This window comes from Streptomyces sp. NBC_00631 (assembly GCF_045206895.1).
Classification (GTDB): Bacteria; Actinomycetota; Actinomycetes; order Streptomycetales; family Streptomycetaceae; genus Streptomyces.
This window is the reverse complement of sequence record NZ_CP107734.1, coordinates 10,328,253-10,437,326: the sequence shown is the minus strand read 5'-3', so window position 1 is coordinate 10,437,326 and position 109,074 is coordinate 10,328,253. Positions and strand designations below refer to the sequence as shown.

Annotated in this window: 114 protein-coding genes and 8 pseudogenes (1 of these 122 cut by a window edge); 44 read left to right on the top strand and 78 right to left on the bottom strand. The window is 71.0% G+C overall.

What is annotated here, in order from left to right; translation table 11 throughout:
* Nucleotides 1-248: 248 nt before the first annotated feature.
* Genes OHB00_RS47170 through OHB00_RS47160 form a run of 3 tightly spaced genes read right to left on the bottom strand, consistent with a single transcriptional unit; the run spans nt 249 to nt 2,244 of the window.
* The gene (locus OHB00_RS47170) at nt 249-1,100 is read right to left on the bottom strand and encodes an SDR family oxidoreductase (protein ID WP_406444676.1); all 852 of its coding nucleotides are present in this window, start codon (nt 1,098-1,100) and stop codon (nt 249-251) included.
* Complete coding sequence (locus tag OHB00_RS47165) at nt 1,097-1,555, bottom strand: VOC family protein (protein WP_406444674.1); 459 nt, start codon at nt 1,553-1,555, stop codon at nt 1,097-1,099. The genes OHB00_RS47170 and OHB00_RS47165 overlap by 4 nt, the downstream gene beginning before the upstream one ends.
* A gap of 2 nt (nt 1,556-1,557) precedes the next feature.
* Nucleotides 1,558-2,244: a TetR/AcrR family transcriptional regulator gene (locus OHB00_RS47160; RefSeq protein ID WP_406444672.1), complete on the bottom strand. Its 687-nt coding sequence runs from the start codon at nt 2,242-2,244 to the stop codon at nt 1,558-1,560.
* Between the two features lie 37 nt (nt 2,245-2,281).
* On the opposite strand from OHB00_RS47160, the gene OHB00_RS47155 reads away from it, so the two are divergent.
* Nucleotides 2,282-3,583: an acyl-CoA dehydrogenase family protein gene (locus OHB00_RS47155; RefSeq protein WP_406444670.1), complete on the top strand. Its 1,302-nt coding sequence runs from the start codon at nt 2,282-2,284 to the stop codon at nt 3,581-3,583.
* Nucleotides 3,580-4,608 (top strand): phosphotransferase family protein, encoded by a 1,029-nt coding sequence (locus OHB00_RS47150; RefSeq protein ID WP_406444668.1) that lies wholly within the window; start codon nt 3,580-3,582, stop codon nt 4,606-4,608. The genes OHB00_RS47155 and OHB00_RS47150 overlap by 4 nt, the downstream gene beginning before the upstream one ends.
* A 61-nt stretch (nt 4,609-4,669) precedes the next feature.
* Here the strand turns inward: OHB00_RS47150 and OHB00_RS47145 are convergent, their stop codons facing one another.
* Genes OHB00_RS47145 through OHB00_RS47085 form a run of 13 tightly spaced genes read right to left on the bottom strand, consistent with a single transcriptional unit; the run spans nt 4,670 to nt 18,116 of the window.
* Nucleotides 4,670-5,818, bottom strand: a complete 1,149-nt coding sequence (locus OHB00_RS47145) for an acyl-CoA dehydrogenase family protein (protein ID WP_406444666.1) — start codon at nt 5,816-5,818, stop codon at nt 4,670-4,672.
* Between the two features lie 13 nt (nt 5,819-5,831).
* The gene (locus tag OHB00_RS47140; protein ID WP_406444665.1) at nt 5,832-6,965 is read right to left on the bottom strand and encodes a thiolase family protein; all 1,134 of its coding nucleotides are present in this window, start codon (nt 6,963-6,965) and stop codon (nt 5,832-5,834) included.
* Nucleotides 6,950-7,774: an enoyl-CoA hydratase/isomerase family protein gene (locus OHB00_RS47135; protein ID WP_406444664.1), complete on the bottom strand. Its 825-nt coding sequence runs from the start codon at nt 7,772-7,774 to the stop codon at nt 6,950-6,952. The genes OHB00_RS47140 and OHB00_RS47135 overlap by 16 nt, the downstream gene beginning before the upstream one ends.
* Complete coding sequence (locus OHB00_RS47130) at nt 7,771-8,952, bottom strand: CaiB/BaiF CoA transferase family protein (RefSeq protein WP_406444662.1); 1,182 nt, start codon at nt 8,950-8,952, stop codon at nt 7,771-7,773. The genes OHB00_RS47135 and OHB00_RS47130 overlap by 4 nt, the downstream gene beginning before the upstream one ends.
* Complete coding sequence (locus OHB00_RS47125) at nt 8,952-9,719, bottom strand: SDR family NAD(P)-dependent oxidoreductase (protein ID WP_406444660.1); 768 nt, start codon at nt 9,717-9,719, stop codon at nt 8,952-8,954. The genes OHB00_RS47130 and OHB00_RS47125 overlap by 1 nt, the downstream gene beginning before the upstream one ends.
* Entirely contained in the window at nt 9,719-11,017 is a 1,299-nt protein-coding gene (locus OHB00_RS47120) for an amidohydrolase family protein (RefSeq protein ID WP_406444659.1), read from the bottom strand. The genes OHB00_RS47125 and OHB00_RS47120 overlap by 1 nt, the downstream gene beginning before the upstream one ends.
* Nucleotides 11,018-11,045: 28 nt before the next feature.
* Nucleotides 11,046-11,363 (bottom strand): hypothetical protein, encoded by a 318-nt coding sequence (locus tag OHB00_RS47115; protein WP_406444657.1) that lies wholly within the window; start codon nt 11,361-11,363, stop codon nt 11,046-11,048.
* Complete coding sequence (locus tag OHB00_RS47110) at nt 11,329-11,724, bottom strand: hypothetical protein (protein ID WP_406444655.1); 396 nt, start codon at nt 11,722-11,724, stop codon at nt 11,329-11,331. Before OHB00_RS47110 ends, OHB00_RS47115 begins: the two co-directional genes overlap by 35 nt.
* Nucleotides 11,721-12,428: an ABC transporter ATP-binding protein gene (locus OHB00_RS47105; RefSeq protein ID WP_406444653.1), complete on the bottom strand. Its 708-nt coding sequence runs from the start codon at nt 12,426-12,428 to the stop codon at nt 11,721-11,723. Before OHB00_RS47105 ends, OHB00_RS47110 begins: the two co-directional genes overlap by 4 nt.
* The gene (locus OHB00_RS47100) at nt 12,425-13,135 is read right to left on the bottom strand and encodes an ABC transporter ATP-binding protein (protein ID WP_406444651.1); all 711 of its coding nucleotides are present in this window, start codon (nt 13,133-13,135) and stop codon (nt 12,425-12,427) included. The genes OHB00_RS47105 and OHB00_RS47100 overlap by 4 nt, the downstream gene beginning before the upstream one ends.
* Entirely contained in the window at nt 13,116-15,227 is a 2,112-nt protein-coding gene (locus OHB00_RS47095) for an ABC transporter permease subunit (protein WP_406444649.1), read from the bottom strand. The genes OHB00_RS47100 and OHB00_RS47095 overlap by 20 nt, the downstream gene beginning before the upstream one ends.
* Nucleotides 15,228-16,616 (bottom strand): ABC transporter substrate-binding protein, encoded by a 1,389-nt coding sequence (locus tag OHB00_RS47090; RefSeq protein ID WP_406444647.1) that lies wholly within the window; start codon nt 16,614-16,616, stop codon nt 15,228-15,230.
* Nucleotides 16,617-16,661: 45 nt separating this feature from the next.
* Complete coding sequence (locus OHB00_RS47085; protein WP_406444645.1) at nt 16,662-18,116, bottom strand: aldehyde dehydrogenase family protein; 1,455 nt, start codon at nt 18,114-18,116, stop codon at nt 16,662-16,664.
* A 134-nt stretch (nt 18,117-18,250) separates the two neighbouring features.
* Here OHB00_RS47085 and OHB00_RS47080 point away from each other — a divergent pair, with 134 nt between their 5' ends.
* The 5 genes from OHB00_RS47080 to OHB00_RS47060 all read left to right on the top strand — a co-directional run bounded on the left by OHB00_RS47080 (nt 18,251) and on the right by OHB00_RS47060 (nt 21,763).
* On the top strand, nt 18,251-18,715 hold the full coding sequence (locus tag OHB00_RS47080; protein WP_406444643.1) for a pyridoxamine 5'-phosphate oxidase family protein: 465 nt from the start codon (nt 18,251-18,253) through the stop codon (nt 18,713-18,715).
* A 109-nt stretch (nt 18,716-18,824) separates the two neighbouring features.
* The gene (locus OHB00_RS47075; RefSeq protein ID WP_406444642.1) at nt 18,825-19,397 is read left to right on the top strand and encodes a carboxymuconolactone decarboxylase family protein; all 573 of its coding nucleotides are present in this window, start codon (nt 18,825-18,827) and stop codon (nt 19,395-19,397) included.
* Complete coding sequence (locus OHB00_RS47070; protein ID WP_406444640.1) at nt 19,387-19,824, top strand: nuclear transport factor 2 family protein; 438 nt, start codon at nt 19,387-19,389, stop codon at nt 19,822-19,824. Before OHB00_RS47075 ends, OHB00_RS47070 begins: the two co-directional genes overlap by 11 nt.
* Nucleotides 19,821-20,924, top strand: a complete 1,104-nt coding sequence (locus OHB00_RS47065; RefSeq protein WP_406444638.1) for an acyl-CoA dehydrogenase family protein — start codon at nt 19,821-19,823, stop codon at nt 20,922-20,924. The genes OHB00_RS47070 and OHB00_RS47065 overlap by 4 nt, the downstream gene beginning before the upstream one ends.
* 2 nt (nt 20,925-20,926) lie before the next feature.
* Nucleotides 20,927-21,763: an acyl-CoA dehydrogenase family protein gene (locus OHB00_RS47060; RefSeq protein WP_406444637.1), complete on the top strand. Its 837-nt coding sequence runs from the start codon at nt 20,927-20,929 to the stop codon at nt 21,761-21,763.
* A gap of 34 nt (nt 21,764-21,797) precedes the next feature.
* Here the strand turns inward: OHB00_RS47060 and OHB00_RS47055 are convergent, their stop codons facing one another.
* Nucleotides 21,798-22,505: an SDR family oxidoreductase gene (locus OHB00_RS47055; RefSeq protein WP_406444636.1), complete on the bottom strand. Its 708-nt coding sequence runs from the start codon at nt 22,503-22,505 to the stop codon at nt 21,798-21,800.
* Here OHB00_RS47055 and OHB00_RS47050 point away from each other — a divergent pair.
* Nucleotides 22,504-23,016, top strand: a complete 513-nt coding sequence (locus OHB00_RS47050) for a resolvase (RefSeq protein WP_406444634.1) — start codon at nt 22,504-22,506, stop codon at nt 23,014-23,016. The genes OHB00_RS47055 and OHB00_RS47050 overlap by 2 nt on opposite strands.
* Before the next feature lie 794 nt (nt 23,017-23,810).
* Nucleotides 23,811-24,185 (top strand): ATP-binding protein, encoded by a 375-nt coding sequence (locus tag OHB00_RS47045; RefSeq protein ID WP_406444632.1) that lies wholly within the window; start codon nt 23,811-23,813, stop codon nt 24,183-24,185.
* 32 nt (nt 24,186-24,217) lie between these two features.
* On the opposite strand, the gene OHB00_RS47040 is transcribed toward OHB00_RS47045, so the two are convergent.
* On the bottom strand, nt 24,218-24,877 hold the full coding sequence (locus OHB00_RS47040) for a type III effector protein (protein WP_406444630.1): 660 nt from the start codon (nt 24,875-24,877) through the stop codon (nt 24,218-24,220).
* A gap of 127 nt (nt 24,878-25,004) precedes the next feature.
* Here OHB00_RS47040 and OHB00_RS47035 point away from each other — a divergent pair, with 127 nt between their 5' ends.
* Entirely contained in the window at nt 25,005-25,436 is a 432-nt protein-coding gene (locus tag OHB00_RS47035; protein WP_406444628.1) for an Hsp20/alpha crystallin family protein, read from the top strand.
* 106 nt (nt 25,437-25,542) lie between these two features.
* On the top strand, nt 25,543-25,938 hold the full coding sequence (locus OHB00_RS47030) for a DUF2267 domain-containing protein (RefSeq protein WP_406446304.1): 396 nt from the start codon (nt 25,543-25,545) through the stop codon (nt 25,936-25,938).
* Nucleotides 25,939-26,205: 267 nt separating this feature from the next.
* Here OHB00_RS47030 and OHB00_RS47025 read toward each other — a convergent pair whose 3' ends face one another.
* Both OHB00_RS47025 and OHB00_RS47020 read right to left on the bottom strand, forming a co-directional pair.
* Nucleotides 26,206-26,682 carry a recombinase family protein gene (locus tag OHB00_RS47025; RefSeq protein WP_406444626.1) on the bottom strand — a complete coding sequence of 159 codons (477 nt, stop codon included), beginning with the start codon at nt 26,680-26,682 and terminating at the stop codon, nt 26,206-26,208.
* Between the two features lie 45 nt (nt 26,683-26,727).
* Nucleotides 26,728-28,008 (bottom strand): threonine/serine exporter family protein, encoded by a 1,281-nt coding sequence (locus tag OHB00_RS47020; RefSeq protein WP_406444624.1) that lies wholly within the window; start codon nt 28,006-28,008, stop codon nt 26,728-26,730.
* 538 nt (nt 28,009-28,546) lie between these two features.
* Here OHB00_RS47020 and OHB00_RS47015 point away from each other — a divergent pair.
* A pseudogene (locus tag OHB00_RS47015) lies at nt 28,547-29,055 on the top strand (phosphate signaling complex PhoU family protein); the annotation flags it as partial.
* 302 nt (nt 29,056-29,357) lie between these two features.
* On the top strand, nt 29,358-30,212 hold the full coding sequence (locus tag OHB00_RS47010) for an alpha/beta hydrolase (RefSeq protein ID WP_406444622.1): 855 nt from the start codon (nt 29,358-29,360) through the stop codon (nt 30,210-30,212).
* Nucleotides 30,213-30,227: 15 nt separating this feature from the next.
* On the opposite strand, the pseudogene OHB00_RS47005 reads toward OHB00_RS47010, so the two are convergent.
* Nucleotides 30,228-30,733 (bottom strand): annotated as a pseudogene (locus tag OHB00_RS47005) (transposase family protein); the annotation flags it as partial.
* Between the two features lie 420 nt (nt 30,734-31,153).
* Here OHB00_RS47005 and OHB00_RS47000 point away from each other — a divergent pair.
* The 4 genes and pseudogenes from OHB00_RS47000 to OHB00_RS46985 form a co-directional block, all read left to right on the top strand.
* Nucleotides 31,154-32,356, top strand: a complete 1,203-nt coding sequence (locus OHB00_RS47000) for a DUF2207 family protein (RefSeq protein WP_406444620.1) — start codon at nt 31,154-31,156, stop codon at nt 32,354-32,356.
* 37 nt (nt 32,357-32,393) lie between these two features.
* Nucleotides 32,394-32,512, top strand: a pseudogene (locus OHB00_RS46995) (ISAs1 family transposase); the annotation flags it as partial.
* Between the two features lie 5 nt (nt 32,513-32,517).
* A pseudogene (locus tag OHB00_RS46990) lies at nt 32,518-32,863 on the top strand (ISAs1 family transposase); the annotation flags it as partial.
* Between the two features lie 236 nt (nt 32,864-33,099).
* A pseudogene (locus OHB00_RS46985) lies at nt 33,100-33,276 on the top strand (transposase); the annotation flags it as partial.
* Between the two features lie 36 nt (nt 33,277-33,312).
* Here OHB00_RS46985 and OHB00_RS46980 read toward each other — a convergent pair.
* The 3 genes from OHB00_RS46980 to OHB00_RS46970 all read right to left on the bottom strand — a co-directional run bounded on the left by OHB00_RS46980 (nt 33,313) and on the right by OHB00_RS46970 (nt 34,939).
* A complete protein-coding gene (locus OHB00_RS46980) occupies nt 33,313-33,639 on the bottom strand; it encodes a transcriptional regulator (protein ID WP_406444618.1) in 327 nt (108 codons plus the stop codon).
* The gene (locus OHB00_RS46975; protein ID WP_406444616.1) at nt 33,636-34,328 is read right to left on the bottom strand and encodes a hypothetical protein; all 693 of its coding nucleotides are present in this window, start codon (nt 34,326-34,328) and stop codon (nt 33,636-33,638) included. Before OHB00_RS46975 ends, OHB00_RS46980 begins: the two co-directional genes overlap by 4 nt.
* 254 nt (nt 34,329-34,582) lie before the next feature.
* Nucleotides 34,583-34,939 carry a hypothetical protein gene (locus OHB00_RS46970; protein ID WP_406444614.1) on the bottom strand — a complete coding sequence of 119 codons (357 nt, stop codon included), beginning with the start codon at nt 34,937-34,939 and terminating at the stop codon, nt 34,583-34,585.
* A gap of 285 nt (nt 34,940-35,224) precedes the next feature.
* Between OHB00_RS46970 and OHB00_RS46965 the strand changes: the two genes are divergently transcribed.
* From OHB00_RS46965 to OHB00_RS46955, 3 genes are all read left to right on the top strand, one after another.
* Nucleotides 35,225-36,025: a maleylpyruvate isomerase family mycothiol-dependent enzyme gene (locus OHB00_RS46965; RefSeq protein ID WP_406444612.1), complete on the top strand. Its 801-nt coding sequence runs from the start codon at nt 35,225-35,227 to the stop codon at nt 36,023-36,025.
* A gap of 119 nt (nt 36,026-36,144) precedes the next feature.
* Entirely contained in the window at nt 36,145-36,372 is a 228-nt protein-coding gene (locus OHB00_RS46960; protein ID WP_406444610.1) for a hypothetical protein, read from the top strand.
* A gap of 23 nt (nt 36,373-36,395) precedes the next feature.
* Nucleotides 36,396-36,794 (top strand): transposase, encoded by a 399-nt coding sequence (locus OHB00_RS46955; protein WP_406444608.1) that lies wholly within the window; start codon nt 36,396-36,398, stop codon nt 36,792-36,794.
* On the opposite strand, the pseudogene OHB00_RS46950 reads toward OHB00_RS46955, so the two are convergent.
* Together OHB00_RS46950 and OHB00_RS46945 are read right to left on the bottom strand one after the other, a co-directional pair.
* Nucleotides 36,751-36,939 (bottom strand): annotated as a pseudogene (locus OHB00_RS46950) (hypothetical protein); the annotation flags it as partial. The gene OHB00_RS46955 and the pseudogene OHB00_RS46950 sit on opposite strands and share 44 nt — an antisense overlap.
* Before the next feature lie 41 nt (nt 36,940-36,980).
* Nucleotides 36,981-37,463 (bottom strand): annotated as a pseudogene (locus OHB00_RS46945) (transposase); the annotation flags it as partial.
* 246 nt (nt 37,464-37,709) lie between these two features.
* Here OHB00_RS46945 and OHB00_RS46940 point away from each other — a divergent pair.
* On the top strand, nt 37,710-38,909 hold the full coding sequence (locus tag OHB00_RS46940) for an alpha/beta hydrolase family protein (protein WP_406444606.1): 1,200 nt from the start codon (nt 37,710-37,712) through the stop codon (nt 38,907-38,909).
* 28 nt (nt 38,910-38,937) lie between these two features.
* Here the strand turns inward: OHB00_RS46940 and OHB00_RS46935 are convergent, their stop codons facing one another.
* The 3 genes from OHB00_RS46935 to OHB00_RS46925 all read right to left on the bottom strand — a co-directional run bounded on the left by OHB00_RS46935 (nt 38,938) and on the right by OHB00_RS46925 (nt 40,767).
* Nucleotides 38,938-39,150 (bottom strand): hypothetical protein, encoded by a 213-nt coding sequence (locus OHB00_RS46935; RefSeq protein ID WP_406444604.1) that lies wholly within the window; start codon nt 39,148-39,150, stop codon nt 38,938-38,940.
* Between the two features lie 19 nt (nt 39,151-39,169).
* The gene (locus OHB00_RS46930) at nt 39,170-39,355 is read right to left on the bottom strand and encodes a hypothetical protein (protein WP_406444602.1); all 186 of its coding nucleotides are present in this window, start codon (nt 39,353-39,355) and stop codon (nt 39,170-39,172) included.
* 359 nt (nt 39,356-39,714) lie between these two features.
* Entirely contained in the window at nt 39,715-40,767 is a 1,053-nt protein-coding gene (locus OHB00_RS46925) for an aldo/keto reductase (RefSeq protein ID WP_406444600.1), read from the bottom strand.
* Nucleotides 40,768-40,873: 106 nt separating this feature from the next.
* On the opposite strand from OHB00_RS46925, the gene OHB00_RS46920 reads away from it, so the two are divergent.
* Nucleotides 40,874-41,503 carry a TetR/AcrR family transcriptional regulator gene (locus OHB00_RS46920; RefSeq protein ID WP_406444598.1) on the top strand — a complete coding sequence of 210 codons (630 nt, stop codon included), beginning with the start codon at nt 40,874-40,876 and terminating at the stop codon, nt 41,501-41,503.
* Between the two features lie 31 nt (nt 41,504-41,534).
* Here OHB00_RS46920 and OHB00_RS46915 read toward each other — a convergent pair whose 3' ends face one another.
* From OHB00_RS46915 to OHB00_RS46900, 4 genes and pseudogenes are all read right to left on the bottom strand, one after another.
* Nucleotides 41,535-42,029 carry a transposase gene (locus tag OHB00_RS46915; protein ID WP_406444596.1) on the bottom strand — a complete coding sequence of 165 codons (495 nt, stop codon included), beginning with the start codon at nt 42,027-42,029 and terminating at the stop codon, nt 41,535-41,537.
* A gap of 15 nt (nt 42,030-42,044) precedes the next feature.
* Nucleotides 42,045-42,152 carry a transposase gene (locus OHB00_RS46910; RefSeq protein ID WP_406446302.1) on the bottom strand — a complete coding sequence of 36 codons (108 nt, stop codon included), beginning with the start codon at nt 42,150-42,152 and terminating at the stop codon, nt 42,045-42,047.
* Between the two features lie 67 nt (nt 42,153-42,219).
* A pseudogene (locus OHB00_RS46905) lies at nt 42,220-43,336 on the bottom strand (IS3 family transposase); the annotation flags it as partial.
* Between the two features lie 867 nt (nt 43,337-44,203).
* Nucleotides 44,204-45,175, bottom strand: a complete 972-nt coding sequence (locus tag OHB00_RS46900; protein WP_406444594.1) for a tyrosine-type recombinase/integrase — start codon at nt 45,173-45,175, stop codon at nt 44,204-44,206.
* 262 nt (nt 45,176-45,437) lie between these two features.
* On the opposite strand from OHB00_RS46900, the gene OHB00_RS46895 reads away from it, so the two are divergent.
* The 4 genes from OHB00_RS46895 to OHB00_RS46880 all read left to right on the top strand — a co-directional run bounded on the left by OHB00_RS46895 (nt 45,438) and on the right by OHB00_RS46880 (nt 47,475).
* On the top strand, nt 45,438-45,647 hold the full coding sequence (locus tag OHB00_RS46895; protein ID WP_406444592.1) for a helix-turn-helix domain-containing protein: 210 nt from the start codon (nt 45,438-45,440) through the stop codon (nt 45,645-45,647).
* Nucleotides 45,647-46,198 carry a Clp protease N-terminal domain-containing protein gene (locus OHB00_RS46890; RefSeq protein ID WP_406444590.1) on the top strand — a complete coding sequence of 184 codons (552 nt, stop codon included), beginning with the start codon at nt 45,647-45,649 and terminating at the stop codon, nt 46,196-46,198. Before OHB00_RS46895 ends, OHB00_RS46890 begins: the two co-directional genes overlap by 1 nt.
* Nucleotides 46,199-46,200: 2 nt before the next feature.
* A complete protein-coding gene (locus tag OHB00_RS46885; protein WP_406444588.1) occupies nt 46,201-46,794 on the top strand; it encodes a hypothetical protein in 594 nt (197 codons plus the stop codon).
* 210 nt (nt 46,795-47,004) lie between these two features.
* Nucleotides 47,005-47,475: a helix-turn-helix domain-containing protein gene (locus OHB00_RS46880; RefSeq protein ID WP_406444586.1), complete on the top strand. Its 471-nt coding sequence runs from the start codon at nt 47,005-47,007 to the stop codon at nt 47,473-47,475.
* Here OHB00_RS46880 and OHB00_RS46875 read toward each other — a convergent pair.
* On the bottom strand, nt 47,450-47,848 hold the full coding sequence (locus tag OHB00_RS46875; protein WP_406444584.1) for a hypothetical protein: 399 nt from the start codon (nt 47,846-47,848) through the stop codon (nt 47,450-47,452). The genes OHB00_RS46880 and OHB00_RS46875 overlap by 26 nt on opposite strands.
* 29 nt (nt 47,849-47,877) lie before the next feature.
* Between OHB00_RS46875 and OHB00_RS46870 the strand changes: the two genes are divergently transcribed.
* Nucleotides 47,878-48,723: a helix-turn-helix domain-containing protein gene (locus OHB00_RS46870; protein ID WP_406444582.1), complete on the top strand. Its 846-nt coding sequence runs from the start codon at nt 47,878-47,880 to the stop codon at nt 48,721-48,723.
* On the opposite strand, the gene OHB00_RS46865 is transcribed toward OHB00_RS46870, so the two are convergent.
* The 4 genes from OHB00_RS46865 to OHB00_RS46850 are packed head-to-tail and all read right to left on the bottom strand — an operon-like array spanning nt 48,717 to nt 51,822.
* Nucleotides 48,717-49,502, bottom strand: a complete 786-nt coding sequence (locus OHB00_RS46865) for an enoyl-CoA hydratase (protein ID WP_406444580.1) — start codon at nt 49,500-49,502, stop codon at nt 48,717-48,719. The genes OHB00_RS46870 and OHB00_RS46865 overlap by 7 nt on opposite strands.
* A gap of 10 nt (nt 49,503-49,512) precedes the next feature.
* The gene (locus OHB00_RS46860; RefSeq protein WP_406444578.1) at nt 49,513-50,688 is read right to left on the bottom strand and encodes an acyl-CoA dehydrogenase family protein; all 1,176 of its coding nucleotides are present in this window, start codon (nt 50,686-50,688) and stop codon (nt 49,513-49,515) included.
* Nucleotides 50,685-51,683, bottom strand: a complete 999-nt coding sequence (locus OHB00_RS46855; RefSeq protein WP_406444576.1) for an acyl-CoA dehydrogenase family protein — start codon at nt 51,681-51,683, stop codon at nt 50,685-50,687. Before OHB00_RS46855 ends, OHB00_RS46860 begins: the two co-directional genes overlap by 4 nt.
* The gene (locus OHB00_RS46850) at nt 51,673-51,822 is read right to left on the bottom strand and encodes a hypothetical protein (protein WP_406444574.1); all 150 of its coding nucleotides are present in this window, start codon (nt 51,820-51,822) and stop codon (nt 51,673-51,675) included. Before OHB00_RS46850 ends, OHB00_RS46855 begins: the two co-directional genes overlap by 11 nt.
* Before the next feature lie 146 nt (nt 51,823-51,968).
* On the opposite strand from OHB00_RS46850, the gene OHB00_RS46845 reads away from it, so the two are divergent.
* The 3 genes from OHB00_RS46845 (at nt 51,969) to OHB00_RS46835 (ending at nt 54,574) form a co-directional block, all read left to right on the top strand.
* The gene (locus tag OHB00_RS46845) at nt 51,969-52,619 is read left to right on the top strand and encodes a TetR/AcrR family transcriptional regulator (protein ID WP_406444572.1); all 651 of its coding nucleotides are present in this window, start codon (nt 51,969-51,971) and stop codon (nt 52,617-52,619) included.
* A 99-nt stretch (nt 52,620-52,718) separates the two neighbouring features.
* The gene (locus OHB00_RS46840; protein ID WP_406444570.1) at nt 52,719-53,546 is read left to right on the top strand and encodes an acyl-CoA thioesterase; all 828 of its coding nucleotides are present in this window, start codon (nt 52,719-52,721) and stop codon (nt 53,544-53,546) included.
* Nucleotides 53,543-54,574, top strand: coding sequence for a dihydrodipicolinate reductase (locus tag OHB00_RS46835; protein ID WP_406444568.1), 1,032 nt, complete (start codon nt 53,543-53,545; stop codon nt 54,572-54,574). The genes OHB00_RS46840 and OHB00_RS46835 overlap by 4 nt, the downstream gene beginning before the upstream one ends.
* Nucleotides 54,575-54,605: 31 nt before the next feature.
* Here the strand turns inward: OHB00_RS46835 and OHB00_RS46830 are convergent, their stop codons facing one another.
* On the bottom strand, nt 54,606-55,760 hold the full coding sequence (locus OHB00_RS46830) for a thiolase family protein (protein WP_406444566.1): 1,155 nt from the start codon (nt 55,758-55,760) through the stop codon (nt 54,606-54,608).
* A gap of 100 nt (nt 55,761-55,860) precedes the next feature.
* On the opposite strand from OHB00_RS46830, the gene OHB00_RS46825 reads away from it, so the two are divergent.
* Nucleotides 55,861-56,628 carry an SDR family NAD(P)-dependent oxidoreductase gene (locus OHB00_RS46825; RefSeq protein ID WP_406444564.1) on the top strand — a complete coding sequence of 256 codons (768 nt, stop codon included), beginning with the start codon at nt 55,861-55,863 and terminating at the stop codon, nt 56,626-56,628.
* A 72-nt stretch (nt 56,629-56,700) separates the two neighbouring features.
* On the opposite strand, the gene OHB00_RS46820 is transcribed toward OHB00_RS46825, so the two are convergent.
* The 4 genes from OHB00_RS46820 to OHB00_RS46805 are packed head-to-tail and all read right to left on the bottom strand — an operon-like array spanning nt 56,701 to nt 60,855.
* On the bottom strand, nt 56,701-57,486 hold the full coding sequence (locus OHB00_RS46820) for an enoyl-CoA hydratase/isomerase family protein (RefSeq protein ID WP_406444562.1): 786 nt from the start codon (nt 57,484-57,486) through the stop codon (nt 56,701-56,703).
* A gap of 1 nt (nt 57,487) precedes the next feature.
* Entirely contained in the window at nt 57,488-58,579 is a 1,092-nt protein-coding gene (locus OHB00_RS46815) for an acyl-CoA dehydrogenase family protein (RefSeq protein WP_406444560.1), read from the bottom strand.
* Entirely contained in the window at nt 58,566-59,459 is an 894-nt protein-coding gene (locus OHB00_RS46810; RefSeq protein WP_406444558.1) for an acyl-CoA dehydrogenase family protein, read from the bottom strand. The genes OHB00_RS46815 and OHB00_RS46810 overlap by 14 nt, the downstream gene beginning before the upstream one ends.
* Nucleotides 59,437-60,855 (bottom strand): class I adenylate-forming enzyme family protein, encoded by a 1,419-nt coding sequence (locus OHB00_RS46805; RefSeq protein ID WP_406444556.1) that lies wholly within the window; start codon nt 60,853-60,855, stop codon nt 59,437-59,439. Before OHB00_RS46805 ends, OHB00_RS46810 begins: the two co-directional genes overlap by 23 nt.
* A 97-nt stretch (nt 60,856-60,952) precedes the next feature.
* Between OHB00_RS46805 and OHB00_RS46800 the strand changes: the two genes are divergently transcribed.
* Nucleotides 60,953-61,954 carry a 2Fe-2S iron-sulfur cluster-binding protein gene (locus tag OHB00_RS46800; RefSeq protein ID WP_406444554.1) on the top strand — a complete coding sequence of 334 codons (1,002 nt, stop codon included), beginning with the start codon at nt 60,953-60,955 and terminating at the stop codon, nt 61,952-61,954.
* Here OHB00_RS46800 and OHB00_RS46795 read toward each other — a convergent pair.
* The 13 genes from OHB00_RS46795 to OHB00_RS46735 all read right to left on the bottom strand — a co-directional run bounded on the left by OHB00_RS46795 (nt 61,931) and on the right by OHB00_RS46735 (nt 74,746).
* The gene (locus tag OHB00_RS46795) at nt 61,931-62,986 is read right to left on the bottom strand and encodes a CaiB/BaiF CoA transferase family protein (RefSeq protein ID WP_406444552.1); all 1,056 of its coding nucleotides are present in this window, start codon (nt 62,984-62,986) and stop codon (nt 61,931-61,933) included. The genes OHB00_RS46800 and OHB00_RS46795 overlap by 24 nt on opposite strands.
* Nucleotides 62,983-63,939 carry a TIGR03564 family F420-dependent LLM class oxidoreductase gene (locus OHB00_RS46790; protein WP_406444550.1) on the bottom strand — a complete coding sequence of 319 codons (957 nt, stop codon included), beginning with the start codon at nt 63,937-63,939 and terminating at the stop codon, nt 62,983-62,985. Before OHB00_RS46790 ends, OHB00_RS46795 begins: the two co-directional genes overlap by 4 nt.
* Before the next feature lie 46 nt (nt 63,940-63,985).
* Nucleotides 63,986-64,378, bottom strand: coding sequence for a cobalamin B12-binding domain-containing protein (locus OHB00_RS46785; protein WP_406444548.1), 393 nt, complete (start codon nt 64,376-64,378; stop codon nt 63,986-63,988).
* A 22-nt stretch (nt 64,379-64,400) separates the two neighbouring features.
* Nucleotides 64,401-65,981 carry a methylmalonyl-CoA mutase family protein gene (locus OHB00_RS46780; protein WP_406444546.1) on the bottom strand — a complete coding sequence of 527 codons (1,581 nt, stop codon included), beginning with the start codon at nt 65,979-65,981 and terminating at the stop codon, nt 64,401-64,403.
* A 164-nt stretch (nt 65,982-66,145) separates the two neighbouring features.
* Entirely contained in the window at nt 66,146-66,970 is an 825-nt protein-coding gene (locus OHB00_RS46775) for an SDR family oxidoreductase (protein ID WP_406444544.1), read from the bottom strand.
* Nucleotides 66,971-67,057: 87 nt separating this feature from the next.
* Nucleotides 67,058-67,453 (bottom strand): hypothetical protein, encoded by a 396-nt coding sequence (locus OHB00_RS46770; protein ID WP_406444542.1) that lies wholly within the window; start codon nt 67,451-67,453, stop codon nt 67,058-67,060.
* 236 nt (nt 67,454-67,689) lie between these two features.
* Nucleotides 67,690-69,156, bottom strand: a complete 1,467-nt coding sequence (locus OHB00_RS46765) for an MFS transporter (RefSeq protein ID WP_406444540.1) — start codon at nt 69,154-69,156, stop codon at nt 67,690-67,692.
* Between the two features lie 391 nt (nt 69,157-69,547).
* Complete coding sequence (locus OHB00_RS46760) at nt 69,548-70,495, bottom strand: SDR family NAD(P)-dependent oxidoreductase (RefSeq protein ID WP_406444538.1); 948 nt, start codon at nt 70,493-70,495, stop codon at nt 69,548-69,550.
* Nucleotides 70,496-70,598: 103 nt separating this feature from the next.
* Nucleotides 70,599-71,837 (bottom strand): cytochrome P450, encoded by a 1,239-nt coding sequence (locus OHB00_RS46755; RefSeq protein WP_406444536.1) that lies wholly within the window; start codon nt 71,835-71,837, stop codon nt 70,599-70,601.
* A gap of 49 nt (nt 71,838-71,886) precedes the next feature.
* Nucleotides 71,887-72,081: a ferredoxin gene (locus OHB00_RS46750; protein WP_266423071.1), complete on the bottom strand. Its 195-nt coding sequence runs from the start codon at nt 72,079-72,081 to the stop codon at nt 71,887-71,889.
* 17 nt (nt 72,082-72,098) lie between these two features.
* Nucleotides 72,099-73,289, bottom strand: a complete 1,191-nt coding sequence (locus OHB00_RS46745) for an NAD(P)/FAD-dependent oxidoreductase (RefSeq protein ID WP_406444533.1) — start codon at nt 73,287-73,289, stop codon at nt 72,099-72,101.
* 238 nt (nt 73,290-73,527) lie between these two features.
* On the bottom strand, nt 73,528-74,268 hold the full coding sequence (locus OHB00_RS46740) for an SDR family NAD(P)-dependent oxidoreductase (protein ID WP_406444531.1): 741 nt from the start codon (nt 74,266-74,268) through the stop codon (nt 73,528-73,530).
* A gap of 61 nt (nt 74,269-74,329) precedes the next feature.
* Nucleotides 74,330-74,746 carry a carboxymuconolactone decarboxylase family protein gene (locus tag OHB00_RS46735; protein WP_406444529.1) on the bottom strand — a complete coding sequence of 139 codons (417 nt, stop codon included), beginning with the start codon at nt 74,744-74,746 and terminating at the stop codon, nt 74,330-74,332.
* A 275-nt stretch (nt 74,747-75,021) separates the two neighbouring features.
* Here OHB00_RS46735 and OHB00_RS46730 point away from each other — a divergent pair, with 275 nt between their 5' ends.
* Nucleotides 75,022-76,689: a flavin-containing monooxygenase gene (locus tag OHB00_RS46730; protein ID WP_406444527.1), complete on the top strand. Its 1,668-nt coding sequence runs from the start codon at nt 75,022-75,024 to the stop codon at nt 76,687-76,689.
* Nucleotides 76,690-76,774: 85 nt separating this feature from the next.
* On the opposite strand, the gene OHB00_RS46725 is transcribed toward OHB00_RS46730, so the two are convergent.
* Both OHB00_RS46725 and OHB00_RS46720 read right to left on the bottom strand, forming a co-directional pair.
* The gene (locus OHB00_RS46725; RefSeq protein ID WP_406444525.1) at nt 76,775-77,167 is read right to left on the bottom strand and encodes a nuclear transport factor 2 family protein; all 393 of its coding nucleotides are present in this window, start codon (nt 77,165-77,167) and stop codon (nt 76,775-76,777) included.
* A gap of 50 nt (nt 77,168-77,217) precedes the next feature.
* A complete protein-coding gene (locus OHB00_RS46720) occupies nt 77,218-77,616 on the bottom strand; it encodes a nuclear transport factor 2 family protein (protein WP_406444523.1) in 399 nt (132 codons plus the stop codon).
* Between the two features lie 167 nt (nt 77,617-77,783).
* Here OHB00_RS46720 and OHB00_RS46715 point away from each other — a divergent pair, with 167 nt between their 5' ends.
* Nucleotides 77,784-78,830 (top strand): cyclase family protein, encoded by a 1,047-nt coding sequence (locus OHB00_RS46715; RefSeq protein ID WP_406444521.1) that lies wholly within the window; start codon nt 77,784-77,786, stop codon nt 78,828-78,830.
* A gap of 142 nt (nt 78,831-78,972) precedes the next feature.
* Here OHB00_RS46715 and OHB00_RS46710 read toward each other — a convergent pair whose 3' ends face one another.
* The gene (locus tag OHB00_RS46710) at nt 78,973-80,958 is read right to left on the bottom strand and encodes a pyruvate dehydrogenase complex E1 component subunit beta (protein ID WP_406444519.1); all 1,986 of its coding nucleotides are present in this window, start codon (nt 80,956-80,958) and stop codon (nt 78,973-78,975) included.
* Between the two features lie 190 nt (nt 80,959-81,148).
* Here OHB00_RS46710 and OHB00_RS46705 point away from each other — a divergent pair, with 190 nt between their 5' ends.
* The gene (locus OHB00_RS46705; protein ID WP_406444517.1) at nt 81,149-81,856 is read left to right on the top strand and encodes a TetR/AcrR family transcriptional regulator; all 708 of its coding nucleotides are present in this window, start codon (nt 81,149-81,151) and stop codon (nt 81,854-81,856) included.
* 43 nt (nt 81,857-81,899) lie between these two features.
* Here OHB00_RS46705 and OHB00_RS46700 read toward each other — a convergent pair whose 3' ends face one another.
* From OHB00_RS46700 to OHB00_RS46690, 3 genes are all read right to left on the bottom strand, one after another.
* The gene (locus OHB00_RS46700) at nt 81,900-83,063 is read right to left on the bottom strand and encodes an acyl-CoA dehydrogenase family protein (RefSeq protein ID WP_406444515.1); all 1,164 of its coding nucleotides are present in this window, start codon (nt 83,061-83,063) and stop codon (nt 81,900-81,902) included.
* Nucleotides 83,060-84,115, bottom strand: a complete 1,056-nt coding sequence (locus tag OHB00_RS46695; RefSeq protein ID WP_406444513.1) for a 2,3-butanediol dehydrogenase — start codon at nt 84,113-84,115, stop codon at nt 83,060-83,062. The genes OHB00_RS46700 and OHB00_RS46695 overlap by 4 nt, the downstream gene beginning before the upstream one ends.
* Nucleotides 84,116-84,280: 165 nt before the next feature.
* Nucleotides 84,281-85,072 carry an enoyl-CoA hydratase/isomerase family protein gene (locus OHB00_RS46690; RefSeq protein WP_406444511.1) on the bottom strand — a complete coding sequence of 264 codons (792 nt, stop codon included), beginning with the start codon at nt 85,070-85,072 and terminating at the stop codon, nt 84,281-84,283.
* Between the two features lie 223 nt (nt 85,073-85,295).
* Here OHB00_RS46690 and OHB00_RS46685 point away from each other — a divergent pair, with 223 nt between their 5' ends.
* The 3 genes from OHB00_RS46685 (at nt 85,296) to OHB00_RS46675 (ending at nt 87,962) form a co-directional block, all read left to right on the top strand.
* Complete coding sequence (locus OHB00_RS46685) at nt 85,296-86,825, top strand: acyl-CoA synthetase (RefSeq protein WP_406444509.1); 1,530 nt, start codon at nt 85,296-85,298, stop codon at nt 86,823-86,825.
* Nucleotides 86,826-86,828: 3 nt separating this feature from the next.
* On the top strand, nt 86,829-87,599 hold the full coding sequence (locus OHB00_RS46680) for an SDR family NAD(P)-dependent oxidoreductase (RefSeq protein ID WP_406444507.1): 771 nt from the start codon (nt 86,829-86,831) through the stop codon (nt 87,597-87,599).
* 159 nt (nt 87,600-87,758) lie between these two features.
* On the top strand, nt 87,759-87,962 hold the full coding sequence (locus tag OHB00_RS46675) for a cold-shock protein (protein ID WP_406444505.1): 204 nt from the start codon (nt 87,759-87,761) through the stop codon (nt 87,960-87,962).
* A 57-nt stretch (nt 87,963-88,019) separates the two neighbouring features.
* Here the strand turns inward: OHB00_RS46675 and OHB00_RS46670 are convergent, their stop codons facing one another.
* The 5 genes from OHB00_RS46670 to OHB00_RS46650 form a co-directional block, all read right to left on the bottom strand.
* Nucleotides 88,020-88,328 carry a hypothetical protein gene (locus tag OHB00_RS46670; RefSeq protein ID WP_406444503.1) on the bottom strand — a complete coding sequence of 103 codons (309 nt, stop codon included), beginning with the start codon at nt 88,326-88,328 and terminating at the stop codon, nt 88,020-88,022.
* 50 nt (nt 88,329-88,378) lie between these two features.
* A complete protein-coding gene (locus OHB00_RS46665; protein ID WP_406446300.1) occupies nt 88,379-89,137 on the bottom strand; it encodes an IclR family transcriptional regulator in 759 nt (252 codons plus the stop codon).
* A gap of 257 nt (nt 89,138-89,394) precedes the next feature.
* Nucleotides 89,395-90,405: a 4-hydroxy-2-oxovalerate aldolase gene (gene dmpG / locus OHB00_RS46660; RefSeq protein WP_406444501.1), complete on the bottom strand. Its 1,011-nt coding sequence runs from the start codon at nt 90,403-90,405 to the stop codon at nt 89,395-89,397.
* Nucleotides 90,402-91,355, bottom strand: coding sequence for an acetaldehyde dehydrogenase (acetylating) (locus tag OHB00_RS46655; protein WP_406444498.1), 954 nt, complete (start codon nt 91,353-91,355; stop codon nt 90,402-90,404). The genes dmpG and OHB00_RS46655 overlap by 4 nt, the downstream gene beginning before the upstream one ends.
* The gene (locus OHB00_RS46650) at nt 91,352-92,209 is read right to left on the bottom strand and encodes a 2-keto-4-pentenoate hydratase (protein WP_406444496.1); all 858 of its coding nucleotides are present in this window, start codon (nt 92,207-92,209) and stop codon (nt 91,352-91,354) included. The genes OHB00_RS46655 and OHB00_RS46650 overlap by 4 nt, the downstream gene beginning before the upstream one ends.
* Before the next feature lie 465 nt (nt 92,210-92,674).
* Between OHB00_RS46650 and OHB00_RS46645 the strand changes: the two genes are divergently transcribed.
* Nucleotides 92,675-94,273 (top strand): FAD-binding protein, encoded by a 1,599-nt coding sequence (locus OHB00_RS46645; protein WP_406444494.1) that lies wholly within the window; start codon nt 92,675-92,677, stop codon nt 94,271-94,273.
* 56 nt (nt 94,274-94,329) lie between these two features.
* Here OHB00_RS46645 and OHB00_RS46640 read toward each other — a convergent pair whose 3' ends face one another.
* The gene (locus tag OHB00_RS46640) at nt 94,330-94,980 is read right to left on the bottom strand and encodes a TetR/AcrR family transcriptional regulator (RefSeq protein WP_406444492.1); all 651 of its coding nucleotides are present in this window, start codon (nt 94,978-94,980) and stop codon (nt 94,330-94,332) included.
* On the bottom strand, nt 94,981-95,850 hold the full coding sequence (locus OHB00_RS46635) for an alpha/beta fold hydrolase (RefSeq protein WP_406444490.1): 870 nt from the start codon (nt 95,848-95,850) through the stop codon (nt 94,981-94,983). It abuts the gene before it with no gap.
* A 162-nt stretch (nt 95,851-96,012) separates the two neighbouring features.
* On the opposite strand from OHB00_RS46635, the gene OHB00_RS46630 reads away from it, so the two are divergent.
* Nucleotides 96,013-96,882, top strand: coding sequence for a VOC family protein (locus OHB00_RS46630; protein ID WP_406444488.1), 870 nt, complete (start codon nt 96,013-96,015; stop codon nt 96,880-96,882).
* Nucleotides 96,883-96,939: 57 nt separating this feature from the next.
* Here OHB00_RS46630 and OHB00_RS46625 read toward each other — a convergent pair whose 3' ends face one another.
* From OHB00_RS46625 to OHB00_RS46610, 4 genes are read right to left on the bottom strand one after another with little or no spacing between them, the layout of a single operon-like run.
* Entirely contained in the window at nt 96,940-97,128 is a 189-nt protein-coding gene (locus tag OHB00_RS46625; protein ID WP_390039198.1) for a ferredoxin, read from the bottom strand.
* Nucleotides 97,129-97,143: 15 nt separating this feature from the next.
* A complete protein-coding gene (locus tag OHB00_RS46620) occupies nt 97,144-97,956 on the bottom strand; it encodes a mycofactocin-coupled SDR family oxidoreductase (RefSeq protein WP_406446299.1) in 813 nt (270 codons plus the stop codon).
* Nucleotides 97,957-97,963: 7 nt separating this feature from the next.
* Nucleotides 97,964-98,185, bottom strand: a complete 222-nt coding sequence (locus tag OHB00_RS46615) for a hypothetical protein (protein WP_406444485.1) — start codon at nt 98,183-98,185, stop codon at nt 97,964-97,966.
* The gene (locus OHB00_RS46610; protein ID WP_406444483.1) at nt 98,182-99,327 is read right to left on the bottom strand and encodes an amidohydrolase family protein; all 1,146 of its coding nucleotides are present in this window, start codon (nt 99,325-99,327) and stop codon (nt 98,182-98,184) included. Before OHB00_RS46610 ends, OHB00_RS46615 begins: the two co-directional genes overlap by 4 nt.
* A 176-nt stretch (nt 99,328-99,503) precedes the next feature.
* Between OHB00_RS46610 and OHB00_RS46605 the strand changes: the two genes are divergently transcribed.
* Complete coding sequence (locus tag OHB00_RS46605; protein ID WP_406444481.1) at nt 99,504-100,367, top strand: mycofactocin-coupled SDR family oxidoreductase; 864 nt, start codon at nt 99,504-99,506, stop codon at nt 100,365-100,367.
* A 3-nt stretch (nt 100,368-100,370) separates the two neighbouring features.
* Here the strand turns inward: OHB00_RS46605 and OHB00_RS46600 are convergent, their stop codons facing one another.
* The 5 genes from OHB00_RS46600 to OHB00_RS46580 all read right to left on the bottom strand — a co-directional run bounded on the left by OHB00_RS46600 (nt 100,371) and on the right by OHB00_RS46580 (nt 106,063).
* Nucleotides 100,371-101,348: an NADPH:quinone oxidoreductase family protein gene (locus tag OHB00_RS46600; RefSeq protein ID WP_406444479.1), complete on the bottom strand. Its 978-nt coding sequence runs from the start codon at nt 101,346-101,348 to the stop codon at nt 100,371-100,373.
* Nucleotides 101,345-102,550 (bottom strand): acyl-CoA dehydrogenase family protein, encoded by a 1,206-nt coding sequence (locus OHB00_RS46595; protein WP_406444477.1) that lies wholly within the window; start codon nt 102,548-102,550, stop codon nt 101,345-101,347. The genes OHB00_RS46600 and OHB00_RS46595 overlap by 4 nt, the downstream gene beginning before the upstream one ends.
* Nucleotides 102,547-103,314 carry an SDR family NAD(P)-dependent oxidoreductase gene (locus tag OHB00_RS46590; RefSeq protein WP_406444475.1) on the bottom strand — a complete coding sequence of 256 codons (768 nt, stop codon included), beginning with the start codon at nt 103,312-103,314 and terminating at the stop codon, nt 102,547-102,549. Before OHB00_RS46590 ends, OHB00_RS46595 begins: the two co-directional genes overlap by 4 nt.
* 11 nt (nt 103,315-103,325) lie before the next feature.
* Nucleotides 103,326-104,474, bottom strand: a complete 1,149-nt coding sequence (locus OHB00_RS46585; protein ID WP_406444473.1) for an acyl-CoA dehydrogenase family protein — start codon at nt 104,472-104,474, stop codon at nt 103,326-103,328.
* Between the two features lie 116 nt (nt 104,475-104,590).
* Nucleotides 104,591-106,063 (bottom strand): FadR/GntR family transcriptional regulator, encoded by a 1,473-nt coding sequence (locus OHB00_RS46580; protein WP_406444471.1) that lies wholly within the window; start codon nt 106,061-106,063, stop codon nt 104,591-104,593.
* Between the two features lie 192 nt (nt 106,064-106,255).
* Between OHB00_RS46580 and OHB00_RS46575 the strand changes: the two genes are divergently transcribed.
* The 3 genes from OHB00_RS46575 to OHB00_RS46565 all read left to right on the top strand — a co-directional run.
* Nucleotides 106,256-107,455, top strand: coding sequence for an acyl-CoA dehydrogenase family protein (locus OHB00_RS46575; RefSeq protein ID WP_406444469.1), 1,200 nt, complete (start codon nt 106,256-106,258; stop codon nt 107,453-107,455).
* A 148-nt stretch (nt 107,456-107,603) separates the two neighbouring features.
* Nucleotides 107,604-108,845 (top strand): cytochrome P450, encoded by a 1,242-nt coding sequence (locus tag OHB00_RS46570; protein WP_406444467.1) that lies wholly within the window; start codon nt 107,604-107,606, stop codon nt 108,843-108,845.
* 28 nt (nt 108,846-108,873) lie between these two features.
* On the top strand, nt 108,874-109,074 hold the 5' end (the start) of the coding sequence (locus tag OHB00_RS46565) for a zinc-binding dehydrogenase (RefSeq protein ID WP_406444465.1). Its footprint extends 840 nt past the window's final position; only the first 201 of its 1,041 coding nucleotides appear in the window; its start codon is at nt 108,874-108,876; the stop codon falls past the right edge of the window.

The following is a 109,074-nucleotide window of genomic DNA, read 5'->3' as shown; positions in this document are numbered from 1 at the left end:
GTCCCCTCGGCCGTCTTCCGCCGGGCCCGTGGTCCGCCCGGTCCTGGCTTCGCCGAACCCTGCTCGTCGACCGCTGAGTTGAGCTCCGCCCGGCCCGCCTTCCGCCCGGCCCCGGCTGCGTCGATCCCCCCGTCACCGTCGGGCGAACCGGGCTCCGCCCGCCCCCGGCTCGACCCGGGCTTCGTCCACCTCCCCTCGCTGACAGGGCAGTTGGGCTCGGCCCAGGCCCGGGCCATGTCCCGGCTCCGCTACCGCGCCGCCAGGCCCGCCCGTACCCCACCGTCGACCAGGATGTCGGTGCCGGTGAGGAAGGACGCCTCGTCCGACAGCAGGAAGGCGACGACGGCGGCCAGTTCCTCGGGGCGGCCCTCGCGGCCGAGGGCGGACTGCCGTACCAGTGCCCGCATCGACGGGTGGTGTTCGGCCTCCTGCCTCCCCTGCGGGGTGGCGACGACGCCGGGCGAGACCGAGCAGACGCGACCCCCGGCCGCTCCGACGCGCACGGCCTCCCGCTGCACGAAGCGCTGGACTCCGCGCTTGGCCCACGTGTAGGCCATGCCGGGATCCTCGATGTCCGGACCCACGGCTTCCCGGATGCGGTCGAGGAAGTGCTCGTCGAGCGGATCCGCCAGGGCCGCCTCGGTCGCCGGTCGCGGCTCGGTGTCGCCGAACAGGGCCGCCATCGAGGCGAAGCACACCATCGCCGTGCCCTGGGTGAAGAGCGGTCGCAGGGCGTCGGCCAGCAGGGCCGTGCCGACGAGGTCGACCGTGAGGATGCGGCGCCAGTCGGCCATGGTCGGCGAGATGCCCGCGGCGTGGGCGACGGCGCGCAGGGTGCCGAGTTCGCGGACACGGGCGGCGAGACCGGCCAGGCCGTCGCGGTCGGTGATGTCGAGGGTGTGCGGTTCCACGACGGTCGCGTGCGGGGAGGTCGAGAGCTCCTCCACGGCCGTGGAAACGGTCTTCTTGTCCAGGTCGACCAGCAGCAGCCGGTCCACCGTGCCGACCATGCGCCGCGCGCACTCCAGTCCCATGCCGCGCCCGGCTCCGGTCACGATTCCCACGCTCGTCATCGGGCCTGCCTCCTTCTCGACGGTCACGACGGCCTCCTGCCGGTCGCCCAGTACTGCTCCAGGACGGGCTGCAGCGCCCGGGTCACCAGTTCGATGCGCGGGCCGCCGCCGCCGCGGAGGAACGCCCAGTACGGGGTACCGTCCGGGCGGCGGCCGACGGCCTCGAACGCGTAGCCGCGCCGGGCCAGTTCGGCCGAGTCTGCGGCCACGTCGTCGGACCAGTAGCCGAGGTGGTGGATGCCGGAGTCGGCGGCCGGCTGCCACAGGGTGCCCGGGATGCTCCGGACCAGCTCCACCCGGGGCTCGGACACGGAGTACGTCGACCTGAGGTCGAGGACCGCGTCGCCGCCGGGCAGGCTCACCCGGGCCGGTGCGCCCAGCTCCTCGCACCACCGGTGGCCGAACACGCCCGTCAACTCGGCCGCAGCGGCGGCGATGTCGTCGACGACGAGGCCGACATGGAACTGGTCGGTCGCCTTCATTCTCACGCTCCCTCGGGTGTGATCGTGCGCAGGCAGAAGCGGGTGATGTGCTCGACGTCGGCGCCCGTCGGGGGCAGCCGCCGCCACAGGTGGTCGGCGAGCCGGCCGACCGTCGCGTGGGCGGCCAGGGCGGCGTCCAGGCCGGGGGCGGCGCTGCCGAGTTCGGTGTACGGCGCGCGGAGGAGGTCCGCGAGCAGGCCCGCGATCGAGGGCGGCCCGGCGAGGAACCCCTCCCCCACGCTCTGGGCGTTCCACATGACCGCGAGCGTCGTCGCGGCAGTGTCGGCGTCCATCGCCTGCGACAGGACGCCCTCGGCCCAGCGGCGCACCTTGCCCCGCGCCGTGGGCTCCTTGGCCATCTGGTGGGCGATGTAGCCGCACAGCCGCTCGGCGCCGTCCTCCATGATCGCGGCGACCAGGGCGTCCTTGGACCGGAAGTGCCGGTAGAAGGTTTCGTTGGACAGGCCGGCCTCCGTCACGATGTCGGCGACGCGCGGGCGTGCCGTCGTGCCGAGGCGGCGCATGACCGCGCGTGCCGCGTCGAGGAGGGCGCGTACCTCGTCGGCGTACTGGTCGGCGCGGCGGGCCAGGGCGCGCTGGGCTATCCGGTCGGCGATGCCGTCCGGAGGCCGGTCCGGCACGTCGTCAGAAGCCGCGTTCCGCAGCGAGGGAATTGTGTTCTCATCCACGAGAACGTTATTCTGGCATCCGCCGGAAGGAGACACAATGCCGTGGGACTTCGAGACAGACCCGGACTACCAGGCACAGCTGGACTGGGCGGACCGGTTCGTCCGCGAGGAGGTCGAACCCCTCGACCTCCTCTGGGACGGCCTGCAGTTCACCCCGCCAGACGACAACCTCCGCCGTGTCCTCGACCCCCTCAAGAAGGAGGTGCGGGCGCACGGGCTGTGGGCCACCCACCTCGGCCCCGACCTGGGTGGTGAGGGACACGGTCAGGTCAAGCTGTGCCTGCTCAACGAGATCCTGGGGCGCTCCTCCTGGGCCCCGATCGTGTTCGGCTGCCAGGCCCCGGACACGGGCAACGCGGAGATCCTCGCCCACTACGGCACAGCGGCGCAGAAGGAGCGCTATCTGCGCCCGCTGCTCGACGGCGAGATCTTCTCCTGCTACTCCATGACCGAGCCCCAGGCCGGGTCCGACCCCAAGGAGTTCACCACCCGGGCGGTGCGGGACGGGGACGAGTGGGTCATCAACGGCTGGAAGTACTTCTCGTCCAACGCCAGGACGGCCGCGTTCTTCATCGTGATGGCCGTGACCGACCCGGACGGGGACCCGTACAAGAGCATGTCGATGCTCCTGGTCCCGGCCGAGACGCCCGGGATCGTCATCGAGCGGAACGTCGCGCTCGCCGGTGAGCCCGAAGAACGGGGTTCTCACGCGCTGGTGCACTACCAGGACGTACGGGTGCCGGCGGACGCGCTGCTGGGCGGCGAGGGGCAGGCGTTCGTCATCGCCCAGACCCGCCTCGGCGGCGGGCGGATCCATCACGCGATGCGGACGATCGGGCTCGCGGGCAAGGCGTTCGACATGATGTGCGAGCGGGCGCTGAGCCGGCACACGCAGGGTACGGTCCTGGCCGACAAGCAGTTCGTGCAGGGCCACATAGCCGACTCGTGGGCCCAGATCCAGCAGTTCCGGCTGGCCGTGCTGCACACCGCCTGGAAGATCGACAAGTACAACGACTACCGCAAGGTGCGCAAGGACATCGCGATGATCAAGGTCGTGCTGCCGAGCGTGCTGCACGACGTCGCCCACCGCGCGATCCAGGTGCACGGTGCCCTCGGCGTGAGCGGCGACATGCCGCTGTTCCGGATGCTCCTGGGCGCCAGCGTCCTGGGCATCGCCGACGGTCCGACCGAGGCGCACAAGGTCACCGTCGCCCGGCAGGTGCTGCGTGACCACAAGGCCAGCGAGGACCTGTGGCCGAGTGGCTACCTGCCCACCCGGCTGGCCGCGGCGCGGGCCAAGTACGCGGAGTTCCTGGAGCCGGAGACGGAGGCCCGATGATCGACGTCGAGCGGCTGGCGGACTGGCTGGACGAGTCCGCACTGCCCGGCAAGGGCGAACCGGTCGAGCAGCGGTACGTCTCGGGCGGCGCGCAGAACGAGATCTACGAGATCCGGCGCGGAGAACTGCACTGCGCCCTGCGCATCCCGCCGCCGACCGCGCCGGCCGCCCGCGACGCGGGCATCCTGCGGGAGTGGCGGATCACCGAGGCGCTGAACGGCACGGACGTCCCGCACACCGAGGCGATCGCCGTGTGCACGGACACCGCCGTCCTCGGCCGCACCTTCTACCTGATGGAGTTCGTCGACGGCTGGTCGCCCATGTCCACCACCGGCGGACGCGGCTGGCCGGAGCCGTTCGACACGGACCTGACCGCGCGGGCCCAACTGGCGTACCAACTGGCCGAGGGGGCCGCCCTGCTGGGCAGGGTGGACTGGCGGGCGCAGGGGCTGGACGACCTGGGCCGCCCCGAGGGCTTCCACGAACGCCAGGTGGACCGCTGGACCCGCTACCTTGAGCGGGTGAAGGGCCGTGAGCTGCCCGGCTTCGACGAGGCCTCGGCCTGGCTGCGCGGCCACCGGCCGCTCGACTACGTCCCGGGCCTGATGCACGGCGACTACCAGTTCGCCAACGTCATGTTCCGGCACGGCGGCCCGGCACGGCTGGCCGCCGTCGTCGACTGGGAGATGGGCACCGTCGGCGACCCCAAGCTCGACCTGGCCTGGATGCTGCGCGGCTGGCCCGAGGACACCGGCGCCCCCGAGGCGGCCACCGCGTCCTATGTCGACCTGTTCGGCATGCCCTCGCGGCAACAGCTGATCCAGCACTACGCCGAGGTGTCCGGCCGCCAGGTCGACGACATGGACTACTACGACGTCCTCGCCCAGTGGAAGCTCGCCATCGTGCTGGAACAGGGTTTCCAACGGGCCGGCGACAACGAGAAGTTGCAGGCGTTCGGCCCGATGGTGCTGCAGCTGATGAAGTCCGCCGCCGACCTGGCGGAGTCGACGGCCTACGGGAAGTGACCCCCCGAGCGCCGCGGCCGCATCCGGCGGCCGCGGCCCTCTCACGTTCCCGGCCGTGTTCTCACAGCCCCAGCGACTTGGCGATGATCACCTTCATGACCTCGCTGGTGCCGGCGTAGATCCGGGTGATTCGGGCGTCGGCGTACAGCCGGGCGATCGGGTACTCCGTCATGTAGCCGTAGCCGCCGAAGAGCTGGAGGCAGCGGTCGACGGCGCGGGCCTGCATCTCGGTGCAGAAGAGCTTCACCTTCGCCGCGTCGGCGCCGGAGAGTTCCCCGTCGACGAGGTCGAGGACGGCACGGTCGAGCATGGTCTGGGCGGCCTCGATCTCGGCGGCGACGGCGGCGAGTTCGAACTTGGTGTTCTGGAAGGACGCCACGGTCCTGCCGAAGACCTCGCGCTCCTTGACGTACTCGACGGTGGTCTCCAGCGCGGCCCGCGCCTGCGCGACCGAGCCGACCGCCACCGTCATCCGCTCCTGCGGGAGGTTGTGACCCAGGTAGCCGAAGGCGGCGCCCTCCTCCCCCAGCCGGTTGGCCACCGGGACGCGTACGTCGTCGAAGGCCAGCTCGACGGTGTCCTGGACCTTGATGCCCATCTTGTCGAGGACCCGCCCCCTGGTGAACCCGGGCATCCCGTCCTCCACGACCAGCAGCGTCAGTCCCGCGCGCCGGTCGGCGGGGTCGCTCGTCGTGCGGGCGACCACGATCACCAGGTCGGCGAGCAGACCTCCGGTGATGAAGGTCTTGGCGCCGTTGAGGACATAGGTGTCGCCGTCGCGTACGGCCGTGGTGCGGATGCCCGCCAGGTCGGAACCGGTGCCGGGTTCGGTCATGGCGACGGCGGTCAGCAGTGTGCCGGCGGCGAGGCCGGGGAACCAGCGCCGTCGCTGCGCGGGGTCGGCGTAGGCGAGGAAGTAGGGCAGGATGACGTCGAGTTGGGTGCGTACGGTGCCCAGGGTGACCAGGGCCCGGGCCACCTCCTCCTGGAGGACGACGTTGTAGCGGTAGTCGGCGAGGCCGGCGCCGCCGTAGTCCTCGGGGATCGCCATGCCCAGCACGCCCAGCGAGCCGAGCCGTTCGAAGATCTCGCGGGGCAGGCGCCCGGCCCGCTCCCAGGAGGCGTAGTTCGGGACCACCTCCTTGGCCACGAACTCCCTGACCAGTTTGCGGAATTCCTCGTGATCGGATGTGTAGATCTCTCGGCGCACCGAAACCCCTTGGTCAGGAAGCGAGTTCGACGAGGGTGGCGTTGGCCGTGCCGCCGCCCTCGCACATGGTCTGCAGGCCGTACCGGATCCCGTGGTCGCGCATGTGGTGCACCATCCGGGTCATCAGGACGGCACCGGACGCGCCCAGCGGATGCCCGAGCGCGATGGCGCCGCCGAGCGGGTTGAGCAGGGCCGGGTCGGCGCCGGTCTCGGCGAGCCAGGCCAGCGGGATGGGTGCGAAGGCCTCGTTCACCTCGAAGACGTCCACTTCGGCGAGGCCGACGCCCGCCTTGGCGAGCACCTTCTCCGTGGCCGGGATCGGGCCGGTCAGCATGAGGACCGGATCGGCGCCGACCACCGCGGCCGCGCGGTAGCGCACGAGCGGGGTCAGCCCCAGCTCCCGTGCCCGCTGCGGTGTGGTGACCAGCAGGGCCGCGGCGCCGTCGGAGATCTGGGAGGCGTTGCCGGCGTGGATCACCCCGTCGTCGAGGAAGGCGGGTTTCAGCCCCGCGAGCTTCTCCACGCTGGTGCCGCGCCGTATCCCCTCGTCGGCGCTCGCCCCCGCCACCGGCACGGTCTGTGCCTCGAAGGCACCGCTGTCCTGGGCGGCGGCGGCGCGCTCGTGCGAGAGCGCCGCGTACTCGTCCACCTGTGTCCGCGTGAAGCCCCACTTCTGTGCGATCTTCTCGGCGGAGATGCCCTGGTCGAAGGAGAAGTCGTGGTAGCGGGCGAGGACCTGGGGGCCGTACGGCATCCCGGTGGCGCGTGCCGAGCCGAGCGGCACCCGGCTCATGACCTCGACGCCGCCGGCCACGACGACGTCCTGCTGGCCGGACATCACGGCCTGGGCGGCGAAGTCCAGGGCCTGCTGGCTCGATCCGCAGGCCCGGTTCACGGTGGTCCCGGGGACGGTCTCGGGCCAGCCCGCGGCGAGGACCGCGTACCGGCCGATGTTGCTGGACTGGTCGCCGACCTGGGAGACGCAGCCCCACACCACGTCGTCGACGAGCGCCGGGTCGAGGCCGGTGCGCTCGGCGAGGGCGGTCAGGACCACGGCGGAGAGGTCGGCCGCGTGCACGCCGGACAGGCCGCCGTCGCGTCTGCCCACCGGTGTGCGGACGGCCTCGACGATCACGGCTTCACGCATGAGGGATCCTCCGTAGGGGGCTGTCGGAACCAGCGGCCGGTGAAGCGCGGCTCCCGTTTCCCGGCGAACGCGGCGTAGGCCTCCGTGACGTCCGGCGAGGCGAAGTTGACCGCCTGCGCGCGGGCCTCGGCGGCGAGTGCCTCGCGCAGGGTGCGGCCGGCGCCCTCGTTGAGCAGTGCCCTGGTCTGCGCGAGGGCGACCGGCGGTCCGGCCGCCAGCCGGCCGGCCAGGTCGGTGACGAACCTGTCGATCTCCTCGGCGGACACCACCCAGGTCACGAGGTTCAGCGAGCGGGCCTCCTCGGCGTCGATCATGTCGGCCAGCAGGGCGAGTCTTTTGGCCTGCTGGAGGCCGGCGAGCCTGGGCAGCAGCCAGGTGCCGCCGCAGTCCGGGGAGAGCCCGCGGCGCGCGAAGATCTGCGAGAACCGGCTTTCCGGTGTGGCCACCACCAGGTCGCAGCCGAGCGCGAGGTTCCAGCCCGCGCCGACGGCCACGCCGTCCACCTTGGCCACGGTCGGGACGGGCAGCTCGTGCAGCAGGACCGCGACTTCGTTGAGGTCGCGGACCTTGTCGAGCGGGTGCCGGAGGTCCGTGGCGCCGCTGGTGAGGTCGGCGCCGGAGCAGAACGCCCCGCCGGCGCCGGTGAGCACCAGGGCCCGTACCGTCCGGTCGTGCGTGGCCTCGGTGAGGGCCCGGCGCAGCGCAGCCCACAGTTCGCGGTCGACGGCGTTCCTGCGGTGCGGGCGGTTGAGGGTCAGGGTCCGTACGCCGCCGCTGTCCCCGGACAGAAGTACGGGGTCGCCGGTCACGTGGCGTCCCGCTCGGCTTCGGTGACGCCCAGTTCGGCGAGCACCTTCGAGGTGTGCTCGCCGAGGGCCGGTACGGCGCCCATCGGGGGCTCGTAGCCGGCGATCACCGGCGGTGGCAGGAGGGCCGGTACCGGTCCGGCGGGGGTGTCGGTGGTGCGCCAGCGGTCGCGGGCCGCGAGGTGCGGGTGGGCGAGGACGTCGGCCGGGGTGTTGTAGCGGGAGTTGCCGATGCCGGTCTCGTCGGCGCGCCGCTGGACGTGTGCCAGGTCGTGCCGGGCGCACCAGGCGCCGATCTCCGCGTCGAGGAGGCCGCGGTGCCGGACCCGGTCGGGGTTGGTCCGGAAGCGTTCGTCGGCGGCCAGGTCCGGGCGTTTGAGCAGCTCCCGTGCCAGGCGCTGCCATTCGCGGTCGTTGATGGTGCCGAGAACGACCGTGTGGCCGTCGGCGGTGTCATAGGCGCCGTACGGGGCGACGGCGGGCGAGCTCATGCCGATGGGCTGCTGCTCCTCGCCCGAGTGCCGGGTGTAGGTCAGCGGGTAGCCCATGAGTTCGGTCATGGTGTCGAACAGGCTCACCGCGACGGCACCGCCGCGCTCGCCCCGGCGCTCACCGGCGTAGAGGAGCGCCACGACGGACAGCGCGGTGTAGAGGCCGGTGCTCGCGTCCGCGATGGGCGGGCCCGGTTTGGCCGGGGCGCCGGGGTGGCCGGTGATGGCGCAGACCCCGGACTCGGCCTGGACGAGAAGGTCGTAGGCCCGTTTGTGGGAGAGCGGGCCGCCGGGACCGTAACCGTCGATCTCGACCGCGATCAGGTGGGGGTGGCTGATCGCCAGGTCGTCGGGGGCGATGCCGAGTCTGGCCGTGGTGCCCGGGGTGAGGTTGGAGACCAGGACGTCGGCGCGGTCCAGCAGCCGGCGCAGGATCGCCATCCCCGCCTCGGACTTGAGGTCGACGGCGACGGACTCCTTGCCGCGGTTGGTCCACACGAAGTGGGCGGCCAGGCCGTTCACCACGTCGTCGATGTGCCGGGCGGAGTCGCCGCCGTCCGGGTTCTCCACCTTGATCACCCGGGCCCCGAGGTCGCACAGGACCCGGGTGCACAGGGGCGCCGAGACGGCTTGTTCCAGGGCCACCACCGTCACCCCGGAAAGAGGTCCCCGCGGTTCGGACTCCGCCATCAGATCACCAGGCCGCCGTCGACCGGCAGGACCTGGCCGGTGACGAACGAGGCCGCGTCCGAGGCGAGGAAGACGAAGGCCCCGGAGACCTCCTCGGGCTCGGCCCAGCGGCCGAGCGGGATGCGGGCGAGCATGGTGGCGGCGAACTTGTCGTCGGTGCGGATGGTCTCGGTCATGGGGGTGGCGGCCAGCGGTGCCAGGGCGTTGACCTTGATCTGCCGACGGGCCAGCTCCCGAGCCAGTGACTTGGTCATGCCGATGATCGCGGCCTTGGCGGCCGAGTAGTTCACCTGGCCGAGGGTGCCGGTCAGGCCGGCCGAGGACGTGACGTTGACGATGCGTCCGGTGCCGTCGGTGGGCAGGAACGGCAGCGCGGCCTGGGAGCAGGTGAAGGTGCCGAGGACATGGATGTCGAGGAGTCGGCGGAAGGCCTCCTCGTCGAGGTCGGGGAACATCGCCGGCGCGGTCACGCCGGCGTTGTTCACCAGGATGTGCAGGGTCCCGCCGGCGAGGGCGGCGGCCCGGTCCACGGCGGCCTCGGCGGCCGTCCGGTCCCGTACGTCGAGTCCGGTGCTGTCGGCGGTGCCGCCCGCCGCCGTGATCTTCCCGGCGACGGCCGCCGCGGCGGCCGCGTCGACGTCGGTGACGAGGACGGCGGCGCCGGCCCGGGCGAGCGCGTGGGCGACGGCGGCACCGATGCCGCCCGCGGCTCCCGTGACCAGCGCCGAGCGTCCCGTCAGGTCGAACAGCTCGTTGTCGTACGCCACTACTTGCTCGCCGCCGCGACGGCCGCGCGGGCCCGCTGGCGGAAGGCCTCCAGCTTGTCGACCGGTTCCTTGAGCTGGCGGCTGCGGGGCCGGATGCTGACGTCGTGCCCGTCGGCGGCCCGGCGCAGGGCGCCGACCGTGGCCTGCTCGCGCGGGATGTGCGCGAACGGGTCGAAGGAGTACCAGCGCATGGCGTTCTCATGGGTGATCTTCACGGTGTCCGCGTCCGGGACCCCGCACTCGGTGAGGACGCCGTGCAGCTGCTCGGGCGCGTCGGGCCACAGGGAGTCGCTGTGCGGGTAGTCGCCCTCCCAGCAGATGTTGTCGATGCCGATGTCGTGGCGCAGCTTCACGCCGAGCTTGTCGGTGATGAAGCAGGTCAGGAAGTGCTCGCGGAAGACCTCGGAGGGCAGCTTGCCGCCGAAGTCCTGCAGGGTCCAGGCGGCGTGCATCTCGAAGGTGCGGTCGACTCGCTCCAGGAAGTAGGGAATCCAGCCGGTGCCGCCCTCCGAGAGGGCGATCTTCAGGTCGGGGAAGTCCTTGAGGGTGCGCGACCACAGCAGGTCGGCCGCTGCCTGGACGAGGTTGATCGGCTGGAGGGTGATCATCACGTCCGGCGGGGAGTCGACAGCCGGGATGGCCAGGCGGCCGGAGGAGCCGATGTGCACCGACAGGACGGTGCCGGTGTCGCAGGCGGCCTGCCACACCGGGTTCCAGTACGGGTCGTGGAAGCTCGGGTAGCCGAGCGCGGCCGGGTTCTCGGGGAAGGTCATCGAGTGGCAGCCCTTGGCCGCGACGCGGCGCAGTTCGGCGGCGCACAGCTCGGCGTCCCAGATCGCGGGCAGGGCCATCGGGATGAAGCGCCCGGGGTAGGAGCCGCACCACTCGTCGATGTGCCAGTCGTTGTAGGCCCGCACCAGCGCGAGCGAGAAGTCGGAGTCCTCGGTGGCGAACATGCGGGCCGAGAAGCCCGGGAAGGACGGGAAGTTCATCTGGGCGAGCACGCCGCCCGCGTTCATGTCCTTGACGCGTTCGTGGACGTCATAGCAGCCGGGCCGGATCTCGTCCATGCCCTGCGGGTCGAGGCCGTACTCCTCCTTGGGACGGCCCGCGACCGCGTTGAGAGCGGCGTTTCCGACGGTGCTGTCGCGGAACTGCCACACGTCGCTGCCGTCCTCGCGGTGGATCAGCTTGGGCGCGTCGTCCAGGTACCGCTTCGGCAGGTGGTTCACGAAGATGTCGGGCGGCTCGATGACATGGTCGTCGACGCTGATGAGGATCAGGTCGTCCTTGTTCATGCGGAGTCCTTTTCGCTGGTGGGGGCGTTCAGTCGGAGGCGGGGAGGGGTTTGGCGGCCTTGAGGGTCATGGGGACGCCGTCGCAGGCGAGTTCGCCGGTTCCGGGGCTGGTGCAGAGCAGTTCGAGGGTGCCGTCGGCGTCGACGTAGCGTTTGCCGAGGAGGGTGACCGGGACGCCGCTCTCGGGCGGGGCCGGCGGGGCGTCGGCGGCGGCCGTCATGGGGGCGCCGCCGCAGGTCAGGGCCGGTTGCCGGTCCGCCGGGGCGCGGACCACGACGACCCGGGTGCCGCACACCGTGCTGGCGAGCTGGTCACCGGGGCGCGGCGTCGGTGCTGGTGAGGTCATGGGTCAGGTCCCTTTCCGACAGGCGGTCGGCGAGCACGGCGAGGTCGTAGGACTGGCGGGCCATCCAGAACCTCAGGAAGCCGGTGAGCGAGTAGCGCAGGAACAGGGCCGCGCCGACGACCGTGGCCGCGATGCCGCCGAGGCCGAGGGCGAGGGCGTCGTTCTGGTCGAGCGGGTTCTGGGTGTTGTGCGAGACGAAGTACGCCGAGACGGCGAGGAGCAGGCCGACGGTCATCAGGGCGGCGCCGAGGCGCAGCCAGAGGCCGGCGCGGCCGGCGGCCGGGTCGGGGATCCTGAGGTCGGCGAGTTCGCGGACGAACCGGTCCGCGCGGGAGTCTGGAGGCGGCTCGGTGGATGTCATGCGGAACTCCCGAGGTAGAGGGCGGACAGTTCGTCGCGCAGCCCGCCGTCGGGGCGGCCCTGGCGTTCGATGCGGCCGCGCACGAGGACGGCGGCGTGGTCGGCGATGCCGAGGACGGCGGCCGCGAACTGCTCGACGACCAGGACCGCGACACCCTGCCGGGCGATCTCGGCGACCTGTTCGTAGAGCCGGGACACGACCAGCGGGGCGAGTCCCATGGACAGTTCGTCGAGGAGCAGCACGGCCGGGTCGGTGGCCAGGCCGCGGGCGAGGGCGAGCATCTGCTGCTCGCCCCCGGAGAGCGTCCCCGCCGCCTGGCCCGGCCGCTTGCCGAGCACGGGGAAGCGGGCGTAGGCGACCTCCTCGATCTCCTGGCGGGTGCGGCCGGTGAAGGTCATCATCAGGAGGTTGTCGCGCACCGAGAGGTTGGGGAAGACGCCGCGTCCCTCGGGGATGAGGCAGACTCCGGCCCGGGCCAGTTCGCGGGGGTCCACACCGGTCATGTCCCGTCCGCCGAGCAGGAGTTGCCCGAACCTCGGTGGGTGGAGTCCGGCGGCGACGTGCAGCGTGGTCGTCTTGCCGGCGCCGTTCGGGCCGAGCAGCGCGACGACCTGCCCGGCGCCGACGCTCAGGTCGACGCCGTGCAGGACGGTGATGCCCTCGTGGGCGGCGCGGACGGCGCGCAGTTCGAGCAGAGCGTTCACACGTCCCCCAGGTAGGCGGCGAGCACCGTCTCGTCGTTGCGGATCACCTCGGGCGGCCCCACGGCGATGACCTTGCCGAGGTCGAGCACGTACACCTCGTCGCAGACGCCCATGACCAGCCCCATGTCGTGTTCGACGAGGACGACCGCGGTGCCTTCGGCGGCGAGCGAGCGCAGCAGGGCGGCGAAGCGTTCGGTCTCCTCGCCGTCCTGTCCGGCCGCGGGTTCGTCGAGAAGCAGGAGTGCGGGCCGTACGGCGAGGGCGCGGCCGACCTCGACGAGGCGGGCGACGCCGGTGGGGAGGTTGTCGGCGGGGGTGTCGGCGATGCCGGTCAGGCCGAGCCGGTCGAGGAGGCCGTCGGCCACCTGTGCCGCCCGCCGGCGTTCGGGGCCGAGTTCCGCGGCGACGAGGAGGTTGTCGCGGACGCTCAGCCGGCCGAAGAGTTCGAGGCGTTGGAAGGTGCGGGCCAGTCCGTGCCGGCAGCGCCGGGCGGGGCCGAGGCGGGTGACGTCCCTGCCGCCGAGGGCGACCCTGCCCGCCGCGGGCCGGCGCAGCCCGGACACCACGTCGAACAGGGTGCTCTTGCCGGCGCCGTTGGGCCCGATGAGGCCGGTGATCCGGCCCCGGTCGGCACTCATCCCGGCCCCGTCCAGGGCTCGGTTGCCGCCGAAGGTGACGGTGACGCCGCTAACGTCCAGCAGTGGCACGGATCAGCACCTCCCCGTCCTGCGGCCGCCAGGGCCGTCGTACGCCCCACCACTCGACCGGTACGTCCGCCTCGGCAGTCGGGGCCTGGCGGGCGGCGGCCCAGGCGCGCAGCGCGAACCCCGCGGCCAGCGATCCGAGAAGGAACGTCCAGCCGCCGATCGCGCCGGTCAGCCGCAGCACCCAGCCCAGGGCGAGGGCGCCGAGCAGGACGGGCAGGGCGACGAGGTCGCGGCCGAGGGGTTCCCACTGACGGCGGAACCTGGCCACGATCCCCTCGGGGCTGTGCCCGAGGCCCATCCCGGCGAGGGCGGGCAGGACGCTGACGATGTTCTGCGTCCAGGAGGCGACACCGGTCAGGGCGTTCGGGCCGAGGTAGGCGGTGCCGGCGAACAGGCCCTCGCCGACCGCGCCGAGGCCGCCGATGACGGCGACGAGGAAGATCGGCAGTCCGGCGACGAGGTTGAACTGCTCTGCGGTGACGGCGCGTTGCTGCATGCCGTAGAGGGCGCCGCCGAGTCCGGCGACACCGGAGGACAGCGCGAAGACGGCCACCTTGGTCACCAGCAGGTTGCCGCCGAGTGTGGCGTACGCGGCCTCGCTGTCCCGCAGTGCGATCAGGCGCCGCCCGAAGCCGCTGCGCCGCAGCCAGGCGACCGAGAGGGAGGCGAGGCCGAGGCAGAGGGCGGCGAGGACGGTCAGGTCGGCTGCGGAGTCGAGGTGCAGGCCGAACAGGTCGGGGCCGCTCATGTCCACCGAGCCCTGGTCGAAGAACGAGATGCGCAGGCCGAACAGGTGGAAGGCCGGCAGGGTGAAGATCCACCGGTCCAGGACCACCGTGACCGCGGCGGTGCCCAGCGCCAGGTACACGCCGGAGAACCGCAGCGCGGGCACCGCGATCAGCGCCCCGGCCGCCCCGGACACGGCGATCGCCGCGGCCAGCGCCCAGAGTTCGCCGTGCGCGCCGAGGTGGCCCCAGACGACGGCGCCGATGCCGGCCATGCTCAGCTGGCACAGGGAGATCTGCCCGGCGTACCCGGCGAGCGGGACGTACGACAGGGCGACGATGCCGAGGGAGAAGATCGGCCCGTAGCTGACGAGGTCGGCCTCGTCAAGCACGGTGGCCAGGACCACCCCGAACGCGACCGTCGAGGCGGCGAACACGGCGGTGCCGCGCAGGCTGGGCGCCGGGACCTGGACCAGCCGCCGGTCGCGGTGGCGCAGGCCCGGGTGGCGGAACAGGAGGAGGGCGAGGAAGAGGAGCAGGGCCGGGGCCGCCAGGCGCAGGCCGGGCAGGTAGGGGTTCTGCGGGAGGTAGCCGGCGAGGTAGCTCTCCATGCAGCCGACGACGACCGCGCCGGCGAAGGTGAGCGGCAGGCTGCGCAGTCTGCCGAAGACGGCCGCGGTGTAGGCGCTGACGATCAGGAGGGAGAGCTGGGAGGCGTCCAGGGCGACGGTGGGGGCGATCAGGATGCCGCCGATCGCGGCGAGTTGGGTGCCGAGGATCCAGGCGACGCGGCTCGCCCGGACCGGGTCGGCGCCGGTGAGCCGTACCAGGGCCGGGTCGTCGACGGTGGCGCGCATCTCGGCGCCGGTACGGGTGTGGTTGAGCAGGAACCAGAGGCCGGCGGCGACCGCCACGGCGACGGCCATGGTGATCGCCTGGTGCCGGGTGAGGGTGGCCGGTCCGAGGTGGAAGGGCGGTTTGCCGACGAAGAACACCGACAGTGGGCGAGGCACGTCGGGGTCCCAGATCCAGCGGGCGGCGGCGATGGCGCCGCTGAGCAGCGCCACCGTCATCACCAGCCGTTCGGCCTCGCCGAGCCGTTGCACGGGCCGCATCAGGACCCGCTCTACGGCGAGGCCGAACGCGGGCGCGAGCACAAGGAGCACCACCGCGAGACTCACCGGCACCGGCCAGCCCCAGCCGACGGTGAACTGCCAGTAGCAGAACGCCGCCAGCATGCCGGCCGCGCCGTGCGCGAAGTTGAACACGCCGGTGGTGACGTAGGTGAGCACCAGGCCGCTGCCGATGACCGCGTAGATGGCGGCGGTGCTCAGGCCGACGATCCCGAAGGTCAGGAACTGCTCCATCTACTTCACATCGCTCATGCTCTTGCCGACGTCGGCGAGGGTGAGGGGCTTTCCGTAGTTGCCCTTGAACTTGTAGGCGGTCTCGTTGCACCTGTAGGCGCCGGTGTCGGGTTCGAAGTCCGCGGGCACCCACCCCTTGGAGGTGGCCTTCTCGACGTTGAAGCAGGTCAGCGGGGCGCCCGGGGTGGACAGGTCGACCGGGGCGAGGAGTCCGCCGCCGGTCCAGGCGCTCTCCTTGGCCGCGGCCTGGTAGACACACGTGCGGGTGAGGTCGTCACCGCAGGAGGAGGCGGCCTTGGCGAACAGCAGCCAGGCGGCGAAGCCGCGGACGCCGGGCAGCGTCATCTGGGCGCTGGGGGCGTACTTCTTGAACAGGGCGACCAGCTGCCCGGTCGCGGGGTTGTCGGCCGCCTTCTCCAGCGGGTAGACGCCGCTGAGGTCGGCGAAGTTGTTCTGGTAGCCGAGGGACTTGCCGGCCAGTTGCAGGAAGGCGGGCCCGTAGGCGTTGTTGTTGGCGTCGATCCAGTCGAGCTTGTAGTCCATGCCGGTCAGGATCTGTTCGAGCTTGGACAGGCTCGCGAAGTCGCCGTTGAAGACCAGGCCCTTGACGCCCTTGCTCTTGATGGACTGGGCGTAGGGGGTCCAGTCGGAGACGCCGGCCGCCGGGTACAGGTCCTGGTAAGTGACCTTCGCGCCGGCGGCCTTGAGCGTCTCCACGGTCTCACCGTTGAGGACCTTGGTCACCGGGGCGTCGCCGGCGATCGTGCCGACGGCACCCGCCGACTCCGGGTAGGCCTGCTTCAGCAGCCAGTCGTAGTAGCCGATGTAGCGGGCGTAGGCCGCCCCGCCGGTCTCGTTCAGCTGGAGGTCCGAGCCGACGTTCTGGATCTGGCTGACCTGTGCCGGGAAGTCGGGCAGCAGGCACTTCAGCCGGTCCTGCACGCCCAGGGCGTCCAGTGCGGAGCCGCCGCCGACCAGCGCGAAGTCCTGCTTGCAGGCCTCCAGCATCCGCTGGCGGACCTCCATCAGCCTGGAGTCGCGGGTGGTGGCCACGAGCTTGCGGCCGTTGATGCCGCCGGCCGCGTTGCACCAGGAGGTGAACACCTTGGCGGTGTCGGCGAATTCGGAGTTCTTGGTGAAGCCGACGTCGGAGAGGACGCCGATGTCGATGGAGTCGGCGGTGACGCCCTGGGCGGGTGCGCTCTTCGCGGTGCCCGGTCCGCAGACCTTCTTCAGGTCTCCGAAGTCGCCGGAAGCGGCCTGCTGTGCGGCCTTCGTCGGGGTCGCGCCGCCGTCGGCGGTGTCTCCGGCGCTGCTGTGGCCGCCGCATCCGGCGACGGCCAGCAGTGCGGTCGCCGCCAGCGCGGCGGGAAGTGCCTGGACTCTCACGGGGTTCCTCCTCGGTGGTGTCCCCGAACTGATGAGCGCCGACGGTCAACCGGCCGGCACGGCGAAGGTCTTGAGCTCTAGGAACTCCTCCAGTCCCGCAACACCCATCTCCCGGCCGATGCCGGACTGTTTGAAGCCCCCGAACGGGGCGTCGGCGGCGAAGTAGTTGCCGCCGTTGATGCTGAACGTGCCACTGCGGATCCGCCGGGCCACCGCGGTGGCCCGCTCGTCGTCGGCGGCGAGCACCGCGCCGGACAGGCCGAACACCGTGCCGTCGGCGATCCGGACGGCGTCGTCCTCGTCGTCGTAGGCGATGACGGCGAGCACCGGTCCGAAGACCTCCTCCTGGGCGATCTCGGCTGCCGGGTCGACGTCGGCGAGCAGGGTGGGCTCGTAGAAGAATCCCTCGCGGTCGGCGGGGCGGCCGCCGGTCACCAGGCGGGCGCCGGCGGCGACGGCCCGCTCGACCATGCCGTGCACCTTGGCGCGCTGCTTCTCGCTGATCAGGGGGCCCATGTGGGTCGCCGGGTCGGCCGGGTCGCCGTAGCGGACCTTGCCGAGCATGGCGGCGACCAGGGAGACGATCTCGTCGTGCCGCTCGCGCGGGACGAGCAGGCGTGAGTTGAGTGCGCAGCCCTGGCCGGCGTGGGAGCAGATGCTGAAGGCCGCGAACATCGCGGCGTTGGCGAAGTCGGCGTCGTCGAGCACGATCATCGCGGACTTGCCGCCGAGCTCCAGGAAGACCCGTTTCAGGGTGGCGGAGGCGGCGGACATGATGGCCTTGCCGACCGGGGTGGACCCGGTGAAGGTGATCATGTCGACGCCGGGGTGCGTGGTGAGCAGCTCGCCCGCTTCGGGGCCGGACGAGGTCAGGACGTTGACGACACCCGCGGGGATGTCGGTCTCCTCGGCGATGAGCCGGCCGAGCGTGAGGGTCGTCCACGGGGTGTCGGGGGCGCCCTTGAGTACGACGGTGCAGCCGGCGGCGAGCGCGGGGGCGAGCTTGGCGAGAGCCAGCTGGTTGGGGAAGTTGTACGGCAGGATGGCCGCGACGACTCCGGCGGCCTCCTTCTCCACCCAGCGGCGGTGCTGGCGTCCCCGGCTCTCCACGGTGCCGAGCTCTTCCCGGAACTCGTAGCGCTCCAGCAGGTCCGCGTAGTACCTGACCATCTCGATCGGTTCGTCGAGCTGGGGTCCGTGAGTGAGGGCGCGGGGAGCGCCCACCTCGGCGATGGTCAGGTCGCGCAGCTCCTCGCGGTGCGCGTGCAGCGCGTCGTGGAGCTGGCGGAGGCAGCGCAGCCGCAGGTCGCGGTCGCGCATCCAGCCGGTCGTGTCGAACGCCCGGCGGGCGGCGGCGACGGCCGCCTCGACGTGGCCGGCGTCCGCCTCGGATGCCGTCCCCAGCACCTTCCCGGTGGACGGATCGACGGTCTCGAAGCTGCGTCCCGCGGGAACGAGATCTCCGTCGATCAACAGCCGGTCCTCATGGAAAAGACTCACGGCTCCCCATCTCTTCTGGGCGTCACAGGTCCTGTTGCCACGGCCCTGCCTGCGGTGGAAAGTAGCTTCTCGCTAGATGAGAAGCAACCTGTCGAGCAGGAGAATTAGGCATTCACGAGAGAGTGGGAGGAATCATGCCCGGTCAGCGCAGGGGGACCGCGATCGCCATGACCGCAGGGGAGCGGGACACCTTTCTCCGCACCCAGCCCGTCTGCCGGGTGGCGACCGTCGGCCCGGGCGGCCATCCGCACAACGGCGCCCTCTGGTTCGTCTGGGACGGAACGGCACTCTGGCTCAACTCGCTCACGCGCAGCCAGCGCTGGACCGACCTCGACCGCGACCCGCGGTGCAGTGTGCTGGTCGACGACGGCGGCTTCGACTTCCTGCGGCTGCGCGGGGTCGAGCTGCTGGGCCGGGCCGAGGTCGTCGGCGAGACCCCCCGCAAGGGCGGACAGGTGGCCGAACTCACAGATCCGGAGCGCCTCTTCGCGGACAAGTACATGAGCGGCGGACCCTTCCGGCACGACGGCCGGCACGGCTGGCTGCGGCTGCTCCCGGAGCGGATCGTCAGCTGGGACTTCGGCAAGCTGCGCGCATGACGGTTGACGCGGGGCCACACAGGGTGGAAATCTGAAACTCAGAATTGAGAATAGCATTCTCGCGATTCAAGATCGCAATTTCACAGATCCTGTGCCCGAGGGAGCCCGCATGCCGCCTCGCCTGCCTCCGTTGCCGGACGACCAGTGGGACGACCGCGCTCGCGAGGTGCTCTCCGCCCTGCTGCCCCGGAGCATGCGCAACGCCGCGGCGGCGGGCAACGCGATGTCCACGCTCGTACGGCATCCGGACCTCACCGCGGCCTTCCTCCCGTACAGCACCTACCTCCTGGTCGGCTCGACCCTGCCGGCCCGGCTGCGCGAGCTGGTCATCCTGCGGATCGCCAGGCGCCGCGACTGCGCGTACGAGTGGACGCACCACTTCTATGCCGCCCAGCAGGCCGGCCTGACCGAGGCAGAGGTCGAGGCGGCCGGACAGGGCAAGGCCGCCGACCCGCTGGAGAGGGCGGTTCTTGACGCCGTGGACGAGTTGGAAGAGGGCTCCGACGTCTCGGACCGCACCTGGGCCGCCCTCGCCGAGCACCTCGACGAACGCCAGCTGATGGACCTGGTGTTCACGGTGGGGACCTACGCCCTCATGGCGATGGCCTTCAACACCTTCGGCATCCGTCCCGAACACGACGCGCGCGAGCGTGCGGAAAGGAGGCGGGCCCGTGACCACTGACCACACCACCGCCGACCCCACCGAAGACCTCGTGGAGATCCAGCAGCTCCTCGCCCGTTACGCGGTGACCATCACCCGCGGCGACATCGACGGGCTGCTCGCGGTCTTCACGCCGGACGGCACCTACAGCGCGTTCGGCGACACGTACCCCCTCGCGGAGTTCCCGGCGCTGGTCGCGGCCGCCCCCAAGGGGCTGTTCCTCACCGGTACACCCGCCGTGGAGCTGTCGGGCGACACGGCGACCGGCACCCAGCCACTGTGCTTCGTCGACCACTCCACCCACGACCTGCGCATCGGTTACTACCAGGACACCTACCTGCGCACCGCCGAGGGCTGGCGGCTGCGCACCCGGGCGATGACCTTCATCCGCCGCAGCGGCGCGCACGACTCGGGGCGCCCGCACGCGTATCAGCGCCCGGTCGGATGAGCGCCTTCACCACGGCGGCGGACTTCCGCACGGCCCTGCGGGCCTGGCTCGACGGCAACGACCTCTCCCCCGGCCCCGACCACTCCTTCGACGCCCAGGTCGCCCAGCTGGCGCGGGTGCGCCGGGCCCTGTTCGACGCGGGCTGGATGCGGTACGGCTGGCCGCGGGAGGTGGGTGGCCTCGGCGGGCCCGCGGTGCTCCGGGCGGTGCTCGGCGAGGAGGTGGCGACCCGGGGACTCGCGGAGCCCGGCATCTACGCCATGGTCGAGGTCCTCACCCCGACCCTCGTCTCGTACGCCCGTCCCGAACTGGCCGCGGACATGGTCCCGTTGCTGCTCAGCGGCCGGGAGCAGTGGTGCCAGGGCTTCTCCGAGCCGGGCTCGGGCAGCGACCTGGCCTCCCTCACCACCCGGGCCGTACGACGGGACGACGGCACCTGGGTGGTCAACGGCCAGAAGGTGTGGACGAGCCTCGCCCAGTACGCGGCCCGCTGTGTCCTGCTCACCCGCACCGCCCCCGGCCACGAGGGCGTCACCGCGTTCTTCGTCGACATGGACACCCCCGGCATCACCGTGCGGCCGCTGCGCACGATGCACGGCGTCGACGAGTTCGCCGAGGTCTTCTTCGACGACGTGACCGTGCCCGCCGACCGGATGCTGGGCCGCCCCGGCGACGGCTGGCGCCTGGCGATGGACCTGCTTCCGCACGAGCGCTCCACCTGCTTCTGGCACCGTGTCGCCCACCTCTACACCCGTCTCGACCGCCTGCTCGCCGAGACCGAGGTCCCGGACGACGCGGCCCTCGGCGCCGCCTACCTCGCCCTGCACACCGTGCGCTGCCGCTCCCACGGGACGCAGCGCCGGCTCGCGGACGGGGACCGGCTCGGCCCGGAGACCTCGGTCGACAAGGTGCTGCTGGCCACCGCCGAGCAGCAACTCCTGGAGACGGTACGGGACTTGCTGCCGGGGGTCCTGGAACTGACCGAGACGCCCTGGCGGTCGGAGTACCTCTACGCGAAGGCGGCCACCATCTACGGCGGCACCGCCGAGATCCAGCGCAACATCATCGCCCGCCGGCTCCTGGACCTGGGGAGGGAGTGACCGTGGACAACGCCGAGGTGGAGCTGCTCGCGCAGACCCTGCGCAAGACGATGACGAGCACGGCCTCCGGCGCCGCCCTCGACGCCGCTCTGGCCGGGCTGGGCTGGGCCGAACTCCTGGCCGAGTTCCCGGAGGTGGCGGTACCGACGGTGTTCCGGCTGCTGGGCGAGACGGGCGGGCACGCCGCGGTGCTGAACGACGTGGTGCTCGCGGCCGCCGGGCGGCCGGGCGGCGGCACCGCGCGGCTGCCGTACACCGGCGGTTCATGGGTGGTGTGGGAGCGAGGTGCGGCTGCCACGGGCCGGACACTCGACGAGGACCTGCCGCTGCGACCGGTGCCGGCGGACGGCCGCGAGCCGGCCCTGGAACTGCCGCTGCGGCCGGACTCCACCGGGGCGTCCGTACCGCTCGCGGCGGGCCGGCGGGCGGTCGGCTGGTGGCTGCTCGGCAGCGGCCACGCCATGCTGGGGCTCGCCCGGACGCATGCGCTGGACCGGGTCCAGTTCGGCCGTCCGCTCGCCGCCTTCCAGGCGGTACGGCACCGGCTCGCGGAGACCCTGGTCGCCCTGGAGGGCGCCGAGGCCGCCCTCTCTGCGGCCGGGGACGACCTGGGGTCGCTGCTCGCCAAGGCGGCGGCCGGGCAGGCGGCGCTGACCGCGGCCCGGCACTGCCAGCAGGTGCTCGGCGGGATCGGGTTCACCGCCGAGCACCCACTGCACCGGCACGTCCGCCGGGCCATCGTCCTGGACGGGCTCCTGGGCAGCGCGCGGGAGCTGACGCGCGAGGCCGGGGCGCTGGTACGGGCGAAGGGCACCGCGCCCCGGCTGGTTCAGCTGTGACTCACCGGGGCGCAGGCCTCGGTGGGTCCGTGACTCACCAGGGCAGCCGTCCGTTGACGTCGAAGTAGCCGCCGGTCGGTCCGTCCGGGCCGATCCGCGCCATCCGCACGATGATCTCGGCGCCCTGCTCGACGGTCTGCGTGCCCGTGTTGCCGTTCAGGTCCGTCTTGGTGAAGCCGGGCTCGACGGAGTTGATCCGCATGGCCGGGAACGCCTTGGCGAACTGCACGGTGAGCATGTTGACCGCCGTCTTGGAGGTCGGGTACGCGATGCCCGGGTAGAAGTGGGCGGGGTGGTCGGGGTCGGACAGGGCCGTCAGCGAGGCCAGGCCGCTGCTGACGTTGACCACGACCGGCGCGGCCGAACGCTGCAGCAGGGGCAGGAAGGCGTGCAGGACGCGCACGACACCGAAGACGTTGGTCTCGAAGGTGTTGCGCATCAGGTCGGCGGTGACGGTCTCGGCCGTGGGCACGCTGTTGTCCGGGGTCCTGCTCTCGATCCCGGCGTTGTTGATCAGGACGTCGAGCCCGCCGTCGGCCGCGACGGTCTTGGCCGCGGCCTCCACGGAGGCGTCGTCGGTGACGTCGAGCAGGACGAACCGGGCGCCCAGCTCCTTGGCGGCCCGGCGTCCGCGCTCGGCGTCCCGGGCTCCTACGTACACGGTGTGACCTGCCGCGACGAGCTGGCGGGCGGTTTCGTACCCGATGCCCTTGTTGGCTCCGGTGATCAGTGTTGTCGTCATGCCTCCACCCTGCGCCCCGGCCGCCGGGTCAGCCAGCAGACCCTTCTTCCTGGGACTGCCAGTACTACCGAAGCACCTCTCTGACCTGGGCTTACTGGGGCTGAATCGGCTGTTACCGGTCCATCGCCGCCCCGCCCGCGACCACGGCGTCAGCCGCGGCGCGATCCGTACGGCCGTCGCCGACCTCCTGCCCGACCACGCCGCCATCGAGGAGGACTCCCCTGCGCCGGAGCTCCCGGCCACCCTCGACATGCCGGGCAAGGTCGCCGATTTCCTCCGCGCCTCCGAACTGGACCCCGCCGAGCGGGATGCGCTCGACCAAGGGGTGACCGTACGACGTGGCCAGGGCTACACCGTGCGCGTCAGCGCCGTGCCCGCCGTGCACCTCGGACTCCTCGCCTGCTGCCGGCCGCTCGACGGCGGCCACGGCACCCCCGCGGTCCCGGCCCAGTGCAAGGCCCGCCGCGAGTACGAGAACCGCGTCAGCGCGCTCACACCGGCCGGACCGTGATCACCGGCTTTGACCGTGCCCTACATGGTCTCAGCACACGGCGGCCCGTGATCCCGCTGCGGTCTCAGCCGTCGCGGCACGGCTGAAGCGGCGGGTTCCGACAAACGTGCCCGCCGTCATCACGAGGAGGCATGGTGTAGGCGGGGTAGCCGTCATCGTCGAGGTGGTCGGCGGGGCGGCATGCGACAGGGGGCGTAGACCTCTTCTTCCGAGGACGCATCGGGGGGCCCGGGTGCCGTACTGGCACCCGGGCCCCGAGCTTGCAACACCATCTACCGGCGAGCTGCGCCGGCCTGTTTTGTCCGCAGGTTCCGCCTGGGAGGGCGGGGCTGCGGGGATCGCGGATGCGTGACCGGGGACCACCTTCCAATCCGGGGCCTGCGGTACCCGGGCGGACTTTCTTCCTCACCCGGGCGATCCTGATGGCGTCTCGCTCCTTACCTCCGGTTACTCGGATGTACTGCTGGATACCGCGGGTAGTGCTCACGGCCCTCTCGGGCCGTCTCCTGCTTGACCTGCCGGCATGGCAGTTCGTGTCTGCCGTGCCCACTTCGACTTCCTGGCTACGACCACGATAGTAGCTCCGTGACGAACCAATGTCTACTACGGCGACGACAGGTTTTCTCCACAACTGATGCGCTGGCACTTGCTTCAGGTACGCCCGAAAGAGTGCTGTCCCGGGTTGCTTCCTGGCTCGGCGGGCCGTGCTGAGCCTGGAGGCACAACCGATCCAGGGGGTGACAGCGCTTGACCGGCATGGAGACGACACGCGCGCAGGCCCCAGGGCCCCTGCCGTGGTTGAGGGCGACACCATCGGCAGCCCCGCCGGTGTCGCTCGCGTCCGTGACGTCGCCCGCGCCTTCGTCGACGGCCAGGGTCCGCCTCCGGCCTCCGAGACGGCGCAAACCCTCGCTCTCGTGGTCTCCGAACTCGCCACCAACGCCCTGCGCCACGGCGGCGGCCGCTACACCCTCCAACTCGGCGCCACCGCCGACGCGGTGCACGTCGCCGCCACCGACCTCAGTCCGTCACCCCGGGGGAACGCGCCCCCGACCTCAACGGTGGCGCCGGGGGTTCGGGGGGCCCATGGTCCGCCGCCTTACGAGCGAGGCGACCACGGCTCCTGGCCTCGGGCGGGACAAAACCGTCCATGCCCGCCTGCCGCGTGAGTGCCGACGTCGCACATGGAGCTGTACCTCGGTCAGCCGGGGGCGGCATCTGCGGCTCTGGCGGAGTCCGCAAGGGCGTCGAGCCGGGCGGCGAGGCCGGGGTGGGTGGCGGTCAGGTGGGGGCGGGCGGCACCCAGGGGGCGGATGAGGGCGGCGGGGTCGTCGTCGGCGAGGGCCGCGTTCAGCTGCCTGAGCGGGGAACGCGCGGCGGCCGGAAGGTCGGTGAGGGCGGCGATCTGGCCGGCGATGCGGCGCAGGTCGGCGGCGTTGCGGCGGGCCCAGGTGGCGGCGCTGCGTTCGGCGGCGCGGTGTTCGCGGGTGGCCTGGACGCGTTGTTCGCCGGTGGTGCCTGCGGGCCCGGGCCGGCCCCGCAGGTAGCGGCGCTCGGCGGCCTGGCGGCTGGCGACGCCGAGGGGGTGGGCGAGGTCGGCCCAGCTGGCGCCTGCGTGGCGGGCGGTTTCGATCAGGCCGGTTTCCCATCCGGCGAGCTGCTCGCGCACCTGCCGCAGTAGCAGCAGGGAGGCCAGGGCCTGCTCAGGGCCGGCGTCGGGGGCTTGGGGGGAGCCGGGGGCCTCGTGCCGGGCGGCGCGCAGGGCGTCGTCGATGGCGTGCAGGGCCGCCGCGGCGGCGAGAAACGATGCCGGTCTCTGAGCGCCAGGGCTGGAAGGGGTCGGCTGGTCGGCTGCTGTCACGGGCACCTCCCTCGTGCTGTCATCTTTCTGACGACGCTCTTGTTTGTCATCCATTGGACGACATGTTACAACGGTTTCAGTGAGGCGCATTGGCAGCAACTGCCCGAACCTTCTGGAGGTGTTTTCGATGTTGATGCGCACCGACCCCTTCCGTGAGCTCGACCGGCTGGCCCAGCAGCTGATGGGCCCGGGCACCTGGTCGCGGCCGTCCGCGATGGCGATGGATGCCTACCGCGAGGGTCACGAGTACGTGGTGGCTTTCGACCTCCCCGGTGTCAGCGCGGACGCGATCGACATCGACGTCGAACGCAACGTGCTGACCGTCAAGGCCGAACGCCGGCCCGTGGCCAAGGGCGACGACGTGCAGATGGAACTCTCCGAGCGGCCGCTGGGCGTCTTCTCCCGCCAGGTGGTGCTCGCGGACACGCTGGACACCGAGCAGATCAAGGCCGACTACGACGCCGGAGTGCTCACCCTGCGCATCCCGATCGCCGAGCGCGCCAAGCCCCGCAAGATCTCCATCGGCTCGGGAGCCGACCGCAAGGAGATCTCCGGCTGAGCCGGACGATGCGGGCCCAGCGGCGGCGGAGGACGGGCACCTGATCTCCCCCTCACCCCGTCCTCCGCACCCGACGGGACGGACTCGAAGAAGGGTGGCGATGGACGTGACCCTGCGATGGGAAGCGTTCCTGGAACATGTGAGGGAACGCGGCGAGTACGACAGCCTGCCAGAAGCAGAACGCGCGGCCCGCGTGGTGCTCGCCCTGCTCGGCGCGCACCTGGTCGGCGAGGTACGCGCCGAGCTGGCCGCGCGCCTGCCGGAAGACTTCGCCCTGATCCTCCTCAACCCGCTGCAAAGCAGAGAGCCCCTGCCACCGGAGCGGTTCCTGCGCGCGACCGCCGCCTGGATCGAAGGGGCCACCGAGCAGACCGCCGCCTGGGACGTCAGCGCCGTCCTCAGCACGGTCGCCGACGCGGCCGGCGACGACCTGCTGAGCCAGATCCTGCTCCAGCTCCCCGTCGGCTACGACCTCCTCTTCGGCCGCCCCCAGCCCGCCTGACCACCCACACCCCCGGCGTCCCCGCACAGGCACCACGACCTTCGGCGACAGAAAGGGCAACGACCGCAGTGATGCCTACGCCGAGATGGATCTTGTCCCGGCGGGCCGGGCGGCCTACCGCCGGTTTCCGGCCGGATGTTTCTCGTCGGGCTCGTCCTGGCCCTCGTCCCCGCCGGGCTCGCGCCAGCGCCCGAACGGCCCGACGGGCTGCGCAGGGGGTGGCGCCGAGCACGTCCGGCCCCTTCGTACGGTGCGGTGGCAGCGGGATCACGCGCCCTCCCCTTCGTGTCGGGCCTTCGCCAGCGGCGCCGCCACGACGTCGTGCGTTGAGCTCGTGGACGGTGAGGATGACCTCCCGGCCGGGGCGGCCTCCTTGATGTCGTACGCCAGCTTCAGCGCCTTCCGAAGCTCCGGCCGTGTCTTCACCCGGGTGATGGTCTTCTCGGAGAAGATCCGCTTGCAGACCGGCCCGAGCGCGTCGAGCTGGGAGGCGAGTTCCTGCTGCGCGGTCGAGCATCGCGCGTACCCGATCCGGATCGGCTCGGACGCCTCGGCGGCAGGCAGAGCCTCGACGGGCGGACCCGGCTTCCAGGTGCGTCCCGGCCCCCGGTCCTCGGGCACGAGGACTTCGAGTTCCTCACGGAGCGCGGAGACGAGGATGAAGCGGGCGGTGTGGTACTTCGTCGCGGTCTTCCCGGCCCGGGTGCGGCGGGAACTGCCCGCCGTGAGCGCGACCGCCGTCACGCACGGCTACATGTCATTTGGTGGCAGCTTGGGGGCGCAGGACCGTCAGGGCGGTCGCTGAGGCATCGATGGAGCGTTGGAAGAAGTGGGTCGCGTTGTGGCCGGGGCATGCGTGAGTGCCATACCGACGACCAGTCCGATGGCGATGGCGGTGACGATCGTGATGAGTTTCTGCAGGTCTTGGAGGCCTTCGATGACGTAACCGCCGGCCAGGGTGGTCAGGCCGCGCAGGCCCAGTGAGCCGACGGTCAGGGTGAAGAAGCCGGGAAGGATGAGGATCAACCGGGGTGGGCGGCCAGGGTTGCGGTCAAGCAGATTGGCTGCGGCGGCCAGCACCGCGGCAGCGACGAATGTGCCGCCGGTCTCCCGGATCAGCTCGGTGAACAGTGACTGCACCCCGACGGTGGCATAGACCAGCACGAGGAGAGTCCCAAAGAAGCGATGGGGGATCGCGAAGGCCAGGACCGTGCCGGCGGTGAAGACGATCCCGCCCAGGACCAGCGCCCACTTGGGCAGGTCGGCGTGGGCGGCGGTGTCGAAGAGGGCGTTGAGGGGGGTGCCGGTGACGAATACGCCCATCAGGACGCCGAGGTAAAGCTGGACGAGCAGGAATATGGAGTAGACGAACCGGATCGCACCGGTGGTGATGAGGCCGACGGCCAGCTCGGTGGCCGATGCGCTCAGGAAGTCTCCGGGAACGAAGTAGAACAGCGCCGGGAGCATCAGCAGGACCGGGCCGCCGTGTGCCGGACCGTCAGTGAACACCTCGATGGTGACGACGGAGACGATGGCCGAGGCCACCAAGGGGAGGATTTTGGACAGTCGCGGTGCATGAACGGAGGCGACCACAAGCGCCGCGGCGATCGCGCCCAGGACGGCTGTGGTGGTGATCTCGTACCAGGTGGGCTGGACCAGCGGGGCGAAGCCCAGGGAGAACAGCAGGACGCCGAGGAACTTCAGCCACCAGGGGTACGGCGGCGATGCGGCCTCGATGCGTGCCAGCCTGCGGTCGGCCTCGGCTACCCCGGGCCGGCCCGTCTTCACGTCGGCCAGGAAGGGCTTGAGCGCCGCGGCTTGGTCGAGCCGGATCACCTCCGGCAAGCCGTGCACGCAGACAGTACGGATACGGCCGTCGGCCGCAGCGATCGAGAGCACGGCCGCTTCGGGCACGAGGACTACCGACGCCTGGCCCCCGAAGGCCTGGGCGCTGGTGCTCACAGCCCGCTCGATGGAGTAGGCGCCCTCGCCGGAAGAACGCAGCATCAAGGCGGTCAGGCGGGCCAGGAAGCCGGTCAGATCGTCCAGGCCGGCGGCCGCATGCCCCATGTCCGTCTCCTCTGCCGGCGCCGGGAACCCCAGGGTGCAGGGCGCGAAAGGCGTCGGAGTCCCTTACGGCTTCAATCGGTAGTTCGGGGGAGAGAACTGCACTGCCCATCGGCGGTCCGTTCCTGGGCGGGAGCATCAGTCAGAATCAACATGTTCCGGGTCCACCTGTTCTGGCAGAGGCAGTGATGGCGGGAACAGGCGGTCTTCCAGGACGGGTAGCCCGAACAGCATGAGAAGCGGCACCACCGGGCCGAGCAGAGCTATCACGATCAAGGCGCCTCCCCGCGAACTAGCGATCACGGCTGTTGCTTGGCGGCAAGCCGGCCACATCCACCGTGCGGCCGAACGGGGGACGCCGCACATGGAGACGAGGCCCGTGTAGGCCGAACGGGTGATGTCTTGTGCAGCTGAATGGCTTGACCGGCGGTGGACCGCGTCGGCTTGGCGCGCCCCCGGCAGCGCAGTACGGCTGAGCGCCCCAGTCGCACCCCGACACTCGAAGTCGCTGCCCTTGGTAGTGCCGGATACTGCGTATGAGCGCGATCTCGAACGGTCAGGAGATCTCGCCCAGCACGTGGCCAAGCTGGCCCGGCTGCGCCATCCCGAACGGGCGATTCCGCGCGACTTGCGCCGCACGATCCTGGCAATGGGCCAGCTCGCGCAGCGTCTGATGGCCCAGACCGCGGAAGTGCTCATCACCCGCGACCTCGACGCGGCGCTTCAGATGGAACGGGACGACGACCGCATGGACGAACTGCACCGTGCGATCTTCCAGCACCTCATGACGACCGGTGGCACCACGGGGTCGAGACAGCCGTGGATGCCACGCTCATCGGCCGCTATGACGAACGCTTCGGCGATCACGCTGTAGCGGCACCCCGGCGTGTGGTCTTCCTCGTCACCGGTGAGCAGGCGGACGACCTGCTCACCGAACCGCCCACCATCGCCTGGCCCATCCCGGGGCGCTCGCGACGTAGGTATACCCGGCCGACTCACGAGCGGCCGGGCTCACCGGCGGAGGCCCGGACCACATCACTGTTCCTGTGACCTCCGCGTTTCCAGGCTACGGCCGCCCCGGCTGGTAACGCCCGCTCCCGACGATCGGCGCGCCGCCGGATGACCGCAGGCGCCGATGCCGTCGGGGCCCGCCCGGTTCAGACGCGGGCACTACAGCCCGCCCTCAGCCATCCCGTGCACCGCCGGAATGGTGCCGACCGTCTGAGTCGTGGCGCGGTCACCGCAGGCCCGGAATCCTGGACCCGAATGGCTTCCCAATGGAGAAGTCAAGCCGTGTGGGGCAGTCGTAAACCCGTTTGAGACCGTTCGTGATCTCTCCTAGGTTGACCCGCGTGACGATCGAGGTGCCCTACCAGCCGCTTCCGGTTCACCAGTCAGACGTGCGCTATGCCCATGGCCCCGACTCCGCCGTGCAGCCAGGCGTACCCGCAGGCGAGACGATCGAGTTCGACTGGAGCGACAGCGCGATCTACCCGGGAACGTCACGGAAGTTCTGGGTGCATGTGCCCGCGCGGTACGACCCCGCGGAGCCGGCGTCGCTGATGGTGTTCCAGGACGGATGGTGGTACCTGGACCCTGAAGGGGAGGTCCGCGGCGCGATCGTTCTGGACAATCTCGTCCACCGCGGTGACATCCCGGTCTCCATCGGCGTGTTCGTCGACCCGGGCGTCTTTCCAGATGCCGAGGATCCGAAGAACCGCAATACCGAGTACGACGCCTACGACGACCGGTACGTCAGCTTTCTCCTGACAGAGATCATCCCTGAGGTCACGAGGCGCTACTCGATCGCTGAGGACCCCGACCGGTGGGGCGTCTGCGGTGGCAGTAGCGGCGGGAACTGCTCCTTTACCGCGGCGTGGCTGCGCCCGGACAAATTCCGCCGGGTGATCGGGTACTTGTCCAGCTTCACGCAGATGCCAGGCGGCAACCCATACCCCGAACTCATCTCCGGTGTCCCCCGCAAGCCGCTGCGCATCTTCATGCAAGCGGGCCATCGTGACCTGCGCTGGAACGAGCCCGAGGCAAACTGGCTCGCCCACAACCTGCGCGTCGCGGCCGCGCTCGCGGAAGCCGGCTACGACTTCCGCCTTGTTCTGGGCGATGGCGGCCACAGCCCCAATCACGGCGGGGTCCTGCTTCCCGATGCCCTGCGCTGGCTGTGGCGGTCGGACGATCACCCGGACTAACCGGTGGGTTGGGGCGCGGCGACTTCGTAGAGGCGGCCGTCCCGGATCAAGGCCCACAAGCTGTTCGTGCTCGGTTCCGCCGTCGGGCATCACCGGATCCGGCCGAGGGGGCTTGTGTGGACAGCAGGGGCCGGAGGTAGTCGTAGCCGGCCGCGCTGATCTCACCGGGATCCAGACGCCCCAGGGCGCTGCGCAGGATCTTCTCGCTCGGGACGCGGTAGCGGCCCAGTAACGGGTGATAAGGCAGGCCAAAGGCCGCAAGCTCCTGCGGCGTGGCACGCCGGCACCACTCCGCCGCGGCGGTGATCGAGTCGTGGCCCGCCGCAGTCATCGCGCAGACCACCAGGGCCAGCAGCGAGGAGATCCGGTAGCACCCCGCAAGCCCCTCGCGGGTCGGTGACCGACTCGAACTCGGCAACCAGACAACGGACTTGGACCTGTGCGGCAGCCTCACCGAGGGCCTCCAGTCGGGGTGCGTGAGGCGCGAGAACGGCGACAGGAGATGATGGAGGGACGAACACGGCACCTTCGTGGATCTTGAAGCGTAGAGCACTCCATGATCCGCAGGTGCCGTGTTCATGTGCTTCTGGGGCTCGCCATCGAGATCAACCTGCCCAAGACAGGGTGAGCCGGGCAAACGCCCGGGCCCTGGAGTGACCCCGTTCGAGACGTTGTCCGAGCCCGGAAGAAAAAGAACAAGCTGACTGCCTGTTTCTGAACTCGGTGAAGCTGCTGGGGTCATGCGGCTGTCTCGACAAAACCGATTGCAGTTCGGCCCGGACTCTGGTTGCGGTTCGCGCATGCCCGTTACGCCCCGTGTTTCTTAGCTTGGACACCCAGCTTCGACGGTGCCTCGGCTACGTGATTTCCCCGATGCGGTGATCCCCAAGAGCATCTACAGTCGTCTCGGTCACATTTCAGGGGTGCGTATGAAATATCGAATGCTGACCGCGGATGTGGTGAACCTGCTTCTGGGAGACGGGGAGACAACCCCGAAGGGCATCGAGACCACCGCCCTGGAGATGGTCCGCACGGGCCGGCTACAGGGTGAACAGAAAGCCGACGGTACGGTGACCGTGCGGATAGTCCCGCGTACCGCCGACTCGGCACCGCTGCGGCCCGTCGAGGAACTGGTGGTCGAACGCATCCGTCGGCGCTGCCGAAGCGGTGTCGACCGCGTGCCGATAGGCGCCCTCGGGCCGGGCGACGGCGACGAGTTCTGGGTGTGGTGGCGCGGCTTTCAGAACAGTGTCCGTGACGAGACGACGGCCCTTGGCCTCATACGGCCGGCCCGGAACAAGTACGTGACGCTGCTGTATCGGGGTGCGGCCCTCGCGGCCTGGTTCGGCGCCCTGTGGGCCGGCGTGTCGTGGAGTCCCGACTGGATGCGGATCATTCTCAAAGTGGTCCTCGTGCTCAGCCTGTTGGGGCTGGTGCGGCTGTCAGACGTCCCGCTCGGGTCCGGGCCCAGGTTGACGGCCGCCGGACGGCAGGCCGCGCGCGAGTGGCGGACCCACGACCGCGCTGGAGAGCATCGGCTGCCCAAACGCCAGGTGGGAGCGGCTGGTCCCGAATCGGCGCTTCCCGTACGCGAGCCGCGGCGGATCTGGTCCTCGTACGGCAGATCGTGGCACGTCGTGGACGCCGGGCCGCTGGATACCCCGCGCTGGGGACACCTGTGGCAGTTCATGGTGCTGGCCGTGACCGTGTGCGCCGCCTTCGTCGCCGTGGTCGTGGTGACCCTGACCGCACGCCCGCCCTTCGGCTGGGAATGGGACACCGCTCCGGTGCTCACCGGCGTACTGCTGTGGGGCCTGTGGCTGCCGGCCCGCCGTCGTGTCCTGGCGGTTCCCGACGAGTCGAGCTTTCGGGGTGCCGTCATCTCGCGCTGGGACTACGACACTCACCACGCCGACCCGCACACGGATGTCACGCACTACTGCTGCTCCATCGAGGACCCGGCGACGCGGAAAGCCTGGTCCTTCGAGGTCGACCAGTGGAGCCGGCCGATGTTCTCACGCGAAGCGAACCCGGAGCTCAAGGACCGGTTCCGGGTGGGGGACGTCGTCGATGTCCACTGCAGCCCGCGTCGGCGCAAGATCCATCAGATCAGTGTGGTCGAGGCCGTGTCGCGGACCGACTGACGATCAGATCCGCTCTCCGGCACGGATGCGGCCGATGCCCCTCCACGCCCAACGAGACCACGCCACCTACCTGCACGAACGCGGCGCCCACTACCTGCTGACCATCAAGAACAACCAGCGCAGCCAGCCCGCCAACTCCATGCCCTGCCCTGGAAGAACATCAGGTCCTGCGGATCCGGCGCCGTCGCCGCCTCTGCGGAGCGAAGAAGTGGTCCAGCGAGACCGTCTACGCCATCACGGACCTGACCGCCGAAGAAGCGAACGCGTCCGAGATCGCGTCTTGGGTTCGCGGGCACTGTGCGGTGGAAAACACCGTCCACCGGGTCCGAGATGTTGTCTTCCGAAAGGACAAGTCGCAGGTCAGAACCCACAATGCGCCCCGTACTCGCTGCCGTCCGCGACCTGATCCGCAGCGCACTCAAGCTCGCCGGATACGTCAACACCGCCGCCGGACGCCGAACCCACACCGACCGCCCCCGCGTCCTCACTCTCTACGGCATCACATGATCAAACCGGACGAGTCAGGCAAACGCCGGGGCCCTGCCTGTCGAACGGATGACCTGGGGGGTGGTGTCACCGGGCCCGGGAGGTGCCGTCGGAGACGCTGATGAGTCAGAGGTCCGGCCACCGCTCGGTCCGGCGCAATGCCGGACAGCTCGCGGGCGGCAGGTCTGCATAACGTGGATGCGCGCGTACGACACCACTGCCGAGGCCGGCACGTTCAACTCTCCTGGAAGGTCGCGATGTTCGACACCGACGACGTGGGGGTGTTCCTCGGCCTGGACGTCGGCAAGACCGCTCATCACGGCCATGGGCTCACCCCGGCCGGGAAGAAGGTCTTCGACAAGCAGCTGCCCAACAGCGAGCCGAGGCCTCGGGAGGTCTTCGACAAGCTGGCCGCGAAGTCCGGCACCGTGCTGGCGTCTCCAGGGCGAACGTCGCCTGAGTAGCCGCTGTCAGGAGGGCTCGGGTGTTTCTGCGCGCTCGATCTTGCCGATCAGGAGTTTGAGCTGCCTGATCTCCTCTGTGAGGGCAGACTGGCCAGCCTTGGTGAGGGTGACCGAGGTGCGGGCACGTTTGCCTGCGTAACCCTTCTCGATGGTGATGAGCCCAGCGCTTTCCAGTACGCCGAGGTGCTGGGAGAGGTTGCCGGCGGTCACCTCCAGGTTGTCACGCAGGTAGCTGAAGTCCACCTTCCGTGCCTCGTGGGCGATGGTGAGAATGCCGAGCCGCACCCGCTGGTGGACCAGGTCGTCGAGCCCGTTGGCGGGGTGACCGCTCATCGGGTCCCCCGCTGCTGGGCCAAGGCGAAGCCGATACCGGCGAGCAAGAGCACGCTGCCCTGGATCGCCAGGTGCGGCAGGGAGGACCACAGTGAGGGGGGTGCGATGGCCCAGCCGAAGTTGACGGGCGCCAGCACGATCACCAGGTAGCCGAGGGTGAAGACGAGCAGGGCGCGGTTGCGTTCGGCCCAGGCCAGCACCAGCAGTCCCAGCCCGACGGCGACGGCCGGGCTCGCCAACCGCGAGGCCCAAACCTGGGAGTCGAGTGATCCGATGTGGTGGTAGGTCCACAGTGATACGCCCGTCGTCAAGGCCGCGAAGACGATTCCTACGGTGACGTACGGCCAAACCCGGGTGCCGACCCCGCGCGCCCGGGAGGTGTGCAGGTACCAGACCGCGATCCCGGCGTAGCCCAGCACCAGGGCGACGGGCCAGTAGATGAATCCCGCGGGGTGAGACACGGTGCAGACCTCGTTCGCCGGGCCAGCGACGCTGCGAACCGTCTCACAGGCGCCCTTCGCCTTGGAGCTGTAGCGGTAGACGGGGATCGCCACGAAGGTCACCGCAGCAAGCACCACGAGCGGGAACCAGGTCGCACGCTGAGCCCTGCGGACTCGCTGCGCCAGTTCGTGGGCGGCTTCCAGTAGCCGACGTGGTTCGTTCCCGGAGAATGCAGGCTCTGTTGTCATGGAAGATAGGTTAGTAGAGCAAACCGATCTGCGCTAGAGAGCTGAACGTCAACAAGCGCGATGCTCAGCCCACAGATCCCGAGTCGATCAGGGCGAACGTTGCCTGATGCGGCACCAGCGAGGGCGCGCGCGGAGGCCGTTCCGCGCCAGATGACCTGGCCAGAGGACGGTGGATACGCGGGCCCGGTGACGCGTGGCCTGCAGCCGCTTCCGGACCGCGCACGGCCTGCATCTCGGCGACTCCCGCAAACCCGTCAGTTGCGCAGGCGGCGCACGGCCTGGGCCTCGGCGCGTTCCACTGTGCTGCGACCGTGGGTGTGCACCAGAGTCAGGTGGAACAGGGAGGGGGCGACGGGAGCCCAGCGACGGACGCGGTCCGGGCGCAGGAGGTGGCGCACCACATCCGCCGGGCGGAACGGCACGTACTCGATGCCCTGGTGTTCCCACCGGTCGGCGACGCCGCGCGAGATACGGTCTCGCAGCGCGTCGCCGGTCAGGCCGGCAAGGTGCGCGGTGAAGTGGGCGCACCTCTGCCGCCGCTCCACGTCCAGGACGAACGCCAGCATCGTGAGCGTGAACTCGTGTGGCTCCAGGGGCAGTTGAACTCCCAACCCGACCGGTCCTCCCCCGCCGTCGTGACCTCCGCGTCCATCACATCGAGCGGCAGCATGACCGCGCGCACCGGGTGGACGTCACCTCGCCGAGGTGCCCGGCCGCGCGGCGAGGCCAGAGCGCTCACAGGCACGACGCCCGGCGTACCGCCACCACCAGCGTCCTCGCAGCAGCGCGCAGCTTGTCACCCGAACGGTGGGAGGCGAGGACGTCCGCAATGGCCAACCGGCGGCGACCGTGAAAATCGCTGTCCGGTCACCGGAGCACGGTGATAGACATCCGGCGTGGAAGAGAATCTTGAGTTCCCCGACCTGTTGCGACTGATCGATGAACGGTCGACCGCCTTCCGCGCCGTGGTCGCCGCCGCGCCGGGTCTCGACGCACAGGTGCCGACCTGCCCTGGGTGGACGCTGTTCGATCTGGTGAAGCACCTGGGCGGGGGAGACCGCTTCTGGGCCGCCATCGTCGGCGCGGGGCCCGCCGACGCGCCCCCGGCCGAGGCCGTCGCCGCGCGCGCCGCGCTGGAAGTGCCGCAGGAGCGTGAGGCCCTGCTGGCCTGGCTGGACGCGTCGACGCAGCTTCTGCTGGGCGCCCTGCGAGCGGCGGGACCGGAGAGCGGTTGCTGGACGTGGTGGCCCGCGTCGCAGTCACCGCAGACCGCCGGCGGCACCGCCCGGCACCGGGTCCAGGAGACCGCGGTGCACACCTACGACGCCCAGCTCGCCGGGGGCGCCCCGCAGCCGCTGCCGGGCGAGCTGGCACTCGACGGTGTGGAGGAGTTCCTGTTCACCGTCTGCGCCACGCCGAGTGCCTGGCCGCACAAGCCCACGGCCTTCGACTTCCACGCCGCCGAGGGCCGCTCCTGGCGCCTCACCGTCGACGGCGACGGCGCACGCACCACCCGCATCCCCGCGCCCACCGCCGCGACCGGCGAGGACTCGGACGCAGCCGGCGCCTCCGTCCACGGCACGGCCAGTGAGCTGGTCCTCTACCTGTACGACCGGATCCAGGCCGACTCCTTGCAGGTTGGCGGAGACGCAGGGCTGCTCGACCTGCTCCGCGCCTGGGAGCCGGAGGAGAAGTAGGACGTAGCGGGGGCGGTTGGCCGCGCCTCGAGGCTGCGGGGTCGGGGCGGGCAACCGGAGGCTTATTGCCACCGCGCGATGCTGGACGCGATTCGCTACCTGGTCGACAACGGCAGGAAGTGGCGGGCCATGCCTGCCACTTCCCCCCGTGGGACCGGGTCTACGCGTTCTTCCGGCGCTGGCGCAACCACGATCTGGTCCGCGAGTTCTACGACCGGCTCCGCCGCCTGGTCCGCGAGCGGGCCGGGCGGGACTCGGAGCCGGGCGCGGGCGTGATCGACTCGCAGTCGGTCAAAGCGGATGCGTCGTCGGCTCTGACAGCCGCGGCTTCGACGGCGGTAAGCTGATCAACGGGCGCAAGCGGCACGTCGTGGTCGACCCCCTTGGCCTGCTGCTCGCGGTGATGGTCACCGCAGCGGATGTGGGCGACCGCGCCGCGGCCCAAATCCTGCTCACCCAGGTCACTGCCGCGCACCACCTGCCGGCCCTGGTCTGGGCCGACGGCGGATACACCGGCAGCCTCGTCGAGTACTGCCTCGCGGCCCTCGCCCTGGTCCTCGCCATCGTCAAACGCAGCGACGACATGCGCGGCTTCTTCGTGCTGCCCAAGCGGTGGATCGTCGAGCGGTTCTTCGCCCACTTGATGCGAAGTCGCCGTCTCGTGCGCGACTTCGAGCGTTCCATCGCCGGCGCGGAGGCGATGGTCTACTGGTCGATGACGATGCTCATGACCCGCCGCGTTGCCCGGCCACGTCCTTCGCGAGCGTGAATCGGCCAGGTGCCGGCTCGAGAAGCCAGCCGCGCGCCGTCAGCCGCTTGCCCTTCGATCGCAGTGCCTCCACCTTTCCCGGTACGGGGTCCAGGCCGAAGCAGGCGGCCATCTCCTGGCATGTCAACGCTCCTTGACCGAGTCGGTTGCCCGAGCGGCTGTCCGACGTTGTCAGGCCCTCGACTGGGGCAGGTGGTGAAGGTAGTCCGCGCGGAAGATGTCCCGAAACCGCTCGACCTCGGCCTCGATGCCGCAGCGGGGGCGGGCGGCACGCTTGAGCAGGGTACGCAGCTGGCTCCGGGTAAGTCCGGCGACGTCGATCGGGGTGGGAGCCGCAGCGAGAATCACGCGGGCGCGGGGCGAGTCGAGTCCGGGTTTGCCGGGGCCCTGAAAGGCGGCAAGGGCGGCCGGATAGTACTCACGAAGGTGGGAGCAGAGCCGGTTGATCATCTGCTGCCGGTCCCATATGGCGTCCTGGCGGGCGCGAGCGAGGACAGCGACGCTCTGCCCGGCTTCACTGTCCGCAGGCAGGGGCCAGTGGGCATGGCGGTCAGTCCGCAAGATGTTGGCCAGGACACGGGCGTCGGCCGCGTCGGACTTGGCCCGGGAGACGCTCCCGCGGTCGCGGGACACCACGATCATCCCGCGCATGTACGGAGTGCGGACCATCCCCGCGGGCGCGGGGATGGTCGCCAGACGATCCAGTGCCTGTATCCGGAGCTGGTCTGTTCCCCGCACCCGCGGGGATGTTCCCTGGAACAGGAGGGCCACGTGGCGCTCGACGATGCCGACGAAGGGAACCCCGCGCCGCACGACATCGTCCCGGCGGATGACTTCGGTACCTCGCGGGGGCTACGAACGGCACCAATCTATGGGCTGATTCGATACGGAGCTGTGGAACCTAGCGTCGATCCCATGAAACGCAATCGCCGTATCAGCGCTGTCGCGGTGCTGGCGCTCGCCACCCTCGTCACCGGAACCGGCGCCGGGTTCGCCGCCACGGCCACACCGGTGGCCACGCACGCGTTCGACGCCGCACCGGCCACGGCCACCGCGCCCACGCCGTCCTTCCAAGGCACGCTCCCCGCGCCGACCGGCCCCTACGCCGCCGGCGAGGACGTCATCCACCTCACCGACGCGAGCCGTCCCGACCCGTGGGTGCCGTCATCCGGCCCCCGCCAACTGACCGTCACGATGGTCTACCCGGCCGTCCCCGGGACGGGGACTCCGGCCCCTTACATGACCCTCGCCGAGGCAGCCGGAGCCATCCAGCACCGGAAGTTACCGGCGAGCTCCGGCGTCACCCCGCAGAACCTTTCCAGCGTCACCACCCACGCCTTCGACGGCGCGCGGCCGCAACGCGGCAGGTATCCGCTGGTGGTCCTCTCACCCGCGTACGAGGACCCGCGCATGACGCTCACCTCGCTCGCGACCGACCTGGCCGGTCACGGCTACGTCGTCGCGCTCGTCGGCCACACCTACGAGGACAGCGGCGAGACGCTGGCGAACGGCCAGACGCCGCCGTGCGCGATCTGCGATGACCCGGCGAGGCTCGACCTCGACTCCGTCGCCGCCAGCCGCGCGCTGGACGTGTCCTTCGTGATCGACCGGTTGACGCATGGCAATACCGCGTGGCGCCTGGCACACCTCATCGACAAGCACGAGATCGGCATGGCCGGACACTCCCTCGGCGGAGCGGCGGCCGCCACCACGATGATCGCCGACCCGCGAGTACGGGCCGGAGTGAACATGGACGGCACCTTCCACCCGGCCCCGATGCCCGGCCAGATCAACCGGCCGTTCCTCATGCTGGGTGCCGCCGTCAACCACGCGCCCGGCGGCGACGACTACACCGTGTGGGAGCAGAGCTGGGCCGCCCTCGGCGGCTACAAGAAGTGGCTGACGGTGGCCGGCGCCGACCACTTCAGCTTCAGCGACCTGGACCTGCTTCTGGAGGAGGCCGGGTTCCCGACGCCGCCCCTCTCCCCGGAACGCGGGGTGGTGATCACCCGCGAGTACGTGACAGCGTTCTTCGACCGGACGCTGAAGGGGATCCACAGTCCCCTGCTGGACGGCCCCTCGCCGAACAATCCGGAAGTAGTCTTCCAGCCCTAGTACAGCGCCGCGTTGATCCTTCGGGGCTTCATGCGGCTTTGAGTGGGCTGCCGTCGTAGGTCCAGCGGTAGGGCTTGGCGTCGTGTTCGTCGTAGGCCAAGACGAAGGTGTCGATGGCCGCGGCCAGTTCGTCGCGGGAGGCGAACTGGCCGCGGCGTAGTAGACGTCGGGTCAGGGTGGAGAAGAACCCCGCGCTCCAGGCCCCCGGGAAGAGACGTCCGGCCCAGGCCGGGCGCGCCACCCGTCACTCCTCGTCTTCGTCATCCTCGATGGCATCCGCTCCCGGAGAGGGCGCAGACCCTGGCCGGGGCCAGGTTCGCCATCAGCACCGAGAACAGGTCCAGCGCATCGTCGACCGCCTGCGCCTCCAGCTGACGCACCACCGCCGTCAGCAGCGCGGTCCGCCGCAGCTCCGGCGCCCGCTCGATCGTCTGCGCCTTACTCACTTTCTGTACCCCAACTACTCACGCCCGTGGAGGTCCGTGGGTTCAGAGAAACTGAAGGTTGTTCACCGCGAACCCACGGGTGGATCTCCTGATTCTGGCGGTTGGGCCCGCGGGCTCATGGTCAACCCGCTGGGCCGGACTCGGGGTGTGACACTGGCGACCTCGCGTATTCGGCTGTCGCGTATTCCTCTGTGCGCGAGGTTCCCTGGTGACCGTCTGTGTTCGTGCTGACAGGTTGGCGAACAGAGGGAGCGGCTGTCACCGCGGCTGTCCAGGCCCAGGGCAGGCGTTGGGCGAGGCAGCACCCGCCAGTCCGAGTCTGGGATGCGTGGCTACGCGTCAGTTTCTTGACGCCGATGTCATGTAGCAAGGGGAGGTGCGACAACTGGTGGGTTGATGCGGGCGAAGCCTTCCTGGCGCTGGTAAGGGAAGTACGGGTAGGGCGCCGTCTTGCCGCTCGCCGCATCGAGTCTCGCCGTCTGGTCGGGCGTGAGCCTCCAGCCGACGGCACCGAGGTTCTGGCGAAGCTGGTTCTCGTCGCGGGCGCCGATGATGACGGAGGACACGGTCGGTCGCTGCAACAGCCAGTTGATGGCGATCTGCGGAATGCTTTTGCCGGTCTCCTGCGCGATCTGGTCGAGGGCGTCGACGACGCGGTAGAGGCGTCCGTCCTCGACCGGCGGGCCGTAGTCCGCGGTGTGGTGCAGTCGGCTGTTGGCAGGTAGCGGCTGGCCACGGCGGACGTTGCCGGTGAGTCGTCCCCAGCCGAGCGGGCTCCAGACGAGGGCTCCGAGGCCCTGATCGAGCCCGACGGGCATCAGCTCCCATTCGTAGTCGCGGCCGATGAGGGAGTAGTAGACCTGATGTGCGACATAGCGCGGGTGACCGTATCTCTCGGCGATCGCGAGGGACTTCATCGCCTGCCAGCCGGAGAAGTTGGAGATGCCGAGGTAGCGGACCTTACCTGCGCGTACGAGATCGTCGAGTGTGGACAGGACTTCCTCGATCGGCGTGCCGGCGTCAAAGGCGTGCAGCTGGAACAGGTCGATGTAGTCGGTGCCGAGCCGGCGCAGGGCGTCCTCGCATGCGGTGATCAGGCGGGAACGAGAGGAGCCCGCATCGCCTGGGCCGTCGCCCATCGGCAGGCTGGTCTTGGTGGACACGATCACCTGGTCCCTGCGGCCTTTGATCGCTTCGCCCAGCACCTCCTCGGAGGCCCCGCTGGAATAGACGTCGGCAGTGTCGAACATCGTGATCCCGGCGTCGAGGCAGATGTCCACGAGACGGCGGGCTTCTTGCGCGTCGGTGTTGCCCCAGGCACCGAACAGCGGCCCTTGGCCTCCGAAGGTGCCGGCGCCGAAGCTCAGTGCGGGGACCTTGAGGCCGGATGCACCCAGCCGCCTGTATTCCATGGGTGTTCCTCTCTCGTCGCCTGACCATAGCTAATGGTCCTGGAGTTCCGTTAGCGTGGGACTCAACCTAGCAGGTGCGAGTGATTAACGAAACTGGAGTCCCGTTATGGGGTTTGAGGGTGCTGATCCGGGGACCGTCCGTCCCGGTGGGCGCACGGCGCGGGTGCGGGCGTCGGTGCTGCAGGCAGCTGGGGACGCCTTGGCGGAGCATGGCTTTGCCCACCTGGACCTCGCCGACATCGCGCGCCGTGCCGAGGTGGGCAAGACCACCGTGTACCGCCGCTGGAGAACGGTGACCAGCCTGGTGGCCGACTTGCTGCTAGACATGGCCGAGCAGTCACTGCCGCGTACCGAGACCGGCTCGCTGCTCGGTGATCTCAAGGCCAACGCCCGGCTCGTGCAAAGCACCTTGGCCGACCCGCGGCAAGGAGCGCTGTTCAAGGCAGTGATCGCCGCTGCCACCTGCGAGGCGAAGACAGCCGAGGCCCTGCACCGCTTCTACGACATCCGCGTCAAGGAGTGGGCACCCTGTGTCCAACAGGCCATCGACCGGGGCGAGGTGCCCGAGGGCACCGATGTCCACGAGGTGATCCGCGCTGTCTCCGCCCCCCTCTACTACCGGCTGCTGACCAGTAGCGACCACCTCGACGAAGCCGCCGCAGACCAGGCCGCCGAGGCTGCAGTGGCTGCAGCGCGTGCGGGAGCGTACCTATCGGGCGACGAAGGTCGGGCGTGACCGGCTTCCCGCATCCGTCGCCGAGCGCGGGTCACCGTGCGATCTCGTCGCGTCGTTCCCAGCGGATGCGCAGGCGGCGGAAGCCGTGCAGCCAGGCGATCGTTCTTTCGACGACGTACCGGAAGATACCCAGGCCAGTGCCGTGGGGCTGGCCTCGTTCGGCGATGACCGGGCGGATGCCGCGCTGCCACAACAAGCGCCGGTACTTGTCGTGGTCGTAGCCGCGGTCGGCCAGCAGGGCGTCGGGCCGGTGCATGGGCCGGCCCACGGTCCCGGCGACGGCGGGGATCTTGTCGACCAGAGGCAGCAACTGCGTGACGTCGTTGCGGTTCCCGCCGGTCAGCGAAACCTGCGAGCGGGATGTCCTGGGCGTCGATGACGACGTGGTGCTTGCTGCCCGGCCGTCCGCGGTCGACCGGGCTGGGACCGCTTTTGGGCCCCTGCGGGCCGCCCGCACATGGGAGGAATCGATCACCGCCCGCGACCAGTCCAGCTTCTTCGCCGCCCGCAGCTTCTTCAGCAGCACCAGATGCAGCTCGTCCTACGCCCCGGCCTCGTTCCACACAGCCAGCCGCCGCCAGCAGGTCATGCCTGAGCCGAAGCCCAGCTCCTGCGGCAGGTACTCCCACTGGATGCCGGTGTGCAGCACGAACAGGATCCCGCACAACGCCTGCCGGTCCGGCACCCGCGGTCTGCCCTCGACCAGCTTCGGAACCGGCCAGGCGGCAGGCACGAACCCCGTCGTAACGGCGGGCACCACGCAGCGTCTCGCGCTTGAGGGCGGCGTTGAACGACTCGGAGAGTGCGTTGTCCGCGCTCGTGCCGACAGCGCCCATGGACTGCCGCACCCCCAACTCGGCGCAGACTAGGGCGAATTCGCGAGAGGTGTACTGGGCGAGTTCAACCGGTCGTTGCTGCCGCGGGTCTGGGCGGCTGCCCGGAGCGCGTCGGCGACCAGCTCGGTGCGCATGTGGTCGGCGATCGACCAGCCCACCAGGCGGCGTGAGAAGCAGTGGATCACGGTCGCCAGATACAGAAACTCGCCGTCGCCCACCGACAGGTAGGTGATGTCGCCGACGTACTCGGTGTTCGGCGCGCTCGCGGTGAAATCGCGCCGGAACAGGTCCGGCACGGGCCTGGCCGACGGCTCGGGCACCGTGGTGACCTGGCGCCTGCGCAGCCGCAGCCGCAGCCGCAGCCCGGCGATACCGAACTTCCGCATCACCCGCCCGACACGCTTGTGGTTCACGCGCTCGCCTTCCTCGCGCAGCTCCGCGGTGATCCTCGGGCGGCCGTAGGTGCCGTCCCACTCGGCGTGCACGGCCCTGATCCGCTCAGCGAGAGCGACGTCGGCTCGCTCGCGGGCGGCGCGGGCCTCCCGGCCGGCCCGCCATTTGTAGAAGCTGGAGCGGGCGACCTCCAGCCCCTGGCACAACCGCTTCACGCCGAAGGCGCGGTGGTGGTCCTCGATGAACTGGAAGCGGTTGGTCACCAGGTCATCTCTTGCGCGAAAAACTTCGTCGCCTTGCGGAGAATGTCCCACTCGGTGGCGAGCCTCTGCATCTCCTTGCGCGCTGCTGCCAGCTCCCGGCGCAGGGCCTCGTTCTCGGCCTGAAGCTCCTCGGCCGTCGGCGGCGAATCCACCTGCGTCTTCTCCGTGCTCGTCCTACTGTCCCGGCCGCGCCGGGCCCGCTCAGCCCGCACCCAGTTACGCAGCGTGTCCCGGCTGATCCCCAGATCCTTGCCGATGCCCTCGAAGGTGTGGCTCGGGTCCGACAGGTACAGCGCGACAGCGTCTGCCTTGAACTCGGGCGAGCAGACCTTCATCACCATAAAAGATGCCTCCTGCCCAGCCCCTGCCGGGGCCGGGCTCAGAGGTGTCTGTCCACCACTCGGGGGACAGATCCCGTCGATGGTGGACGGGATGAGAGCCTCCAACGCTCGCCACAATGTGCCCGCAGTCGGGAACGGCGCCCCCTGCATCCCGGTACCGGTGGTTAGGTGTCACGACCACCGTTATGTCATGTCAGCCTCAGGAGCAGGCACTTAGCTTGTCATTTAACCTCTGATGCGGTGCACCCTGAACCGAAAGCGCCCGGAGAATCTCACGCAGGCTTCCTGCGAACCGTACATGGTGGGGCCTTCCTCGTCACCGGCCTCAACAGCGGCGTCACCGACCTGCGTGCTGGGTTGTTGGGGTGCCGGTAAGAACGCTGTCACCGATCCTGCTGGCTTATTCAGTCACGCGGCGAGGGAGAGGTCGAGACGGGCAAGGTGGCTGACGCGGGTGCGGTCGAGCGGGTGGCCGTTCCAGGGAACGGGGGCCCGCCCCGGCCCGGTGAGCACCGATCCTGCTGGGCGCGAGCAGCAGGCCAGCGATCAGTTCCGGAGCCGGGGTGCCTTCATCGCCTGCGATGTGCTCGGGCAAGAGGTCGGCGACGTTGGCACGAACGGGCCCGCGGCTGACGTCGTGGTCACGGGCTAGGGAGGCGATGGCCTGGCTGCCCAGGCACACGGTGGGCGCATTGTCGATCTTGTCGGCCCGGCTGGGCGGCCGGCGCCCGCCCTTCTCGGGGCGTGGCTCCACTACCCCTCCCCCGTCGACCAACCGGGCGTCGTCGATTACCGTCGTCGCGCCTCTGTGAGAGTGCGGGAATGGTAGTGAGGAAGAGGGAGGACCGGAGGTCGGTCCGACAGCCTTCACCTGTGCACGGAGGCGCGGCGGGAGCGGGCCAGTAGCATCGGCGTGGACGTGCCGTCCTCGGCGTCGTGTGTGAGGGCGCTGTGGCGGAGCCGGTGGAGGGTCCAGCCGTCCAGGTCCTCGATGCCTTCGGGTGAGGCGAGCGGGTTGGCCAGCAGCCGGGTGTTCTCCTCGAAGATCTCCTCGGCCCGGCGGTAGGAGAGCCGGGCCCGGCCGGTCTCCGGGCACACGTCCAACGTCGGCGTCCCTGCCGGGGCCTTGCGGTCAGTGAAGAACAGCGGGCCGCGGGTACGGCGGGCGATGAGGCGGGGCAGGAGCTGGGCGGTGCCGGACTGCCAGTGAATCCACTCGGTCGCCCCGCCCTTGGCGGTGATCTTCCCGCGCTTGTCCTGCGGGTACAGGTCTTCCACGTTCAGGCACAGCACCTCGTCCGCGCGGGCCGCGGACTCGTAGAGCATCTTCCAGAACGTCTTCTCCCGCAGGGCGACGTCCAGGCGCCACAGGGCGGCGACCTGGTTCTCGGCCAGGGCCTTGGTGCGGTCCGGCAGCGCCGGCCGCCGCTCGATCCCGATCGTCGGGTCACCGCTGATCCAGCCCTGGCGCTGCCACCAGCCGATCGCCTTACGCGCGATGGACAGCTCCCGGTTGACAGTGTCGGCGTCCATCTCGTCCGCCCGTGTCGCCGCGAGCTCAGCCAGCACCTCGGGCAGCGCGGGATCGTCGATCGCGGCGACGGGGAGGACGGGCGGCTTCGCGCCCCGGCGGGCGGGCCCTGTCGGCGCCGGTGCGCCGGCAAGCATCCACCCCCACGTCGTCAGCGAGACCCGGTAGATCCGCGCGGAGGACTTCGCGATGCCCGCGCCGGTGAGGTACCGCTCGACCGCCGCGGTGTACGACGAGGGCGGGGCGGACAGCGGCACGACCCGGGCGCGCGGCAGACGGAGCGCACCCCCACTCCCGGGTTCGGTCACCGGTTCGATCGTCACGTCCGCTCTGCCCTTCCGCCCCTGCCGCAGTAAATGCGTACACCTCGCCTGCGGCGGCCGGAGAACCCGCCGCAGGTCGCGATGCTCACGGTAGGGGGACCTTTCGGCGGTCATCGGTGGCCCTCCTTGGAGCGGGAGGCCTCCATCTCCTGAAAGCCGCCCAGCGATCCGAACGAACACCGTTGCACTACCAACAGTCGTCAGCATATGTTGACGATGTCATAGTCGTCAGCATACGCTGACGGTTATGGCGCAGGAACTCATCGAGCAGGCGACGTCGAAGGACCCGGACATCGGACTGCGCGCAGTCGCTGCTCTTCGCGTACTCACGGAGGAGCTTGAACGACAGCAGGTCGATGCGGCCCGAAAGCTCGGCTGGTCTTGGCGTGATATCGCCAACCGACTCGGGGTTACGAAGCAGACGGTGCACCGCAAGCACGGAGGGCGAGGAGTGTGATGGACGCCGACGACGGTGTGGCCGACGTACTGCGCGACGCACGGCGCGTAGCGATCGGTCTCGGGCACCACGCAGTGGGGACAGAACATCTACTGATCGCGCTGACTCGCTGTGACGTGCTCGCAAACACGCTGCGTCAGGCCGGCCTGACGCACCGGGAAGTTGAGTCAGCGGTGCTGGCCTTGCTCGACAAGAGCGACGTGCTCGACCGCATGGACGGCGAGTCGCTGGGGGTGTTCGGCATCAACGTCGACTCCCTGCGGGATCGGATGCGGCACTCGTTCGGCGAGGACGCCCTCCGCCCCAAGCCACTTCAGCAGGCCGGTCCGCGGTGGTGGTTCCGGCGCCGGACAGCACCGCCGAGGCCGGGGCTGACACGGCGCGCCAAGCGGTGCATCGAAGCGGCCTGTGCCGAGCATCAGGGGGGACCTGCCGCGCCGGCCCGTCTCGCGGTGGCGGTGCTCGACCACCCCCGCGGATTGACACCGGCCGTACTTCGACGGCTCGGTGTGGACCGGCGGCGTCTTCGCGACGAACTACAGAAAGGCTGACGATGACTCTGAACAACCCACGGCGTCGAACGGCGATACGTGTCGGCGCCGCCGCGTCGGTGATCGGCGGCGTTCTGACGGCGGCGAGCGCCATCACCCACTTCCACGGCATCACCCGGCCCCTCGTGCCGATCGGCGTTGTCTGTCTCGGCATAGGCATGCTCGGACTGCAGGCGGCGATCATGCCGCGCGAGGCGGCCCTACGCCGCTTGGGATGGTTGTTGACCGGGGTGGGCATCATCCTCGGCGTCATAGGAATGGGTGGGTCAGCGATGGGAATCGTCGGGACTGCGGCGGCCCGCGTCATCAACACCGGCGAACATGCGGGACTGCCGTTCATCGGCGCAGGAATGATCGCTTGGGGCTACGCCAGCGTCCGGACGCGCGCGCTGGGCCGTTGGAGTGCCGTGCCGCTCTTTGTGGGTGCTCTTGCGCTGGCCGGAATCGCCATGCTCAACGCTGCCGCGCTCGCGTACTTGGAGCGGACACCTGTGCTGCCCAGCGTCTTCGGCGCCAGCTGGATCGTGCTCGGACTGGCCCTGTTCGCCACAGCCCGGAAGCTGGGACTGCCTTCCCGGAACGTGGTCGCGCTCTAGCCTGCGCGTTTCACTCGGCCGACAAGATCAGCCAGCGGCAGGAACGCCGGGCTCCCCCACACAGGGGGGCACAGCGCGCTTTGCGTACTTGACCTGCTGCACGACGAAGATCAATCTCACCGATCAGCACTGTTGCCGTCCTATCTGCCGCGAGAGCGGAGGTCCGGTCACCGGGCGTTCCTCACGATGCTTGCGAGGCAGAGGCGCCTGGTGGCCGCTGAGTTGGTACTCAACGACGGCTCGCAGGCCCGCTTCGCCCTCGCGCTCCGCCGCTTACGCGATGAAGCTGGCTTCAACGCGAAGACCATCGACGTCATCGCTGCGGAAAACCACATGTCGAGGTCGACGTTGTACGCCGCAATGCGAGGTGCCCGCATACCCACTGTGCCGGTGCTCGCTGCCCTCGTGCGCGCATGGGGAGGAGACCAGGTCGAGTGGCTGATAGGCCGGACTGAGACGGAAGCCGAGATAGAGGGACTCCGACTGCAAGCCCATCTGCCCGCAGACCAGGAACAATCCGGTCCGGAGGAGAAGCAACGCACGGAGCATCGCTCGACAACTCGCAGAGGGATTGAGATGGTCCAGAACATCCTCCAGGACCACGGGGATCTGAAGCTATCGGAGATCAGCGAGCCGCTACCGGAAGACCGCATGGTCAAGCCGTGGTGGCGGCGGGCATGAGCCGGTAGGCCCGGGCTGGGAGGCAGTCGGCCCAGGAGAGGGCTTCGGCGAGGTGGCTGGTGCGCAGGGTGTGGGGGGCGGCGATCCCGGTTCGGGCGAGGGCCTTGGCCTGGGCGCCGGGGTCGGTGCGCAGGCTGGTCGAGCCTGGGGCGCCGGTGGCGGGAAGGTGCAGGTGCCAGGCGATCCGTTCGGCGAGTTCGACGCCGGCCGGGCCTGCCGCCAGGACCGCTCCCACTCCGGCCACTCTGAGTCTCTTGAGTGTGCGGCGCAGGTCGCCGTCGTACGTGATGACGTGGGCGTAGCCGTCGTCGGCCGCAACGCCGCGGTGGTGGTGTGGCGGACCCGACAGCCTATGACTGCCGGTACCAGGCACGGCGACAGCCGACGGTGTTGACTGGGGGCATGACGGCGACGGAACTGGGGCAGGCGCTGCGGCGCTGGCGGGACCGCGTCGCCCCGGACGCGGCGGGGCTGCCCGCAGGCGGCCGGCGGCGGGCGGCCGGGCTGCGGCGCGAGGAGCTGGCGCTGCTGGCCGGCATCTCGGTCGACTACGTGACGCGTCTCGAACAGGGCCGGGCGGCCAATCCGTCCGTGCAGGTGGCCGAGGCGCTGGCCCGGGCGCTGCGGCTCTCCGCCGACGAGCGGACGTATCTGTTCGGGTTGGCGGGGCTGGTGCCGCCGGGTCCGGACATGGTGCCCGGGTACATCACGCCCAGCGTGCAGCGGCTGATGGACCGGCTGGCCGGCACTCCGGTGGCGGTCTCCGACGCGGCCATGACCCTGCTGGTGGCCAACCCGATGTACGCGGCGCTGATGGGCGACCCGTCCCAGCTGGGGGGCTTCCAGCGCAACGGCGTGTGGCGGAACTTCCTCGGCCGGCCGACCCGGGTACGGCACACCCCGGAGGAACGGCGCGCCTTCGAGGCCGGCATGGTCGCCGAGCTGCGCTCCACGGCCGCCCGCTATCCCGGCGACCGCCAACTGCGGCGGCTGATCACCGAGTTGCGTGCCGAAAGCGAGCGGTTCGCGGAGCTGTGGGACGCGGGGGTCGTCGGCCGGCTCGATGCCTCGCGCAAGACGATCGAGCATCCGCAGGTGGGGCTGCTCACGCTGGACTGCGACCAGCTCCGGATCGAGGAGCAGGACCTGCGCATCCTCGTGTACTCGGCCGAGCCCGGCACCGAGGACGCCGAGAAACTGGCTCTGGTCTCGGTGCTCGGCACCCAGAGCCTGGCCGAACGTCACTGACGCAGCTTCTCCTTCATCTCGTCCAGCTTCGCCAGGATCGGATACCCGCTGACGCTCAGCGCGTTGCCGTGTCCGGTCTGGTGGATGTCGAAGACGGACTGGACCGCGGCGTAGAAGCCCTGCACGTCCAGGGTCTGGTTGACGGCGCGCTTGGCCTGGCGCAGCCCGAAGGCCGGCATCGCGGCGATGCGTTCGGCGAGTTCCCGGGTGGCCGTGTCCAACTCGGCACGCGGGACGACCCGGTTGACCATGCCCGCCTGCTCGGCCTCCTCGGCGGTCAGCGGCCGGCCGGTGAACAGGATCTCCTTGGCCTTGCGCGGACCCAGTTCCCAGGTGTGGCCGTGGTATTCGACGCCGCCGATACCCATGGTGACGACCGGGTCGGAGAACAGGGCGTCGTCGGCGGCCACGATCAGGTCGCAGGGCCAGCACAGCATCAGCCCGCCGGCGATGCAGCGGCCCTGCACGGCGGCGATCGACGGCTTCGGCACGTTGCGCCAGCGCAGTGTGTACTCCAGGTACCTGCGGTTCTCGGCGCGGTAGATCCACTCCAGGGTGATCTCGTCGGGGCCGGGCCAGCGGTCCTTGAGGTCGTGTCCGGCGGAGAAGTGCTTCCCCTCGGCACGCACCACGATCACCTTCACTTCCGCGTCCTCGGCGGCCCGGGTCCAGGCAGCGTCGAGTTCGTCGAGAAGAGCGGCGTTCTGGGCGTTGGCGACCTCTGGCCGGTTGAGGGTGAGAGTGGCGATGCCGTCCTTCACCTCGTACAGGATGTGCACGGACGTCTCCTCAGCGTCGGGGCAGACCGAGCACCCGCTCGGCGATGATCGTGCGCTGGATCTCGGACGTGCCGCCTGCGATGGTGCCGCCGAAGCTGCGGGCGAAGCGGTTGAACCAGCTGGCGGAGTCGTCGTCGAAGCTCATGTGGAAGTACGGCGCCGTCCGCGCCGGATGGACCAGGCCGTCCGGGCCGGACGCCTCCAGGACGTGTTCCAGGGCGTGCTGGGCGGCCTCCGAGCCGAACACCTTCAGCACGGACAGCGCGGGTACGTCCTGCTCACCGCGGGCCGCGCGGGCGAGCGCGGCCGAACCGAGCAGCCGTAGCGCCTGGAGGTCCATGACCAGGGTGGCGTACCAGTCCTTCTGCAGGTCGCCGGCGGGCTGGAAGTCGCGTACGACGGCCTCCAGGCGTTCGGCCTCGCCCAGCCACATCAGGGTGCGCTCGTGTCCGAGAGAACCGTTGGCGACCCGCCAGCCCTGGTTGAGGGGGCCGACGAGGTTCTCGGCGGGGACCCGGACGTTCTCGAAGAAGACCTCGTTGAAGTCCTTGTCGTCGGGGCCGGTGTAGGAGGCGAAGGGGCGGCGGGTCACGCCAGGCGTGTCGGTGGGGATGAGCAGGACGCTGATGCCCTTGTGCTTGGGGGCGTCCGGGTCGGTGCGGACGAAGGCGAGGAGCACGTCGGCGTCGTGGGCGCCGGACGTCCAGACCTTCTGGCCGTTGACGGTGAAGTGGTCGCCGTCGGGTTCGGCCCGGGTACGCAGGGAGGCGAGGTCGGATCCCGCCCCGGGCTCGCTCATGCCGAGGGCGGCGGTGATCTCGGCGCGCAGGATGGGCACGGCCCAGCGGTGCTTCTGCTCCTCGGTGCCGAAGGAGAGCAGGGAGGCGGCGATGATGCCGACGCCCTGCGGGTTGAAGCTGTGGCAGATGCGGCGCCGGGACAGCTCCTCGCGGTGCACGTACTGCTGGATGACCGTGGCGTTCCGGCCGCCGAACTCGGGCGGGTTGCCGGGCAGCAGCCAGCCCTCGTCGAACTGGAGGCGCTGCCAGCGCCTGGCCCACTCGGGCAGGTGCGCGGTGGAGCGGGACCGCTCGGCGGCCTCGGCCTCGGCGGGCAGGTTGGCCTCCAGGAACGCCGCGAACTCGGCGCGGAAGGCCTCGACGCCTTCGTCGAAGGACAGTCTCATGACACTCCCCCGGCTGCCTGTCCGGCTATGAACGCGCGGTGCTCGGTGGCCCCGCCCAGCATCAGCTCACCCGCCTTGGCCCGCTTGATCGCGAACTGCAGGTCGTTCTCCCAGGTGTGCCCCATCGCGCCGAACAGCTGGACGGCGTTGCGGAACACCAGGGCCTGGCACTCGCCGGCCGACGCCTTGGCCATGGCGGCGGCGAGCCGGCGCCGCGGGTCGTCCTCGGCGATGGTGAGGGCGGCGAAGTAGGCGAGGGCGCGGGCTCGTTCGACGGCCACGTGCATGTCGGCCGCCTTGTGCTGGACGGCCTGGAAGGAGCCGATGGGCGCGTCGAACTGGCGGCGGGTGCGGACGTGGTCGAGGACCAGGTCGAGGGCCCGGCGGCAGGCGCCCACCATGGTCAGGGCCATGCCGGTGAGGGCGAGGTCGCGGGCGCGCGCCGGGTCCGCGCTGCTGCGGTCCCCCACGGCGACCCGGACCTGGGCGAAGGTGACCTCGGCGAGGTGCAGGACGGGGTCGAAGGCGGGGGTGCGTACGGCGGTCACCGCGGTGGCGGGGACGACGAAGACGCCCGCTTCGGTGACCACGGCGAGCCGGTCGGCCCGGTCGCCGTCGAGTACGTGCCGGGCGGTCCCCTCCAGGATCCAGCCGCCGTCGGCCGGGGTCGCCGTGACGCCCGAGTGGACGGCCGTGCCGGACCGGGCGGGGTCGGCGAACTCCGGTGCGAGCGGGGCGAACCGGGTCAGTGTCGCCAGGTAGGGCGTGGGGTCGGTGGCCCGGCCCAGCTCCTCCAGGACGATCGCCAGCTCGACCGCGTCGGCCGGATCGGTCAGCTCGGTCCAGCCGAGGTCCACGTAGCCGCGCCACAGCGGTGCCGGGTCGGCGCCGTCGTCGGCCACCGCGCGCACCAGCGCCGGCGGGCACTCCTTGAGGACGGCCTTGTGGACGGTGTCCTGCCACAGCCGCTGCTCGGCGTCGAACTCAAACAGCATCGGCGCCTCCGAGCACGAAGACCCCGGCCAGTGCCACCCCCACCAGTACGGCTCCGGTGAGCAGGGCCCCGACGAGTAGCCCCTCCAGCACCGCCCTCACCTGCCTGACCTCGCGGTCGGCCCGCACGCCCCATGCCACGAACGGCCTCCTTGGTGAGAATGTCATTCTCCGAATTGGCAATCAGCAGTCTTCTCCATATCTCCGATGCTGTCCAGACTCGGCACCGGTCGCTTCCCGATGTAGTGCAGTAATGTTCTCCCATGGCACAGAAGGCGGATCAGCCCGTGAGCACCCCGACCGAGGAACCGGCCTGGAAGCAGCGCGCCGTGGAGCGCTCCACCCAGGCGGCGAAACGCCGGGCCGAACAGAGGGTGGAGCGGTTCCTCGACGCGGCCCAGGCGATCATGGCGGAGAAGGGCACGACCGACTTCACCGTGCAGGAGGTCGTCGACCGCTCCAAACAGTCACTGCGGAGCTTCTACCAGCACTTCGACGGCAAGCACGAGCTGCTCCTCGCGCTGTTCGAGGACGCGATGAGCAAGTCCGCGGAACAGCTGCGGGCCCTCGCCGCCGAACAGTCCGATCCACTGGACCGGCTCAGGGTGGTCGTCCAGGAGCTGTTCGAGAGCTCGCGCCCCGACCCGGCCACCCAGCAGCAGCCGCTGTTCACCGACTTCGCGCTGCGCCTGCTGATGTCGCACCCGGCCGAGATGCGGGTCGCGAACGCTCCGCTGCTCGCACTGTTCACCGAGCTGATGCAGGACCTGGAGGACGCGAACCTGCTGCGCTCGGGCTTCAAGGCCAAACGGGTGGCGGCGCTGACCATGCAGACCGTCATGTTCAACGCACAGTCCAGCGGCCAGGACGCGGCGCATCCGCTGACCGCGGACGAGATCTGGGACTACTGCGCGAACGGGATCACGGGCGACGACTAGTCCGAGCCGGGCCGGCCGCCGAACCGGCGGCCGGCCCGGGGACACATATCCGTGAGAGCGCCATTCTCACATCTGAATACTTCCATTACCCTCGCTGGCATGCCACTTGCCGTGAGTGAACTCTGGGACGACCTCCTGCACTGCCTCGATCTCCGGGGACGCGACGAGGAGACCGGTCCCGTCTACGAGGCGGGCAACCAACGACTCGGCTACCACCGCCTGTTCGGCGGGCAGCTGCTGGCCCAGTTCGTCCGGGCGGCACAGCTCAGCTGCCCGGACAAGAGCGTGAAGTCCCTGCACGCCCTGTTCGCGCGGGCGGCCCGCCCGGAGGAACCCGTCCGCTACGAGGTGCGGCGCCATCACGACGGGGGCTCCTTCGCCGCGCTGACGATCGTCGCCCGGCAGCCGAAGGGCGTGGTGGCCACCGCGTCGGTGTCCCTGCACGTCCCGGAGGACGGCCCCGCCCTGCAGGCGGTTCCGGCCGTGCCCGCCCTGCCCGGCCCCGAACACCGCACGGACCTGCACCCGATCCCCTGGGAGACGCGCACCACCGCCGACCTGGACACCGCCGCACCCGAACCGCCCGAGTTCGACGTGTGGATGCGCACCCCGGCCGGCGAGGCGGACCTGGCCCCGGCGCTCACCGCCTACGCCACCGACCTCACGCTCATCGGCACCGCCCTGCGCCCTGTACCCGAAGTCACCCAGCACGACTCCGGAACGGCGTTCACCTCCGCGGTCACCTCGCACACCGTCTGGTTCCACCGCCCGTTCGGCGCGCACGGCTGGCTGCTGCTGCGGCAGCACAGCCCGGTCCTGGCGCACGGCCGCTGCTTCGGCCGGGGCGACGTCCTCACCGAGGACGGCACCCTCGTCGCGTCCTACGCCCAGGAGGCCCTGCTGCGCTTCACGAGTGAGGCGCCATGACGCCGTACCGGGTGGTCCAGTGGGCCACCGGCACGATCGGCGCCCGCTCGCTGCGCGCCGTCGTCGAGCACCCGGACCTCGCCCTGGCCGGCGTGTACGTCCACACCCCGGCCAAAGCGGGCCGCGACGCGGGCGAGTTGTGCGGATGCGGCCCGACCGGCGTCACCGCCACCCACGACGTCGAGGACCTCCTGGCCCTGGGCGCGGACTGCGTGCTCTACATGCCGCTGCGCTGCGAAGTCGACGAGGTGTGCCGGCTGCTGGCCTCGGGCGCCAACGTGGTGACCACGCGCGGCGAGTTCCACCACCCCGGCAGCATGGACCCCGTCGTCCGCGAGCGGGTGGCGGAGGCCTGCGACCGGGGCGGCACCTCGATCCACAGCACGGGCAGCAGCCCCGGGTTCATCACCGAGGCGGTGCCGCTCGTGCTGACGTCCCTCACACGCCGCCTGGATCTCCTCACCATCGACGAGTACGCCGACCTGTCCCAGCGGCCGTCCCCCGAGCTGCTGTTCGGCGTGATGGGCTTCGGCAGCGCGCCGGCGGCGTTCGACGAGCGGCGCCTGTCCCACGCACGCACCAGTTTCGGCCCGTCCCTGCGGCTGGTCGCGGACGCCCTGCGGCTGCCGCTCGACTCCCTCGAACCGACCGGCGAGCTGGCGACCGCGCGCGGTCATGTCCGCATCGCGGCAGGCGAGTTGGCCGCGGGCACGGTCGCGGCCCAGCGGCTCACGGTGACCGGGCTGCACGCGGGCCGTCCGCTGCTGCGCTTCCGTGCCACCTGGTACTGCACGAGCGACCTCGACCCGGCCTGGGACCTGCACGACACCGGCTGGCATCTCACGGTCGAGGGCGACACCCCGCTGGACGTCGGCGTCAGGCTGCCGGTGCCGCTCGACCGGATGGCCGAGGTGTCCCCGTCGTACACGGCGCACCGGGCGGTCAACGCCGTGCCGTTCGTGTGCGCGGCGGCTCCCGGGATCCGTACGACGCTCGATCTGCCGCAGGTCACGGCGGCACTGGGGTGAGCGCGCCGGACCCGCGGCGCCGCGGCGTGCGCTACGGGGCCGGCACCTCCACGACCATCGCCGAGCCCATCCCGCCGCCGGCGCACATCGCCGCGACGCCGATGCCGCCGCCCCGGCGCCGCAGTTCGTGCACGAGCGTGACCAGCATGCGGGCGCCGGTGGCGGCGACGGGGTGGCCGAGGGAGCAGCCGCTGCCGTTGACGTTGACCCGGTCGGGGTCGAGTCCGAGACGGCGGACGGCGGCCACGGTCACCGAGGCGAAGGCCTCGTTGATCTCGTAGAGGTCGACGTCGGCGGCGGTGAGGCCGGCGCGGCAGAGCGCCTTGGGGATGGCCTTGATCGGCGAGAGCCCGGTTTCCGCCGGGTCCACGCCGACGGACGCCCAGGACCGTACGGTGGCCAGCACGGGCAGCCTCTCGGCGGCCGCCGTCCGGTCGCTCGCGACCACCAGGGCGGCCGCGCCGTCGTTGCCCCCGCAGGCGTTGCCGGCGGTGATGCTGAAGCCCTCGATCTCGGGGTGCAGCGGCTTGAGCGCGGCGAGCTTCTCCAACGACGTGTCCCGGCGCGGGTGTTCGTCGACCGAGAACAGCCCGTGCGGGGTGTCGAGGGGCACCAGCTCCGCGTCGAAACGGCCCTCGTCGATGGCGCGCACGGCGTTCTGGTGAGAGCGCAGCGCCCACTCGTCCATCGCCGCGCGGCTGACGTCGGCCCGCTGGGCGACGTTCCAGCCGATGGTGATCGACATGTCGTTGTTGGGGGCGTCCGGCCGGTTCGGATGGGTGGGTGGCATCCAGGGCTCGACCCATGCGCCGTCGACGCGGAAGGCGGACTTCGGCGCCGTCGAGGCCGAGTTGACGCCGCCCGCGATCACCAGCTCGTCCATTCCGGCGCGGATGCTCGCGGCGGCGTCGGCGACGGCGGCCAGGCCGGCGGCGCAGTGCCGGTTGACGGCCGCCCCCGGGATGCCGGTGAGGCCGGTGGTCAGCGCGGCGTGGCGGGCGAGGACGCCACCGCCGTAGAGGCCCTCGCCGAGGATCACGTCGTCGACGCGGTCCGGGTCGAGCCCGGCCGCGGCGGCCTGGACGATGTGGTGGGCCAGATCGAAGGCGGTGGTGTCGCGCAGGGTCCCCTTGCGGGCGGTGCCGACAGGGGTGCGCAGAGCGGACACGATGACTGCCTCGGGCATGGACGGTCTCCAACTCGGCGGGTCGGGCAGGGATCACATCACATTGCGAGAATGCTACTCTCGCCATACTAGAACCACATATCCCTGGAGGGGAGTCGCGATGCAGGTTCAGGGCACATCCGCACTTGTGGTGGGTGGGGCGGGGGGCCTGGGCGAGGCCACGGTCCGCCGGCTGCGCGCGGCGGGAGCGTCCGTGGTCGTCGCCGATCTCGCCGACGAGAAGGGCAAGGCTCTGGAGGAGGAGCTGGGCATCCGGTACGTGCGGACGGACGCCACCGACGAGGGCGAGGTCCGCACCGCGATCGGGGAGGCGGAGTCGCTCGGCCCGCTGCGGGTCGCGGTGGACGTGCACGGCGGACCGGCGAGCGGCGGGCGGCTGGTCGGCCGGGACGGCGAACCGATGGACCTCGCCGGGTTCCGGCGGACCCTCGACATCTATCTGACCGGTGTCTTCAACGTCCTGCGGCTGGCCGCCGCCGCGATGGCCCGTCAGGAGCCGGTGGACGAGGACGGCGGCCGGGGTGTCGTCGTCACCACCGCGTCCATCGCGGCGTACGAGGGCCAGACCGGTCAGCTTCCGTACGCCGCCGCGAAGGGCGGGGTCGCCGCCATGACCCTGGTGGCCGCCCGCGACCTGTCCCCGCTCGGCATCCGGGTCATGACGATCGCGCCGGGCACCTTCCTGACGCCCGCCTACGGCAAGTCGGGCGACCAGCTGGAGGCCTACTGGGGGCCGCAGGTCCCGCATCCCCGCCGGATGGGCCGGTCCGCCGAGTACGCCGCTCTCGTCCAGCACATCTGCGAGAACGACTATCTCAACGGCGAGGTGATCCGCCTGGACGGGGCGCTGCGCTTCCCGCCCAAGTGACGGCCGTCGGGGCGGACCTCCCGCCCCGCACCGACGCACCCCGCACCGGCGGACCCCGCACCGGCGGACGGGTCACCGCTCCCGGGCGGTGAGGCGGGCGAGGGTGTCGCGGAAGTCGTCCGTCTGGAAGGACTGTTCCTCGGCGGTCGTGGCGTAGTCGAGAGTGGCGAGCACCGCGCGCTCCAGATGCATGTTGAGGACGCGTTTGGTGCTCTCCGCCGCCTGCCTCGGCAGTCCCGCGATGCGTTTCGCGCAGGCGGTCGCCTCGGCAAGGGGGTCGGCCACCACGTGGTTGGCCAGCCCGAGGGCGACGGCCTTCTCGGCCGGGATGCGGGCGCCGGTGAGGGCGTACTCCTTGGCGAGCAGCAGGCTGGTGTGCAGCGGCCAGGTGAGCGGGCCGCCGTCGGCCGCGACCAGGCCGACCTGGACGTGCGGGTCGGCGAGGTAGGCGCCCTCGGCCATGTAGACGATGTCGCTGAGCGCCACCAGGCTGCACCCGAGCCCCACGGCGGGCCCGTTGACGGCCGCGACGACCGGGACGCGGCAGCGGACCATGCCGAGGACCAGGTCCCGGCCGTGGGCGATGGTCTTCGCACGCAGTTCGCGATCCTGTCTGATCTCGTCGAGGTAGGCGAAGTCGCCGCCCGCGGAGAAGGCCTTTCCCGCCCCGGTGATGACGGCGGCCCTGGCCTCCCGGTCCTCGGCCAGCCGGGGCCACAGCCCGGCCAGGCCCGTGTGCAGCGGGTCGTTGACGGCGTTGAGCGCGTCGGGCCGGTTCAGGGTGATGATCCGCAGCGGGCCGTCCGCGCGGACGTCGATCTCCTCCGGCATGCCGTACAAGTTCTGACCGTCCGTCATGTCAGGCTCCCAGTCCGAGGATCCGTGCGGCGATGATGTTCTTCTGGATCTGCGATGTGCCGCCCATGACACTCTGCGCGCGGCTGTAGAGGTAGGCGTGCAGGAGGTCCGGGTCATCGGCGCCGCCGACGGCCAGGGCCGCGTGGCCCACCGTCTGTTCCGTCCAGGTCATGAGGAGCTTGTCGAGGGAGCCGTCGGGGCCATGGGAGACGCCGTCGAGCTGTTCGGAGAGCCGTCGGCGCACGTGCAGGCGCAGCATCTCCGTCTCGACGACCGCCCAGGCCAGTTCCGGTGGCAGGGTGGCGCCGGGGGTGCGGTCCACGAGTTCGCGGACGAGCTTTGCGTAGCGGGCGGTGAAACCGAGGGTCGAGGGTTCGCGTTCGTGTCCGACGACGGTCATGGCCAGCGCCCAGCCCTCGCCCGGCGCGCCGACCATCTGGTCCGCGGGCACGGTGGCGCCGTCGAACAGGACCTGGCCGAACTCCTTGGTGACTCCGCTCATCATCTTCAACGGGCGCTGCTCGACACCCGGTTGGTCCATGGCGACGATGAACGCGGAGATGCCCCTGTGGCGGGGGGCGCCCGGGTCGGTGCGGGCGAGGAGCAGGCACCAGTCGGCGACGTCGGAGTAGCTGGTCCAGATCTTGTGGCCGTGCACGACGTAGGTGTCGCCGTCGGGGGTGGCGCTGGTGGTGAGGGAGGCGAGGTCGGAGCCGGCGCCGGGTTCGCTGAAGCCCTGGCACCAGCGTTCGGTGCCGTCGATCATGCCGGGCAGGAAGCGCCGGCGGAGTTCCTCGCTGCCGTGCCGGCCGAGGCCCTGGACGAGGTAGCCGAGGCTGGGGCGGGCGGGGGCGCCGGCGCGGGCGAGTTCCTCGTCGAGGATGACGTCGTAGACGGGCGGCAGGTCGTGGCCGCCGTACTGCGCGGGCCAGGACAGGCCGAAGAAGCCGGCCGCGTGCAGGGCGCGGTGCCATTCGCCCTGGCGGGCCCAGTACGCGTCGCCGGCGGTGGGGAAGGTGCCGGCGCGTTCGGCCAGCCAGCCGCGCAGGCGGTCGCGGAAGGCGGCCTCCTCGGGCGAGTCACGAAAGTCCACGGTCGATCTCCTCCAGGCGTACGGGGAACAGGTCGGTGGACGTCAGCGCCCGGCGCAGGTGGACGTGGGCGAGGCACTCCCAGGTGTTGCCGATGCCGCCGTGCACCTGAACGGCCGTCTCGCAGACGGTGCGGGCGGCGCGGGCGCAGTAGAGCTTGGCGATGCGGGCGGCCCGGATCGCCTCGGCGGGCGGCAGTTCGTCGACGGCCCAGGCGGCGTGGCGCAGGACGCTGACCGAGCCCTCGACGAGGGCCAGCGCTTCGGCGAGGAGGTGGGCCACCGCCTGGTAGGAGCCGATCGTCCGGCCGTACTGCTCGCGGATCCTGGCGTAGTCGCGGGCGAGGGTGTGCGCGCCGCGGGCCGTGCCGACGAGGTCGGCCGAGGTGGCGACCACGGCCAACGCCCGCCAGCGGACGGCGGCTTCGCCGGTCAGGATGCCGATCTGCTCGGGTGCGCCGCTCAGTTCGGCGGCGTGGCGGGTCAGGTCGGTGCCGGGAACGAGCGGGCCGATCCCGGTGGACAGCACACGGTCGCCCTCGACGGAGAGGGCCCGACGCATGCCCCGGGCGTCCCGCGCCCGGCCGTCGACGGCCACGGTCGCCGACGAGATCCCGAAGGCCAGGTCGTCGGCGAGCACGGGCCCGAGAAGCGGTACGTCCACCAGTCTCCGCCCGAACTCCTCCACGACGAGGGCCACCTCGACGCCGGAGGCGCCGTCCGAGCGCAACGCCCGCCAGCCGGTGGCCTCGACCGCCTTCGCCAGCCGCCCGATCCGCTCGGCGTCGTCCAGGTCGAGGACCGATCCGGGTCCCAGGTCGTCGGCCAGCCTGGCTGCCGCGTCACGGAGTTGACGTTGTTCAGCTGTCAGCCGTACGTCCATCGCGCTCCTTGAGTACCTGTTCCTTGAGAAGTCGCCGCAGCACCTTTCCCGAGGGCAGGCGCGGGATCTCGGTCACGAACTCGACATGGCGCGGTCGTTTGTACGAGGCGAGCCTGCCGCCGACCAGTTCGACGAGCTCGGCGGCGTCGACCGGCGCGGCCCGCCGGACCGCCGCGACGACCGCCTCCCCGTCCGCGCCGTCGGGGACGCCGAACACCGCGCAGTCGGCGACCGCCGGATGGGTGTGCAGCACGGCCTCGACCTCGGCGGGGGCGACCTGGAACGCCCGCACCTTGATCATCTCCTTGGAGCGGTCGGTGAGGCTCACCCACCCGTCCGCGTCGACGCTGCCGACGTCCCCGGTGCGGTACCAGCCGTCGTGCAGGGCGTCCGCCGTCGCCTCGGCCGGCAGGTACCCGGCCATCAGGGACTCCGAGCGCACCTCGATCTCCCCGGTCCCGCCCGGCCCGACGGTCTCCCCAGTCTCCAGCGAGACCACGCGCACGCGCACGCCCGGCACGGGACGGCCGGCCGAGTCCAGCCGTGCCCCGTCGAGCGGGTTGCAGGCGATGACGGGCAGTTCACTCGCCCCGTACGCGGGCACCCAGCCCACCCCGGTCCGCCGTGTCACCGTCTCGGCGATGCTCGGGGTCACCGGGGTGGCGCCCCACATGATGTAGCGCAGCGAGGACAGGTCGTACGACTCCAGCTTCGGGTGGGAGGCGATGGCGAGCGCGATCGGGGCGACGGCCATCTCCACGGTGATGCGGTCGAGTTCGATGTGGTGCAGCAGCCGGTCCAGGTCGAAGCGGCGGTGCAGCCGCAGCCAGGCCCCGGTCTCCAGGGCCGTGACGATGTTGAGCAGGCCCAGGATGTGCGAGGGCGGGGTGGCGATCTGGATGCGGTCGCGCGAGGTGAGGCCGAGGGCGTTCTGCCAGTGCCGGACGGCGGCGGCGAACGAGGCGTGCGTGTGCCGGACCGCCTTGGGCATGCCGGTGGTGCCCGAGCTGAACACCAGGACCGCGTCGGCGTCCTGGTCCACGGACACCTTTTCGCCGCGTCCCGGCTCGATCGGCTCGTCCAGGTGCAGCATCGGCATCAGTCCGGCGAGCACCCGGTGGTCGCCGACCGCGTGGGCGGGCCCGGTGATCTCCAGGGCGTGTTCGACCTCGCCCCGCTTCCAGGCCGGGCTGAGCAGGACGACCACCGCACCCAGCCGCCAGAGGGCCTGCACGGCGATCACGAACTCCGGCCGGTTGGAGGACATGAGCGCCACCCGCTCCCCCTCCCGCACACCCCGCCGGGCCAGTGTCCCGGCCAGCCCGTCCGCGAGGGCCGTCAGCTCGGCACGGCTGTACGCCCGGTCCTCGAAGACCAGCGCGGCCCGTTCGCTCATCTCTCGCTCCCACCCCTTGAGAGGATCCCATCTGCCAGGCGAGAATAGTATTCTCGTTTCGATAGAACCTTGATACCAGAGCCAGAGGAGGGCGTCCATGGCGAGCCCCGCACTGTTCCGGCGCGCGACCGTCGTCAAGATCGTCCAGGAGACAGCCGACGCCCGGACCTTCGTGCTGGACCCGCACGACGGCCCGTTCTCCTACCAGGCCGGGCAGTTCTGCGTCTTCCGGGTCCGGGTCGACGGCCGGGACCTGCTGCGTTCGTACTCGATGTCGAGCGCTCCGGAGTCCGACGCCGAGCTGACGACGACGGTCAAGCGCGTCCCGGACGGCAAGGTCTCCAACTGGCTGATCGACCGTGTCGAGGAGGGCGACGAACTCGAACTGACCCTGCCCCGGGGCCGGTTCTGCCTGCGCCCGGCCACGACCCCGCTGCTCGGTTTCAGCGGCGGCAGCGGCATCACCCCGATCCTGTCCCTGGCCAAGAGCACCCTCGCCGGCACCGACCGGGGCGTCCGGCTGCTCTGTGCCGACCGCGACCGCGACGCGGCGATCTTCCGCTCGGCGCTGGAGGACCTGGCAGCGCGGTATCCCGGGCGTCTGACGGTCGTACGGCACCTCGACGCCGACCGCGGGTTCCTCGACGCGGCCTCGGTACGGGAGTTCGTCGGGCCGGACGGTGCCGCGGACGCGTACGTGTGCGGTCCTGAGCCCTTCATGGCGCTCGTGGAGTCGGCGCTGCCCGGGCCCGGGCGCATCTTCAGCGAGCGGTTCGGCGGCGACGCGCCGGCGCCGTTGGCGGACGGGACCGCTCCCGCCGAGGACACCGGCACCGTCACGATCCAGCTCGGCACCAAGCGCGTGTCGGTGCGCAAGCACCCGAACGAGACGCTGCTGCAGACCGCCCGCCGGGCCGGTCTGACCCCGCCGTCCTCCTGCGAGGCGGGCAACTGCGCGACCTGCATGGCCAGGCTGACGGAGGGCAGCGCGACGATGCGGGTGAACGACGCTCTCACCGAGGAGGAGGTCGCCGAGGGCTACGTCCTCACCTGTCAGGGCATCCCGGACGAGGGATCAGTCACCGTCCACTACGAGTGAGCCGTGTTCGCCGAGACGGGGCGGCGGCCGGAACTCGGGCTCGTGTCCGGCGATCCGGACCGGGCTGCCGACCAGCCGGAAGTCGCCCGCCCGGACGATCATCTCCGGGGTGGCGTCCAGGGCCTCGGGCAGGGTGCGCACGGCCGCCGCCGGGATGCCGAGCGGCCGCAGCCGCGCCTCCCAGCCCCTGGCCGTGTCGGCGGCCAGGGCGCGGGTGACGGCGGCGAGGACCTCTTCGCGGCGGGCCGCCCGCTCGGCCATGGTGGGGAAGCCGTCGATCCCGGCCTCGGCGGCGAAGCCGCGCCAGAAGCCGTCGTGTGTGACGAACAGCGCCAAGTGCCCCTGCCGGGTGGGGAAGAGCTGGGCCGGCACGTAGTAGGAGTGCGCGCCGCCCGGCATGCGGCGCGGCTCGACGCCGTCGTTGAGGTAGGCGGCGGCCCGGTAGTTGAGCTGGGCGAACATCACGTCCCGCAGCGCCACGTCGACCTGGCCGCCGCGCCCGGAGACGATCTGGGCGAGCAGGCCCAACGCCGCCGTGAGGGCCGCGGAGTTGTCGACGGACGAGTACCCGGGCAGGGTCGGCGGCCCGTCCGGGTCGCCGGTCAGCGCGGCGACCCCGGTCGCGGCCTGGATGACGTAGTCGAACGCCGGGTCGTCCCCGCCGTCCAGCCCGTAGCCGGTGACGGCGACACACACGATCCGTTCGTTGTGGCGGCGCAGGCCGTCGTACGTCAGCCCCAGGCGCCGTATCACCGACGGCTTGAGGTTGACCAGCAGCGCGTGCGCGTCGGCGGCCAGCTCGCCCAGTCTCCGGCGCCCTCGCTCGGTCGTGAGGTCGAGGCAGACGCTGCGCTTGTTGCGGTTGATGCTGGCGAAGTAGGCGTCGCCCACCTGCCGGGAGAGGTCGCCGCCGGGCGGCTCGATCTTGGTGACCTCGGCACCGAGGTCGGCGAGGAGCATCGTGGCGAAGGGCCCCGCGAGGATGTGGCCGACCTCCAGGACGCGGATGCCGGCGAGGGGGCCGGGGCTCACCGGAAATCCGCCGCCAGGCCGGCGATCATCTCCCGGGTGCGGCGCTTGGAGGCGACCAGTTCCTCGCGGCCGTCGCCGATGGGCAGCAGCCGTACCGACAGGTCGGTGACCCCCGCGTCCGCGAACCGCTTGAACCGGGCCGCGATCGCCGCCTCGTCACCCGCCGCGCACAGGTCGCCGACGTCCTCGGCGTCGCCGTACCCCAGCAGCCGCTGGTAGTTCGGCGAGATCTCGGCCTCGCCGAGAATGCGGTTCGCGCGTTCCCGGGCCGCGTCGGCCTCGGAGGGCCGGCACAGGCACACCGGGATGCCGGCGACGACGCGCGGCGCGGGGCGACCGGCGGCCTCGGCGGCCTTGGTGATCCGGGGGACGACGTGGTCGGCGACGGCGCGTTCGTCGGCCATCCACAGCACGGTCCCGTCGGCGCGCTCGCCCGCCAGGGCCAGCATGACCGGGCCGAGGGCGGCCAGCAGGACGGGCAGCGGGCCGACCGGGGCCAGGTCGAGCGGATTGTGCACGGTGTACGTGGCGTTCTCGACGTCGATGGGGCCGGGACCGCTGCGGGCCGCGTCCAGGACGTCCAGGTAGTCACGGGTGAGACCGGCCGGGCGCTCGTAGGGCAGGCCGAGCATGCCCTGGACGATCCAGTGGTGCGAGGGGCCCACGCCGAGGGCGAGCCGGCCGCCGGTGGCCGCCTGCGCGGACAGCGCCTGACGGGCCAGCGCGACAGGGTGCTGGGCCTGCAGCGGTACGACGGCGGTGCCCAGCTCGATCCGGGACGTGCGCGCGCCCATCAGCGCCACGGCGGTCAAGGCGTCGAAGTCCGAAGGGACCTGAGGCACCCACGCGGTGTCCATCCCGGCGCTCTCGGCCCACTCCACGTCCGCGATCATGCGCGAGGCCTTCCGCGCGGAGTCGCCCCGCTCGGGCCCGATCATGACACCGATCCGCACGTTCCCTCCAGATGGTCCGGGTTCGGGGCTCCGCGCACGCGGAGGGTCAGGAGGACGTCGTGAGCGCGCGCACCTCGGCGACCACGACGTCCAGGGGGGTGCCGGTGGGGAACACCCCCGCCGCGCCCGCGGCCTTCAGGCGCGGGACGTCCGCCGGCGGGATGGTGCCGCCGACGACGACGGTGATGTCACCGGCGTCGGCGGCCCGCAGTCCCTCGACGGTCCTTGCGGTCAGCGCCAGATGGGCGCCGGACAGCATGCTCAGGCCGACCATCGCCACGTCCTCCTGGACGGCGGTGGCGACGATGTCGTCGACGCGCTGCCGGATGCCGGTGAAGACCACCTCGAAGCCGGCGTCGCGCAGCGCCCGTGCCACGATCTTGGCACCCCGGTCGTGGCCGTCCAGGCCGGGCTTGGCGATGAGAACGCGAGTCGCCATCAGTGCATCACCGGATTCCCCATCAGAACACCACCGGTTGCCGGAACTCGCCCCACACGTCCTTCAGCGCCGTGACCATCTCGCCGACGGTGCAGTAGGCGTTGGCGCAGTCGATCAGGGGGCCCATCAGGTTGTCGGTGCCCTCCGCGGCCCGGGAGAGGGCGGCGAGACGGGCGCGGACGTCGGCCGGGTCACGCTCGGCCTTGACACGGGCGAGCCGCTTGAGCTGGGTCTCGCGGCCTCGCGCGTCGAGTGCGTAGGTGGCGATGTCGGGAGCGGGCTCGTGCTCGTCGACGTAACGGTTGACTCCGATCACCGGCCGCTCGCCGCCCTCGACCTCCTGGTGGATCCGGTAGGCCTCGTCGGCGATGAGCCCCTGGAGATAGCCGTCCTCGATCGCCCGGACCATCCCGCCGTGCGCCTCCAGGTCCGCCATGATCTCGACGATCCGCTCCTCCGTGGCGTCCGTGAGCGCCTCCACGAAGTACGAGCCGCCCAGCGGGTCGGCCACCCGGGCGACGCCGGTCTCGTGGGCGAGGATCTGCTGGGTGCGCAGGGCGAGGGTGGCCGACTCCTCGCTGGGCAGGGCGAACGGCTCGTCCCAGGCGGCGGTGAACATCGACTGGACGCCGCCGAGCACCGACGCCAGGGCCTCGTAGGCGACCCGGACGGTGTTGTTGCGGGCCTGCGGGGCGTACAGCGAGGCGCCGCCGGCCACGCAGCCGAAGCGGAACATGGCCGCCTTGTCGGCCGCGGCGCCGTACCGCTCACGCACGATGGTCGCCCAGCGCCTGCGTCCGGCACGGTACTTGGCGATCTCCTCGAAGAAATCGCCGTGCGTGTAGAAGAAGAAGGAGACCTGCGGGGCGAACCGGTCGATCGTCATCCGGCCGCGCTCCAGCACGGTGTCGCAGTACGTCACCCCGTCGGCGAGCGTGAACGCCATCTCCTGGACCGCGTTGGCGCCCGCGTCGCGGAAGTGCGCGCCGGCCACCGAGATCGCGTTGAACTTCGGCACCTCGGCCGCACAGAACTCGATCGTGTCGGCGATGAGCCTGAGGGACGGCTCGGGCGGCCAGATCCAGGTGCCGCGGGAGGCGTACTCCTTGAGGATGTCGTTCTGGATGGTGCCGGTGAGCTGGGCCCGGGGTACTCCCCCGCGCTCGGCGGCGGCCACGTAGAGGGCGAGCAGGATCGCCGCCGTCCCGTTGATGGTGAAGCTTGTGCTGATGCGGTCCAGCGGGATGCCCTCGAAGAGCACCTCGGCGTCGGCCAGCGTGTCGACGGCCACGCCGACCCGGCCGACTTCCTCGCTCACCTCGGGGTCGTCGGAGTCGTAGCCGCACTGGGTGGGCAGGTCGAGCGCCACGGACAGGCCGGTGCCGCCCTGCTCCAGCAGATACCGGTAACGCCGGTTCGACTCCTCGGCGGTGCCGAAACCCGAGTACTGCCGGAGCGTCCACAGGCGCCCCCGGTACCCGGAGGCGTAGTTGCCGCGCGTGAACGGGAACGTGCCCGGCGCGGGGGGCTCGGCAGCCCGGTCCGCCGGTCCGTAGACCGGCTTCAGCGGGATGCCGGACGAGGTCTGCGCGAAGTCATCCATCGTTCGGATACGCTACTTGCGAAAAATGAGAATGCCAATACCGCAAGCGAGAACGGCCAGAGCAGCCAGCGCCCCGAAGGGGCGCGGGGAACTGCGCGGCCAGCCCCCGCGCAGCCGCAGACGCACAACTCCCCGGGACCACCCCCACAGAGCACTCTTCGGCGCTACTCCTCCCGCATCGCCGCGCACAGACCGCCGTCCACCACGATGTCGACGCCGTTCACGAAACTCGCCTCGTCGGACAGCAGGAACGCGGCGACGGCGGCGACCTCCTCGCACCGCCCGGGGCGGCCCACCGGCGTGCGCTCGATGAGCTCCCGTACCGACGCGTGCCGGGCCATCTCCAGCCGTGTCACCGGGGTGTCGATCGCGCCGGGCGACAGGGAGCACGCCCGGGCACCGACCGGCCCGAGCCGCACGGCCTCGGCGGGCACGAGGCGCTGCACGCCGTAGGTGGCCCACGGATAGACCCAGGCGGGATCCTCCAGCGCCGGGCCCACCGCGTCGCGGACCCGGTCGAGGAAGTCCTCCCGCAGCGGGTCGTCCAGGACGGCCGCGACCGCCGGGTCGGGGTCGACGTGGGCGATCAGCGGGGACACGGAGGCCAGGTACACGAACGCCGTGCCGGCGGTGGCCAGCGGGCGCAGCGCCTCGGCGAGCAGGGCGGTCGCGACGAAGTCGCCCTGGAGGATCGTGCGCCAGTCGGCCCCCTCCGGGCCGACGCTCTCGGCGTGTGCGACGGCCCGGAGCGTACCGAGTTCCGCTGCCCGGCCGGCCAGCCGGGCCACGTCGTCGCGGTCGGCCGTGGTGCCCGCGAACGGCTCCGCGACGGCTTTCCTGCCCTGGCTCGACAGGTCCTTCGCGTACGCGGCCACGGCGGCTTCGTCCTGGTCGACCAGCAACAGCACGTCCACCATGTCGGCCAGACGGCTCGCGCATGCCTGCCCCGTCCCGCGACCGGCACCGGTGGCAATACCTACCGTGGTCATGCGCCACTCCTCACTAGAGACACTCGTCACAGCACGAGTGTCCCCCGGGTGGCGGTGTCCGGGCCCCGGCGGGGCCCGGACACTCCGTTACGGCGTGCACACGGTCTTCAGCTTGTCGGCCGCGGCGTCGATCCTGCTGGAGTCGGGATTCGTGTCGCCGTTCAGGATGGCCTTGTTGTAGTCCTTGATCGCCTTGTTGAGGTCGTCGACCGCCTTGTCCACCTTGCTGTCGTCCGCCTTGTTGTTGATCTTGTCCAGATTGTTCTCGATGGTGGTGATGGATTCCTCGGTCCGTGTCGGGTCCTTGGCCGCGTCCGCGCCCGCCTTGTTGATGGCCGTGATGCTGTCGGCGATGGAGTCGGCGCTGGTGAGGCAGTCCAGCGAGTCGTTGGGGTTGCAACCGGTGGCGAGCGCGGCGGTCAGAGTGACGGCGGCTGCGACGGTGGCGAGAGCGGTGAAGCGACGGCGGCGGTCGGCGGCCATGGGGGCGGTCCCTTCTCACGGCGGCGCTGCGCGCGTCCGCCGGCGGAATTCCTCGGGCACGGGAGCTCGGCGCCCCCGCGATCTCTGCCCTCTACGATTCCGTGGCGCGACCGCCGTCACGAGTAAGCGGGCTCCCCGAACCATGGTGTAGCCCGCTCCACCACACGGGGCCCGGACCGCGCCGGGGGCTGCCGGCCACCGGCCGGCAGCCCCCGCCCGATGGGACCGACCCCCCGTCAGGCCGCCTGCACGACCGGGGACTCGACGGCCTCGTCGAGGCGGGCACGCCTCGGCACGAGCGCGACGAGCAGCATCCCGAGGGCCACGCATCCGACGACGAGCCAGAGCCCGTTGACGAAGCCCTGGTCGAGGTAGAACTGGGTGCCCTTGAGGACCACTCCATGCTGGGCCATGACCACGAAGGCCAGCTGGGAGACGACGATCTGGGCGACACCCTGGGCGAGGTTCTGGGCGCCGTTGGCGAGAGCCTGCTCGGCGGGCGTCACCACCTCGATGATCATGATGGGCACGACGGCGACGACCATGCCGGTGCCGAGGCCTGCGGCCACGCCCCAGCTCACGATCTGCGGGCCGTTCTCGTGGAAGTGCGTGGCGAGGGCGTAGCCGACGACGGTGAGCGCGGCGCCGGCGGCCAGCAGGATCCGGGCGTCCACCCGGCGGGCGATCCAGCCGGTGCCCACGGCGCCCACGATGATCATCGCGCTGATCGGGCTGGTGACGATGGCGTTGTGGGTGCCGGACCAGCCGAGGCCCTCGGAGACGTGCGGGATGTTCGGCATCAGCACCAGCAGCTGGATGACCACGCCGACGGCGCTGAGCGAGCCGGCCGCCACGGAGGTGGCCAGCAGCACGGTCCACACGGGCCGACGGCGCGTCATGGCCGGCGGGAACAGCGGCTCGGCCACCCGGCGCTCGACGATCAGGAAGGCGATCAGCGCGGCCACCGCGCCCGCGACGTAGCCGATGAACTTCCCGCTCCCCCAGCCCCAGTCGGCGCCCTCCCCGACCGCGTACACGAGCCCGGTGACCCCGGCGCCGAGGAGGAGTCCGCCGGTCCAGTCCATGCGGCCGGCGTTCTGCCGGACCGGGCTCTCCGGGACGAGGACGGCGACCATCACGAAGCTGACGGCGGTGCTGACGGCCATGAACCACAGCACACCGCGGAAGCCGTAGTCGTCCAGCAGCCGGCCGGCCAGGAACGGTCCCCCGAAGGCGACCAGGCCGACCCCGCCGGCGAGAATGCCGCTGGCGATGCCGACCCAGCGGCGCGGGAAGATGTCGCGCGTGATGGCGTACCCGATGGGCATCGTGGCCGCGTAGACGCCGGCGAGTCCGCGTCCGATCAGCAGGGTGCGGTAGTCGGTGGCGACGGCGGCGAGCAGGTCGCCGGCGAAGCCCAGGCCGGTGGCGACGAGCAGGACGCGCTTCTTCCCGAACAGTGCGGCGCCCTTGATCATGAACGGCAGGAAGAAAGTCCCTGTCAGCAGGGTCATCAGGGTGAACCAGGCGATCTGGGTGGTCCGGAAGTGGATCGCGACGTCGGCCTGGGCGATGCCGGACAGAGCCGCGACGAGCGACACCAGTTGGACCGTCCACAACAGCGCGACGACGACGAGCACGTTGCGTGTGGTGGAGCGGGATCTGTCGTCCGCCTGAGGCGGAACGGTCTGCGTCTGGGACATGAGGGCCTTCCGTGGACGGTCGGGGGCGCGGGAAGCCGCCGCGGACAGACACGGCCTGATGCGCCTTGCCGGAGGGGAGATCGGACGGCACAGCGGTGAGCGGGCCGATCCGGGTCGCCGACGAATCTCGTCGGCCCGTGGGAAGTGCGGGGACACGCCGGTAGGGACGTCGCGGCTGCGGCGCCGCCCGGCTTCGCACGTAACGTAGACCTAACGGTCGGTACAATCAATCCTCCGGACCGGAGAAATTCGACGAGACGGAAACTTCCGAGCCAACACAGAGAAATGCCGTGCGAACAACAAAGTTCGCACGGCATCGAAAGAGATCATAAAGGATCAGAAAAGCGCAGAAAGCCGGTGTCAGCAGAACGTCACCGGGCGGCGGCGTGGCTCACGCGTCCACGGCCCCCGCCCCGAGCTGCCCGAGCTGGTGCTTGAGGAAGGCCCCCGACCACGCCATCAGGTCGGAGGGGACGTAGTAGCCCTTCTCGTCGTTGACGGCCTCCCAGTTCGCGGCCACGTCCTCGACCGAGGCCACGTCACCGCCCGGGTGGGTGTAGCCCTCCGTGGAGGCGAGGAACAGGCGCGCGAAGCGGCCCGCGCCGGCGGTGTAGATCTCGCCGCTGACCGGGCAGCTCTCGTGCGCGAGGTAGGCGACCATGGGCGCCACGGCGTCGGACGGCATGTACGGCATGCCCGGGGCGGCCTCGGCCGGTTCCTCCTCGGGGCCGCCGCCCATCCGGGTCATCGCGGCCGGCGCGATCAGGTTGACCTTGATGTTGTGCGGCTCGCCGGCCAGCTTCGCGCTGCGGGCCATGCCGACCGTGCCGGCCTTGGCGGCCGCGTAGGACAAATTGTTGTCCATGCCGAACATGCCGCTGGAGGTGGTCAGGACGACCCGGCCGTACCGTTGCTCCACGAAGTGCGGCCAGGCGGCGCGCATCGTGTTGAACGAGCCCACGAGGTGCACGGCGAGGTGGCGCTGGAGGTTCTCCGCGTCGATGTCGGGCAGGCCCGCGTACCGGATGATCCCGGCGTTGTTGACCAGGATGTCGATGCGGCCGAAGTGCTCGATCGCGGTGTCGATGATGGCCTGGCCGCCGGTCTCGGTGGAGACGTCGTGGGTGTCGGCGACGGCCTCGCCGCCCGCCGCCGTGATCTCGTCGACGGCCTGCTGCGCGGGACCGGCGTCCGAGCCGTCGCCCTCCATGGAGCCGCCCAGGTCGTTGACGACGACCTTCGCCCCGCGCGCCGCCAGGAGACGGGCATGGGCCCGGCCGATGCCACGACCCGCGCCGGTGACCACGGCGACGCGTCCTTCGAAGCTCAACTTGCTCATGCCTGACTCCTGTTGTGCGGAGGTTGCGTGCGGGATACGGAACGCCGGTCCCGTCCGGGCGGCCGGAACCGGCGGTTGGTGCGAGGCCTTGCCGGCGCCCCGGCTACCAGGTGACCGGCAGCTCGCTGATGCCGAAGGCGAGCGCGTCGGACGGCCGGAAGTCCAGTTCGTCCCGGTCGACGGCGAGGCGCAGGGTCGGGATGCGCCGGTAGAGGGTGCCGTAGACGACCTGGAGTTCGATCCGGGCGAGCTGCTGGCCGAGACACTGGTGGATGCCCCAGCCGAAGGCGTGGTGATGGCGGGAGTCCCGGGTGAGATCGAGCTTCTCCGGCTCGGGGAACGCCTGCGGGTCCCAGTTGCCGGCGGGCAGCGGCACGACGATGCCGTCCCCGGCCTTGATCTCGGCGCCCTCGAACTCGAAGTCCTCGGCGGCGATCCGGCGCTGACCGAACTGGGCGACGGTCAGATAGCGCAGGATCTCCTCGACGGCGGGCGCCGCGTCCCTGGTGTCCTCGATCTCCCGCAGCCTGGCCAGTTGCTCGGGATTGTCCATGAGCAGCGCCGTACCCACCGTGATCATGGTCGCGCTGGTCTCGTGACCGGCGATCAGCAGGATCATGGAGAGCAGGGTCGCCTCGGGAAGGGTGAGGTCGCCGTCCTTGATGCGCGCGGCGAAGTCCGAGAGCACGTCCTCGCCGGGCTCCGCCATCTTCTTCTGGAGGAGTGCCGCCAGGTAGCCGCCCAGCGCCTCGTTGGCGCGGTTCTGCTCCTCGGTGGTCTTGTCGCTGCGGGTGGCGAAGGACGCGTGCTCGTGGAAGAACTCGTGGTCGGAGTACGGCACTCCGAGCAACGCGCAGATCATCAGCGAGGGCAGCGGGAGCGACAGCGCGTGCACCAGGTCCACCGGTTTGGGGCCCGCGAGCATCTTGTCGATGAGGTCGTCGGTGATCCGCTGGATCTCCGGGCGCAGCGCCTCCATCCGGGGGCGGGTGAAGGGCCGCGTCATCATGCGGCGGATCCGCGTGTGGTCGGCGCCGTCCGCGTTGAAGATGGTGAGCGGGTGGAGGTGCGCCGTCTCCGCCATCGCCCGGTTCGGGTAGGGGAACCCGGCCTGCTTGTCGTCCGAACTGACCCGGGGGTCGGACAGGATGGCGCGCTGCGCTGCATGTCCGGTGACCAGCCAGGGGGTGCTGCCGTCCCAGATCCGGCCCCGCGAGACCGGGCCGGTCTCGTTCAGGGCGCGCAGTCCGGGTGGCGGGGCGAAGGGGCACTTGGCGTCCCGGTCGTCCTGGTAGTGGTAGACCTGCTCGTCGGGGGCGGTTCGGGCCTCTGCCTCGGCCATGGGTTCTCCTACGGTGATGGGGTGGGGGGAAGGAGCCGGTCCGGGACGGCTACTCCTCGATGCGGATGGCCAGCGCCGGGCAGACCGCGGCCGCGTTGCGGACCTCGTCGGCCAGTTCCGCCGGCGGGTTCTCGTTGAGCACGACGACGATGCCGTCGTCCTCGCGCTGGTCGAACACGTCCATGGCGGCGGCCACGCACTGTCCGGCCGCGACGCACTTCTCCTCGTCGACGACAACCTTCATGGGTTTCTCCAGATCGCTCAGGGGGTGGGGGTGGGGGCCCGGAAGGCGTCGACGATCTCCTGTCGGCGCATCCGGGCCTGCTTGGGCATGTTCCAGCCGAGGACGCCGGTGACGACGCCGTCCAGCCGGTACCGGGCGACGAAGCGCCGGGCCGTCAGGTCGCCCTCGACGACGTCCACTTCGGCCTCGGGCGGCAGGAAGCCGTGCACCTGGAGCTTGGCGTCGAACTGGTCCGTCCAGAAGTACGGGACCGGCGTGTACGGCCGGTCATCGCCGAGGATCGCCGCGGCCACCGCCATGGCCTGTTCGGTGGCGTTCGTACGGTTCTCCAGGCGGACCGGACGGCCGAGCCGCTCGTGGTGCCAGCGGGCCACGTCGCCGACGGCGTAGACGCCGTCCGCGGCCCGGCAACGGGCGTCGCAGACCACGCCGTTGTCCAGGCTCAGTCCGCTGTCCGCGAGCCAGTCCGTCGCCGGGGTGGCGCCGATGGCGACGACGACCACGTCGGCCGGCAGCGTCTCGCCGCCGCCGAGCCGTACGCCCGCCACCCGGCCCGCGCCGTCGTCGGTGAGCCCGGTGACGCCGTTGCCCAGGCGCAGCCGGACGCCGCGTTCGGCGTGCAGGCCGGCGAGGACGCCGGAGACCAGCGGGCCCACCTGCAGGGCCATGGGCGCGTCGAGGGGGCCGGTCAGGGTGACGTCCAGGCCGAGCTTGCAGGCGGTGGCCGCGATCTCGGAGCCGAGGACGCCTTCGCCGACGACCACCAGCCGTCGGCCGGCCAGCAGGTCCCCCCGCAGGGCCAGTGCGTCGTCGAGGGTGCGCAGCACGTGCACCCCGGCGAGCGCGTCCTGACCGGGCAGCCGCCGCGCTCGTACGCCGGTGGCGATCACGACGGCGTCGGCGGTCGACTCACGGCCGGAGTCGGTGCGCACGGTGCGGGTCGCCGGGTCCAGCGCGACGGCCGGGTCGCCGAGCACGAACTCGGCATCCAGCGCCGACAGGACGTCCTCGGTGCGCAGCGCCGCCCGGTCGGGTTCCCACTCCCCGGCGAGCACCTGCTTGGACAGCGGGGGCCGGTCGTACGGTACGTGCGGCTCGTCGCCGAGCACCGTGAGGGCGCCGGTGTACCCCTTGCGCCGCAGCGCCTCCGCGGTGGTCAGTCCGGACGCGGAGGCGCCCACCACCAGCACGCGGTCGGGGGCCGTCATGCGAGCACCTCGCCGGCCGTGTTCCCCCTGGTGATGCCGTCGATCGTCATGCGTGACTCCGTTTGGGTCTTTGGTGCGGTTCCGTCTCTGAAAAATAGACCGACCGGTCGCCATAATCAATTCGGTCCGCATAAGGACGCGGCCCCCGGCCTCCGGTCGAGGCCTCGCGCGAAGGGCGGCGCCCGGCCCGCGAGGCCCGACGAACACCGCGAACGCTCCGGTGGCGGAGCGGCGACGCTCAGAGCAGGTAGCGTCCGCCGTTGGCGCTGAGGCTCTGGCCGGTCACGTAACCGGCCTCCTCGGAGGCGAGGTAGGCCACCGCGTAGGCGATGTCCTCGGGCTGCCCGGCCCGCTTCATGGGCATGGTCGCCGCGGCCGCCTCGACGTCGACCGGGCCCTCGCGCACCAGCGGGGTGTCGATGAAGCCCGGCGGGACGTGGTTGACGGTGATGCCCTTGTCGGCGTACTCGATCGCGAGGGCCCGGGTGAGGCCGATGACGCCACCCTTGGAGGCCGCGTAGTGGGCCATGGCGGGGGCGCCGGTCTGCGCGGACGAGGACGAGATGTTGACGATCCGCCCCCAGCCGGCCGCCAGCATGTCCGGCACCAGTTCCCTGGTGACCAGGAACGGCCCCTTGAGGTTGATGCCGATCATGCGGTCCCAGGCGGCCTCGGTGATGCCGGTGAAGGGTATGTAGGCGGTGGTCCCGGCGTTGTTGACGAGGATCGTGACGGGGCCCAGCTCCTCGCGGGTCCGGGCCGCCGCGGCGGCGACGGCCGTGGCGTCGGCGGCGTCGCCGGCCACGGCGATCGCCGTGCCGCCCGCCTCCTGGATCTCGGCCACGGTCTTCTCCGCGCCTTCGGCGTTCAGGTCCCAGACGGCGACCGCCGCGCCGCGCGAGGCGAGGACGACCGCGATCGCCCGTCCGATTCCGCGGGCGCCGCCGGTGACGACCGCGACCTTTCCTTGCAGGGTCATGCGTGCTCCTTGTGTGCCTGGTGCGGGAGGTGTGCCTGGCGCGGATGCCGTACGGCGCCCGTCACTCGCCCAGCGCCTCGCGCGCCGCGGTGCGGGCCCCCACCGCGCGGGGGAAGCCCGCGTAGCCGGCGGAGTGGTAGATGACCTCGGCGATCTCGTCCTTGGTCAGTCCGTTGGTCAGTGCGACCCGGACGTGCGTCTTCAGCTCGGTCTCGGCACCCAGCGCGATCAGGAGGCCGAGGGTGACCAGGCTGCGATCCCGGGGTGCGAGCCCCTCGCGGGCCCAAATCGCGCCCCAGACGCTGGTCAGACCGATGTCGACCAGTTCCTCCCCGAGACGGCCGTCCCGGAGGTCGACCTCTCCCTCCGGGAAGACGCCGGGCAGGGCCGCGCGCATGGCCTTCCAGCCGGCGGCTCGCAGATCGGCGGTGGTCCCGGACCCCGCCGCGGTGGGTTCCTGGACGTCCTCGGTCGTCATGTGCGACTCCTCTGCCACGACATTGTGCGGTTCGCCTGAGCGAAAGTTAATTCAAACGGTCGGTACAATCAATCCATCACGCCGATCCGGTCGTCCGCACCGCGGACCGAGCCCACCGCGCGGCGAGATCCCCGGGGGAGCCGAAAACCCGCGACCCCAGACCATTGATCGGGCCCACCCCCTCCCCTACGCTCGGCCTGAATATTCGACCGACTGGTCGAAACATCATTCAAGGCGCACGCGGGAGCAGCGGCCCCTGTCACGTTGGAGGGCAGATGAGCGAATCGACGAAGGCGCCGGAAGCGGCGCCCGGCGCGCACGCACAGGCACCGGAGCAGGGCGCCGGCGTCGTCGACGTACTGGTGATCGGCGCCGGTGTCACCGGCATCTACCAGCTCTACCGGGCCCGCGAGGCCGGCTTCTCGGCGCAGCTGATCGAGGCCGGCACCGGTGTGGGCGGCACCTGGTACTGGAACCGCTACCCCCAGGCCCGCTTCGACTCCGAGAGCTACACCTACGGCTACCTGTTCTCCAAGGAGCTGTGGGAGGAGTGGGAGTGGTCGGAGCACTTCGCCGGCCAGCCGGAGATCGAGCGGTACTTCAACCACGTGGTCGACCGGTTCGACCTGCGCCGGCACATCTCCTTCGGCGCCAAGGTGACCTCGGCCGTCTGGGACGAGCCGTCGGGCACCTGGACCGTCCGGACGGAGGACGGCACGGAACGCCGGGCGCGCTTCGTGGTCGCGGCGACCGGCATCCTCTCGGTGCCGTTCATCCCGGACATCCCCGGGCGTGCGGACTTCCGCGGCGAGCAGCACCACACCGGACGGTGGCCGAAGACGCCGGTGGACTTCGCCGGCAAGCGGGTGGCCCAGATCGGCACCGGTTCCAGCGGGGTGCAGATCGTCCCGGCGATCGCCGACGAGGTGGCCTCCATCACGGTGTACCAGAAGGTCGCCGACTGGCTCACGCCGCTGAACAACCGGCCGATCACACCCGAGGAGCAGGCGGACCTGAAGGCCAGCTTCGAGTCCATCCGCGACACGCTGAACACCTCGGTGAGCGGGTTCCTGCACCAGATCACCATGCGCTCGGGTCTGGAGGACACTCCGGAGCAACGGCAGGAGTTCTACGAGCAGAAGTGGAACAGCCCCGGCTTCACCAAGCTCTCCGAGCACTACTACGACATGACCACCAACCCCACGGTCAACCAGGAGTTCTGCGAGTTCATCGCCGCCAAGATCCGTTCCATCGTCAAGGATCCGGCGACGGCCGAGAAGCTCATCCCCAAGGGGCACGGCTACGGCGGCCGGCGGCCCCCGTTCGGCACCGGCTACTACGAGGCGTACAACAAGCCGAACGTCCACCTCGTCGACATCAACGAGACGCCGATCATCCGCATCACCGAGACCGGCATCGAGACCTCGGAGGGCGTGCACGAGGTCGACATCATCATCTGGGCCACCGGCTACGACTTCGGCACCGGCGCCCTGAACCGGCTGGGCGTGCAGGGCCGCGACGGGCTCCCGCTCAAGGAGTACTGGGCGGACGGTCCGTCGACGTACCTCGGCGTCGTGACCGCCGGCTTCCCGAACTTCTTCTTCCCCGGCGGACCGCACGGCGCGCTCGGCAACAACCCGCGCTACTCCGGCGACCAGGTCGACTACGTGATGGACGTGCTCGCGCACGCGCGCGACCACGGCCACGACGTCGTCGCGGTCACCGCGGCCGCGGAGGAGGAGTGGACGAACCTGGTCAACGGCAGCGAGAGCCAGTCCTCCTTCCTCAAGAGCAGTTACTTCTACGGGGCGAACATCCCGGGCAAGGCGATCAAGCAGCTGCTGAACCCGACCGGCCGGTGGAAGCTCCAGGAGCTGATCAACGAGTCCGTCGCGAACGGCTTCCCCGCGTTCTCCTTCGCCAAGGCGGAGCAGCGGGGCTGAACACACCGGCGCCCGTGCCGCTGGTCCCGTCATGTGACGGGACCAGCGGCACGGGCGCTCGGTCGTGCCGGGTTGTTCGGCCCGGTTACTTGAAGGACGTGATCCGCTTGCGGAACTTCCACGCCCCGTCCACGAGGACCACCGTGTCCTCGTAGCTGCCGACGAGCTGGACGGCCCAGCCCTCTTCTCCGCGGGCGAAGAACACCAGGTTGCTGGTGGCCGTCACCTCCTCGCCGGGGGGTGAGGTGAGGATGGTGTTGCCGACGAGGTGCAGTTGCGGGGTCTGCGGCTTGAAGGCGCCGTAGGTCTCGCGGATCGTCTCACGGCCCGCGAAGGTGCCCTGACCGGCGATCTCGGAGACGCCGTCCTCCGTGAACAGGTCGGCGACGCTGCCGGCGTCGCCCGCGTCGACGGCGTGCGCGTAGGCCGCGATGACGGACTGCACGCCGGCCAGGGCGGCTTCGGTGGAGATGGTCATGTGTCTTCTTCTCTCAGCAGTGGCGGAAGAGTTGGAACGGACGGGGCGGTCTACGCCTGGAAGGTGGTCACGCGCCGCTGGATCAGCCAGGTGCCGTCGACGTGCCGCAGGGTGTCCTCGTAGTGGCCGACGACCTGCGGCGCCCAGCCCGAATCGCCCCGCAGGTGGAAGACGACGTCGCTGGACGCGGTCGCCTCGTCGGGCCCGGAGGCGGTGACGACGGTGTTGCCCACGAGGTGCAGCTGCGGCTGCGTGGGAGCCCAGCCCTTGAAGGTCTCGCGCAGGGCGTCGTGCCCCTGCACCGGGTCCATGCCCGGCAGCTCCAGGATCCCGTCGGGCGCGTACAGCGCGACGATGTCGTCGGTGCGGCCGGCGTCCTGGGCCTGGGTGTGCGCGCCGATCACGGCACGGACCCCGGCCGCGACCCACACCTGTGTGGATTCGCTCATTGCCCCTCCAAGTGCTAGACGTTTCGACCAGTCAGTCTATTGATCCTCGCAGGCGATATGAAGTCCTGAATTGCAAGCTGTCAGACTTGTTGACCGATCGGTACATTGCAAATAGCATGCGGCCACGACCGTCGACGGGGACCGTCGTCTAAGGAGGCGTTTTTATCGTGACGAAGCGTTGGAAGCAGCGGCCGCCGGGATCGACGTGGGGCGATTTCGGCGAGGACGACGAACTCGGGCGCATCAACCTGCTGACCGCCGAGAAGGTGCTCCAGGGCGTGCGCGAGGTGGAGCACGGGGTCACCTTCAGCCTGAGCCTGCCGCTGGACTACCCCGGCGGCACCGCTCTGAACCAGCGGCGGTACCCGCCGATCCTGAAGCCCACCGAGGACCTCGCGCACAACCAGGACGTCTTCTACAACGTCGTCGCGCGCGACCAGATCGACCCGTCCCTGATCGACGTCTGGTCCGACGACGTGGTGACCCTCTGGCTGCAGTACTCCACCCAGTGGGACTCCCTCGCCCACCAGGGCGCCGAGTTCGACGCCGACGGCGACGGCGAGGCCGAGCCGGTCTACTACAACGGCTTCCGCCCCGGCACCGACCTGGTGGGACCTCAGGAGGACGCCAAGGGCGACGGCAGCGGAAGCGTCAGCTTCGCCCGCCACCTCGGCCTGGAGAAGATGGCCGAGCACGGCGTCCAGGGCCGCGGTGTCCTCATCGACATCGCGCACCACCTGGGCACCGGTTACCAGGCCGTCAGCTACAAGCAGCTCCAGGAGATCATGGCCGCGGACAACGTGACCGTGGAGCCCGGAGACATGGTGCTGCTGCACACCGGTTTCGCCACCCAGGTGCTCGCCTGGAACAAGAACCCGGACCCGGTGGCGATCCACCAGACCGCCGCGTACCTCGACGCGGACGACCCGGACATCCTCAAGTGGATCGCCGACTCGCAGATGTCGGCGCTGATCTCCGACAACTACGCGGTCGAGGGTGTGGGCGTCACACAGGCCCAGGGCCGCCACACCCTGCTCCCCATCCACCACCTGTGCCTGTTCAAGCTGGGCGTCCCGCTCGGCGAGCTGTGGTACCTGCACGACCTGGCGGCGTGGCTGCGCGAGCACAACCGCAGCCGCTTCCTGCTCACCGCTCCCCCGCTGAACCTGCCCGGCACCCAGGGCAGTCCGCTGACCCCGGTCGCGACCGTCTGATCCACGGTCACGACCGGACCGCCGCCGGCCCGTGAATGGTCCTGCCGATCAGGTCGGGCCGGCGGCGGACACCACGAAGGGGTGCGCCCCCGGGATCCGGTCCCGGGGGCGCACCCCTTCGGCGTACCGTCACGCGGTCCGGTCACACCGCCGCGATCCGCCGCACCGTGGCGGCGATGGTGTCCCGCGAGGGCAGCCACAGCCGTTCCAGCGCGGGGCTGTAGGGGGCCGGCATCGGCGGCGGGGCGACGCGCGTGACGGGCGCGTCCAGGTGCCAGAAGCCCTCGTCGACGGCGAGCGCCGACAGTTCGGCGCCGACGCCGAAGTCCCGTACCGCCTCGTGGGCGATGACCAGCCGGTTGGTCTTGGCGAGGGAGGCGAGGACGGTCTCGCGGTCCAGCGGGGCGATCGTGCGCAGGTCGATCACCTCGACGCTCACGCCCTCGGCCGCCAGCAGCTCCGCGGCGGCCAGCGAGTCCTGGACCATCCGCGACCAGGAGACCAGCGTGATGTCGGTGCCCTCCCGGACGACCTTGGCCCGGCCCAGCGGGACGAGGTGGTCGGCCGGCGGGCGGGGTCCCTTGAAGCCGTACTGGAGGCGGTTCTCCACGAAGACCACCGGGTTGGGGTCCTGGATGGCGGCGCGCAGCAGGCCGTAGGTGTCGGCCGGGTTGGCGGGCATCACGACGGTCAGCCCGGGGATGTGCGCGAGCAGCGCCTCCAGGGACTGGGAATGCTGGCTGCCTGAGGAGCGGCCCGCGCCGAACTGGGTGCGCACGACGAGGGGCATGGCGGCCCGGCCGCCGGTCATGAAACGCAGCTTCGCGGCCTGGTTGAGCAGCATGTCCAGGCAGACGCCGATGAAGTCCATGTACATGACCTCGACGACCGGCTTCATGCCGGCCATGGCCGCTCCCACCGCCGTGCCGAGGATCGCGCTCTCGCTGATGGGGGTGTCGCGTACCCGGCCCGGGAAGGCCTGGGCCAGACCGCGGGTGAGGCCGAAGACGTTGCCGCCCGCGCCGACGTCGATGCCGGCGACGAACACGTCCGGGTCGGCGGTGAGTTCGTGCTCCAGGGCGAGGCGTACGGCGTCCATCGTGCGGAAGACCTCCCCCTCGGCGGGGGCGGGCTCCGGTACGGCGGGACGCGGGGCGGAGACGAAGTCGTACAGCGTCTCGGGGGCCGGTTCCGGCAGGCTGCGGGCCCACTCCACGGCCGCCTCGATCTCCTTGTCGATCTCCTCGTCGACGGCGTCCACGAGGGCCGTCGCCACCCCGGCCGCCGCCAGGTGCCGGCGCGCGATGACCAGGGGGTCGCGTTCCTTGGCGGCCGCGACCTCCTCGGCGGCGCGGTAGCGCTCGGGGTCGCCTTCGTAGTGGCCGTGCCAGCGGTAGGTCTCGGCCTCCACCAGGACGGGTCCGCCGCCCGCCCGCAGCCGTGCCACCACGTCCGTCATCAGCGTCTTCACCGCGAGTACGTCGTTGCCGTCGGCGTGCTCGTAGCCGATGCCGTACCCGGCGGCGCGGGCGGCGAGGGTGGCGCGGTGCTGTTCGGCGGCCGGCGAGAACTCGGAGTAGTGGTTGTTCTCGCAGAGGAAGACGACCGGCAGGTCCCATACGGCGGCCAGGTTGACGGCCTCGTGGAACATGCCCTGGGCGACCGCGCCGTCCCCGAAGAACGCCACCACGACGTCGCCCCGGCCACGCAGCTTGGCGGCCGTGGCGACTCCCCCGGCGATCGGCAGTCCGGCGCCGACGATGCCGTTGGCGCCGTAGATGCCGAGGCCGGGGTCGGCGATGTGCATCGAGCCGCCGCGGCCCCGGTTGGTACCGGCGTCCTTGCCCATGAGCTCGGCCATCATCGGGGCCGCGTCCAGGCCCTTGGCCAGGACGTGGCCGTGGCCGCGGTGCGTGGAGGTGATGCCGTCGCGCTCGGTGAGGGGCCAGCACGCGCCGACGGCACTGGCCTCCTGCCCGATGGACAGATGCAGGAAGCCGGGTATCTCCGTCGCCTTGTACAGATCGGACGCCCGCTCCTCGAAGCGCCGGATGCGCCGCATGCGGCGGTACATTTCCAGGAGGTCGTCCGTCGGGGCGGAGCCGGTGTGCTGGGGTACCTGGGTCATGCGCGTCCTCGCAATGCTCACGCAGACGGCCGGGCCGTCTGTATTCCGTGTTTTAATGTACCGTTTGGTCTAGCAAACTGGAACGACACCATGGAGTCCGCTTCCCCCGGATGTGCCGAAGGCTGTTCGACGCGGGCCCGGGAGCCTGTTTCAATCCACACGTCGTCACATCACGCGGGGAGAGGAATCCATGCCACGTCCGCCGGGCCATGGACCGGGTTTCGAGGTCAGACGCCAGAAGATCATCGACATCGCGGCCTCGCTGTTCGCACAGCAGGGGTACGCGGCGACCTCCATCAACGACCTGGGTCGCGCGGTCGGGCTCGCCAAGGGAGCGCTGTACTACTACATCGGCTCCAAGGAGAACCTGCTGGTCGAGATCCAGTCCCGGGTGATGGGGCCGCTGCTCGCCCGTGCCCGCCAGATCGCGGACCTCGACGAGGAGCCCCTGCTTCGGCTGCGGCTGCTGTCGGAGTCGCTGCTGACGATCATCTTCCGGCGGCTCGACCACATCTGGGTCTACGAGCACGACTACCGCAGTCTCAGCGGCGACGAGCTCAAGACCCTGCTCGGGCAGCGCTCCGACTTCGAGGAGCTGATCTCCGGGCTGCTCTCGGAGGCCATGGAACAGGGCGTCTTCCGGCAGACGTCGCCGCGCCTCGCCACCCTGCAGTTCCTGAACCTGCACAACCACACCTACCAATGGGTGCGGCCGGAGGGGCAGTGGGACGCGCCGTTCCTGTCCCGGGAGTACTGCGCGACCCTGTTCCGCGGGTTCGGCGCGCCGGACCACGCCCTGCCGAGGGTCGAGGACCAGGCCGAGGCGTTCAAGCGCGAGCGGCCCGGTCTTCCGCTCGACCCCGAGGCCGAGTGGGAGCAGGTCCCCGCCGCCGGCTGACGGACGGTCCCGCGGTGTACGTCCGCACACCGCGGGAGCCTGCTCACGCCTCGCCGACCAGCGCCCTGGCGATGACATTGCGCTGGATCTCGTTGGTGCCCTCGCCGATCTCCAGGATCTTGGCGTCGGCGTAGAAGCGGGAGATCTCCGACTCCCGGACGTAACCGTAGCCGCCGTGTATCTGCACGGCCTGGGAGGCGGCCCGGTTGGCGACCTCGGAGGCGTAGAGCTTGGCCATGGCGGACGCGGTGCTGTGCGGGCGCCCCTGGTCGGCGAGCCAGGCGGCCCGGTAGACCAGGCAGCGGGCGGCCTCCAGCTCGGTGCCCATGTCGGCGATCTTGTGGCCGACGGCCTGGAAGTCCGACAGCGGGCGGCCGAACTGGTGCCGTTCGGTGGCGTGTTTGACGGCCAGGCCGAGCGCGGCCTTCGCCAGGGACAGGCCGAGCGCGGCGACGCTGATGCGGCCCTTGTCGAGGACGGAGAGGAACTGACGCAGGCCGCCGCCCTCCTCACCGATCAGGTGGTCGTCGGGCACGAAGCAGCCGTCGAAGACCAGTTCACGGGTGTCCATGGCGTGCCAGCCGAGCTTCTTCAACTTGTGGCCTACGGTGTAGCCGGGGGTGCCGGTCGGGACGTAGAAGGTCGCGTACCGCTTGCGTCCCTCGTCGCTGCGGCCGGTCACGGCGAGGATGGTGACGCCCTGGCTGATGTCGGTACCGGCGTTGGTGATGAACATCTTGGTGCCGTTGATCACCCAGCCGCCGTCCGCCCGGCGGGCGGTGGTGGCGATGCCGGCCGCGTCGGAACCGGCCTCCGGTTCGGTCAGGCCGAAGGCGCCGATGGCCTCGCCGGCCGCCAGCGGGGCCAGCCAGCGGTGCTTCTGCTCCTCGGTGCCGTAGGCGAGCAGCGGCAGCGTGGCGATGGTCGAGTGGGCGTTCCAGGAGGAGGCCACCGACTGGTCCGCGGCGCCGAGTTCCTCCATCACGGCCACGTACGTGACCATGTCGGAGCCGGCGCCGCCGTACTCCTCGGGCACCAGCATGCCCATCAGGCCGAGTTCACCGAGCTTGGTGAAGACCTGGGTCGGGAACTCCTCGTTCTCCGACCACTGGGCCGCGTGCGGCGCGATCTCCTTGGCCGCGAACTCACGGACCATCTCCTTGAGGGCGACGGTCTCCTCGGGCAGGTCGAAATCCATGTCGGTCATCCCTTCGGGGTCAGCAGAACCTTGAGGTGGCGGGCCCGGTCGGCGGCCAGGTCCGCGAAGACCCCGGCTCCCGCGGAGAGCGGAAATCGCCCGGTGACCAGTGCCGAGGCGTCCAGGCGCCCGGTGCTCATCAGGTCGATCACGCGGGGAATGTCGAAGTTGTAGCCGAGCGTGCCGAGCACGGAACGCTCGTAGAAGACGAGCTGCCCCATGTCGAACTCGACGCTGCCGTGGCCGACTCCGGCGAGCACGACCCGGCCGCCGCGCCGGACGGTGGCGACGGCCTGGGCGGCGAGCCGGGGTACGCCGGTCGCGTCGATGACGGCGTCCGGGCCGATCCGGCCGGTGCGCAGGAACACCTCGCGGCGCACGTCGGTCTCCGACGGGTCGAAGGCCTCGGTGACGCCGATGCCGAGCAGCATCTCCCGGCGCTCCTTGAGGGGCTCGCTCACATAGAGGCCGGCCGCCCCGGCGATCCGGGCCGCGAGGACGACGGCGACGCCGATGGGTCCGCCGCCGACGACCAGGACGTTGTCGCCGGGCCGCACCCCGGCACGGGTCACCGCGTGCAGACCGACGGCCAGCGGTTCGGCGACCGCCGCCATCTCGTCGGTGACGTTGTCCGGCAGCCGGGTCAGCCCGGCGATCGGTACGGCGACGCGGTCGGCGAAGCCGCCGGGCGAGGCGAGGCCGACGGAGCCGCTGCTGGGGCAGATGTGGTACTCGCCGCGCGCGCACCAGAAACACACACCGCAGCGCCAGACGGGGTCGGCGGTCACCCGGTCACCGACCGCGATGCCTGGCACCTCGGTGCCGAGGGCGACCACGGTGCCGCTGAGTTCGTGGCCGAGGGCGAGCGGCGGCTCGGCGCCGGTGAGCGGGTGCGGGCCGGTGCGGATCATGTGCGGGCCCTCCAGGAACTCGTGCAGGTCGGTGCCGCAGACTCCGCACCAGGCGACCTCCACGACCGCCTCGTGCGGGCCGGGCTCGGGAGGGTCGGGGACCTCCTCCAGGCGGAGGTCCCGTGCGCCGTGCCAGCGCAGTGCCTTCATGGGCGGCACCCCTTTCGTTCGTCGTACGGCATTGGCGCCGCGTGCATGCGCCGGTGATGTGGTGGTGTCGGCTGCGGCGCCGGGGGCTGGTCGCGCAGTTCCTCCCCCAGCCTTCGGCCGGGGGTACCCCCAGCGCCCCTTCGGGGGCGCGACAGCGCAGCTCAGTTAGGGGCGCTCCTGTGTCGTGTCTCCGAAGCGGGCCCGCCCTGGGCCGTGGTCCAGGAAGGACTGGATGCCGGTGGCTGCGTCGGCGGTGCCGAACACGCCGGTGAACAGGGCGCGTTCGAGGCTGAGGCCGGTGGCGAGGGCCGTGTCCGCGCCGTGGTCGACCGCTTCCTTGATCGCCTCCAGGGCCGCGGCCGGTCCCTCGGCGAGCCGGCGGGCGTAGTCCAGCGCGGTGTCGAGGACCCGGGCGGCCGGGACCACCTCGTCCACGAGCCCGAGCCGCAGCGCCTCCTCGGCGTCCACCCGGCGGCCGGTCATCAGGAGGTTCTTCGCGCGGGACGGGCCGATCAGGCGGGTGAGCCGCTGAGTGCCGCCCGAGCCCGGCATGATGCCGAGCTGAACCTCGGGCTGGCCGAGGAGCGCGTCGTCGGCCGCCACCCGGTAGTCGGCGGCGAGAGCCAGTTCCAGACCTCCGCCGAGGGCGTAGCCGGTGACGGCCGCGACGACCGGCATCGGCAGCCGCGCGACTTCGTCGAAGGTCCGCTGCAGGGCGCGGTTCCAGCCCCGGACCTCCTCGGGGCCCATCGCGGCCAGTGCCTTCACGTCCGCGCCGGCCGCGAACAGGCGCTCTCCGCCGTAGAGCACCACGGCTCGCACGCCGGGGGTGTCGGCGAGCTCGCGGACGCAGGCGGAGAGCTCCTGCCGCTGGACGGAGTCGAAGGCGTTCATCGGCGGGTTGTCCAGGCGGACCGTGACGACCGGCCCGTCGAGGTCGAAGCGGATGCGTGGCACAGGCACCTCCTCGTCGGCTCCAGCACATCCCGCCGGTTCCGGCACCGGCAGGCGCGGGAGCGCTTGTCGAGGCCTTCGTACCGTCGTAAAGTGCGGAAACAGTTTTATAGACCAAGGGGTACACTAAATCTTCGGTGCGGGCAACCGACCGGTCGGGACCCAGGTTGCCCTTGAGCCGGGGCAGCCACGGTCGTCGTCGAACACCACACAGTGAGAGTGAGCCGTGCACAATTTCGCGAGCATCCTCGACTACCACCTGACCCAGCGGCCCGACGCCGTGGCGGTCGCCCAGGAGGGTCAGAGCCTGACGGTTCGTCAGCTGCACGAACGGGTCGGCCAGTTGGCCGCCGGACTAATCGAACTCGGCATCCGGCGCGGCGATGTCGTCGCCCTCCTCCTCTACAACCGGCCGGAGTTCCTGGAGCTGGTCTACGCGGCGAGCCGGATCGGCGCCGTGTTCCTGCCGCTCAACTACCGGCTCTCCGAGGAGGAGTGGCAGTACATCCTGGGCCACGCCCAGGCCAGGGCCGTCATCGCCGAGCCGGAGTTCGTGCCGGCGATGGAGCGCAGTGCCGGCTGCCTGACGGACCTGGAGCACCGGATCCTGGTCGGCGGCACGCCCGAGGGGTCCTGGCGGAGCTACGAGGCGCTGCTCGACGGCCACCGGGGCGCCCGCGTGGATCCGGTGGACGTGGGCACGGAGGACCTGCAGCGCCTGATGTACACCTCCGGCACCACCTCACGGCCCAAGGGCGTGCGCATCACCTACGGGAACCTGCAGGCGAAGAACCTCGCGCACATCGTGCACTTCGGGCTCACCGCGGCCGACACCACCCTGGTGTGCGGCCCGCTCTACCACGTCGGCGGTCTCGACATGCCCGGCCTGGCGACCCTCTACGCGGGCGGCGCCGTGGTGCTCCAGCGCAGGTTCGACCCGGCGGGGGTCCTGGAGTCGATCCCGAGGCACCGCGTCACCAACCTGTGGCTGGCGCCCGCCATGGTCAACGCGGTCCTGGAGGTCCCCGACCGCGACAGCTACGACACCACCTCGGTCCGCTTCATCCTGGGCGGCGGCGAGAAGACCCCCGAGCCGGTGCTGCGCCGCATCATGACCGCGTTCCCCAACGCCTGGTACGCCGACGCCTACGGCCTGACCGAGACCGTCTCCGGCGACACCTTCCTGGACCGTGACCACGCCCTGACCAAACTGGGCTCGGTCGGCCGCCCGGTGCCGCACACCCGGGTCAGGATCGTCGACGACGAGGGCGCGGAGGCACCGGCCGGCGAACTCGGCGAGATCACCCTGCGCGGCCCGAAGGTCTTCGCCGGTTACTGGCGGGACGAACAGGCCACCGCCGCCGCCCTGCGGAACGGCTGGTTCCACACCGGGGACATCGGCCACCTCGACGCGGACGGCTTCCTCTACATCGACGACCGCAAGAAGGACATGATCGTCTCCGGCGGCGAGAACATCGCCACGCCCGAGGTGGAACGGGTGCTGTACGAGCACCCCGCCGTCCTGGAGGCGGCCGTGGTCGGACTGACGCATCCCCGCTGGGGCGAGGTCCCGCGCGCGTTCGTGGTGCTGCGGCCGGACGCGAAGGCCGGGGCCGAGGAACTCCGCGAGTTCTGCCGCGCCCGGCTGGCCAGGTTCAAGGTGCCGGCCCGCTTCGACTTCGTCGCCGAACTGCCCCGCACGCCCTCGGGCAAGGTCCTCAAGCGGACACTGCGCGACGTCCCCGCGGAGGGCTGAACCATGGCCGACGTGAACACCGAACTGCGCCTCGACGGCAGGACCGCCTGGGTCACGGGCGCCGGAAAGGGGCTGGGGCGCGCCATCGCCGTCGCCCTCTCCCAGGCCGGCGCCACCGTCGCCGTGACCGCGCGTACCGCCTCCGATCTGGAGACCCTGGAAACCGAACTCACCGACCACGGCGGCAAGGTGCTGGTGCTGCCCGGATCGGTCGCCGACCCGGCCGCCGTGCGCGAGACGGTCGAGCGCATCGCCGAACGGACGGGCCGGCTGGACGTACTGGTCAACTGCGCCGGGATCAGCCCGCACTTCACCCGCAGCGAGAAGGTCACCGACAAGGACTGGCGGCAGGTCGTCGACGTGAACCTGGACGGCACCTTCTACTGCTGCCGCGAGGCCGGCAAGGTGATGCTGGAGCAGCGCTCGGGTTCGATCGTCAACGTCTCGTCCGTGCACGCCGTCACCGGCTTCGAGCGCATCGCCGCCTACGCCGCGAGCAAGGGCGGGGTGGAGGCCCTGACCCGGGCGCTGGCCGTGGAGTGGGCCGATCGCGGGGTCCGGGTCAACACCCTCGCCCCCGGTTACTTCCACACCGACCTCAGCTCCGGACTGCTGGACAGCCGCTGGGGCGAGCGGATCGTCCGCGGGACTCCGCTGGGCCGGGTGGGCGACGCCACGGAACTGGGCGGCGCCGCGGTGTTCCTCGCCTCGGACGCCTCCCGCTTCGTCACCGGTACCACTCTCACCGTGGACGGGGGCTGGACGGCCTGGTGACCGGCCTCGCCGACGGGCGGTGCACACGCTCCGACCGTCACAGGATTCCCACCATCCGGGTGATTGTGACCCACCGGGGTTTGCCGTCTCGGCGTGAGGGGAGGAATCGTCGCGGTCCGCGACGATTCGGGTCGTGGCAATGAGACAAGGGAAACAGGCATGGCTCAGGGCAGCGTCAAGTGGTTCAACGCGGAGAAGGGGTTCGGGTTCATCGAGCAGGACGGCGGCGGCCCTGACGTGTTCGTGCACTACTCGGAGGTCCAGGGCAGCGGCTACCGGAGCCTGGACGAGGGCCAGCGCGTCGAGTTCGACATCGGGCAGGGTGCGAAGGGCCCGCAGGCGCAGCAGGTCAGGGCGCTCTAGTGCCGTGACCGCGAGGTCCGTCGGGTGGGCCCCCGTCGCCCACCCGTTCGGCGGCCGTCACCCCTCGGCGGCGGCCTTGCGGATCCGCGGCTCGAACTCCCGCCGCACGTAGACGTCGAACGGCTCGGACAACGCGCCGTCGATGACGTGCCGTACCCGGTGTTCCGCCGCGAACTCCTTGATCGCCGCCCGGGAGTCGGGTCCCACGCCCCCGCCGATGATCAGTACTCCGAACTCCTCGGTCGCCAGGAGCTTCAGGACCTCCTCGTCGGTGCTCACCCCCTCCGCGTCGAAGCCGTCCGCGTGCAGCGTGGCGAGTACAGCCGTCACCCTGGCGGGTGTCCTTCCGAGCACCAGTGTCCTCACGGTCGTTTCCTCTCCGGCGGGTCGGTATCGGCACCGCCCAGCCTAGAAACTCAACCGGACTTGAGGTCAACCCCGGCGCCCGCGCCACGCGAGGGTTCGAAGAGTTCCTCGGACACCGCCCGGACCGCGTCGACCACCAGCGGGGCCACGAGCTCCAGCGGGGAGCGGCCGTCCCCGACCACCGATATCGCCCCGACCGGACCCTCGGGCCCGCGCAGCGCGAGGCCGACACACCCGAGGTCCGGGAAGCACTCGCCCCGGTCGATCGCCAGTCCGTTGCGGCGCCGTACCAGGCCGAGTTCACGGTGCAGCTGGTCGAGGCGGCCGATGCTGTGCGGCGTGCGGCGCTCCATCACCGGCGCGCAGCGCGCGTCGATCTCCTCCGGGGTCAGCCAGGCGAGCATCGCCTTGCCGAGTCCGGTGCAGTGTGCGACCGCCCGGCCGCCCACCTTCGACGGGATGTCCACCGCCGCCCGGCCCCCCACCTTGTCCAGGTAGTAGATCTCCGGTCCGTCGAGCACGGCCAGGTGGACGACCATCCTCGTCCTGACCGCCAGGTCCAGCAGGTACGGCGCGGCGGCGGCGCGCAGCGCGCTGTGGCCGGTCTCCCGGCCCCCCAGGCCGAGCGCGCGCGAACCCAGGGTGTATCCGGCCACGGTGTGACGCAGCCAGTCCAGCCGGACCAGCTGGTCGAGAATCCGGTGCGTGGTCGACCGGGGCAGCTGGGTCCGGCGGGACACCGCTTCGAGCGTCAGATGGGTCTGGGGACGTTCGAAGAGGTCCATGATCAGCGTGACCCGCTCCATCATCGACGGAGGCAGCGCAGGGCCGTCGGCCTCGGCGGAACGCGAGCTCAGGCGAAGGGCAGACGTCATCGTCGGTGCCTCTCTGCTCAAACTGAAATCAATTCTAGTTCGGCGCCGACGCCAAGTTATCAATGCCTTCGGCCACGGAGAAAGAGTCGTGCACCGATTCATTGGAGCGTTTGGTCTATTTTACTCTGCGCGCAAAAACGTACCGCTCTCCGGGAAGGAGTTCCCGGAGAGCGGTCGCGTGCTGCCGGACGTCAGCCGTGGTGGGTGAGGTCCAGCGCGATGTCCACGATCATGTCCTCCTGCCCGCCGACCAGTCCGCGTCGGCCGACCTCCTCCAGGATGGTGCGGGTGTCGAGGCCGTACCGTTCGGCGGCGGCCTCCGCGTGCCGCAGGAAGCTGGAGTAGGCGCCGGCGTAGCCGAGGGTGAGGGTCTCCCGGTCGACGCGCACCGGGCGGTCCTGAAGCGGTCGTACGAGGTCCTCGGCGGCGTCCTGGAGGGCGTGCAGGTCGCAGCCGTGCTTCCAGCCGTAGAGGCTGGCGACGGCGACGAACGGCTCGATCGGGCAGTTGCCGGCGCCCGCACCCTGTCCGGCCAGGGACGCGTCGACCCTGGTGACTCCCTCCTCCACCGCCACCACGGAGTTGGCGACCGAGAGGGAGAGGTTCTCGTGGGCGTGGATGCCGATCTGGGTCTGCGGGTCGAGCACGTCCCGGTAGGCGCGGATCCGGTCGCGGACGCCGTCCATGGTGAGCCGACCGCCGGAGTCGGTGACGTAGACGCAGTGCGCGCCGTAGGACTCCATCATCCTGGCCTGCTCGGCGAGGGCCCGCGGGGGCGTCATGTGGGCCATCATCAGGAAGCCGGACACGTCCATGCCCAACTCGCGTGCGGTGGCGATGTGCTGGGCCGCCACGTCCGCCTCCGTGCAGTGCGTGGCGATGCGCACCGAGCGGACCCCGAGGGCGTAGGCGCGCTTGAGCTCGGCGATGGTGCCGATGCCGGGCAGCAGGAGCGAGGTGAGGACGGCGTTCTCGACGGCGTCCGCGGCGGCTTCGATCCACTCCCAGTCGGTGTTGCTGCCGGGGCCGTAGTTGAGGCTGCCGCCGGCCAGGCCGTCGCCGTGGGCGACCTCGATCGCGTCCACGCCGGCCCGGTCGAGGGCGGCGGAGATCTTCGACACGAACTCGGGGGTGATGCGGTGCCGGATGGCGTGCATGCCGTCCCGGAGGGTGACGTCCTGGACGTAGAGCCTGCGGGTCACTCGGTCACCTCGGAGGTCGTGCGGTGGGCGATGCGTTCGGCGACGCGCAGGGCGGCCGAGGTCATGATGTCGAGGTTGCCGGCGTAGGCGGGCAGGTAGTGCGCGGCGCCCTCGACTTCCAGGAAGACGGTGACCTTGGTGGTCGGCAGCTCGGCGGTGCCCTCGGGCAGGAGGGTGTGCACCGGGTCGCCGGCCGCGACCGGCGTGAACTGGACCTGCTGTTTGAGGCGGTAGCCGGGCACGTACTCGGCGACCGCGGCCACCATCTCCTCGACCGAGGCACGGATCGCGTCGTGGTCGGCGTCGCCGGTCAGGCAGTACACCGTGTCCCGCATGATCAGCGGCGGTTCGGCCGGGTTGAGGACGATGATCGCCTTGCCCCGGCGGGCACCGCCCACCTTCTCGATGGCGCCGGCCGTGGTCTCGGTGAACTCGTCGATGTTGGCCCGGGTGCCGGGTCCGGCCGACCTGGAGGCGATCGAGGCGACGATCTCGGCGTAGGGCACGGGGGTGACGCGGCTGACCGCGTGGACGATCGGGATGGTCGCCTGGCCGCCGCAGGTGACGAGATTGAGGTTCTCGACATCGTTGGCGAGGTGCTCGTCCAGGTTGACCGGCGGTACGACGTAGGGGCCGAGGGCCGCCGGGGTGAGGTCGACGAGGCGTTTGCCGTACGGGGCCAGCTTCTTGGCGTTCTCGACGTGGGCCTTGGCCGAGGTGGCGTCGAAGACGATGCCGATGTCGTCGAAGCCGTCCATCCGGATCAGGCCGTCCACTCCCTCGTGCGTGACGGGCACCTTGAGCCGGGCGGCGCGCGCCAGGCCGTCCGACTCCGGATCGATGCCCACCAGCGCTGCCATCTCCAGGGTCTCGGAGAGGCGCAGCACCTTGATCATCAGGTCGGTGCCGATGTTGCCGGAGCCGATTACGGCCACCTTGGTCTTCGTCATCCGTGTTCCTTGGCTTCGGGGGCTTCGGGGACTTCCTGGGGCGTGAAGGCCGCCGTCACCGAACCCAGGCCGGACATCTCGGCCCGTACGGTCGTGCCGGGCGGTGTCGGGACGAGCGGGCCGAGCGCACCGGAGAGCACGACCTGTCCGGCGCGCAGCGGGTCGCCGAACTCCCGGGCGGTGCGCGCCAGCCACAACAGCGCGGCGAGCGGATCGCCCAGGCAGGCGGTGCCGTCGCCCTCGGAGGCGGTCTTCCCGTCGGCGTAGAGCCGCATGGTCACGTCCCGTGGCTCGAACTCGTCGAGGCCGACGGCCTGTTGCCCGAGCACGAAGAGTCCGCTTGAGGCGTTGTCGGCGACCGTGTCCGTGATCGCGATGTCCCAGCCGGCGACCCGGCTGTCCACGATCTCCAGCGCGGCCACGGCATACCCGACCGCCGAGCGGACCCGCGCCAGGTCGAGGTCGGCGGTGTCCAGGTCGGCGGCGAGCACGAACGCGATCTCCGCCTCGGCCCTGGGCTGGAGCAGCCGGCCGCTGGGGACGGCCGGCAGCCCGGTGACGTCCATGTCGTCCAGCAGGACACCGAAGTCGGGCCGGTCGACGCCCACCTGGCGCTGCACCGCCGGGGAGGTCAGCCCGATCTTGCGGCCGACGACGCGTGCTCCGGCCGCGATCCGGTCGCCGACGACGCGTCGCTGGACGGCGTACGCGAGGCCGATGTCGTCCGGACCGAGCAGATCCCGTACCGGCGCACAGGGTCTGTGGTCGCTCGCCGCCCGGGCGAGGCGCGCGGCCGCCTCGGCCACGGCTGTCCCATGGTCCGCGACCGCCGTCGGTTCCCACACGTCTGTCATAGCCGTCCTCGACTCGTTCGGGCCTCCAGCCTGTGCCGCCGCGCCACGGGGCCGCCGGGGACTTTCCGCTCACCGGGACTCCGGGGCGGAGACCGGGATCAGGGGCTGAGGCCGGAAACACGAGTGCCGGCGCCGGAGGACGAGAGCCCACACCCGCCGCGGTGGAGTCGGCGCGTGGAGGGCGGGCGGGGTCTCGGTGAGCGAGATGGCGCGGGAGTGACCTCGCACTGGCTCATTACCGTCGTCCGCGGGGCTGCCGGCGGCGACTGCGGCGTGCCCCGGTCGGCGGGGCCGCGGGGCGTCCGGTCGGCCGGTGGCCGTCGCGGGCCCGCCGCGTCTCCATGGCCTACGAGTGCGCTCTCGATCCCCGGCCCCGCCCCGCGATCCCCAGCCACACGAGCACGGTCCCCACTCGTCAGTGCGGTTCCCCCCGCCGACGAGTTCGGCACCCATCAGGAGGTTCGGATGAGCATCAACGAAGATGCCTACGACGTGATCGTCGTAGGGTCGGGCGGCGGTCTGGTCGGGGCGTACGTGGCGGCGGCGCGTGGCCTGCGTACGCTCGTCGTCGAGAAGACCGACCGGGTCGGCGGCACGGTCGCGTACTCCGGGGCGGGCCTTTGGTTCCCGGGCTCGGCGCCGCTGAGCCGGGCCGGTCTCGGGGCCGACATCGAGGAGGCGCGGTCGTATCTGCGCGCGGTCGTCGACGACCCGTCCCGGGAGGGGCTGCAGGACGCCTACCTGGCGGCCGGGCGCCGGCTGATCGACGAGCTGGAGCAGAACACCTGGTTCCGGTCCTTCGTGCACGGGCCGGTGCCGGACTACTACGCGTCCAGGCCGGGGTCGTCACCCACGGGGCACACCGTCTTCCCGCCGCCGGTCGAGGTCGCGGAGCTCGGCGAGCGCCGGGCGCTGGTCCGTGACCCGCTGCCCACGGAGCGGTTCGGCTTCGACGAGGGCCCGTTGCTGAGCGGCGGGCGGGCGCTGATCGGTCGCGCCCTGTCGGCCTTCCTGGAGACGGGCCACGGCGAACTGCGGCTCAGCACGGCGCTGGAGAGCCTGGTGGTCGAGGACGGCAGGGTCGTCGGCATCGAGGCCGTGAGCGAGGGCGAGCGGGTCCGGCTCCGGGCCGCCCGGGGTGTGCTGCTGGCGGCCGGCGGATTCGAGCGCGACCGTGAGCTGCGCGAGGCGCACCAGTGGCCGCTCACCGGGGAGTGGTCCGACGGCGCCCCGGCGAACACCGGTGACGCCCTGCGGGCGGGCATCGCCGTCGGCGCGGACACCGACCTGCTCGACGAGGCCTGGTTCGTGCCGGGGCTGGTCCACCCGGACGGTCTGCCGATCTTCCACACCGGGACCCGGGGCGGCATCTGGGTCAACGGCGCGGGCGAGCGCTTCGTCAACGAGACGTCCCCCTACGACCAGGCCGGGCACGAGATCTTCCGCCGTCACGTGGCCACCGGCGTACGGCACATCCCCTGCCACTGGGTGTTCGACCAGCGGCAGCTGGACCGGGACGGCATCGGCTGGCCGCCGGCCACTCCGCCCGTCGAGGAGTGGCTGGCCTCGGGCGCGCTGAGGAAGGCCGACACCCTGGAGGAACTGGCGCGGCTGATCGACGTGCCCTTCGACGCCCTGGACCGCACGGTCGAGGAGTTCAACGGCTACGCGGTCACCGGCGTCGACGAGAGGTTCCACCGGGGCGAGACGCCCTGGGACCAGATGTTCCAGTACGTCGTCGGGTTCCCGGCCGACCCCCGCCAGAACTTCCCCGCCAAGCCGTCGCCGGAGTGGCCGAACCCCCTGCTGCTGCCCATCGACCAGGCGCCGTTCTACGCGGCGACCATCGTGCCGTCCGACATCGGCACCAAAGGCGGGCTGCGGATCGACACGCACGCGCGCGTGCTGCGGCCGGACGGATCCCCGATCGACGGCCTGTACGCGACGGGCAACACCGCGGCCGCGATGTCGGGCCGGGTCTACCCCGGTGCCGGCACCCCGATCGGATCGAGTCTCGCGTTCGGGTACCTGGCGGTCCTGGACATGGCCGGGGCGACGGACTGACACCGCGAAGCGAACAGGTGCCCGGGGCACGGGGTGTGCCGGGCACCTTCGCGTGGTCAGGACCCGGCGATCAGCCGGGCGGCCAGCCGCAGGTCCGCCTCGCCCTGCGTGGTGGAGATCTCCCGGGTCAGCATGGCCACGAACACCCCCCACCAGTCGTAGATGAGCAGCCGCACCCGGCTGTGCCCGGTCCACGTGTCCGCCCGGTCCCCGAGGAGCCGCAGGAGCCGTTGCCCCAGCGCGCTCTCCACGATGTCGATCCGGCTGCGGGCGGCGCTCGCGTACTCCGTGAACGACGACAGCGCCACCGCCGAGGCGAGCAGCCGGCTGTCCAGCAGCTTCCCACTCAGCGCGACGAGCGTCTCGGCGACCTCCGTCACGGGATCCGTCGCCCGGTGGGAGGCCGGACCGCCGTCGTCACTGCCCAGGAACTGCTCGATGTGCCATTCAAGGACCGACAGGAACAGATACGGCTTGGACGGGAAGTAGCGGTACAGCGTGGCGATCGCGACCCCGGCCTCCTTGGCCACGTCGTGCATCTGCACGGTGGCCAGGCCCTCGCGTGCGCCGAGGTCGGCGGCGGCGCGCAGGATGCGAATACGGCGGTCGGTCTGCCGGCTCGACATCGGCGCGGCGGGTCGGCGGAGCCCGGCCGGTCTCGCCACGTCGTCCTCCCCCAGGTCGCCGGTCACCCCCACGCTGGGCACTCAGCCGGCCTCCGGGCGGGTCAGGAAGGCCAGCACGGCGCTCTCCCAGGCCGCCTTCTGTTCGATCATCGCCCAGTGTCCGCAGTCGGGCAGCACGTGCAGTTCGGCCTTGGGGATGGTCCGCATCGGCAGCAGCGCGCTCTCCAGCGGTGTGACCCGGTCGTCGCGGCCCCAGGTCAGCAGCGTGGGTGCGGCAACCTTGTGGAGCATGGCCCAGATCGGCTGGTCCGACTGGGACTGGGCGGCCTGAATGGCGGCCATCGCCTGGCGGCCATAGATCCGGCGGGACGCTTCCAGGGTCGCCGGTTCGGTGGCGGTCACCCAGCGCTCCTCGATCAGTTCGTCGGTGAGCAGGGCGGGGTCGTGGACCATCGAGCGCAGCCACTGGACGAGGTTGTCACGGGTGGGGTTCTCCACGAACTCCACCAGCAGGTTGAGCCCTTCGCTGGGGCCCGGGGAGAGGAGGTTGCGACCCACCCCGCCGATGGTCACGATCCTGCGGAACAGGTCCTTGTGCGCGACCGCGAGCCCCACGGCGACGAACCCGCCCATCGAGTTGCCGACCACGTCGACGCGGTCGAGGCCGAGGCCTTCGAGGAAGCGCAGGACGGCCTTGGGGGCGGCCGCCATCGGGTTCTCGGCGGTCGGGTCGCTCACTCCGAAGCCGGGAAACTCCAGCGCCAGGCAGCGGAAGTGCCGGGCGAACACGGGCAGGTTGCCCCGGTAGTTGCGCCAGCCGGTCACCCCGGGGCCCGAGCCGTGCAGCATCAGCAGGGGCGGCCCTTCACCGGCCTCGTGGTAGCGCAGGACGCCGTCGTCGGTGGGCAGTTCGCGCAGGGTGGCCTCGTAGTCGAGCGTGCTCGGTGTCATGACGGTCACCGTGGCACCCACGCGGCGGCCGTCGCCGTACGTCTCCCGATCAGTGGGACGGTCCCGGCGGCGGCGCGGTCCGGCCTTCTACCGTCGCGGACGTACCGACACCGGGGGTCCGACGGGCCGCCTGGGACCTGACCAACGTGAGGGGAGGGCCTGATGGGTGTGCGCTCACTCGGGTACCTGCGTCTGGAGTCCAACGACCTCGACAGGTGGAAGGCGTTCGGCGCCGACTTCCTCGGCCTGATGCCCGTCGAGAGCGACTCCGGGTCGCTCACCTTCCGGATGGACGACCATCCGTCCCGGATCGTGGTCTCGCCGGGTGCCCAGCCCGCGATGACGGCGCTGGGCTTCGAGGTCCTCGACGAGCGGGAGCTGGCGCGGCTGGCCGCGGACGTCGAGAAGGCCGGGATCAAGGTGACCGCCGGCACCGAGGCCGAGGCGGCGGAGCGGAAGGTGACCGGCTTCGTCAGGTTCAGCGACCCGGGCGGCAACCCGGTCGAGCTGTTCTTCGGCAGGACCCTCGACCACCTGCCCGTGCAGACCCCGCTGGTGTCGAAGTTCGTCACCGGTGACATGGGCTTCGGGCACGCCATCGTCTCCGCCGAGGACGCGCGCGGGACGTTCGACTTCTACGTCAATGTGCTCGGGTTCATCGAGCGGAACACGATGCGCTCCCCGGGCGGCACGACCTGGTTCATGGGCTGCAATCCGCGCCACCACACGCTGGGCGTCACGCCGATGCCGGGCCCGGGACGGCTGCTGCACTTCATGGTCGAGGCGGCGACCCTGGACGACGTGGGGCGGGCCCTGGACCGGGCCGGCACGTACGAGGTGCCGATGATGCACTCGCTCGGCAAGCACACCAACGACCACATGGTGTCGTTCTACGTCTGGTCGCCGGAGAACTACGCCGTCGAGTTCGGCTGGAACGGCCTGCAGGTGCCCGAGCCGGTCCCCGTGTACGAGATCACGGACGGCGCGTTCTGGGGCCACCACTTCACACCGCCGCCGCAGCCGGCCGGCTGAGCCTGCGGGGATGGGGGGGGAGCCCCACGGTCCTCGGACCGTGGGGCTCGGTCGTGTTCAGTGGACGGAGATCGCCCGTTCCGGGCAGGCCGTCTCCCCGTCCCGGGCGGCCTGTTCCAGGCTCTGAGGGACGTCTCCGTCCAGGGGCAGCGCATAGCCGTCGTCGTCCAGCCGGAAGAGTCCCGGTGCCGCGGCCGCGCACCGCGCATGGCCCGAGCACGACGACGAGTCGATGGTGACCTTCATTCAACCCACTCCGTTCTACGGCTTGTTGGTCGATCCCGCGTCGACGGTGAACTGCAGGCCCGTGACGTAACGCGCCTCGTCCGAGGCGAGGAACAGCACTGCGTTCGATATGTCCCGCGGTTCGACGTACGGTGCCAGCGGGTTCATCGCGACGAGTGCGAACAGCGGCTCCCGCGCCGCGAGTTCCTCGATCGGCACGCCGACGGTGATACCCGTGTCGCTGACCCCGGTCGGGTGGACGGTGTTCACCCGGATGCGGTGCGGGGCGAGTTCGTTGGACAGGGCCTTCATCAGGCCCACGACGCCGTGCTTGCTCGCCACGTAGTGGGCGTACGGCACATGGCCGCGGATGCCGGCGGCGGAGCTGGTGATGACGATCGAGCCGCCCTCCCCCTGCTCGATCATCCAGGGGGCCGCGGCGCGCACCGTGTTCCATGGGCCCTTGAGATTGACGTCGATGTTGACGTCCCAGGCCTCGTCGGACAGCTCCCAGGCGGCCCCTATGCTCATCACTCCGGCGTTGGCGACGACGGTGTCGAGCCGCCCGAACTCCTCGCGCGTCGCGTCGACCGCGGCCCGCATCTCGGCGATCGAGCGGACGTCGGCCTGGACCGGGATGCACCGCCGGCCGGTCTCCCTGACCAGCTTGACGGTCTCCTCCAGCTCGTCCTTCGACGCCAGCGAGTAGGGCAGTTCCGCGCTGATGTCGTGGCAGACATCGGTGACGACGATGTCCGCGCCCTCCTCGGCCAGCCGCACGGCATGCGAACGGCCCTGCCCGCGCGCCCCTCCTGTGATGAGCGCGACCTTGCCCTCCATTCGCCCCACGGCCACCTCACTTCTCCTTCGCGTGGTCGATCAGATCCTCCGCCGCCTCGCGCAGGGCGCGCAGCCTGGTCTGGAGGAGTTCCCTTTCGGCCTCGTCGGACGGGCCGGGTCCGGCGAGGCGTGCGTCCGTCTCCGCGATCTCGGCGAGGAGCCGGCCGTGGGCCTCCTCGCGGGTGAGCAGGTCCAGGTCGGTCCAGTCGGACCGCTCGGACTCGGGTCGCCGGGTCATGCGGGGAGGTTGTAGAGGCGGCGGGTGTTCAGCTCCACGATCTTGTGCACCTCGTCGTCGGGCACGTCGGCGAGGACCTCGGCCGCGTAGGCGCGGGACTTGGGCCAGTAGGAGTCGGAGTGCGGGTAGTCGCACTCCCAGGTGATCCTGTCGACGCCGACGTGGTGCCGTACCTCCACGCCGAACCGGTCGTCGATGAAGCAGCCGTGGAAGTGCCTGCGGAACAGCTCCGAGGGCCGCACGCTCTGGTTGACGTTCTGGTAGAAGCGGTGCCGCTCCCAGGTGCCGTCGGCGCGCTCCAGGAGGTAGGGGATCCAGCCGATGCCGCCCTCGGAGAGGCCGATCTTGAGGTTGGGGTGCTTGTGCAGCACCGGCGAGAAGAGCAGGTCGGCGGTGGCGAACATGGCGTTGCAGCCGAACAGGGCGATGGTGACCGCGAAGGGGGCCTCCTCGGCGGTCTTCGGGGGCTTGCCCGAGGTGCCGAAGTGCAGGCACAAGGGCAGGTCGGTCTCCTCGGCCGCCGAGAACATGGGGTCCCAGTGGTCGGTATGGAAGGAGGGCAGGCCGCGGGGGGCGGGGTTCTCGGGGAAGGAGATGGCCTTGGCGCCCTTGGCCGCGGTGCGGTGGATCTCGGCGACGCAGGCGTCGACGTCCCACATCGGCATGACGACCAGCGGGATGAGCCGGCCGGGTGCGGTGGCGCACCACTCGTCGAGGACGAAGTCGTTCCACGCCTGCACGCACAGCAGGGCCAGTTCGCGGTCCTGGCCGTCCAGGAAGACGTGGCCGGAGAAGCCCGGGAAGGACGGGAAGCACAGAGCGCCCCAGACGCCGTCCAGGTCCATGTCGCGGATCCGTGCCTTGGGGTCGTAGCAGCCCGGGATCATCTCGTCGTAGCGGGTGGGTTCGAGGCCGAACTCCTCGGGCCGCTTCCCGGCGACGGCGTTGAGGCCGATGTAGGGGTAGATCCGGTCCTCGTAGACCCAGACCTCGGCGGGGGCCCGTCCCTCGCCGCGTGACTGCTCCACGATGCGCGGTCCGGCCTCCCGGTACCTCGCCGGCAGCCGGTCGGACCACAGGCGCGGGGGCTCGATCAGGTGGTCGTCGGTCGACAGCAACTTCATCCATGGCTGCAACGGCATCGTGTACTCCCTCGGTCTCGGGACTCTCTAGCACCGGGCACATTGTGTGCACTGAAACCGTCCCACTGGGCGGGAAAGGTCGTCTGCTTCCCGCACGGTTTTGGAGATCATCGGATATCGATCAGCTTCCCCAGCCACCATTAAGGCTACTCTTTTCTTCTACGGAAGGAGACCCCATGGGTCGAGTGCAGGACAAGGCCGTCTTCATCACCGGGGCCGCACGCGGCCAGGGCCGGGCCCACGCGGTTCGGCTCGCCTCGGAGGGGGCCGACATCATCGCCGTGGACCTGTGCGAGGACATCGCCACCAACGGCTACCCGCTGGCCACCGAGGCGGACCTGGACGAGACGGTCCGGCAGGTGGAGAAGCTCGGCCGGCGCATCGTCGCCCGGCGGGCCGACGTACGGGATCCGGCCGCGCTCAAGTCGGCGGTCTCCGAGGGGGTGGCGGAGCTGGGACGGCTCGACGCCGTGGTCGCCCAGGCCGGGATCGCCCCGCTGGGGCCGCAGCAGACCGCGCAGGCCTTCCTGGACGCCGTCACCGTCGACTTCAACGGGGTGGTCCACGCTGTCGAGGCGGCCCTGCCCCATCTGCCCGACGGCGCGTCGATCATCGCGACCGGGTCCATCGCGGGGCTGATACCGGCGACCGTCGACAACCCGGCCAACGGGCCCGGCGGGCTGGGCTACTCGTTCGCCAAGCGCCAGGTGTCCGCGTTCGTGCACGACCTGGCGACGGTCCTGCTCTCCCGCCGGATCCGGGTCAACGCGGTGCACCCCACGAACGTCAACACCGACATGCTGAACAGCGACCTCATGTACCGGTCGTTCCGGCCCGACCTGGAGAACCCGACGCGCGAGGACGCGTTGCCCAGCTTCCCCGCGACGACCGGGTTCGGGATCCCCTACGTCGAGCCGGAGAACATCTCCGACATGGTGCTGTTCCTGGTGTCGGACGAGTCGCAGTACGTCACCGGCATGCAGATGCGCGTCGACGCCGGCGGCTACGTCAAGCGACGCCCGCAGCTGCCGGCGTTCTGACGGTCAGGCACGCATGTCGATGACCACCTTGCCGGTGGTGCGCCGCCCGGCCACGTCGGTCAGTGCGGACGCCACGTCGGCGAGGGGGTGGACGCGGGAGACGAGCGGGCGCATCCCGTCCCGGACCATCCGGGCGAGCGCCCGGTCGCCCGCGGCCACCGCGGCCGGGGCGCACTGGCGCAGCATCCGGATCTCGAAGCCCCGTACGACCGCGTCCTTGAGCAGCACCAGGTTGAGCGGGATCCTCGGGATCCTCCCGTCGGCGTAGCCCACGGTGACGAACCGGCCGCCCCGGCGCAGCGCGCGCAGGGCCGCCTCCGCGTGGTCGCCGCCCACGGGGTCGACGACCAGGTGGGCGCCCTCGCCTCCGGTCAGTTCGCGGACCCGCGTCTTCAGGTCCTCTCGGACGTAGTCGACGCCGCCCTCGGCGCCCAGTTTCCGGGCGACCGTGAGCCGCTCCGGGCTGGACGCCGCCGCCACGACGCGCATCCCGAGCCGGGTGGCGATGTCGACGGTCGCGGAGCCGACGCCGCCCGCGGCCCCGAGCACGGTCGCCCACTCCCCCGCCGTGCCCTGCCCGACGGTGGTCAGGGCGTGGTAGGCGGTCGCGTAGGTGACGTGGAACGCGGCGGCGTGGACCATGTCGAGGCCCTCGGGGACAGGGCGCAGGCCCGCCACCGGCACCACGACCTGCTCGGCGAAGGCGCCGGTGAGCACCGCGCCGGCCACCGGCGAGCCCACCCCGGGGCCGGACACGTCCGGCCCCAGCGCTGCGACGACACCGGCGAACTCGCTGCCCGGGGTGAACGGCAGCGGCGCGGGCACCTGATAGCGGTTCGCCACCAGCAGCACGTCCGGGTAGTTGACCGCGGCCGCGTGCACCCGGACCAGGACCTCCCCGGGGCCGGGTACGGGGTCGTCCAGTTCGACGACGACAAGGCCGTCCGGGGGCCCGTAGCCCGTACAGCGTGCGGCTCTCACCGGGTGCTCCCGGTGGCCGGCATCGCCGGGTCCCGGGGCAGTCCCAGGACCTGTTCGGCGATGGTGTTGCGCTGGATCTCCGCGGTGCCGGCGCCGATCGTCGAGGCCCGGGTGCGCAGGAAACCCCACACCCAGCGGCCGCGCTGGACGGCGTGCGGGTCGCGGCGGCCCAGGATCCCGTACGGCCCCAGCAACTCCAGGGCGAACTCGTGCAGTTCCTGCTCGAAGGTCACGATGAACAGCCGTGCGGTGGAGGAGGCGGGGCCGGGCTCGCCCGTCGCCATGATGTCGGCGATGGTCCGCATCCCGGTGAGCCGCATGACCGTCACCCGGATCTCGAAGTCGGCGAGCCGGTCACGCACCAGGGGGTCGGCGGTGGCCCCGCGTTCGTGGGCCAGCGCGATCAGCTCGTCGAGGACGCGCCGGTACAGGGCCGCCTGGTTCATCGCCCCGGCGGCGCGTTCGTGGCCGAGGCTGGTGCGGACCAGGGGCCAGCCGCCGTTCTCCGCGCCGATCCGGTCGGCGGCCGGGACCCGGACGTCGTCGAAGAAGATCTCGCAGAAGTGCGCGTCGCCGGTGAGGTCCCGCAGCGGGCGCACGGTCACGCCGGGGGCGCGCGCGTCGATCAGGAGGTAACTGATGCCGTCCTGACGGGAGTCGGGGGGGCCGGTGCGGACCAGGGTGAAGAGGATGTCGGCGATGTCGGCAGAGCTGTTCCACACCTTCTGGCCGTTGACGACGTACTCGGCGGCGGGGTCGTCGGGGCCGCCGCCCTCGCGGCGTGCCGTCGTGCGCAGCGCGGGGAGGTCCGAGCCCGCCTCCGGCTCGGAGTACCCCTGCGCCCAGACCGTGTCGCCGCGCAGCATGGGGCGCAGGAAGCGGTCCTTCTGCTCGGGCGTGCCGTACCTGATGAGGGTGGGGGCGGCGATGCCGAGTCCGGTGCCCAGGGGGCCGGGGACCCGGGCACGCGCGTACTCCTCCTGATAGACGACCTGACGGGCGAAGGACAGGTCCATTCCGCCGTACTCGCGCGGCCAGCCCGGTCCCGCACAACCGCCGTCGTACAGGGTGGCCAGCCACTGCTTCTGCCACGCGAGGCGTTCGGCGGGGTCCTTGGGACGGCGCCCGGGGTGATGCTCCGTCAGGAAGGCGCGCAGGCGGGTGCGGAACTCCTCGTCGGTCCCGGTCTGGGCCGCGGTCATCGCGGGGCCATGCGGATCGCGCCGTCGAGGCGGACGGTCTGGCCGTTGAGGTAGGGGTTCTCCAGCATCTCGACGGCGAGGCGGGCGAAGTCGTCGGGGTCGCCGAGGCGTTTGGGATGGGGCACGGAGGCGGCGAGGCCGTCGCGGATGTCCTCGCGGAGGCGGCCGAGCATGGGGGTGTCCATGATGCCGGGGGCGATGGTGTTCACCCGGATCTGCCAGCTGGCCAGGTCGCGGGCGGCGACGAGGGTCATGCCGTGCACGCCGGCCTTGGCGGCCGTGTAGGAGGTCTGGCCGATCTGGCCGTCGAACGCGGCGACCGAGGCGGTCAGGACGACGGCTCCGCGGTCGCCGTCCACCACCTCGTTGCCGGAGAGACGGGCCGCGGCCAGGCGCAGTACGTTGTAGGTGCCGATCAGGTTGACCCGTATGACCTCGGCGAAGGTGGCGAGTTCGCCGGGGGTGCGGTCACGGTCGATGATCCGGGTACGGTCGCCGCCGCGCCCTGCGCAGTGCACGACGAAGCGCAGCGGGCCGAGTTCCTCCGCGGTGTCGAGGGCGGCGTTCACGGAGGCCTCGTCGGTGACGTCGGCCCGGACGAAGCGGGCGGCGTCGCCGAGGTCGGCGACCGCCTTGGCGCCCTGTTCCGCGGAGATGTCGGCGAGGACGACCCGGCCGCCGCGGTCGATGATCCGGCGCGCGGTGGCGAGTCCGAGGCCGGAGGCGCCGCCGGTGACCAGTGCCGTGGATCCGTCGATGTTCACTTGAGTCTCCTCTACAGGCCCAGGGACTTGCTGATGATGGTCTTCAGGACCTCGCTGGTGCCGCCGTAGATCCGCGTCACGCGGGCGTCGGCGTACAACCGGGCGATCGGGGATTCGAGGATGTAGCCGTAGCCGCCGTGCAGTTGCAGGCAGCGGTCGACCACCCGGCCCTGTGTCTCGGTGCAGAACAGCTTGGCCTTGGCCGCGTCGGCCGGGCTCAGCTCCCCGGCGACGAGCGCGCTGATCGCCGCGTCCAGCAGGGTCTGGGCGGCCTCCGCCTCGGTGGCCACGGCGGCGAGTTCGAACTTGGTGTTCTGGAAGGAGGACAGCGCCTTGCCGAATATCCGGCGGTCCCGGACGTAGGCGACCGTCAGGTCGATCGCGGCGCGCATCTGGGCGACGGCGCCGACGGCGATGGCCAGCCGTTCCTGGGCGAGGTTGCGGCCGAGGTGGGTGAAGGCGGCGCCTTCCTCGCCCAGCAGGTTGGCCGTGGGCACCCGGACTGCGTCGAAGGCCAGCTCCACCGTGTCCTGGACGGTGAGGCCGATCTTCTCCAGCCTGCGTCCCACGGTGAACCCTGGCATGCCCTTCTCCACGACGAGCAGGGAGAGTCCGGCGCGCCGGTCGTGCGGGTCGGTGCCGGTGCGGGCCACGACGATCACCAGGTCGGCGTGGTGGCCGCCGGTGATGAAGGTCTTGGCGCCGTCGAGCACCCAGTGGTCACCGTCGCGGACCGCCCTCGTCGCGATGCCGGCCAGGTCGGACCCCGTGCCCGGTTCGCTCATCGCGATCGCGGTGTACAGGTCGCCCGAGGCGAGGCCCGGCAGCCAGCGGGCTCGCTGTCCGGCGTCGGCGAGGCCCGTGAAGTACGGGACGACGACGTCGAGATGGGTCCGCAGGCCGCCGAGGGTGACGCCCGCTCGGGCGCACTCCTCCTGGATCACGACGTTGAAGCGGTAGTCGTCCTGGCCCCCGCCGCCGTACTCCTCGGGGATCGCGGCGCCGAGGATTCCCAGCTTGCCCATCGAGGTGAAGAGGTCACGGGGGACGAGACCGGCATGCCGCCAGTCCTCGTACACCGGCAGCACCTCGCGGGCGATGAAGTCCCGGACCAGCAGGCGGAAGTCCTGGTGGTCCCGTTCGAACAGGGTCCGGCGCATCGGATCTCCTTCGACTCTCGACCCTATTCAGTATACGCAATTAGCCAACTCTGGCACAGAAAAAGGCTCCGTGCCGCGGGAAGCCGCACGGAGCCTGGATAATAAGTGTCAGTAAATCAGTGCCACCAGGGGATGAGGGCGTCCAGGTGGCGGCGCATCCGGTGGCGGGCCACCCCGGCGTCGCCCTGCACGATCGCGTCGAGGATGCGCTGGTGGACGTGCTGGACCTCGTCGGCCGCCGTGTCGCCGGGCAGTGGCCGGTCGTGCCCCGAGGCATGCCGGCGGAACAGCTCGGTGATGATGGCGAGGAACAGCGACAGCACCGGATTGTCGGCCAGGGCCGCCAGTTCGGCGTGGAACAGGTCGGCCTTGCGGGAGTCGTCGGCCGGGCCCTCGACGGTCCAGCGGACGGCCCTGCCCAGGCGCTCGGCGACCTCCGGGTCGCCCCCCGCGTGCCGGGCGGTCACCCTGGCGACGATGCCGAGTTCGACGGCGTTGCGGACGATCCGCAGGTCGTCGGCGGTGACGCCCTGGTATTCGAGGAAGAGGGCCATGGTGTCGATGCTGGCCTGCGGCTCGGGCTCGGTGACGACCAGGCCGCCGCCGGGGCCGCGCCGCATCCGGGCGACCGAGTGGTACTCCAGGAGCCGTACGGCCTCACGCAGGACGGCCCGGCTGATCTCGTAGCGGGCCAGCAGATCCGCTTCCGAACCGAGGACCATGCCGGTCTGCCAGCCGCGCGCGGCGATGTCGTCGTGGATCCGGGAGGCCACCACCTCGGCGAGCTTGGCGCGCGGGCCCTCGACCAGTTCGGGCTCGACCACACTTCCCGAGATCCGCGCGCCGCGGCGCACCCGGTGCTTCTCGATCCAGGCGGCCACCGACTCCAGATGCGCCGTCAGCTCGGTCTGCGCGCGGGCCCCGTCGTCGGCGACGACGGCGTCGACGACGGCGCGGTGCTCGCGGTGCGAGGTCTCCTTCGCCGCATGCATCTCCGCCTTGGAGATCCGGCGCGAGGTGTGGGCGTAGCGGGCGGTGAGGCGGGTGAGGACGTCGATGAACAGGTGCAGCACCGGGTTGCCGGACAACTGGCCGAGTACCGGGTGCAGGGGGTCCTGCGAGTGGACCGACGGGTCGTCCCAGTGGTCGCGCTCGGAGTCGAGGGTGGCGCGGAGGGTGGCGATGCCCTCTTCGGTGATGCGGTCGGCGGCGAGGCCGGCGGCGATCGGTTCGAGCAACTGGCGGGCCTGGAGGAGGTCGGTGACGCTGGTGCCGACGTATTCGAGGTAGATCACCATGGCCCGGGTCGCCGGGCCCGCGTCGGGAGCACAGACGATCAGGCCGCCGCCGGGGCCGCGCCGCATCCGGGCGACCTGGTGATGCTCGACCAGGCGCACCGCCTCGCGCAGCACCGCCCGGCTCACCCCGAGCTGCTCCCGCAGGTCCACCTCGGAGCCCAGCGACTCGCCGACGGGCCAGCCCCGGCGGATCACGGTCGCCTCGATGCGCTGCGCGGTCTGCGCGGCCAGCTTGCCCACCGGGGCGTCGGTCTCGCCGTCGGCGGGCTCGCGGTCGACGGCAGTCGCCATGGGCCAACTCCTCTGCGGAAACATTGCGGATCCCCAGTCTATTCAGCACCGGCCAGGAGCCCCCGGACCGGACATCCGACGCCGAGATCGGGCTACTGATTTCGGCACTGCCCCCTGGCAACCGGGACCTGGCCATGGTTAGAGTACCCTCATTTCGAGATCGCTTGCGTGAGGACCGAGGAGTCGGTGGCGATGCGACTGGAACCCACACCCGAACTGGAGGCCTTCCGCGGCAAGGTGCGCGCCTTCGTGGCCGAGCACGCGCCGGGCGTCAAGGCACACGCCGGGGTACGCGCACCCGAGCCGGAGCTGATGCCGGCCGTCCGGGCCTGGACCGCGCGGCTGTACGAGGCGGGCCTGCTCGGCATCGACTGGCCGGCCGAGTACGGCGGCCGGCCCGACGCGAACCCCCTGGAACCGTCCGTCGTCGCCGAGGAGATCGCCCGCGCCCGCACCTGGGCCCCGGTCGGCGCGGCCTCGCTGGCCTCGGCGGCCCTCATCGAGTTCGGCACCGACGCACAGCGGGCGCGGTTCCTGCCCCGCATCCGCTCCTGCGACGACGTCTGGTGCCAGCTGTTCAGCGAGCCCGAGGCGGGCAGCGACCTGGCGTCCCTGCGCACCCGGGCCCGCCGCGAGGGCGAGGGCGACGACGCGGCCTTCGTCGTCGACGGCCAGAAGGTGTGGACCACCAACGGACAGCACGCGGACATGGGTTACCTCCTGGCGCGCACCGACGACGGCGCGCCGAAGCACCGGGGCATCACGGCCTTCGCACTGGACATGCGCAGTCCGGGGGTCGAGGTGCGGCCGTTGCGCGAGATCACCGGGACGACCGACTTCAACGAGGTCTTCCTGGACGGGGTACGGATCCCGGCGGCGAACGTGATCGGCGGGGTGAACGACGGCTGGCGGGTGGCGATGAGCAGCCTCGGGCGGGAGCGCTCGGGGGTGGCCGCGCGCGGGGTCGAGCTGTTCGCCGTCCTGGACGACCTGTTGCGCCTCGCGGAGGACGTGCCGGCCGGCGGCCGGCCCGCGCTCGACGACACCGCCACCCGCCAGGAGATCGGCGGACTGGCCGCACGGGTGCAGGTGAACGCCGCGGTGATCGGCCTCGCGCAGTCGCGGATGCTGCACGGCACGGAGCGACCCGCGGACGCCCTGCTGGGCAAGATCTTCTTCAGCGAGCTCAACCACGACCTGGCCGACCTCGGCCTGCGCCTGCAGGGCACCGACGGCCTGCTCACCGAGGACGATCCGGCGGCGGTCGCGGCGGGCTGGTGGCAGGACGCCCACCTGTACTCACGCGCGTACACGATCGCGGGCGGTGCGAACGAGGTACTGCGGACACAGATCGCCGAGCGGGGTCTCGGGATGCCCCGGGAACCCCGCTGACCTGGCCGGACGCCCGGCGACCCGATCGAGGGCCAATCAATTGGACCGCTCGGTCGATATCGAGATCCGATGCATGCCGCAATATTGATTGTACCGATCGGTCCACGTATGGTTCCCTCCATCGCGACGCCGAGAGAACGAGGGAACCATGAGCGAGAGCATCGCCGGGACCGATGCCGCCACGGAGCTGCCGGAGTTTCCGACGCCCCGATCGAGCCAGTGCCCGTTCGCGCCCCCTCCGGCGCTGCTCGCGCTGCACGAGACGGACAAGGACGTCATACGCGTCCGGACCTGGGACGGCACCACCCCGTGGCTCGTCACCTCGCACGCCGCGCAGCGCGAGCTGATGACCGACCCGCGGCTCAGCGCGAACATCGGTGCCCCGGGCTACCCGCACACGACGGAGGCCATGAAGGCGCACGCGGCCGGGATCCAGCCGTCGATCAACAACACCGACGGTGCCGAGCACACCCGCTGGCGCCGGATGCTGACCAATTCGTTCACCCGGCACCGGATGGAGAAACTCCGCCCGGAGATCCAGCAGATCACCGACGACCTCATCGACAGGATGCTCGCCGGGCCCAACCCGGCCGATCTCAACGAGGCCCTGTCCCTGCCGCTGCCGTCCCTCATGATCTGCGCGCTCCTCGGCGTGCCGTACGAGGACCACGACTTCTTCCAGGAGCATGCCGGGGTCACCAACGCCCGTTTCAAGACCCCCGAGGAGGCGGCCCAGTCCATCGTCGAGGTGCGCCGCTACATCGCCGGGCTCATCGAGGCCAAGATGGACGACCCCGGTGAGGATGTCCTCTCCGACCTCGGCGCACGGATCAAGGAGGGGGTGCTCTCCATGGCGGAGGCCGCCCCGCTCGGGCACATCCTGCTCGTCGCCGGCCACGACACCAGCGCCAACATGATCACCCTGGGCACCGCGCTGCTGCTGCAGAACCCCGACCAGCTCGCCGCACTGCGGGAGAACCAGGACGACCCGAAGTACGTGACCAAGGCCGTCGAGGAACTCCTTCGGTACCTGACCATCCCGCACCTGCTGGCGCGCCGGGCGGTGCTGGACGACATCGAGATCGGCGGGGAGACCATCCGCGCCGGCGAGGGCGTCATCGCCTCGCTGCCGGCGGCCAACTGGGACCCCGAGGCGTTCCCGGAGCCCGGCAGGCTCGACCTGACCCGTACCGCGGCGCACCACCACGCGTTCGGCTGGGGTCCGCACCAGTGCGTCGGCCAGCAGCTGGCCCGCATCGAGCTGCACGTCGTGTTCAGCACGCTGTTCCGCCGCATCCCTGCCCTGCGGCTCGCGGTCGACGTCTCGGAGCTGAAGTTCAAGGAGGACTCCCAGGCGTACGGCATCTACGAACTGCCCGTCGCCTGGTGACCGGCGGCCCGCGGAAGGAGACAGGCTCATGGCCACGATGAAATCCGTCCGGACCGGTGCGAGCAACGAGATCGAGGTCGTGGAGACCGAGCGTCCGGTGCCCGGCCCGAGGGACGTACTGGTCAGGATCCGCGCCTGTGGTATCTGCGGCACCGACACCTTCTTCGTCCGGTCCGGCGGCACCCCGTACAACGCCGACGGCTCGGTGGTGCCGCTGCTGCTCGGCCAC

Bases quoted from the DNA above. Each gene is read 5' to 3' on its own strand.
- OHB00_RS46940 (WP_406444606.1), top strand. From the start codon at position 37,710: ATGAAACGCAATCGCCGTATCAGCGCTGTCGCGGTGCTGGCGCTCGCC.
- OHB00_RS47165 (WP_406444674.1), bottom strand. From the start codon at position 1,555: ATGAAGGCGACCGACCAGTTCCATGTCGGCCTCGTCGTCGACGACATC.
- OHB00_RS47110 (WP_406444655.1), bottom strand. From the start codon at position 11,724: ATGACATCCACCGAGCCGCCTCCAGACTCCCGCGCGGACCGGTTCGTC.
- OHB00_RS46755 (WP_406444536.1), bottom strand. From the start codon at position 71,837: ATGGCCGAGGCAGAGGCCCGAACCGCCCCCGACGAGCAGGTCTACCAC.
- OHB00_RS46575 (WP_406444469.1), top strand. From the start codon at position 106,256: ATGCGACTGGAACCCACACCCGAACTGGAGGCCTTCCGCGGCAAGGTG.
- OHB00_RS46975 (WP_406444616.1), bottom strand. From the start codon at position 34,328: ATGACAACAGAGCCTGCATTCTCCGGGAACGAACCACGTCGGCTACTG.
- OHB00_RS46615 (WP_406444485.1), bottom strand. From the start codon at position 98,185: ATGACCCGGCGACCCGAGTCCGAGCGGTCCGACTGGACCGACCTGGAC.
- OHB00_RS46705 (WP_406444517.1), top strand. From the start codon at position 81,149: ATGCCACGTCCGCCGGGCCATGGACCGGGTTTCGAGGTCAGACGCCAG.
- OHB00_RS46760 (WP_406444538.1), bottom strand. From the start codon at position 70,495: ATGAGCAAGTTGAGCTTCGAAGGACGCGTCGCCGTGGTCACCGGCGCG.
- OHB00_RS46780 (WP_406444546.1), bottom strand. From the start codon at position 65,981: ATGGATGACTTCGCGCAGACCTCGTCCGGCATCCCGCTGAAGCCGGTC.
- OHB00_RS46825 (WP_406444564.1), top strand. From the start codon at position 55,861: ATGCAGGTTCAGGGCACATCCGCACTTGTGGTGGGTGGGGCGGGGGGC.
- OHB00_RS46710 (WP_406444519.1), bottom strand. From the start codon at position 80,958: ATGACCCAGGTACCCCAGCACACCGGCTCCGCCCCGACGGACGACCTC.
- OHB00_RS46630 (WP_406444488.1), top strand. From the start codon at position 96,013: ATGGGTGTGCGCTCACTCGGGTACCTGCGTCTGGAGTCCAACGACCTC.
- OHB00_RS46920 (WP_406444598.1), top strand. From the start codon at position 40,874: ATGGGGTTTGAGGGTGCTGATCCGGGGACCGTCCGTCCCGGTGGGCGC.
- OHB00_RS47075 (WP_406444642.1), top strand. From the start codon at position 18,825: ATGCCGCCTCGCCTGCCTCCGTTGCCGGACGACCAGTGGGACGACCGC.
- OHB00_RS46885 (WP_406444588.1), top strand. From the start codon at position 46,201: ATGACTCTGAACAACCCACGGCGTCGAACGGCGATACGTGTCGGCGCC.
- OHB00_RS46595 (WP_406444477.1), bottom strand. From the start codon at position 102,550: ATGACCGCGGCCCAGACCGGGACCGACGAGGAGTTCCGCACCCGCCTG.
- OHB00_RS46765 (WP_406444540.1), bottom strand. From the start codon at position 69,156: ATGTCCCAGACGCAGACCGTTCCGCCTCAGGCGGACGACAGATCCCGC.
- OHB00_RS46635 (WP_406444490.1), bottom strand. From the start codon at position 95,850: ATGACACCGAGCACGCTCGACTACGAGGCCACCCTGCGCGAACTGCCC.
- OHB00_RS47120 (WP_406444659.1), bottom strand. From the start codon at position 11,017: ATGAACAAGGACGACCTGATCCTCATCAGCGTCGACGACCATGTCATC.
- OHB00_RS46800 (WP_406444554.1), top strand. From the start codon at position 60,953: ATGGCGAGCCCCGCACTGTTCCGGCGCGCGACCGTCGTCAAGATCGTC.
- OHB00_RS47130 (WP_406444662.1), bottom strand. From the start codon at position 8,952: ATGGCGGAGTCCGAACCGCGGGGACCTCTTTCCGGGGTGACGGTGGTG.
- OHB00_RS46810 (WP_406444558.1), bottom strand. From the start codon at position 59,459: ATGGACGTACGGCTGACAGCTGAACAACGTCAACTCCGTGACGCGGCA.
- OHB00_RS46650 (WP_406444496.1), bottom strand. From the start codon at position 92,209: ATGACAGACGTGTGGGAACCGACGGCGGTCGCGGACCATGGGACAGCC.
- OHB00_RS46725 (WP_406444525.1), bottom strand. From the start codon at position 77,167: ATGACCATCTCCACCGAAGCCGCCCTGGCCGGCGTGCAGTCCGTCATC.
- OHB00_RS46770 (WP_406444542.1), bottom strand. From the start codon at position 67,453: ATGGCCGCCGACCGCCGCCGTCGCTTCACCGCTCTCGCCACCGTCGCA.
- OHB00_RS46585 (WP_406444473.1), bottom strand. From the start codon at position 104,474: ATGCGCCGGACCCTGTTCGAACGGGACCACCAGGACTTCCGCCTGCTG.
- OHB00_RS46750 (WP_266423071.1), bottom strand. From the start codon at position 72,081: ATGAAGGTTGTCGTCGACGAGGAGAAGTGCGTCGCGGCCGGACAGTGC.
- OHB00_RS46820 (WP_406444562.1), bottom strand. From the start codon at position 57,486: ATGACGGACGGTCAGAACTTGTACGGCATGCCGGAGGAGATCGACGTC.
- OHB00_RS47020 (WP_406444624.1), bottom strand. From the start codon at position 28,008: ATGGGGCATGCGGCCGCCGGCCTGGACGATCTGACCGGCTTCCTGGCC.
- OHB00_RS46695 (WP_406444513.1), bottom strand. From the start codon at position 84,115: ATGAAGGCACTGCGCTGGCACGGCGCACGGGACCTCCGCCTGGAGGAG.
- OHB00_RS46655 (WP_406444498.1), bottom strand. From the start codon at position 91,355: ATGACGAAGACCAAGGTGGCCGTAATCGGCTCCGGCAACATCGGCACC.
- OHB00_RS47000 (WP_406444620.1), top strand. From the start codon at position 31,154: ATGCTGACCGCGGATGTGGTGAACCTGCTTCTGGGAGACGGGGAGACA.
- OHB00_RS47115 (WP_406444657.1), bottom strand. From the start codon at position 11,363: ATGACCTCACCAGCACCGACGCCGCGCCCCGGTGACCAGCTCGCCAGC.
- OHB00_RS46735 (WP_406444529.1), bottom strand. From the start codon at position 74,746: ATGACGACCGAGGACGTCCAGGAACCCACCGCGGCGGGGTCCGGGACC.
- OHB00_RS47140 (WP_406444665.1), bottom strand. From the start codon at position 6,965: ATGCGTGAAGCCGTGATCGTCGAGGCCGTCCGCACACCGGTGGGCAGA.
- OHB00_RS46870 (WP_406444582.1), top strand. From the start codon at position 47,878: ATGACGGCGACGGAACTGGGGCAGGCGCTGCGGCGCTGGCGGGACCGC.
- OHB00_RS46675 (WP_406444505.1), top strand. From the start codon at position 87,759: ATGGCTCAGGGCAGCGTCAAGTGGTTCAACGCGGAGAAGGGGTTCGGG.
- OHB00_RS47150 (WP_406444668.1), top strand. From the start codon at position 3,580: ATGATCGACGTCGAGCGGCTGGCGGACTGGCTGGACGAGTCCGCACTG.
- OHB00_RS46740 (WP_406444531.1), bottom strand. From the start codon at position 74,268: ATGACCCTGCAAGGAAAGGTCGCGGTCGTCACCGGCGGCGCCCGCGGA.
- OHB00_RS46680 (WP_406444507.1), top strand. From the start codon at position 86,829: ATGGCCGACGTGAACACCGAACTGCGCCTCGACGGCAGGACCGCCTGG.
- OHB00_RS46980 (WP_406444618.1), bottom strand. From the start codon at position 33,639: ATGAGCGGTCACCCCGCCAACGGGCTCGACGACCTGGTCCACCAGCGG.
- OHB00_RS47080 (WP_406444643.1), top strand. From the start codon at position 18,251: ATGCCCGGTCAGCGCAGGGGGACCGCGATCGCCATGACCGCAGGGGAG.
- OHB00_RS46605 (WP_406444481.1), top strand. From the start codon at position 99,504: ATGGGTCGAGTGCAGGACAAGGCCGTCTTCATCACCGGGGCCGCACGC.
- OHB00_RS46745 (WP_406444533.1), bottom strand. From the start codon at position 73,289: ATGACGGCCCCCGACCGCGTGCTGGTGGTGGGCGCCTCCGCGTCCGGA.
- OHB00_RS47065 (WP_406444638.1), top strand. From the start codon at position 19,821: ATGAGCGCCTTCACCACGGCGGCGGACTTCCGCACGGCCCTGCGGGCC.
- OHB00_RS47095 (WP_406444649.1), bottom strand. From the start codon at position 15,227: ATGGAGCAGTTCCTGACCTTCGGGATCGTCGGCCTGAGCACCGCCGCC.
- OHB00_RS46785 (WP_406444548.1), bottom strand. From the start codon at position 64,378: ATGGCGACTCGCGTTCTCATCGCCAAGCCCGGCCTGGACGGCCACGAC.
- OHB00_RS46830 (WP_406444566.1), bottom strand. From the start codon at position 55,760: ATGCCCGAGGCAGTCATCGTGTCCGCTCTGCGCACCCCTGTCGGCACC.
- OHB00_RS46925 (WP_406444600.1), bottom strand. From the start codon at position 40,767: ATGGAATACAGGCGGCTGGGTGCATCCGGCCTCAAGGTCCCCGCACTG.
- OHB00_RS46700 (WP_406444515.1), bottom strand. From the start codon at position 83,063: ATGACCGACATGGATTTCGACCTGCCCGAGGAGACCGTCGCCCTCAAG.
- OHB00_RS46835 (WP_406444568.1), top strand. From the start codon at position 53,543: ATGACGCCGTACCGGGTGGTCCAGTGGGCCACCGGCACGATCGGCGCC.
- OHB00_RS46775 (WP_406444544.1), bottom strand. From the start codon at position 66,970: ATGACCACGGTAGGTATTGCCACCGGTGCCGGTCGCGGGACGGGGCAG.
- OHB00_RS46570 (WP_406444467.1), top strand. From the start codon at position 107,604: ATGAGCGAGAGCATCGCCGGGACCGATGCCGCCACGGAGCTGCCGGAG.
- OHB00_RS46625 (WP_390039198.1), bottom strand. From the start codon at position 97,128: ATGAAGGTCACCATCGACTCGTCGTCGTGCTCGGGCCATGCGCGGTGC.
- OHB00_RS46730 (WP_406444527.1), top strand. From the start codon at position 75,022: ATGAGCGAATCGACGAAGGCGCCGGAAGCGGCGCCCGGCGCGCACGCA.
- OHB00_RS47055 (WP_406444636.1), bottom strand. From the start codon at position 22,505: ATGACGACAACACTGATCACCGGAGCCAACAAGGGCATCGGGTACGAA.
- OHB00_RS46645 (WP_406444494.1), top strand. From the start codon at position 92,675: ATGAGCATCAACGAAGATGCCTACGACGTGATCGTCGTAGGGTCGGGC.
- OHB00_RS46610 (WP_406444483.1), bottom strand. From the start codon at position 99,327: ATGCCGTTGCAGCCATGGATGAAGTTGCTGTCGACCGACGACCACCTG.
- OHB00_RS46860 (WP_406444578.1), bottom strand. From the start codon at position 50,688: ATGAGACTGTCCTTCGACGAAGGCGTCGAGGCCTTCCGCGCCGAGTTC.
- OHB00_RS46720 (WP_406444523.1), bottom strand. From the start codon at position 77,616: ATGAGCGAATCCACACAGGTGTGGGTCGCGGCCGGGGTCCGTGCCGTG.
- OHB00_RS46840 (WP_406444570.1), top strand. From the start codon at position 52,719: ATGCCACTTGCCGTGAGTGAACTCTGGGACGACCTCCTGCACTGCCTC.
- OHB00_RS47050 (WP_406444634.1), top strand. From the start codon at position 22,504: ATGCCTCCACCCTGCGCCCCGGCCGCCGGGTCAGCCAGCAGACCCTTC.
- OHB00_RS46855 (WP_406444576.1), bottom strand. From the start codon at position 51,683: ATGCTGTTTGAGTTCGACGCCGAGCAGCGGCTGTGGCAGGACACCGTC.
- OHB00_RS47155 (WP_406444670.1), top strand. From the start codon at position 2,282: ATGCCGTGGGACTTCGAGACAGACCCGGACTACCAGGCACAGCTGGAC.
- OHB00_RS46805 (WP_406444556.1), bottom strand. From the start codon at position 60,855: ATGAGCGAACGGGCCGCGCTGGTCTTCGAGGACCGGGCGTACAGCCGT.
- OHB00_RS46890 (WP_406444590.1), top strand. From the start codon at position 45,647: ATGGACGCCGACGACGGTGTGGCCGACGTACTGCGCGACGCACGGCGC.
- OHB00_RS46665 (WP_406446300.1), bottom strand. From the start codon at position 89,137: ATGATGGAGCGGGTCACGCTGATCATGGACCTCTTCGAACGTCCCCAG.
- OHB00_RS47035 (WP_406444628.1), top strand. From the start codon at position 25,005: ATGTTGATGCGCACCGACCCCTTCCGTGAGCTCGACCGGCTGGCCCAG.
- OHB00_RS46895 (WP_406444592.1), top strand. From the start codon at position 45,438: ATGGCGCAGGAACTCATCGAGCAGGCGACGTCGAAGGACCCGGACATC.
- OHB00_RS46580 (WP_406444471.1), bottom strand. From the start codon at position 106,063: ATGGCGACTGCCGTCGACCGCGAGCCCGCCGACGGCGAGACCGACGCC.